Source organism: Olleya sp. 1-3 (assembly GCF_002836085.1).
Taxonomy (GTDB): Bacteria; Bacteroidota; Bacteroidia; order Flavobacteriales; family Flavobacteriaceae; genus Olleya; species Olleya namhaensis.
Map to the genome: position 1 here is coordinate 1 of NZ_PJBW01000006.1, position 115,343 is coordinate 115,343.

Sequence of the window (115,343 nt, forward strand, 5' to 3'; positions counted from 1 at the left end):
GATAGGTAGAGACAAGTTCTATCGCTTCCTAAGACTAAATAATCTTTTGATTCCAAAAACTAAAAATTACATCACAACGACAAACTCAAACCATATGTACAAAAAGTATAAGAACCTTGTAAAAGGCCACGTTCCTAATCGACCGGAACAACTCTGGGTTAGTGATATCACTTATATTAAAACAGAAAACGGACACAACTATCTAGCGTTAGTCACAGACGCCTATTCTAAGCAAATTATGGGTTACAAACTTGATAATCATATGAGAACATCGCTTTGCTCAGATGCGCTAGCTATGGCTATTAAAAACAGAAAATATCCTAATCAAAAACTTATTCACCATTCAGATAGAGGTTTCCAATACTGCAACCCCAAATACACAAAGTTTGCTGAAGACAATGGAATTGCAATGAGTATGACTGAACAATACGATCCTTACGAAAATGCAGTAGCAGAACGCATTAACAGAACTCTTAAATATGAATACGGACTAAAACAAAACATTAAAAACACTGAATTAGCACAAAAAATGACACAACAAGCGGTCTATATTTATAACAATTTGAGAACCCATTTTAGCCTGAATCTCAGAAAACTTGCTGAAGTCCATCTGAATCCAAACATCAAATACAAATCCTATCGAAAAAATAATGTAAATTTACCTGAGCTAACGATTTAAAAACGGACCTAGTTCAAACTGTTTTTTTCACCTTCTAAACGTCTAAAAAAAAATCTTTTGAACTGGAAAATATTAACAAAAAAAGGTCAACCTATATCAGTATAATACACTTTTCAGAAGATTTAAAATCAGTACACGAAGTCGGCAACTGGATAATACTTGAAATTCGAAACTATTATAAAACATTAGTATCACATTCAATTAATCTAAATTTAAAAAAATCCAAACTGCAAAATAGGTTTATTTATTACAGAATAACAACAAAATGATTATAGAGCAAGAAGAAAAATTTAAAGAAGTACTTTCTAAAATAGAAGGCAAAATTAATGAACAAAGTTTTTTTAATAAATTCTTAGAGTTGTATCCCGAAGTTTGGAAAAAACATAAAATCACGTTTTCAAAATTTAATAGAAGTAAACAATTTGGACAAACAATTCCGCTACCCAAACCTGAAGTCTCTTTACGGAAAGAAATTAGGGCTTGGTTACAAAAACAATTACACCATTAGAAATAGTTAAATTTCTTTCATTCGGTTTTTCCATGAAAAAATGGAATACTACTATTAATTGTTTTTGAAAACAAATAGCAAAATCTAAAAATAAAACACAACTACTAATACCATAACTTTAAAATAAACAACTTTTAACGTAAGGGTTTACTTAATTTATCTACTAACATCAAGTAATTAAATATACCTTGTTTTTATATGTCCGAAAAAAAGTTGATTTACATTACAGGAATACTTGGTCTGATAGCAAGTATAACTGTTGGTTTAGGAGAGTTTTTATTACACTACAGCAACCAGATAGTTGGTAATTCAGCGCATTATAATTTTTTTAAGTTTGTGCCAAGAGAGAATCTTATCTATGGGCACTTTTTAGCTGTTTTAGGAACACCTTTATATTTTGTTGGTTATTATCACATTTATAAAATGTTAAAGGGTAAAGAAAATAAATGGGCTTTTATTGTATTTACTTTAGGTGTTTTGGCTTTTACTGTTGGTGGCTTTTGGATTACTTCTAGAGCTTTTTTGGGAACAATAGTGCACCTACAAGATGATATTAATAGTACTGTTTATAGACAAATATTAGGTAACTACACTTTACTTAGTGAGTCATTAGTTCAAATATTACGAGTCATAATACTACTTTTATCCGCTTTCTTTATAATTGCAATTTATAAATCACCAACCTACTACAACAAATGGATGGCTATTACCAATCCTATTGTAATATTAATTTTAGTGTTTGCAGTTTACTTTATTATCCCATCTATCGGTAAGTATATTGCCCCCATAGCCATGAATGTCACTCATCTTATTCTATTCAGTTTATCATTATATCAATTTAATAAAAATTACAAATAATTAAATTATGAAATACTTAAAGTTTATATTTCTAGGTCTTATTACAATCATAATTCTGGCAGTACTATTACTTGCTTTTAGATTTGGAACAGATGGGAACAACCCGTATGATAATAAGATTGAAAATGGCATAACTCCAAAATTTAGTGAAGTATTAATCGATTTTAATCAGCAACATAATGGTAAAAAGTCTCTTCCTGTTATCGCATCTTCACTTATTGATATAAACAATGATGGTGTAGACGAAATATTTTTTGGTGGAGGTTTTGACCAACAGGATCAATTATTTCAATATAAAAACAATGCTTTTACTTCCATTTCTAAGAAGGTAAATTTACCTCAAAAAAGCAATTTAACAACATTAGCTTCAGCTTCTGCAGATTTTGATAATAATGGTTTTTCTGATTTAATTATCTCACGTGAAGATGGAATAACAATATATTACAACACTCAAGGTGTCTTTACTCCTAAAAAAGTAAAATATAATTTAGCGGATGATGCAACACCACTTGGCTTTGCATTAGGAGATATTGACAAGGATGGAGATATCGATATTTTTGTGTCTAACTATATTAGAAAAGAACAGATGCAAGGTCAAAATAACTTTACAAAAGGATATGGTCCAATCAGTCAGCTTCTGATAAACAATGGTGACAATACTTTTAAGGATAGCACGCAAAATTCAGGACTGGCTTATAACCACAATACTTTTATGGGCATATTTGTAGATATAGATAATGATAGCTGGTTAGATTTAATAGTAGCGCATGATACTGGAGAAGTTAGAACGTATAAAAACAATGCAGACGGAACATTTAAAATGATTACTAACCCTACTACAGACAAATACGGGTACCCAATGGGTATTGCTGTTGGAGATTACAACAATGATGGTCAAGTAGATTTTATGTTCTCTAATACAGGGACTACAGCCCCGCATTTTTTAGCACGAGGAGACGTTGATGAAAGTGAATTTAATTCTGATTGGATTTTCTTTGAAAACAAAGGAAACTTTGTATTTGAAGATGCGGCAGATAAGGTTAAAGTAGCAGATTTTGAATTCTCTTGGGGTGCAGCTATGGCAGACATGAATAATGATGGTTTGCAAGAATTAATTGTAGCAGAAAACTATGTAGAATTTCCTCCTCACAAAGTTTTTAAATTACCTGGTCGATTTTTAACTCAAAAAGAAGACCACACGTTTGTTGCTACTGAACAAGAAAGTGGTGTCGTAAATAAACACTTTGCTATTACACCATTAATTAGTGATTTTAATTTAGATGGTTACCAAGATTTAGTTTGGGTAAATATTTCTGGTCCAGCAAAAGTCTTTTTAAATAAGGGAGGAGATAACAACTACCTTCAATTAACTTTTTTAGAAAATGCTAAAAATATTGGTGCAAAAATTATAGTAACAACAACTTCAGGAAAAACAATAACAGAAGATTATATTATTGGAGAAGGATTAGTTTCTGATCAAAGTGCAACAATCCATATTGGCTTAGGTAAAGACAACATTAAAAGTACACAAATACACTATACTGATGGCACTGTACAGAACTTGGAGTCTATTAAGATTAATTCAAGAAGTATTGTTCCTAAATTAATTGAAGTACTAGAAAAGGCAGAAGAACTAAAATAATATGCTTAAATATGTCTTTTATTCTGTATTTATATTTGGAATATATGGCGCAGGAATTTTAGTTTATAATGAATTTAGTCAAGGTAATATTTGTCCAAAATTATTAAACATACCTGCCTGCTATATAATTTTAGCTTGTCTTGTAATTCCTTTTTTAGCACATGTCTTTAAAAAAGATAATATTATATATTTTACTGGCACAGGAATAGCTTGGAGTATTGCCTTTTATGGTTCTATCATGCAAATTTCGGGAGTTATTGAATGTCCAAAAACAAGTGCAGGTATCCCAATGTGTTATATTTCTTTTGCTATTTTCACCCTTTTGATAGTTCTAAAAATTAAAGAATTTAAAAAGGTGAAGTAAAACAAACAATCGTTTCATTACTAATCAAATATTTTTGATTAAAAAGCGCCTTTAAAGCATTACTAAATAATAGAATTCTATTACTAGATTTTTAAATTCTAATCCAAAGTAGCTTATCCTTAAATAGTGACGTTAAAACAATGTTACAAAACAAGACGTTATCCTTTAAAAAAATCTAATTAACGTATCTTTGTCTACTATTAAAGTTAAAATTATGAAAGACAATACAATGCTTAATTATATTAAAGAAGTTATAAAAAATATGCCAACTGGTTGGTTAAATATAACAACTCATAGATTAGATATTTATAATGAAAAGCTAGCTAAAACTGAGTTTTTAGATCAGTTTGAAACTTTATATACTAGTAATAATTCAGATGCATCTGCATTAAATCAATTACCTACTGCGTATGACTATATTAGACTAGGGCATCCATTATCTTGTGTATTAGAATGGGCACTTGCGCATTTACATGATATTAAATCAGAGAATGTCATTAGTTTCGATTCAAAAATAGTTCCTGTTTTAGCTGTTTTAAGAAAAAATCTATTAGAAAATAAAAACACAACAATTTATTATACAGGTAGTTTACCAGAATGTTTTGATGCAGAAATCATAAAAAATATTTACGGCTATAAGTTTCAACTAAAGCAAGTAAACACAGCTGATGAGATTGTAGCATTAAATGACACAACGGTATTTATATCTCAAGAAGAGACTATTGGCGCTGCGAATTTAGAGCCTAATATTGACTTTTTTATAAGCCTACACCAACATCTAGGAAGTATTTTAATAGTTAATGGTACAGCTAACGAAAATTATATCTCAGACATACAACATGTCCGTAGAAGAGAGACCGTTGCTATGACACCTGCAAACGCACTTATAGCATTAAATGCATTAGTAGAACAGTCAATCATTAAAAACAAAACAATAGACCTTACAAACAAAAATAGTGTCTTAAACGCCATTAAAACCGTAACTAACACAACTACTAAACCGTTAGTAGCCTCTAGTGGTTTATCCATACAGTACGCTATTTTAATGGGGCTTATTCATGACGCTATTATAAACCATAAAGGAAAAGCTATTAAAATTATAGTGCCTCCAAATTGTTATGGTGGTACTAATGACCAGGCTAGACGTGTTGCTGCATGTATTAATAATGTGGATATCGTAGATTTACCAGTAGATGGTGAAAATGATATGGTACAAAGTATTAATACCGTTTTAGATACCATAGCAGAACAAGATGCAGTCCCATATATAATTGCAGAAATCCCTACAAATCCTAGGGTTGAAGTACCTAACTTAATTAAGTTAAAAGAAGCCTTAAGTAAAGTGCGTAAGACGCCAAGCGGAGCAACAGCTATAGATCCTGTATTTATATTGGATCAAACATTCTGTCCAAATGTGCACTTTTTAGGTGAAAACGATATGTTGTCTACAGTTAGAACTATTTCTTTTGCTAGTGGGTCTAAATTCCCAAGTGGTGGACAATGTACTGCTGGTTACTGTGTTGGAAATACTAATACAATTGCTTTAATGGAAAAAATTGAAAATCATCTTATGCTTTGTGATAATGAGGCTACTGATTTTCAATATGACATCTTAGCAAAGCAATTACCTTCAATGAACCAAAGAATTAGCGATGCGTATAAAAATACACGTGAGTTTGTTAATTATATCCATGACGTGTTACCAGGCGCAAAAATCAACTTTGTCTCAGAAGCATTAGCTTCACAAGGGTTTACACCTTCTGTTTTTTCTTTAGATCTTCCTACAAAAGGTAATACAGATGAAGAAAAAGAAACGTATAAACGTGACCTGAATTTAAAGTTGATAAACTTGATGATTACTAAAATCCCTAACGAGAGTAAGTTTTGTGTAAGTTATGGGCAATTAAAAGGGTGTTATTGGACTATTCCTGCAACCTCTACACAGGGAACAACTAAAGAGGGCGATAAGGATTATATTGTTCGTGCCTCACTATCTCCTAACTTAGATCTTGAATTACATAAAAAAGTATTTTTAGACTTTGTAAAAAGTATTTAATACTTGCTATAATTTAAGAAACTTTAATTATAATTCTTAAATTTATAAACTATACCACATAGGCATGCATCTTTTAGGTGCATGCCTATATTATTTAGGATAGTTTGGCAACTATTATATAACCGTTTAATTTACAAACAAATGAAAGCGAAGACAACCTACTTGAAAGGAAAATCCATATTTATTGTTTCAATTATTGTAATAGCCATTACAGTGCTTACGGTTTATATTACAGGTATTAATTATAATAGAAGTATTACCTCAAACTTTTATCTGTCCTTGTCTATAATAGGTGCTGCTTTGTTTTTATTTATCACTTATGGCCTTTATAAAGGGATTGGTTTAATAGACAACTTTCCTGCTTTTAAAAATTTTAAATTAAAAGAATCTATTACAAGCTCTTCTGGCTTTACAGATTTCCCTGAGATAGCTATAGCTGAAGGCATTTTAGGTATACTAATATCAATTGTATTATGGATAGCCATGTCAATCGCTTTTACACTACTTCTCATCTTTTTAGAAGCCTTCTTTTGGTTTTCGCTTTTTATATTACTCGGGATGTTGTATTGGGTCTTTTTTAGAGCATTAAAACTCGTGTTTTCAAAAGTAAAACAGACCAAAAATAATTTACTGTTATCTGTAAAATACGCGTTAAGTTATACCGCATTATATTTAGGATGGCTTTTTGCTATTGTTTACATCACTGAACAACTACGTTAACTACCATCTATTAAAAACATAATATTCGTTATAATAGAAACTAATCGATCGTTGTAATTGATGCCTAACCTTAACGTTATACTTTTTAAAGTTTAGCTTTTTAATCAGAATTTAGGCCACAAAAAAAGCTTCTCTTTTTCAAGAGAAGCTTCTTGCTTCTGGGTGGAAGACCGGGTTCGAACCGGCGACTTTCGGTACCACAAACCGACGCTCTAACCAGCTGAGCTACAACCACCATTTGTGCGCATTTAATAATGCGTGTGCAAAGGTAAATTATTTACTAGTTATTCCAAACTTTTTTTTTAAAAAAATTTATTTTAAATCAAATAAACTATCCACTGCTGCGTAACGCTCTACAGTATAACCTTCTGCGTAATCCATATTTACTAGTCTACCTAGGTCTCTAGCTCTATATTTGACACTATCTGTAAAATTTTTACTAGAAATAGGTGTTTCTGGCTCTTTACTTGTCGGATCAAAGAACTGCGTTTTGTATGCTAAAACACTTTTCATCTTAATATCAAGGTATCCAGAAATATCTACCACAAAGTCCGGTTCAATAGTTTTCCATTGGATATAATGGTACACTTGTTTTGGTCGCCATTGTTTTTGAATAGTATTATCAACCTTGGTTTCAATTTTTATTAATCCACTTAAAAAACAAGCATCACTAACTAATTTACTTCCTTTTCCGTGATCTATATGCCTATCATCAATAGCATTACAAAGTACAATCTCTGGTTGATACTTGCGTATCATCTTTATAATTTCCAATTGATGCTGCTTATCATTAACAAAAAAGCCATCTTTAAATCCTAGATTCTCTCTGTAAGCAACACCTAATATATTTTTTGCATCCTCAGCTTCCGTTTTACGGGTTAATGCTGTACCACGTGTTCCTAATTCTCCTTTTGTTAAATCTACTATAACAACAGTTTTTCCTTTAGCTACTTCTTTTGCTATTGTACCTCCTGCTCCAAGTTCTACATCGTCTGGATGGGCACCAAATGCTAGTATGTCTACTTTCATCTTAATATTATTTATTCCAATCTTGTTTTTGTTCTTCAGTTAAAAAAGTCCAAGCTACTACTCTACTTTTCTTGTTTCCAATATTAAGGGCTATAGTAAGGACTTGTGTTGCGCCAAGCTTTTTAAGCGATTGATGCATGGTTTTTACGTTGTCTTTGTTTGATACTAGACTAGTATACCAAAAACTTTGTGTTTTTAATAAAGAGCTTTCGTATAAATAGTTATGTAAAAAAGCTTTCTCGCCTCCTGTGTACCATAACTCATGGGCTTGACCAGCAAAATTACGCACCATTTGATCCGTAGGTTTTCCTAATCCTTTAAGTTTACTAGTTGTTGCCTTTAGTGCATCTGCTTCATTCTTAAAAAATGGAGGATTACACATAGCAACTGTTATCTTATCAGTTTCGCTTAAAACACCATTTAAAATATGCGCATCATCTTGTTGTTTTTTAAGCTTAATTTTATCTTGTAGATTGTTTTTGTCAACAATGTTTTGGGCAGATTTAAGTGCTTGATCATTACTATCTACACCAATAAAATTCCAATCATGCACTGCATTACCTAATAATGGGTAAATACAGTTTGCACCTGTACCAATGTCTAAAACAGTAACATTCTCTGTTAATTTAGAACGTTCTAATAAATCTGCAATGTGATGGATATAATCTACACGTCCCGGAATTGGTGGACATAAAAAGTGATCTGGAAAATCCCAAAACTGAATATCATAATGCGATTTTAATAAAGCTGCATTTAAAGCTTTAACAGCTTTAGGGTTTGCAAAATCAATTGTTTTTTTATTATTAGCATTTGTAAAAATAAAGGGCTCTATGTTTGGATAGACCGTTGCAAGCTGAGTAAAATTGTAATCGTCAGTATGTTTGTTTCTTTTGTGCAAAATTTGAGTATTAGTAATTGTTATTAGTTAATTTTTATTTAATGGCACTAATTGCTTGTTTTATATCCGCTTTTAAATCTTTAGTTTCTTCTATTCCTAAAGAAAAACGAATTAATCCATCAGAGATACCTACCTCTGCTCTTTGTTCTGGTGTTAATAATGCATGTGAAGTTTGTGTTGGTGATAATACGGTACTCTCAACACCTGCTAAACTAATAGAAGCTTTAATAAGCTGCAGCTGCTTCATAAATTGATCAGAATGAAATGCATCCTCCAATTCAAAAGACAACATTGCTCCGAAGCCTTTCATTTGTCTTTTTGCTAGTTTATGTTCTGGGTGTGTTTTTAAACCTGGATAATACACGTGTTTTACAAAGGGTTGTTTTGTTAACCATTTAGCCATTTTATTAGCATTTTTAGTTTGTGCTTTAACACGTAAACCCATAGTTTTCATGCTACGTTCTAACATCCAAACAGTAAAATCACTTAAACTACCACCATAATTTTTAGAGACATTCCAAATTAACTCCATATGCGCTACACTTCCAGCAACTGCACCAGCACATATATCACTATGACCACCAAAATATTTGGTTGCGGAGTGCATGATTAAATCTATTCCAAACTCAGCTGGATTTTGATTAACAGGACTTGCAAATGTATTATCTATACTTGTTACTATATTTTTTTGTTTTCCTAATTTAGCTATTGCCTCAATATCAGTAATAGTTAAGAGTGGATTTGACGGTGTTTCAATATGAATTAATTTGGTGTTGGGCTGAATTGCTGCTTCAAAATCTTCGACCGTATAACCGTTAGTAAAAGTAAATTCTATATTTAACTTAGGAAACTCTTCTCTAATAAAATTAGAAGTCCCACCGTATAGTGTGTTTTGTACTACAATATGATCCCCTGCTTTTAAAAAAGCTAAAAACATATGACTAATAGCCGCCATACCAGAAGCAAATATCATTGCTGCTTCAGTGCTTTCCAAAGCTGCTATTTTTTTTACTAAATACTCTTGATTAGGTGTATTAAAATAGCGTGGATAACGCTTAACATCCACATCCATAAACTGATATGATGAAGATAAATAAATAGGCGAAATCGCGCCTTTAAATTGCTCGTCAGGGACTTCTCCAACGTGTGTGCAAATGGTATTTAAACCGGGATTCTTTAATTTCATTTCACAAATACATTTAAACATGTAATTTAGTCATTTAATACTTCTTTATTAAAATAATCTATACTATTATTAAAATATGCAGTCCTGATTTAACGCCTCCTTAACTATAACTTACCTCACTATTTTGTATTTTAAGAATTATGATAGCACAAGACAAAGAAGAAAATAAAAACATTTTAAAACAATCAATATCACATTTAGAGTTTTTAGGCTTTGAAAATATTAAAGCAGACTTACAAGGTTATGAGCAACCCTCTACATTTGTAAAAAAGGAAGATAATATGGTAATTGTACCAGATATTACTGCTTATAAGCGTACTAAAAAATATATTTTTGAATTAGGTATTAAAAGCAATAAGCCCAAAGCATTAAAAACAAAATGGCGATTATTAGATGTAGTCACACGGATGAAAGATCAACGATTTAAAATTATAACCACAAAAGGACATTATAGTTTTACCAATACAATGTTAAGTGAGTTGAACTTAGATAAAACACTAATGAAAATTTAAAATAATAAAAAAAAACAGCAAATGCTGTTTTTTTTGTTTGACTTAATCTTCTAGTTTACTTTGCTTAACAATTGCTTTTAAACGTTCTTTTCTAGAGAGTTCCTCCTTTTTTTTCTTATTTATTTTTTTAGCCATTAGCTTAGAATGCTTGGCTTTGTTTTTGGTGTTTTTCTGACCTTTAGGCTTTGGCATAATCTTATTTTTTTGACCCTTTTAGTAATGTATTCTGTTCCTCTATTAAATCTGTTAATTTGGACAACAACTCTATATCCTTTGGTGTTTTTACCGTTTTATTTTTGACATCCTGAGATTTATCTCTTAATTGGTTCATGGCTTTTACAACAATAAACACGGTCAAACCTACGATTAAAAAATCTAACATTACCTCAAACAACTCGCCATAATACACTGCAACTTCTTGTGTTGTAATTACACCTTCTGTATTTGTAATAGCATCTCTTAATATGTAACGCTTATTATGAAAATTTAATCCATCAGTCATTAGTGATAATGGTGGCAAAAACACTTTTTTAACCAACACATCAATAACCTTATTGAAGGATGCACCTATTATTATACCAATAGCCATATCCATCATGTTACCTTTTACAGCAAACTCTTTGAATTCTTTTAAAAATTTCATTTTAAACCTAATTTATATTCCGCGAAGATATTAAATAATAGAAAGCATCAAGTTTAATCTCTGGGTGTTTTATCATAAGCCTTAACCATAAAAAAAGCCCAAGCAAAGACACAAACAAACACTACTATCGAGAACCAAAAAACGATACTATTTCCTTCCATTATTTATCAGTTTTATATAAATCATTACACCTAAAAGTGTAGGCGCCCACAAACCAATAAAAATACCGTGCAATTGTTCTCCATTCAAAAACAAATACTCGGCAACTAAGATTATAGCCAAGCATAATACTAAAAGTAATACGTTGCTTAATCCAATTTTTCTTATGTAATTCATTAATATTTTTATTATTTCTAACAAGTTAATCAATAAAACTAAAAAAACCAAAACCAACAACCAAAAGCTATTTTGACTGATTTATTTGTCTTTAAACGATAATGCTGTTTTTATTTAAATTAAATAATGTATTTCATCGAATAAAAAGACCTTTAAAAGGGTAATCAAGAGAATATACATATATTGGTCGAAGAAATTAACCTTACAACTGATTAACGCCCTTTATCATGAGAAAAGCTACTTTACTTTTACTTCTTACTTTTTGCAATTTTATTTTTGCCTCAAACACAACAACCACTTCAAATATAGATTCAGATAGTAGTATTCAAATTATTAGATTAAACTATACTGCACCAAATAGTGCTTCTAGAGAGTTATTGTTAGCTTTTACATCAGACAATGCTGCGACAGATGGTGTAGATTATGGTTATGACGCAACAGTAAGCAGCCCTTTTAATAATGATTTAAACTGGCTAATTGAGGATAACCGTTATGTTATACAAGGTGTTGGTGCTTTTGATAATAACAAACAATACTTATTTGGATTATATAATGAGTTTAGCGGTGAAGCAACCATAGAAATTACAAGTTTAGAAGATTTTGACACAGACATTGACATCTATATTTACGATGCTTTATTAAACACTTACACCTCAGTAAAAGACACAGCGTATACAGTAACGCTAGATGCAGAAAACTACACAGATCGCTTCTATATTGCTTTTAACCAATCAGAAGAAAACACTACTGACGAAACAACGGATGATGATAACACAACAGCTGACGAAGACTCAAATACTGATGAAGATTCTGATGATGCTACTTCAGAAGAAGACACAACAGACAGCACTGAGGATACAAATACTGATCTTGGTTTAAAAATCAAATATCTAAAAGGGTTAAATCAATTAAAAATTAGTGTCAAAAACAATAACACAATTAGCAGTGTTATAGTATACAACAACAAAGGTGCGGTATTAAAAACTAAGCAAAATATTAACGCTAAAAAAACCAACATTAGACTTAATAGAAGAAATAAAAGGCTAATACTACATATCACTACAAATACTAAAACAATAATAAAACAGATTGTTTTACCAAGAAGGGACTAATACTAAATATGTATAACCACAAAAAAACTCACTATTTTCATAGTGAGTTTTTTTTGTACCTATTATAAGACTGGTAACTATTATTTTTTATAATACTTAGCGTATTTCCTGTATGAAAAGAAACCTATTACAGCAACCATTACTGCTGCTATTGCAATAAACTTAAAGCTTACTATTTGATCTCCACTAGCATAACTATGTAATCCTGAAAGGTAGAAATTAACTCCAAAATAAGTCATTAAAATACTACTAAACGTTACAATTGCCATTAAGTTAAAAAACCAGCGTCCACGTAACCCAGGTACTAATCGCATGTGTATTACAAAGGCGTATAACATAATACTAATTAAGGCCCATGTTTCTTTTGGATCCCATCCCCAATATCTTCCCCAACTTTCATTAGCCCATTGTCCACCTAAAAAGTTTCCAATAGTTAACATTACCAAACCGACAGTTAACGCCATTTCCGTAATTATAGTCAATTCTTTAATATTAATGTCCATCTTAGCTTTGTTATTAGAGTTAGTTAAGATCATCAATATTAATGACACTAATCCTAATATCATACCTAATGTAAATGGTCCATAACTAGCCACAATAACAGCCACGTGAATCATTAACCAATAACTATCTAATACCGGCTGTAAATTAGCAATAGCAGGATCCATCCAATTCCAATGTGCAATCATTAAAATCATTGCAGTTACAAATGCAGTAGACGCTAATGTTAAATCACTTTTTCTTCCAAATGCTAAACCAAAAAACATAGTCGCCCAAGCAACATAAATCATAGACTCATAAGCATCACTCCAAGGTGCATGACCTGAGATATACCAACGCGCTATTAAACCTGCTGTATGTAAAATAAACAGTCCTAAAATAATAAATTTAAATACTGTAATACTTTTATTTAACCACTTATTACTAGACTTAAAGATTTGCCAAACAAGTAATAAAAACAATAAAGTACCAGCATACATGTACCAACTAAATAGCTTTTTAAACACATCATATTTGTTATATAATATCTCTGCATTTATCTTACTATCACTAAGCATTACATTAGCCCCTACCTTACCTTGCGACTTTTTGAAAGCTTCTAAAAGCTTCTCAGATTTTTCATAATCTTTAGACTTCTTAGCTTCATTTAAAGTATATAAATACCAATCAAAACTAGAACCAACAAAACTACCATAAATAGTATCTGTTATCTGTTGCTTATAGCCTTCGTTTTTATATTCAAAAGGAGAAATCCATTTATTGTTTTCATCATCCGGAATCGGAAATATTTTTAAAGAACGTCCCTCAATAGCATTACTTAACAAGTTAATACGTTGATTGGTTTCCAAAAATTCTTTCTGAATCCCTGTTTGCGATTTTAAAGCCGATGCTTCTTCTAGGTAAGGGTCTAACTTATATTTAAAGTCGTCCGTAAAAAAGTCTAATAATCTTGCAAATTCTTGATCCTTTGGAATACCAATCACGCTTCTAATAGAATCCGCTTTTTGTCTTTTTAAATAGATAATTGGCACATTATACCATAACATTGGACTTTCTTGAATACTCAAGAAAATCTGATTTGCAGTCAACCCTTCATAAGTTTCATGCTTTGTTAGTTTTCTTACCAACTCTGAAGAATACGTATCAATAGGCATCATACGTCCATCTAAATCCTGAATAACAATATGACCAAACTTATCAGCATGGGCTTTTGGTGCCACATTTGCTTTTAAGATTGAATCTATTTGAAATTTTGAAGGTGCTTTACTCTCCTCCACTTCTTCATGACCATGTCCATCATTTGCGCTGTGTTGCTCTTCTTGAGCAAAAGTTGTTAAACTAAAACACAATAAAATAAGCGTCGTGATTTTAGCCTTTTTATTTTTAACCTTCTCTAACCCATTCTGTAAATCTCTAAACCTTGTGTGGTTAGCAAATAAAATAGCCATCATACCAAAATACAATAAAAAGTAACCTAAATAAGTAACCCAAGTCCCCCAATAGTCATGATTAACAGACAAAATGGTTCCTTTTAAATCTTTATCATAATCAGCTTGAAAAAAGCGGTATCCGCGATGATCCAATATATTATTCATATAAATATGAAAATCAAAATCACCTTGCTCCTTATCTATAACCGTCACTTTACTTTCGTAAGAAGAATAGTTGTTTTCTGTACCAGGATATTTTTCAGCAATAAAATCGTTTAATTTTACTTCAAAAGGTAATTCTAATACTTTAGAACCATATTTTAAAGCAATATCTAAACCACCAACTTTAACTTGTTTAAAACGATTATTAGACCATTGACTACCCAATAATTTAACTTCTTTAGTTTCGCCATTAGCAGTAACATTAAGCACGACTGCGTTTTCATCTTGCTTTAAGAAACTTGCTTTTTTAACGACATCAAATTTTCCTTTTACGACAGGCTTAGGAAACACCAATTGCATATCTCCAATAACATATCTAGAACGCAGCATTAATGGCTGTATGGAATCTTTTATAAGTTTACCTTGTGCCATACTTGCCATAATCAAATATTCCCCTTCAAATGGAGAATGCACCATTAAACCGTCTGGTGTTGTTGTAATATTTACAGCACCTTCCGTAGGTTTATCCAATGCCACTAATAAGTTATGGATGTTTTCTACTGTACCTTGTTTTAAAAAGTGATTGTGCGGTCCATTACCTCTAGCCTCAACAATTTTTAAGTAATTCTCACCAGCATCATCAGGTACAATATCTTCTTCTGCACCAAGAAAAAAGTTTGTTAATTCAAAACTAACTGGCGTGTTATTGTAATATGCGGTGTGGTCAAAGCTATTTTCCATTCTTCCAGAAAAATCTACTTCTTCATCAAACGGTAAACGTTGCGGTACACCGTCTATCATATAATCACCATCAATATATGCTGTAATGTATGTTTTTTGAGATAAAAACCCACTTTCAGTTTCTCCTTCTCTAATCGCAATCATTCCTTCAAAACCAAAGTAACGCGTAATACCAGCGCCTAAAATGATAAATATAAAGGCTAAATGCAGGGTTAAAGTCGCCCATTTTTCCTTTCGTAATAATCTAAATTTAAAAATATTACCAATAAAATTGATCATAAATAAAACCATGATAGCTTCAAACCACCAAGCGTTATAAATTAAATTTCTGGTATAAGGTGTTGGAGAAGTATCCATGTTTCTGTCCAGAATAGTTCCAACAGCCATTGCGGTTGCAAAAACAATAAATAAGACAGATGTTAATCGTGTAGAAAATAAGATTTTGGCGATTCTATTTTGCATAATAATAGGCCTTTTTTAGCTCGTGCAAATATAATCGTTTTTGTTGGTTATAATTCCTTTAAAACTTCCAAATCTTGTGTTAAAATTACGGTTTAGACTTTTGTCTAGCTTCAAAAATTTTCAAATACATAAATGTGCCCATTTTTCTTGCCCTACGCTTCGCATTATCAGCCATTTCACCTTCAAAAAATTGATCAATAGTTGCGTACCATAAATTTAACCAAAGCCCAAAATGTAGCTCTGTGATACTATGGTCTAACGTTGCATCTACTTTTTCATGCGCTTCTAGTGGGTTGCCAATATATTTATGGTCTAATTTTTTACCAATAAACAAACTAGATTCCCAAAACGTTGTTAAATGGTCTAAATGCGTGTCCCAATCTGTAATTATGGCATTAAAAATAGGCCCTAACACTTTATCTGCTCTAACTTTTAAGTAAAACTGGTCTACTAAAAGCTTAACATCCTGACGGTTTGCAATGGCTTTTCTATTCATAGTAACAAAGATAAAGTTTTGTACTTTTAAATCTTTATTTTCTTAGTATTTTAGCGCTATGATTAAAATAGTTTTGCTTGGCGCAGGAAATGTGGCCACACACTTATATAAAGTATTTAAAGAAGCTTCTAATATTGAAGTTGTGCAATGGTACAACCGCAACCTAAATGCTATTGAAACGTACAAAAACGAAGTAGACATTACCGATGACGTTAATGCGCTAATCGAAGCCGACGTTTATATTATTGCCATAAGCGATGATGCTATCGAGGCGTTAAGTGCGTCTTTACCATTTGAAAACCGATTGGTTGTACACACCTCTGGAAGTGCCCGTTTATATGACATTGACCAAAAACATTATCGTGGCGTATTTTACCCTTTACAAACCTTTAGCAAGGATGTAGATCTAGATTTTACAACAGTCCCTATTTGTATTGAAACCTTAAGAAAAAAAGATTTTAAACTATTAGAAACTATAGGAGAAAGTTTGGGATGTAAAACTTTTAAAGTAAATCCTAAACAGCGCCCTGCATTGCATCTAGCTGCAGTATTTGTTAATAATTTTACGAATCAAATTTATAGAATAGCACACGAAATTACAGAAAAACAAGGTGCCGAATTTGATATATTAAAACCATTGATTGCTGAAACTGCTAGAAAAGTGCAAGAAGTATCGCCTTATTTAGCGCAAACAGGACCTGCAAAACGAAACGATAAAAAAACAATAAAAAGACATTTAAAATTATTAGATAATCCACATCACGAAGAGGTGTATAATCTAATGACAGAATCTATAAAAAAGACACATGGACGATAAAAGCTATAAAGAATATTTACACCAAGTAACAACATTTATTTTTGATGTAGATGGTGTATTAACAAACGGAATGATTACCATTACCTCTTCAGGAGAAATGATAAGACACATGAATGTTAAGGATGGTTATGCTATGAAACAAGCGTTAAATCATGGCTACAATGTTTGTATTATCTCAGGTGGTACAAACGAAGGTGTGCGTACTAGATTAAACCATTTAGGTATTAAAGACGTGTATTTAGGTGCACATCAAAAAGTAGTGCAGTTTGAAGAGTATTTAAACAACAATCAAATTAAAGCAGAAAACGTTTTATACATGGGTGATGACATCCCTGACGTACCTGTTTTAAAATTAGTTGGTGTCTCTAGTTGCCCACAAGACGCTGTACCAGAAGTTAAACGTGTCTCTAAATATATATCGCACAAATTAGGCGGAGAAGGTTGTGTACGTGACGTCATTGAGCAAGTTATGAAAGTACAAAACAAATGGGATAGCGATTTTGACGCGCAAACATTTTAATATTATTTTTTGAGTCGTTCAAACAGAAGACATAACACAGGTTTTGGTTACATTGGTTCAGGCAACCATGCTTCGGTTTTTAACCGGAAACCAAAAGCTGTGTTTTCTCATTTAAAAACGCAACTAAATACAGAAAGTCAAAAACAATTTAAAACCGATTTTAAAACAACATCACTTTCTGATTTAGAAAAGCAAAAAATCAAAAACAAAATTAGAAAACAAGCTAAACAAAACACTAAAATTGTGGTTGTTCTGACAGTATTCTTCTTAATTTTGATTAGCCTTTTAGCCATTAAAATGCTAGAAGGACTATTATCTTAAACAACCTGATACTTTACATTTTGAAACTACTTCAACTTATTCGTTTTAAAAACTTATTACTAATTGCATTAGTGCAATTTTTAATTAAATATGCCATGTTTCCGGCTTTTGGTGTTAGTACAACATTAACCCTTTTTCAATTTATTTTATTAGTAATAGCCACACTTTGTATTGCTGCTGGAGGGTATATAATCAATGATATTTTTGATGTCCAAGCGGACGCCATTAACAAACCACACAAACTAATAATTGGCAAATACATCCCAGAAGACAAAGCCTATATTTATTATATGGTATTTACTATAACAGGAGTTGTTTTAGGCTTCTATTTGTCGCATGTTATTGACAGAAGCACCTTTTTTGCCATCTTTGTTATAATAGCTGCATTATTATATATTTACGCCTCTTTTTTGCAACAAATTGTATTAGTGGGTAACATTATTATTAGCCTACTAGTAGGATTAAGCCTAATTATAGTTGGGATTTTCGAGTTACTTCCTGCTATTAACCTACAAAATCAGTTTATTCAATCCTCTATGTTTGAGGTGCTTTTTGATTATGCGGTGTTTGCTTTTATTATATCTCTAATCAGAGAAATAGTAAAAGACATACAAGATATTGATGGCGATTATAAAATGGATTTTAAAACCTTGCCTTTAGTCATTGGTACAACACGTGCAAAATATGTCGCTTTTGGTTTAACAATTGCATTAATAGCTATTTTAACGTATTACATAACCACCTATTTATACATGAGAGAGGTTGCTGTAATCTATTTTTTAATAGCCGTAATTGGTCCATTAATTTATATTACAATCAAATTATTTACAGCAGAAACTAAAGCACATTTTAAAACCATAAGTAATTTACTAAAACTAGTAATGCTTACTGGAATGCTATCCATGGTTGTTTACTTATTTATACTAAAGTAATTATGTTAAAAGAAAAACTAAAAGACAGACACATTATATTAGCTTCAGGATCTCCAAGAAGACAACAATTTTTCAGGGATTTAGGCTTAGATTTTGAAGTCCGTTTAAAAGACACAAAAGAAGACTATTCAGAACATTTATTACACTACCAAATAAGTGATTATTTAGCCGAATTAAAAGCAATACCTTTCCTTGAAGAATTAGAAGACAAAGACATACTAGTAACTAGTGACACCATTGTTTGGCACAAAAGCAAAGCATTGGGGAAGCCCGAAAGTAATGATGAGGCTTTTGAAATGCTTAAATCACTAAGTAACGCAACACATGAGGTAATTACTTCTGTGTGTTTTCACACCAAAAAGTTTCAAAAAACAGTAAATGCTATTACTAAAGTAACCTTTAAAGACTTTACTGATGACGAGATTTGGCACTACGTAAAAACCTATGCACCATTGGATAAAGCGGGCGCTTATGGTATTCAGGAATGGATTGGACAAATTGGCGTTATTAGCATTGAAGGCTCCTTTTTTAACGTAGTTGGTATGCCAACACATCTTGTTTACGAAACGTTAAATACCATTGCTGAAGAGTTTTAGAATTGTACTTTTATAGTTAAATCAATAACTATGACACCCTTAAAACACTCGCTTTTCATATTAGCTACCCTTGCACTTTTTAGCTGTAACACACAAAATAAACAAGATAACAAGGCTATTGCTAAAGTCAAAACGATCAAAGCGGTCAAAACAGTAAACACTATAGCTAGCAAAGCACCTGCCTTTAAGCCTAACAAGCAATTTAACGACTACTGGTACGCAGGAGAAGCTGAGATAACATCGTACCAATTAGACCAATCTAGATATGGAGAAAACAGAAAAGGAACAGCTGTTTTAGTCTTTGTTACAGAACCTTTTCTAGCAGACACACAAGTTAAAGCGGACCAAAACAATCCCACAAATGTTAATGTTTTAAAGCTAAATAGCACCAAAAAATTCAATACAGGTATTTATCCATATAGCATTATGCAAAGCACGTTTTACCCGATTGCCAACAATCAGCATGCTATAAAAGTTAGTACTTCTGTCCAAGAATGGTGCGGGCATGTATATACCCAATTAAATAATCGCGAGCAATTTCAAATCACATCGCACTCCTATTTTCAAGGTGAAGCAGACCAAAAATTTAATCTAGACAAAGCTGTTTTAGAAAATCAAATTTGGACGCAGCTACGTATTGACCCTAGTAGTTTACCTAAGGATAATTTCAAGATTATACCAAGCTTAGAGTTTACCAGATTAACCCATGCACCTTTAAAACCGTATAACGCTTTCGCGGAAAGTAAGCCGGGACAATACACACTTACTATTAAAGATTTAGACCGTCAACTAATAATCAACTACAATCCAGAATTCCCTTATCAAATACATAGTTGGGAAGACACACAAAATGGAAAAACCTCTAAAGCCACTAAATTAGCAACATTAAAGACAGCCTATTGGAATAAAAAAAGTAATGCAGATTTAGAGTTAAGAAAAACCTTGAAATTGGAATAAAAACTATATTTACAAAATAATTAAAATACCATATGTTTTTAGACCATTTACAATCAGAATTTGGTAGCTCTGCCATTCTGCTACTTGTATTTATTATTATTCGTTCCATTTTAAAAATTTCGATAAAAAAAATTGGACGTAACAGCGGGATCAATGATGCTAGGATTGGATTAATATCGCGCTACACCACGTTTACCTTGCTTCTTATATTTTTACTATTCTTGGCCTATATCCTTGGCGCAGAATTAGAAAATTTAGCAGTTATATTCTCCTCTGTTTTTGCAGTTATTGGCGTTGGTTTATTTGCAATATGGTCTATTCTGAGCAATATAACATCTGGAATAATCATGTTTTTTTCGTTCCCATATAAGGTCGGAGACAAAATAAAAATTCATGATAAAGATGCACCAATAGAAGCTATTATTGAGGATATTAGAGCATTTCAATTACATTTAAGACAAGATAATGGCGACTTAGTCACCTATCCAAACAATTTAATTCTGCAAAAAGCTGTAACTTTAGTACAAAAGGATGCAATCGAAGATTTTGGAGACATGCATTAATTATAGATTATGGCTAAAAAAAGACAAAAAAAACGTACCCAAAATTACAAAAAACAGATAGGACAAGTTCCTGGCGCTTTAATATATACAGGTAATAAATCAGATAATAAACTACATCTTCATGCTTTTGATTATAGTGATGAGGAGTATAAAGAAGCTGATCTACCAACAGTAGAAGATGCTTTTAATTTTAAAGATTCTGAAACCGTTACTTGGTTTAACCTTAATGGCCTAAATTTTATTGACCAAATCGAAAAAATTGGGCAACATTATAACTTACACCCGTTAATTTTAGAAGACATTGTAAACACATCTCAACGTCCTAAAATAGACGAGTATAATGACTACTTTTTTATCGTTTTAAAAATGATGTATTATGACGAGTCAGAAACTATTGTCTCTGAGCAAGTCAGCATGGTAATGGGTAAAAATTACGTCTTGACTTTTCAAGAAGCCGAAGGTGATGTTTTTGATGGTTTAAGAGAGCGTATTCGTCATAAAAAAGGACGTATTCGTGGCGAAGGATCTGATTATCTATTATACGCATTAATAGATGCTATAGTTGATCATTACTACGCTATTATCGAAACCATGGGGAACAAAATCGAAGATTTAGAGGACGAATTGTTTACCGGTTTAACACAAGAAGAAATCTCGCAACAAATACAAAATTTAAAGCGAGAAATACTAAAAATTAGACGTGCTATTTTTCCGCTTCGCGAAATTATTAATAGATTAGAAAAAAGCGAAGGAAGTCTTATTGACGAAAAAACAACACACTATTTTAGAGATGTCTATGACCATGTTATTCAGGTCACAGAAAATATTGATATTTACCGCGAAATGATTTGGAGTTTAATGGATATGTACATGACTACCATTAGTAATAAAATGAACGAGGTCATGAAAGTATTAACCATAATGGCTACTATTTTTATTCCATTAACCTTTATAGCAGGTGTTTATGGTATGAATTTTAAAAACATGCCAGAATTAGACTCTCAAGATGGGTATTACATTGTCTGGGCTGTTATGATTGTTATTTTTATAGGAATGATAGTCTATTTTAAACGCAAAAAGTGGTTATAAAGTAATAAGACATCAAATAAATATTATAATATAAAACTATCCCCTTTAGATCTTAGATTTAAAGAGGTATTTTTTTTCCAATCGGCACCTTTACTATTTTTATTTATAGATTACTGTTTTATAGTATCTGTTTTCTCTAACCCCTTACCCCTTTTGCCTTTTGCCTTTTGCCAACTGTTAATTTAAGTTAAAGAAAACTAAAAATACAATAATCACTACATGACTTGTTTATATTTGAAACACTATCAAATTATTATATACAACCATGCAAAAATTATTGGCTTCGCTCCTATTATTACTGTGCTTTTCATTGTCTTCCCAAGCACAACAACCAGAAAAACTAAATGCCTCAGAAATACACCAAGCGGTTAAAAAACTAAACTTTTTAGGTTCGATTTTATACTTAGCAGCGCATCCTGATGACGAAAACACAAGATTAATATCTTATATGTCAAACCATGTAAAAGCACGTACAGCTTACCTGTCTTTAACAAGAGGTGATGGAGGACAAAACTTAATAGGACCAGAAATCAGAGAATTATTAGGTGTTATACGTACGCAAGAATTGCTAGCTGCAAGACGCACAGATGGTGGAGAACAACGCTTTACTAGAGCTAACGATTTTGGTTACTCAAAACACCCAGACGAAACTCTAGCCATTTGGAATAAAAACGAAGTCCTTAGCGATGTTGTTTTAGCCATTAGACAATTTAAGCCAGATATAATTATCAATCGATTTGACCACAGAAGCCCAGGAACAACGCATGGTCATCATACAAGTTCTGCAATGTTAAGTGTGGAAGCTTTTGATTTAGCAAACGATAAAAACGCCTACCCTGATCAAGTTAAGCAATACGGAACTTGGCAACCACAACGCGAATTTTTTAATACCTCTTGGTGGTTTTATGGTAGCCAAGAAAAATTTGATGAAGCAGACAAAACCAATCTTCTAAATTTTGATATTGGTGTGTATTATCCATCTTTAGGATTATCAAACAACGAAATCGCGTCACTTGCCAGTAGTCAGCATTTATGTCAAGGTTTTGGACGTTTATCTCAAAGAGGTAGCCAAACAGAATATATCGAATTAATTAAAGGAGATTTACCAAAAGACAAATCCAATATTTTTGATGGTATTAATACGACTTGGACAAGAGTTACAGGAGGAGAAAAAATTGAAGCTATTTTAAAAACTGTTGAAACTAACTTTAATTTTGAAAATCCGGCCTCACATTTAGACCAATTATTACAAGCCAGACAATTAATTGAAGGTATTGATAGCCCACAATGGAAAACTCAAAAATTAAAAGAAATTAATAAAATAATTGAAGCGTGTGCTGGTTTATACCTAGAAGCATCGGCAAGCACACCCAATAGTGCAACAGATCAAGTTATTGATGTAAATATTGAAGCCTTAAATAGAAGCGCAGCTGTTATTACACTAGAAAGCTACACCATTTCAAACAACAATTCAAAAAACAATTCAGCATTACTTTTAACGCCTAACGATAAGCAGGAGTTAAAAAAGCAAATTACAATCGCTTCTAAATTACAACCTACAGCGCCTTACTGGTTAAACAAAAAAGGAAGCTTAGGAATGTATAAAGTAGAAGACAAAAACTTAATTGGTAAGCCAGAAACGCCTCGTGCTATTACTATAGATTTTAATTTAAATATTAATGGTTACCCGTTAACAATAACTAAAGACCTGATCTACCGTTATTCAAAACCTGATAAAGGTGAATTATACCGTCCTTTTGAAATTATTCCAGAAGCATCAGCTAAAATAGACCAAAAAGTAATCATTTTTGAGAATGATCAACAAAAAGACATTCCAGTTACGGTAAAAGCAGGTAAAGATAATTTAGATGGTTATGTCTCTATAGCACATCCAAAAGGTTGGTCAGTATTTCCTGAAAAGCAAAAATTTGAAATCGCAAACAAAGGTCAAGAACAAACCTTAATATTTACAGTTATACCTCCAAAAAATCAAAGTGAAGGACTACTAAGCCCTATGGTTTATGTTGGATCCAACGTTTATACTAAAGAGCTAGTTGAGATAGATTACGAGCATATTCCGTTTCAAACGGTATTACTACCAAGCGAAAGCAAAATAGTAAGATTAGACATCCAAAAGCGTGGTGAAAATATCGCTTATATAGAAGGTGCTGGAGATGTTGTTCCAGAAAGTTTAAAACAGATAGGATACAACGTTATGGTTTTAAAACCTGAAGAAATCACTGCCGAAAGGTTAAGTGCTTTTGATGCAGTTGTTGTAGGAATTAGAGCGTATAATATTGTTGATGCATTAAAATTTAAGCAAGATATTTTATTCGATTTTGTTGAAAAAGGAGGAAATATGATTGTACAATACAACACTAATCGTCGTTTAAAAACAGATCAAATTGCACCGTACGATTTAAAATTATCAAGAGATCGTGTTACGGACGAAAATGCTGAAGTTACATTACTTGCTCCAGAACATGACGTCTTAAATTTTCCAAATAAAATAACGCCTAAAGATTTTGAAGGATGGACACAAGAACGTGGTTTATATTTTCCGGACCAATGGGCTCCAGAATTTACCCCTATCTTATCTATGCATGATAAAGACGAAACTGCTAAATCTGGAAGTTTATTAGTCGCTAAACATGGAAAAGGACACTACATCTATACAGGATTAAGCTTTTTTAGAGAATTTCCTGCAGGTGTTTCTGGTTCTTACAGATTATTTGCTAATATGTTAAGTATAGGAAAAGAAAATAGTATTAATGATAATGGATTAAAAAACTAAATCATGCAAGACCAACCAAAATACCAATGGAAACCATTATACACAGTGCTTTTAGTAGCAAATGCGTTATATATCGTTGCGTTTTACTTAATCACTAAACTGTTTTAAATTATGCAAACTTTAGATTGGATTGTCCTAATTGGAACATTATTAACCATTGTTGTATATGGGACTTATCAAACCCGTGGCAGTAAAAATGTACAAGATTTTTTAAAAGGCGGTAGTAATAGTAAATGGTGGACCATAGGTTTATCTGTAATGGCTACACAAGCTAGTGCTATTACATTTTTAAGCACACCAGGACAAGCGTTTCACTCTGGGATGGGATTTGTTCAATTTTATTTTGGATTACCTATTGCTATGATTGTGATTTGTATGGTGTTTATTCCTCTATACCACAGATTAAAAGTATACACGGCTTACGAGTTTTTGGAGAATCGTTTTGACCGTAAAACGCGTACCCTAACATCTGTTCTGTTTTTAATACAACGTGGATTAGCAGCAGGAATTACAATATTTGCACCTGCTATAATCCTATCGGCTGTTTTAGGTTGGAATTTATTATTATTAAATATTATTATAGGTGTTTTAGTTATTATCTACACTGTTTCTGGAGGTACAAAAGCAGTAAATGTGACTCAAAAGCACCAAATGGTTGTAATTTTTACAGGAATGGTTATTGCTTTCATTTTAATATTAAACCAATTACCTGATGATATTACCTTAAAAAAAGCACTAGACATTGCAGGAGCAAGTGGTAAAATGGAGGTGTTAGATTTTTCTTTCGACCTAAATAATAGATATACTGTTTGGAGTGGATTAATTGGTGGTACGTTTTTAATGCTTTCTTATTTTGGAACAGATCAAAGTCAGGTACAACGTTATTTATCTGGGAAATCTGTAAAAGAAATGCGTTTAGGATTAATTTTTAACGGATTACTTAAAGTGCCAATGCAGTTTTTTATTCTGTTAGTTGGTGTTATGGTTTTTGTATTTTATCAATTTAACGAAGCACCAGTAAACTTTAACCCTACCGCAACAGAAGTTGTATTAAATTCAGAATACGCAGACCAATATAATGCGCTTCAATTAGAACAAAAAGAAATTTTTGACCTTAAAAAAGAAACCATCTCAGCATTTGCAAAAGCAGATGGTACGGTAAACCAAGAGTTAATAGCCAGTTATAACGCTAAAAGTGATACCATAAGAGCGCATGCTAGAGACTTAATAAAAAAAGCAGGAGAATCTAAAGGTTTAAAAGTAGAGAGTAATGATAAGGATTATGTGTTTATACACTTTATACTAAACAATTTACCAAAAGGCTTAATCGGATTATTATTAGCAGTTATTTTAAGTGCTGCTATGTCTAGTACAGCTTCAGAGCTTAATGCTTTAGCGAGTACAACAACAATAGATCTTTATAAACATAGAGTCGGCCCAAAAACTGACGAAGAAATGGTTAAAGCCTCTAGAGGGTTTACGCTACTTTGGGGTATCATGGCTATTGGAGTCGCCTGCGTCGCCAATTTAGCAGAAAACCTCATACAACTAGTTAATATTATTGGATCTATATTTTATGGTAACGTCCTTGGTATTTTCTTATTAGCCTTTTTCTTTAAGCAGATTAAAGCCAATGCTGTATTTATTGCAGCATTAATAACGCAAGTATTAGTGATTGGATTGTTCTTTTTAGATGAATATGAAATAATTAACCTACCCTTTTTATGGTTAAACTTTGTAGGTTGTGCTATTGTAATGGCTATTGCTTTTATAATTCAGGCACTATTTAATAGTACTGATAAAGCAACTATTTAGAGCTTAGTTTGTAAACATGAAACAGTAACAAAATCTGATAATTAAAATTCTAAACACGACAATTTGATAATATAACCTACTGATTTTAAGTAAAAACAGTAAAAAATGCAATTTTTAGCAACTTTGTAATACGCAATTCAAAACAAAAGAGTACTTTCGCGCCTTATTAAAAAAAGCACCTGTTATGAAGCGCATTAATGAGTATAAAAAACTATTTAACGTAGATCAAGATTTATCTTTAAAAACATTAAAAAAGTCTTACCGTAATTTAGTTAAAGAGTGGCACCCTGATAAATTTCAAGCAGGAGATGAAAAAGCTCAAGAAGCTGAATTAATGAGTAGAAAAGTAATTGATGGTTACCATTTTTTAGTTAGCATGTCTCCAGAGACTGTTGAAGCTAACAAAGAAGAGTATGCTGTTACTGTTACTAGTCCAATTATGGATTGGAAACATAAAGGATTACTTTTAGAAGTTACTTTTTTAAACGGAGATACTTACGAGTACTTTGGTGTAAACAAAGCATTATATATCAAATTTTCTCAAAGTGATAAACAAACACGTTTTGCTAAGCGTAGTATTTTTAATTCTTTTCCTTTCAGAAAAATTAAAAAGAGCGATGTTACTGCATAATTAAGCAAATTACATCCTTTCTTTTATTACATAAAAAAAGAGCTTCAGTTTAAAACTGAAGCTCTTTTTTTGTTACTTATGTTTAATCAAGAGATTTACAACTTTTAAGTTTTTCTTATTTCAACTAATAGCTTTTGTCTTCTCCCTTTTAACTTTTGCCCTTTAACTCAAAAAAACTACTTATCCTTATTTTTTTCCTCAATCCACTTACTCATATATTTAGTGCTCTGCATGGTTTGATGCATTAGTATTTGCCCTAAAAAGTGTTGCTGTCTGTGCGATTGTAAATCGGCTAACAAAGTTTCTACTGTATGCAAAACGTCTTTTGTATAAATAGCTTTATCATATAACGTGTTTATAATCATAAAACCGTTTTTCTGTTTTCCATTCCAATAAATCTTATTAGAGTGCAACTCTACTGCTTGTTTAGCAAAAGCTTTAGCATCATCTTCAATAAATGCATTAGTGTCTTTTAAAGTACCATACATCCCTTCTGCCCCAATAGTTGTTGTAACACAAGGTGTTCCGCCTTCCATTGCATCAATAAGTTTTCCTTTTAATCCAGCTCCAAAACGTAAAGGCGCTAAGCATACTTTAGCATGCTCCATAACTTCCTTAACATTATCTGTATATCCTAAGATAAAAAAACCGTCTTCTGGTTTATTTAGTTGCTGTGCTTTTTCTGACACATAAGAACCGTATATATGCATTTCTGCTTTTGGTAATGCCTTTCTTATAAGTGGCCAAATCTCTGTTTTTAAAAATACTACCGCATCAAAATTAGGCGGATGCATAAAGTTACCAATGGTTACAAAATGATTTCTATCTTTAAATTTAGGACTTTTCTTTTGTGTTTCAGGAGAAATAGGATCTAGTAAAAATGGCAAATAATATAATAAATGCTCATCAATATTAAATTGATTAACTAATATTTCAATTTCGACTTGAGATATAATAAACGATAAATCACAACGTAAAATACTTGCAATTTCACGTTTTGCAGTATCGTTTTGCAAATAACTAATATCAAACATTGAATTATCCTTCAAGGCTTGTTGACGTCCTTTACGTAAACTATGCAAATCCTCTGTATCTAATAATCTTAATGTATCAGGACATTGTTCTGCTACACGCCAACCAAATTGTTCTTCAACCATAAAACGGTCAAATAAAACCATACAAGGGTTTAACTCTTTTACAAAAACATCAAAACTACTATCGTTAAGTACAATATTTTCCGTGTTTACATTAATGCTAGACAAATCAAATGCATTGTCTGTTTTGGCACAAGCAGAAGCAAAAGTAATATCATAATTAGCAGATTGAAACACTTCAATAAGCTGCATCATCCTACTACCAGCAGCAGAACTTTTAGGTTCTGGCCATACAAATCCTATAATTAATAGTTTTTGATTCAAATTAGGGAGATTAAAAAATTAATAATTATTACTGAGGTTGTGGTGCTAAAGCATAACCTACTCTTACTTGTTCTACCCATTCCACGATGGCTTTTATTTGCGCATCCGTTAAATTAGCATCACCATGTGCCCAAGTGTAACTTGGTAATGGCATTTTCTTTTCTTCTACTTCTTCTGCTAATTCGTCAAATTTGTGGTCTTTCTTTTTTATAGAATAATCTGACCATTTAGAAACATCAAAATGCTTACGACCATCCTCTATATGATCTGCTAACCAATAGTTAACTGGCGTAATCTTACTGTACCATGGGTAATTAGTGTTACTACTATGACAATCCAAACATGCTGTTTCTAATATATTTCTGACCTCAGCAGATGGCTTTGTTTCTGTAAAAAAAGCGATTAAATCCTCAGTGTTTCCTTCATTTTTTTCTGGCGAAAAGAATTGTGCTATCACTAAAGCCACTAATAAAATTAAACCAATCTTCTTAAATATTTTCATTTTCAGTATTTTTATGGGCTAAAAGTAAGAAATCTTTGAATACGGACGCTTTATATCAAGAATTAAATTATGTCAACCATTCTAGGGAAAAGCGTCTCTACTATGCTCAAATGCTACTTTCTGACACCAGTTTAATTCCTAAAACATTAGATGTTTTGTTTCGGGTTGATGATAAGATTTCGCCAAGAGCAGCATGGATTTTAGAATTTATGTGTAAAGAAAACCTAGAAGCACTAATCCCCTACTTAGATCAATTTACCCAAAATATGGGATTGGTCCATTTAGATTCGGCAGAAAGACCAGTTGCAAAAATCTGCGAATACCTAGCAAAAGCTTACTATGGAAAATCGCCTTCTGAGATAAAAAAGGCCTTACTTCCGAGGCATCGGGAAAAAATTATTGAAGCTTGCTTTGACTGGTTAATTAAAGATGCCAAAGTGGCTCCAAAAGCCTATGCTATGACCAGTTTGTTTTTATTTGGAAAAGAATACGATTGGGTGTATCCAGAATTAATGACTATTCTAGAACGTGATTTTGCATCTCAAAGTGCTGCTTTTAAAGCAAGAGCAAAGCAAATATTTAAAAAGTTAAAAAAATAAGGTCAAAATTTATCAAATTCTTAAACTGTAATCCTTTAGTCTTCCCGCTAAAAAAACTATATTTATAGCTTGTTAAAAAACAACTATTTATATGTCTTTAAATCAACTTAATGCGATCTCTCCAATTGATGGTCGTTACCGAAATAAAATTGAAAAATTACAAGATTTTTTCTCTGAAGAAGCCTTAATAAAATATCGCGTTTTAGTCGAAATTGAATATTTTATTGCCCTTTGCGAATTACCTTTACCTCAACTAAGCGGTGTAGATAGTAGTAAATTTGAAGCTTTACGCGACATTTACAAATCATTTACTACCGAAAATGCACAAGCTATAAAGGATATTGAAAAAGTAACTAACCATGACGTTAAAGCGGTTGAGTATTTTATTAAAGAACAGTTTGATGCTTTAGGTTTAAGTGAATTTAAAGAATTTATCCACTTTGGACTAACGTCACAAGATATTAACAACACTGCTATTCCTTTAAGTATTAAGGACGCAATGAATGAGGCTTACGTACCAGAATATTTTAATGTTTTAAACGAATTAAAACGTCTTGCTGAAGAGTGGAAAGATATCCCGATGCTAGCTAGAACACACGGTCAACCTGCCTCTCCAACACGTTTAGGTAAAGAGATTGAAGTTTTTGCAGTCCGTATGGAAGAGCAATTTAACTTACTAAATGACATACCAAGTGCTGCTAAATTTGGTGGTGCAACCGGAAATTTTAATGCACACAAAGTCGCTTATCCTAATATTGATTGGAGAGCTTTTGGAGGTAGTTTTGTACAAGAAAAGTTAGGTTTACAACACTCTTTTCCAACTACACAAATAGAGCATTATGACCATATGGCTGCTTTATTTGATTGTTTAAAACGTATCAATACTATTATTATAGATTTAGATAGAGACGTTTGGACGTATGTATCTATGGATTATTTTAAACAGAAAATTAAAAAAGGTGAAGTTGGTAGTAGCGCAATGCCACATAAAGTAAATCCTATTGATTTTGAAAACAGTGAAGGTAATTTAGGTATGGCCAATGCTATATTTGAACATTTATCTGCAAAATTACCAATTTCAAGATTACAACGTGACTTAACAGACAGTACGGTTTTACGTAATGTTGGTGTACCGTTTGGACATACTTTAATTGGTTTTGGATCGACTTTAAAAGGGTTAAGTAAACTATTACTTAATGCGCCTAAATTTGCACAAGACCTAGAAAATAACTGGGCAGTTGTTGCTGAAGCAATACAAACTATTTTAAGACGTGAAGGTTATCCAAACCCTTATGAGGCTTTAAAAGGCTTAACTAGAACTAATGAAGCTATAAATAAAGCGTCTATTTCAAATTTTATTGATACTTTAGAGGTCAGTGATGCTATTAAAACAGAATTAAAAGCAATATCACCAAGTAACTATACAGGAATATAATAATTATGATTAGCGACAAGAGTAGCATGGCCTTTTGCATTATCACATTAAGTTTGTTTTTTGTGGGAGGAATAACCGGTTTTTTAAATAACCCGCTTTATATGGGGATTACTTTTGTTGCCTATTTAATGGTAATTGTTAACATAGTTCTGATAAAAAAATCGGACACGGATGATGATTTTTTCGAATCAAAAATCGATAAATAACAAAAAAGGCTTATCCAATGGATAAGCCTTTTTTTATGTTTACTAATCTATAGTATCTTATTTAAAAAATGTCATTAGACTTTTAAATTGTGCTTGATCGATATCTGCGTTCTGCAGTTTTTCTGATAGCTTAATTAACTGTTCTGGTCTCATATTGTCCCCTATGATTCTTACAATAGTAAATCCCATTTCTTTAGAGCTTGCTAAGACCAAAAACTCGTCTATTTCATTATTATCGCCAACAGTGCTCACTTTTACGCTAACCCCTTTGTCTTTAAAAGACATTAGTTCTTCATATTTTTTGTTTTCAAATACAATCTTAGCTTTAGCTAACTCTGCATTATAATCCGCTATACTTCCCGATTTAGATTTATACGCTAAAACATCCAGCTTACTTACGGACTGATACGCTTCCTGTTCTTCTTTTGTTAAATTAGCTTTAGAAAAATCTACTACGTCCGTAGAAATATCAAAGGACATAAAGTCTGGTAACTCTTGATGGTCTACAAAATAGGTTTGAACTGAATTCTGGTCTTTGCAACCTACTAACACTAAAGCAAGTGTTAAAAAGGTTACAATTAGTTTGATTGATGATTTCATGGTTTTATTTTTTAGCTTTCTTTTTTAACTCTTCGCCTCCTGGAAGGTTCATTTTTTGAGTTAATTTAGAAATTTGATTTAAATCTATATCTCCAGTTAAAGAGATCACAACGGTTTCGATGGTACGCTTTTCTCCATTAATTTCTATATCAGAATCTTTTGTAACCGATTCTAATCCATTAATAAACATCAGTAATTCGCTTACATGGTCTTCGTCTTTACCTTGTTTTACGTAAAACTTCATAGCAACACCATTGTCCTTCACCTCCATTAGCTCCTCTAAAGAATTACTACGTGTAGCAACCCATTTTGAGATGTTTTTAGCAATCTCTTTATCTCCGGTAGCCATAGTTTTAAAACTAGTGATACTATTAACCATTTCCATGTAGGCTTTTGCTTCTGCATCATCCGTATCTATGTCAATTTTGGCTAACATTTGAAACATTTTAGGTTTTATAGACACATAACTTACTTGATCGTTATCGCTATATTTTTCAAAGATATCTTGAGCCATTCCTGTTAATGGCATCATTAATATTGCCATTACTACTATTGTTATATATTTTTTCATTGTATTTGTGTTTTAAATTATTTGGTTTATTAAATTTTTAGTGTTTTTCAATTTTTAAAATGCGACCTATTGGGTTTTCCATTTCTTTTAAATAGTCAACTTGTGTGCCAGCTTTAGAAATAGCTCCTAAATAAGTGACTTGTGTAGTCCCTTTATTAAAGGTTTTAGATACCAATTGCAAATACGATTTGGCTTGATTATAAGCTAACCTATCCGCATCTGTTATCACATCTTCTTTAGGTCTATTAAAGTAAATACCAACCATTAAAACTGCTACTGCTGCAACGCTTAACCATCTAGAATTAAATTTCTTTTTAGTATTTAGTGGTACGTTTTTAGTAAAAGTCTCTTGCTGGTTTACTGTATAGTAACCAAAAATAGTTTTATAATGCTCTAAATGGGGTGCAACAGTCTCTTGCTTAAAATAGTTTTTTAACTGTGCTTCTTCCTTTAAAGTGGTTTGGCCATCTTCGTACTTTTCTAGTAAGTCTTCTATATTATTTAACACCATAATTATGTGTACTTGTTAATTTTTCTCTTATTATTTTTCTTGCTCTTGACAATGCTACTCTTACTGCTGTAGGGTTCATGTCCAACATTTTTGCAATCTCATCAAAATCATATTGCTCGATGTCTCTTAGTTGCACAACCATTTTTTGTTGTTCTGGCAGGTCTTCGATAATTTTAGCAACCCATTCTAAACTATCATTTACTTCTATTTGCCTTTGCAATGCAACACTATGATCTTGGTAATTGCTATGTACAATTTTTAAATTCTGTGATTGTTTCGATTTTAATTTATCTAAACAAAAGTTTTTGGTCATAGTCATGGAAAATGCTTCCACGTTTTTATAGTTTTCAATCTTAGTTTTATTCTTCCATAATTTTAATATCACCTCCTGTGTAGCATCCTCTGCTTCTTCACGAGACACTAGCAACCGTTTGGCTAAACGAAAGACCTTATCCTTAAAAGGCATTACTATTTTTAAAAACTCTAACTGTGTCATTTTTGGTTGGTTGGTTTCTAATACGACGAACGACTATTAAATTTGTTACAATTAATTTTCAATATAAAATAAAGTAAGTACTTTTATAAAGAAAAATTTAAATTATGACTATGAAAAAGACTTGGATATATGCCATGCTATTACTACTATGTCTTAGTATTACTGCGTGTTTTGAAGATCAAGATGATAACACTATAGCTAACACAGATATTAAGGATTTTGTGTGGAAAGGTTTAAACCTTTGGTACTTCTGGCAAAATGATGTCCCTGATTTAGCAGATGATAGATTTTCTAACGCTCAGGAATACGCTACTTTTTTAGATAGCTACAGTACACCAGACGCCCTTTTTGATAACTTATTATTTAACGAAGATCGATTTAGCTGGATTGTGGATGATTATTTTACACTAAACAACTCTCTTAACGGAATTTCTAAAAGTAACGGAATGGAGTTTGGACTTGGTACCATAAACGGTGGTCCTGATGTGTTTGGTGCCGTACAATATATCCTACCAAATACTAGCGCATCATCAAGCACGTTGCAACGTGGTATGTTATTTTTAACCGTTGATGGCGTACAATTAACAGAAAGTAATTTTGGAGGTTTATTGTTTGCAGATAACGATACCTATACTATCGGTCTAGCCGAATTAGATACCACTAATAATTTAGTACTTACAGGAGAAACGGTAACATTAACTAAACAAGTTTATGAAGAAAATCCTGTATTAATTTCAAATACCTTTACTGTAGACGGTATTAAAGTAGGTTATTTAATGTATAACCGCTTTACAAGTAATTTTGACCAACAATTAAATGATGCTTTTGGAACATTTGTTGCAGAAGGTGTTCAAGATTTAGTACTTGATTTACGTTACAATCCAGGAGGAAGTGTAGGATCTGCAATTAACTTATCAAGTATGATATCTGGAGAACCAACTAGTAACTTATTTTTAAAACAACGTTGGAATGACAAAATACAAGCCGCATTATCAGATGAAGATGTGAGCCGAAACTTTGTAGATCAATTATCCGACGGAACAGCTATAAACACGCTTAACCTTAATAAGGTTTATATATTAGCACAAGGTACTTCTGCTTCTGCCAGCGAGCTAGTAATTAACGGTTTGACACCTTATATGGATGTAATACATATTGGAAATACAACCAGAGGAAAAAACGAATTTTCCATAACACTTTACGACAGCCCTGACTGCGCATATTCTTGTACAACAGGAATTAACCCAAGCCATACTTGGGCTATGCAACCTTTAGTTGGTAAAAATGAAAATGCAGATGGCTTTTATCAATATGAAGCCGGTTTACAACCTACTATTCTTTTAGAAGAAACCGTATCTAATTATGGTGTTTTAGGACAACAAGACGAACCTTTATTAGCAAGAGCAATACAACATTTAACAGGTAATGGAAGATTTGGTACGACTACTGAAGCGTCTTCTAAATTTAGAATTAATAAAAGTTCTAACTTGCAGACATTAACAAGAGACAATATGTATCTTGATTCTGACGATATTCCCAATATCTTTAAATAAAATTTATAAAGCCTCTAAAATTATTTAGAGGCTTTTACTTTTAGACTATAATTAAAACCAATACCTATTGAGCCATAAAACATACTTTAATTGGAGCACTGGCAAAGATTCGGCCTTAGCCCTTTACTATTTATTGCAAAACGACGACTACACTGTCCAGCAATTAATTACAACAGTTAATACACATTTTAATCGTGTGACCATGCATGGCTTAAGACTAGAGTTGCTAACTGCACAAACTAAGGCTTTAAATATTAAATCCAGTCTAATAGAACTTCCAGAAATGCCAAGTATGGAAACTTATGAAGACATCATGCTAAAGGCTGTGACTGCGTTAAAAGATGACAATTTTACACATAGTGCTTTTGGCGATATCTATTTAGAGGACTTAAAAGTGTATAGAGAAAACCAACTGGCCACACAAAACATAAAAACTGTATTTCCGTTATGGAAGCGCGATACAACACAACTTATTACTGAGTTTTTGGCGCTTGGTTTTAAAACCATAGTGGTTTGTGCTAATTCTAAATACTTTGATCAAGATTTTGTTGGGACTATTATTGACGAGCATTTTATAGACAACCTACCTGAAGGTGTTGATCCTTGCGGAGAAAATGGCGAATTCCATACCTTTTGTTTTGATGGGCCAATCTTTAAAAACCCAATCCCGTTTACTATTGGAGAAAAAGTATACCGAGAATATAATGCACCTAAAACCGATGATAATGATATCTGTAAAAGTGATGCCGAAACCTATGGTGTTTGGTACTGCGATTTAATTCCGTAACTATCACCTAAAATATAAACCATAAAAAAGCCTCTAAATAATTTAGAGGCTTTTTAATGGTTGGTTGGTTTGTGGTTTTTTATTGACTATTTCTTAGTTGAAGTAAAACCCGTTTGGAGCACTACCTGCAATATTAGAACTTAATAAAGCACCTGATGTAGAGTATTCATAAAATGATCCATTAGAAGCAAAATCTGCTGCATCACCAATATAAATAACATCATCATTTACTGCAAAACCGTACATTACACCATAAGCAGATGTAGAGTTATAAGTTAAAATAGGTGTTTCTGATACTGTTGTATCTCCTAAATTAAAACTATATACAGATGCTTCTGAAGTAAAATATACAGCGTCATCATCTATATTTAAATTTTTAGTTCCTGAAATAGTTGCTGGTATATCTACAGTACTAGCAACAGTATTAGAATCTAAATCTATTTCCATAAATTTTCCAGAACCTGTTAAAACATAAACAACATCATCTGATACTGCAATAGAGTTAGATGTATTACCTGCGCCTAAATCTATATCCGTTACTGTTAAAGTATTAGTATCTACTACAGATACAGAATGTTCTGACCCATATTGGTTGTTAGTCGTTATTACTTTATCTCCAACAGCCGCTATACGGTCCAAATAGTTACCAATTAATACCTGTGAAGTAGAATAATTTGTTAAATCAATTACAGTTAAAAAATCATCCGTTACAGAAGCAAAACTAGCGTTATTAGTTACATACGCTTTACCGTCTACAACAACACCATATCTTGGACTTTCTAAATCAGTGCTGATAGTAGTGATATACTCAAAAGTATAACGATTAACAACAGTTACAGACCCACTTCCTGCAACGATAAATGCTCTTGTATCGTCAAAAAAGATATTCTGAATATAAATCCCCATCTCTTCAGCATCTGGATTTTCTATTCTAAAAACATCATCAGTTCTTGTTCCGTCTTCACCAATAAAAATTATAGAATTTGTAACAGAGTTACCTCCTCCTTCATTTAATACAAAATAACCATCTTCATAAGCACCTAAAGGCTCAGAATCAAACGGTATCATATCATCATCGTTACTACAAGAGGTTAGCAAAAAAGCACTTGCTACTGCTAAGAATAATATTTTTTTAAATTGTTTCATTGTACTGTTTTATTTATTAGTGTTTAAAAATTAAAGTTCAAATATGTAGTAAAATGTGTTCCAGGCATAAATCGCCCTAACACACTTTGATAATTATGGTTAAAAATATTGTTTAACTGTGCGCCAACCGTAATATTTTTCTTTTTACCTAAAGTATAGTCGATACCTAAATTAGATAAATAATACGCATCAATATTATACTTTGGATTGTTATCTGATTGTGTAAAAACCTCTCCCACAAATACGTATTGGTAATATGCGGATAATCGTTTGTAATTATAACCTAAAGTCGCAGTTGCTTTATGATAAGGCACATAAATTAATTGTGCATTGCGTTGCTGATCTTCTGATATAGTATAGGCATAATTACTAGTTAAAGTCAATTGGTTTTTACCAAAATAATGTGTTGCATTTAATTGCGCTTCTACACCGTAAGTTTTAACATGATCTGTATTTATAGGCCTCCAAACAGTAGTGGTTGGCAACCATCTGATCATATCCGTAATATCATTATAAAAACCTGTAACAGAAAAATCTACTGTTTTAAAAGTAAAAGTATTCCCTAATTCTAATTGATAAGAGGTTTCTGGTTTTAAATCTAGATTACCTCCACTTTGCCAATACAAATCATTAAACGTTGGTACTCTATAATTCTTAGACCCATTAAGTGTTATCGTATAAGCATCAGAGATATCATATTTTAAACCTAAACTATATAAAAAAGGACTTTTATAATTATCTGTTATTTCTTGTCTTGTAGTAATTTCATATAAAAAATCAGAAGTCACCTCTTGTTTAAACAACAAATTAAATCCTGTTACATTGCGCTTTACTTTGCTTATGCTAGAACCTTCTCCTGTATTCTGTGTATAATCTAAAACTGGGTTAATAGTAATATTGTCGCCTAGTTTATAAGATAAATCATACTTTAAAATTAAAGTATTCACACCTCCATCGGTATAATCATCTCTTTCAATATTAGAGAAATACTTATAACTTTCCGTTAAATAAGCCACTTTCAATTTTGAAGTAAAGCCGCCAAATAACCCTACATATTCTAAAAGATTTCTAGAATCCCGATTTTTATATTTAGATGGTGTTTCTGTTGGTAATTGTAAAGAAAAATGACGCTGACCATCATAAAAATTACTGTAAGCCTTGATTATATTGTTATCGTTAAACTTATACCCTAAATTTAAACCAATAGTATTACTATAAAATTGGCCATTTAAATTGCTCTTATTGCTATCCACATAATCGTAATCATTATCCGATTTTAAATAACTAACATTAGCATTAATACTTAATTTATCTGTAGAAAAATGCCCTTTATAAGTACTATTAATAGTATTAAAACTTCCGTAGTTAACGCCCACATAATGAGAATCTGTATTATTATAGGCAATCTTATTATTTAAATGGATAGATCCACCAATAGCACCACTACCGTATAACACGCTTCCTCCTCCACTTCTAACATCTATATTATCAAATAGTTTAGTATTTACTGTACTAAAATCGGTTTGCCCATTAAGTTGAGAATTAATATTAATACCATTCCAAATCACTGCTGTTTGTTGGGCTGTAGTCCCTCTAAACGATGGCGAAGACACCATACCAAAACCATTTTCTTTAAAGTAAATAGTACTATTATTATTAAGTAAATGTGTCAGTAAAGAGTTTCCTTTTTTTATGATACTATCGGACAGTTTTAAAACTGTTTGTGTATTAGTAAAGGCTTTCAACTTAATATCACTAAGCTCAATAACATCTAAATATTGGATAGAGTCCAACTGTGTTTGTGCAAAAGACACAACACTAAAACATACAGCAAGTAATAATATAATTGTTTTTTTCATAAATCTTAAAGACCCTTCTCCCGAAGATCTAGTTAGATGATGAATTTGGCAGGTCTCCTGACTTGCGTCTTGCTATTGGTCTTCCCATCTAATATAGACAGTGACATGAAGTGTAATAACAAGCGTTATAGCTTACAGTTGCGGGAACAGTTCTGGAATTAAACCAGATTCCCTTTTAATCCATTCAAATAAAGTTTGAATGAAACCAAAATTCGTCGCAAAAATACTATTTAAAATAATGTATTACCTATTTTTTCTTATTCATTTTATAGATTAAATAAATAAAGCCCACTAAAAAATGCACTAATATAATTCCTCCTACTATATATATTGTTAAATTTGAACCGTCCCTCATGACTAAAATTTTATATAAATTTACAGGAAACTATTCCGCTAAAGTGTTACTAATGTTACAAAACAAACCTATTTTACTCCTTTTAATTTCAACGTTTTTCTTTTTAAATTGCAAAGAAGACAAAGGTATTAGCGTTAAGCTTCCGCCTTTAGACAACGTTAAAAATAGTATCGCTTACGCTGAAGGTTTTAATATTACAAACCACAATAATTTTTCAGTTTTAGAAGTCAATAACCCTTGGCCCAATGCCGAAAAAGCATACAAGTATGTACTGATTTCTAAAGAAAACGCAGCCAAAACATCGTTTATGAAAGACGAATATGATGGCATAATAATAACACCTGTAAAACAAATTGTGGTGACATCCACGACACATATTCCGGCTTTAGAATTATTAAATGAAGAAGCAACTTTAATAGGTTTTCCTGGAACTGATTATGTCTCTTCAGAAAAAACAAGACAACGTATAGATAATGGTAGTATTAGAGAATTAGGTAAAAACGAAGGTTTAAATACTGAGGTTTTACTAAGTTTAAAACCAGATGTCGTGATTGGCTTTGGTGTTGATGGTACAAGTAAATCGCTAAACACAATTAGCAAAGCAAATATACCCGTTATATATAATGGCGATTGGGTAGAAAAATCACCTTTAGCTAAAGCCGAATGGATTAAATTTTTTGGGGCATTGTATAACAAAACCAAGGAAGCTAATGCAATCTTCTTGACTATCGAAACAGATTATAAAGCTGCACAAAAACTAGCAAAAACGGTAAAGAATCGTCCAACAGTTTTAAGTGGAGCAATGCATAAAGACGTTTGGTATTTACCTAACGGAACAAGTACCGAAGCACAATTTTTAAAAGATGCCAATGTAGACTATTTATATGCAGATACTGCGGGTGCTGGAAGTTTAGCGCTAAGTTTTGAAACTGTTTTTGAAAAAGCTAAAAGTGCAAACCTTTGGTTAAGCCCTTCTTACTACCCAACTATGGATGCTTTAAAACAAGCCAATACACATTACACACAATTTGACGCCTTTAAAAATAATAACATATATACGTTTGCAAACACAACTGGTAAAACTGGAGGTGTATTATATTACGAGCTTGGTCTAGCAAGACCTGATTTAGTTCTAAAAGATATTATTAAAATTTGTCATCCAGAATTACTACCAGATTACAAAACTTACTTTTTTAGACCTTTAAACTAGAAAACTCATAGTTACAGTATCCAATTACCAAGACAAAAATAGAAACTATTGAAAACAAATTACACAATACCATTTATAGTACTTACAGTTATACTGTTAGTGCTTTTTTGTGTTAACATCAGCTTGGGTTCTATTTCTATTTCTTTTAAAACTATTGTAAGTAGTTTTTTTACGGATACTGAGTTACTTTCAAGCAAAGAATACATTATTCAAAACTACCGTTTACCAAAAGCCATTACTGCCATTTTAGTAGGGTCCGGTTTAGGCATTTCAGGATTATTAATGCAAACGTTATTCAGAAACCCATTGGCTGGACCTTTTGTTTTAGGTATTACCTCTGGAGCCAGTCTTGGTGTCGCTTTAGTAATATTAGGGAGCAGTATTTTTGGCGGTTTTCTTGCCACGTTTTTACTAACAAAATGGAGTTTAGTAATTGCAGCCAGTTTAGGTAGTTTTTTAGTCCTACTATTAGTTTTAATCGTATCCTCTAAAGTTAGAGATACCATGGCTATTTTAATTATAGGGTTAATGTTTGGTAGCATTACAGCAGCAATAGTCAGCGTACTATCATACTTTAGTAGTGCAGAACAGTTACAACAATATATATTTTGGGGCTTTGGTAGTTTAGGCGATTTAGACTGGTCCGAAGTACAAGTTTTTACAGTTATTTATGTTATTGGAGTTATTTTTAGCGTGTTATCCATAAAAGGTTTAAACACCTTGTTATTAGGAGAAAACTATGCTAAAAGCTTAGGTTTAAACATTAAACAAAGTCGTTTACTTATTATTATCGCCACTAGCCTATTAGCCGGTACAATCACTGCGTTTGCAGGACCAATTGCCTTTATAGGTTTAGCAATACCACACGTAACAAGACAGGTATTTAACACCTCAAACCATAAAACATTATTACCGGCAGTCTTTTTATTTGGTGCTATTATTATGCTAATTTGCGACAGCATAGCACAATTACCAAACACAGATTACCTTTTACCTATTAACGCTATTACCTCTTTAATTGGTGCGCCAGTTGTAGTTTGGTTATTGGTTAGACAACGTAAAATGGTATTTTAAAATAATAATAAAAACAACGCAACTTTTTAATTAGAAATAAGATAGTGCCAGAACATATAAAACATACCATCCTTAAAACTGAAAACCTGACTATAGGTTATGCTTCTAAAAAAGAAGACATTATAGTGGCGTCAAACATTACTATTGCTTTAAATAAAGGCGAATTAGTCGGTTTAGTCGGTGGTAATGGAATAGGAAAATCTACGTTATTAAAAACGTTAACTAAAGTACAACCTCCTATTAATGGTGCTGTTTTTATTAATGAAAAACAATTAAAAACATTTTCTAACTTAGAACTTGCAAAGACTTTAAGCTTAGTATTAACGGAGCCTATTGCTGCAAAAAATTTAACTGTTTTTGAATTGGTTGCTCTAGGACGTCAACCTTACACCAATTGGGTTGGTAACTTATCTGATAAAGATTTAGAAATTATCAATAAAGCAATTGACCAAACGACAATAGCCGACTTAAAACATAAAAAATGTTTCGAGCTTAGTGATGGCCAACTTCAAAAGGTAATGATAGCACGTGCTTTAGCACAAGACACAGATTTAATTATTCTAGACGAACCGACGTCGCATTTAGATATGTATCATAAAGCATACATCCTAAAACTGCTTCAAAAATTAGCAAAAGACACCGGAAAAACCATCTTGTTTTCGTCTCACGAAATTGATCTAGCCATCCAATTATGCGACAGCATGATTGTCATGTCAGAACAGGGCATTGTAAGTGACACACCTTGTAATTTAATCGAAAAAGGAGCATTTTCTAAGCTATTCCCAGAAGATATGATTGTTTTTGATGAAAAAACAGGCAGTTTTAGGGTTAAAAAGTAATTTTACTTCATATTGAACTTGTTTCAGTATCACACATTAATTAAGCTTTTGAAACATCCTCAATAAAACTAACTTCATCTGAATTAAAAATACATAGCAATAATCCACGTCATACTGAACTTGTTTCAGTATCACACATTAATTAAGCTTTTGAAACATCCTCAATAGAACTAACTTCAACTGCATTAAAAATACATAGCAATAAACCACGTCATACTGAACTTGTTTCAGTATCACACATTAATTATGCTTTTGAAACATCCTCAATAAACTTACTTCATCTAAATTAAAAATACATAGCAATAAACCACGTCATATTGAACTTGTTTCAGTATCTCATATTAATTAGGCTTTTGAAACATCCTCAATAGAACTAATTTCATCTGAATTAAAATTACATAGCAATAAACCACGTCATATTTAACTTGTTTCAGTATCACACATTAATTATGCTTTTGAAACATCCTCAATAAACTTACTTCATGTGCATTAAAATTACATAGCAATAAACCACGTCATACTGAACTTGTTTCAGTATCACACATTAATTAAGGGTATGAAATATCTATTATAATACCATATAATAAGACCATTAATTACTTTCTGAAGCTACAAGAATAAGTATTCAACTTATAAAATACTTGACTTCTCACTGAGAGACAAATTAACTATCTTTGACCAAACTACTTTTACCTTAAATGAACGACAACATTATCCTTATTCTTGCTATTTTAATTGCTGCTGCTATTGGTGGTTATTTGGGTATGCTATTCACTAAACTAAAAAGTAAAAGCGAAAAAAGCACCTTGGAAGAGCGTAATACCAACTTACAACAGCAATTGTCGGACTTAAAACAATTTTATTCCGCTGAAAGCGAAAGACAAAACGCAACATTTAACACCCAATTACAAGATTTAAAACAATCTATTTCTAAAATTGAAATAGAACGCGAAGGCATCCGTCGTGAAAAGGATATTTTAAATGAAGATTTAGCTAGAAAAAATGCAGATTTTGAAAACTTACAGCAATTAAATCTAAAACGTGAGGAAGAAGTCGAATTACGTCAAGAACAATTACGCAAGGATTTTGAGTTATTAGCAACTAAAATTTTAGATGAAAAAAGCGAGAAATTCACACTTCAGAATAAAGAAAATATCAAAAATATTTTAAATCCTCTACAGGAAAAAATACTAACCTTCGAGAAAAAAGTAGATGATACTCAAAAGGAAAGTATCAGTATGCATAGTGCTTTAAAAGAACAATTACTAGGTTTAAAAGATTTAAACCAACAAATGACTAAAGAAGCTACCAACTTGACTAGAGCCTTAAAAGGGGATAGTAAAATGCAAGGAAATTGGGGCGAATTAGTTTTAGAACGTGTCCTTGAAAAATCAGGTTTAGAAAAAGACAGAGAGTATTTTGTACAACAAAATTTTACTAGAGCAGATGGCTCTAGAGTGTTGCCAGATATTGTATTACACTTACCTGACAATAAAAAAATGATTATTGATAGTAAGGTGTCTTTAACAGATTACGAACGTTACGTTAATGCAGAAGATGACCAACGTGAGTTATATTTAAAAGCGCACATCAATTCTATTAAAAGACACGTTGACCAATTGTCTGAGAAAAAATACGAGGATTTATACGACATAGAAAGTCCTGATTTTGTATTACTATTTATCCCCATAGAACCTGCTTTTGCTGTGGCGATAAATGCAGATAATTCGATTTACAATAAAGCTTTCGAAAAAAACATAGTTATAGTCACACCTTCTACCCTATTAGCAACCTTAAGAACGGTTGATAGCATGTGGAATAACGAAAAGCAACAACAAAATGCTATCGAAATTGCAAGACAAGCTGGTGCGCTTTACGATAAGTTTGAAGGTTTAGTCAAGGACTTAACTGGCGTTGGTAAAAAGATAGACGATGCTAAAAAAGACTATTCTTCTGCCATGAATAAACTAGTAGAAGGAAAAGGAAACTTAATTACTAGTGTCGAAAAAATAAAAAAACTGGGTGCAAAAGCTAAAAAAGCATTGCCAGAATCAATAATAAAAAGAGCAGAATCTGACGATTAAAAAAACAAAAATATGATCAAATTTTTAATAAAAACACTAGTTATTATTGTGCTTATAATAGCTGGATATTTTGCCTTTATCTATTTTGCTACTTATAGCGAAGGTGTACGAGCAGGAGAATTAGTTAAGTTTAGTAGCAAAGGTGTGATGTTTAAAACCTGGGAAGGCGAAGTTAGCCAAGGCGTTTCTGAAGCGCAACTTTTTGAATTCTCTGTAGAGGACAAAGAAAAACAGGTGATTAAAGATTTAAACCGTTTGCAAGGTAAATTTGTAAAACTGACGTATTTTGAACGTTACAAAACCTTCTTTTGGTTAGGTGACACAAAATATTTTATTACTAAAGTAGAAGAAGATAAAGAACGCCGATCTAATTACTAATTATGAAAGATTATAAAAAAGCAGATGCTTCGCGTATTAGCATATCAGAATTAATGTTGCCTTCCCACAGTAATTTTAGTGGAAAAATACATGGTGGTTACATCCTAAATTTAATGGATCAAATAGCATTTGCATGTGCGTCTAAACACTCTAAAAGTTATTGTGTTACCGCTAGTGTAGACACTGTCGATTTTTTAAGTCCTATTGAAGTTGGAGAATTAGTAACCATGAAAGCCTCAGTAAACTTTGTAGGTAATACGTCTATGGTTGTTGGTATTAGGGTCATTGCAGAAAACATACAAACAGGCGTTGTTAAACACTGTAACTCCTCTTACTTTACCATGGTATCTAAGGATAAAGATGGCAAATCACAGCAAGTTCCAGGTCTTATTTTAAATGATAAAGTGGAAGTGAAACGTTTTTTAAAAGCTATCAAGCGTATGGAAACTAAAAAACAACGTCAATATGAGTTTGATCATCAAGACTTCTCTCATGTAGACTACTTGCCTATTTTAAAAGAACACAAGGTTAGGATAGACTTACCCGAAAATTTTTAAATAAAAAAAGCCTTCATTTTAATGAAGGCTTTTTTATTGGGTTTACATTCTGTATTATTTACTTAAATACATTTTACGTCTTGCGTATAAATTGTAAAATTCGTCATCTTTTAAATCGTCGATAAACAAGATACTTTCTCCAGTACTTTTCATTTCTGGACCAAGTTTCTTATTTACATTATGGAACTTATTAAAAGAGAATACCGGCTGCTTGATAGCATAGCCTTCTAATTTAGGGTTAAAATCAAAGTCAGTCACTTTTTTCTCCCCTAACATTACTTTAGTTGCATAATTTACATAAGGTTCTCCATAGGCTTTAGAGATAAATGGTACCGTACGCGATGCTCTTGGATTAGCTTCAATGATATAAACAATATCCTCTTTTATTGCAAACTGGATGTTTATTAAACCAACAGTGTTTAATGCTAAAGCAATCTTTTTTGTATGGTCTTTAATTTGTTGCATTACAAACTCACCTAAGTTAAACGGTGGTAATGTTGCATTACTATCTCCAGAGTGGATTCCACAAGGTTCAATATGTTCCATTATACCAATAATGTATACATTTTCTCCATCGCAAATAGCATCTGCTTCGGCTTCTATTGCACCATCTAAATAATGATCTAAAAGTAATTGGTTACCTGGCATACGTCTTAATAAATCAACAACATGCTCTTCAAGCTCTTGTTTATTTATTACAATTTTCATTCCTTGTCCTCCAAGTACGTAAGAAGGTCTTACTAAAATTGGAAAGTCTAAAACATCTGCAATCGCAGCTGCTTCATCTGCTGTAGTAGCAATATCAAATTCTGGATAAGGAATATTGTTTTCTTTTAACATATTAGAAAACAACCCTCTATCTTCTGCTAAATCTAACGCTTCAAAGCTTGTTCCTAATATTTTAATACCGTATTTAGATAGTTTTTCTGCAAGTTTTAAAGCGGTTTGACCACCTAATTGCACAATAACACCTTCAGGTTTTTCATGTCTAATAATGTCGTAGATATGTTCCCAGAATACAGGTTCAAAATATAATTTATCCGCAGTATCAAAATCTGTAGATACTGTTTCAGGGTTACAGTTAATCATGATGGTTTCATAACCACATTCAGCAGCAGCTAAAACACCATGAACACAACAGTAATCAAACTCGATACCTTGACCAATTCTATTTGGTCCAGATCCTAGAACAATCACTTTTTTCTTATCAGAGACAATACTTTCATTATCTGCATAACGTTTTCCGTCTGCAGTTTCTACGTCGTTTTCAAATGTAGAATAGTAATATGGAGTCTTTGCTTCAAATTCTGCAGCACAAGTATCAACAAGTTTATACACACGATTAATACCTAACGTGTCTCTTTTATTATATACTTGACTTTCTAAACAGCTTAACATATGCGCTATTTGTCTGTCTCCGTATCCTTTTTGTTTAGCTTCAAGAAGTAATTCTCTATCTATAGTATCGATAGTAAATGTTGAAATTTCTTTTTGCAATTGGTGTAATTCTTCATATTGACGTAAAAACCACATGTCAATTTTTGTGATTTCATGAATACGACTTAATGGAATTCCCATTTGAATGGCATCATAAATTACAAAGACTCTATCCCAACTTGCGTGTGTTAGTTTATCTATAATTTGATCGTAATTAGTGTACCCTTTTCCGTCAGCACCTAAACCATTACGTTTAATCTCTAAAGATTGTGTTGCTTTATGCAATGCTTCTTGAAACGAACGTCCAATACCCATCACTTCTCCTACAGATTTCATTTGAAGCCCTAAAGTACGATCACTTCCTTCAAACTTATCAAAGTTCCAACGTGGTATTTTTACAATAACGTAATCTAAAGTCGGCTCAAATAAGGCAGAAGTAGATTTTGTAATTTGATTTTGTAACTCGTCTAAATGATAACCTATTGCTAATTTAGCCGCAATTTTTGCAATTGGATACCCTGTTGCTTTACTAGCTAAAGCAGAAGATCTAGACACACGAGGATTAATCTCGATAGCAATAATATCTTCTTTTTCGTCTGGACTTACAGCAAACTGCACATTACAACCACCTGCAAAATCACCAATATTACGCATCATATGGATAGCCATATCACGCATTTTTTGGTATGTTTTATCACTTAATGTCATTGCTGGTGCCACAGTAATCGAATCTCCTGTGTGGATACCAATAGGGTCCATGTTTTCAATAGAACAGATAATTACTACATTATCATTTGAGTCTCTAAGTAACTCTAATTCATATTCTTTCCAGCCTATTAAGGCTTTATCAATCATGACTTCGTGAATTGGAGAAATCTCCAGACCACGCGTCAATAACTCGTCAAAATCTTCTTCTTTATGGACAAAAGATGCGCCTGCACCTCCTAAAGTAAAAGAAGCTCTAATAATTAATGGAAAACCGAATTCCTGAGCAATCTCTTTACCTTTTAAATATGATGTTGCAGTTGCTTGAGGTGCCATTGGAATTCCAATATCAAGCATTAATTCTCTAAACTGCTCTCTATCTTCTGTAATATTAATAGCATCAATATTTACTCCAATAATCTCTACATCAAAGTCTTTCCAAATACCTTTCTCGTCTGCTTCAATACATAAGTTTAAAGCTGTCTGCCCACCCATTGTAGGTAACACTGCATCGATATGTGGATGCTCTTTTAATATTTTAAGAATAGACTTTGTAGTAAGAGGCAACAAGTAAACATGATCAGCCATACTAGGGTCTGTCATAATTGTTGCAGGGTTAGAATTGATTAAAACAGTTTCAATTCCGTCCTCTCTTAACGATCTTAAAGCTTGTGTACCAGAGTAATCAAATTCACACGCTTGCCCAATAACGATAGGACCTGAACCTATAATAAGAATAGATTTTAACTTAGGATTTTTTGGCATTTTTTCTTTATTTTTTTCGATTATAAAAATAGTAATTCTAGGATACAAAAAAAGGCGTTACACCTAAGTAACGCCTTTAAATTATTAACAATTGTTAATCATTATTTTTTATGTCTAGTTTCTGTAGAAACAGAAATTTTCTTTCTTCCTTTAGCACGACGACGAGCTAATACCTTTCTACCATTAGCAGAAGCCATTCTTTCTCTAAAACCATGTTTATTTCTTCTTTTTCTCTTTGATGGCTGAAACGTTCTTTTTGGCATTGTCTTATTTTTTTAAATCTGAATAGTATATGTTTTATTTAGTTTAGGGTTTCACCTAAAACTGAGCGCAAATATACAACGAGTTTTTTATTTCACAAACCTAATTTAAAAAATATTTTTAAAGATTTTTTTAGTTTCTTTGTACTCCATTAAAAAACACGCTTAAAAACGTTACAATACAAGTAACTCAAGGCTTATAAACTTATACATAATGTACAACAAAGTAATCAAATTAATTATAGCAATCGCAATTTTTGGTTTTGCAATCTATCAATTTATTGAAGGAAACATAGGTAACGGGATAATGTACATCTTATTATCTTTAATATTTGTCTTCTTATATTTTAAAAATGAATTTATTTTACTTGCCTTTTTAAAACTTAGAAAGCAAGATTTTCCAGGAGCTAAAAGGTGGTTAGATAAAATTAAAAATCCAGATACTGCCTTAGTAAAGAAACAACAAGGGTATTACAACTTTTTAAATGGTGTTATGGTCTCTCAAGATAATATGTCGGAAGCGGAGCGTTATTTTAAGAAAGCGGAACAATTAGGATTATCTATGGACCATGACATGGCTATGGTAAAATTAAATTTAGCTGGTGTTGCTTTATCTAAAAGAAGAAAACAAGAAGCGACAACCTTATTAGCCGAAGCACAAAAACTAGACAAACAAGGCATGTTAACTGATCAAATTAAAATGATGAAAGATAACATGAAACGTGCTCAAGCGCCAAAACAACATTTTGGTCAAGGCGGGTCTGTGCGTTCTCAAAAAAGACGTAGTAGATAATTAATATTATTTATCTAATAAAAAAAAGTCCAACTAATCTAGATTTAGATTAGTTGGACTTTTTTTTTACAGCATATTTTACTTAAAGTAAAGGCGCCCAAAGCCTGCAATAGGCTTCTTGTATTCTTTCAAAGTTAGAGCGCTCTTCCCACGCTTGATAATCGACCACAATAGCATCTTCTAAATCTTGCATAAAAATAGCTTTGGCTTCTTTTGCTTTATCCTTACTATAAATCAAGGCATTGATTTCAAAGTTAATATTAAAGCTTCTGTAGTCCATATTACAAGTTCCTATAGTGGTAAAAACATCGTCTACAACCATTGTTTTTGCATGTATAAATCCTTTTTCATATCTATATACTTTGATATTAGCTTTTAATAACTGCTCTAAATAAGAGTTTGTTGCATGCTTAGCTGTCCAAGAATCCGATTGATCGGGAATTAATAAACGCACGTCTACTCCACTTTTGGATGCTACTTGCATGGCTGTTATGATTTGATCATTTGGTATAAAATATGGCGTTGTGATATACACATAGTGTTCTGCAGTAACAATAGCAAAGAAGATAGCCTCCATTATATTGGCCCAATCCGTATCAGGACCACTAGCTGCTATTTGTACAGGTTGCACATCCTTAACTTTATTTTGAGGAAAAAAAGAACGGTTTAACTCCAATGTGGCCTCTGATACAAAATTCCAATTGGTCAAAAATTGAGTTTGTAATGTAAAAACCGCCTCGCCTATTATTTTTAAGTGTGTATCTCTCCAATAACTTTTGCTTTCTGGATAGTTAACATAAGTATCGGATACGTTAATCCCACCAACATAGCCAATTTCGCCATCAATAATTACAATTTTCCTATGGTTTCTGTAATTCATCTTACCAGTAAATCTTGGAAATAACACTGGCATAAACGCGTAAAACTCGATGTTAGCTTCTATTAGCTTTCTTTTCATTTTAGATGAAATCTTACTTCCTACATCATCAAAACTAAGCCTAACCTTAACCCCTTCCTTTGCTTTTTTACATAACAGCTCTAAAAAATGGGTACCAATCCTATCGTCTTTTAAAATGTAATATTCTATATGAATGTGTTGTTGCGCACTTTCGATATCTTTAAATAAAGATTGAAACTTGTTTTCTCCATTAATGATAATTTCGACATTATTATATTTAGTTAATGGCGATTTATCATTTCTCTGAAGCAAGTGTATTAAACGGATTTGATCTTCTTCGATATTAGCTTCATAACTAGATAACGTCTCAGGATCAATCTTTAAATCCTTATTTATGGACTTAATAAGCTTATTATTTAAAACATCTTTACGATTAAAAATTTTATTTTTTCTGTACTCTTGACCAAAAAAATAATATACAATCAGCCCAAAAAAAGGAAACACTAACAATACAATAATGTACGTTAGTGTTTTTGTTGGGTTTATTGACTTAAACAATATAGTAGTTACAGCTATAATCACTAATATATAGTTGATTACAATTGCAATTGTCCACCAATATTGACTAAAAAAGTCTAACATCTACGGTGTTGTTTGATAATAACCTTCTCTAGGAATATCAATAAAATATTCTTTTCTAGAGCTATTATTTAAATGTGGCTCTCTTAACCAAGGGTTATGTAATTTTAATATTTTGTAGTTAATTCCAAATTGCTTAGCAAAACCTGCAAAATCAGTTACCGCTGTATCTACAGCTACCTGATACGTTGGAACAGTTGTATATAAATCTTTATCTCTAAAGTTAAAGCCATACTTATCTGGGTTAGATAAAATTTCTTTTAAAGCTATAATTCTAAACACGTAACGTCCCGTTTCTTCACCTAATAACAAATCATAATAACTAGTAACGTCTTGTGCTTTTAAACGCTTAGAAATACCATAATTACCTGCATTATATGCGGCTGCTGCCGAAGTCCAAGATCCTAAACTCTTTTTAGCCTTTAATAAATAATCACAAGCTACTTCTGTTGCTTTTTCAAGATTGTAACGCTCATCCACATTATCATTAACTTCTAGACCGTGCTCGCGTCCAGTAGCTTTCATTATTTGCCAGAATCCACTAGCTCCTGCTGGAGACCGTGCATCTGTTAATCCACTTTCAATAACAGCTAAGTATTTAAAATCATCAGGAATACCATGTTTAGCTAAAATTGGTTCTATAATTGGAAAATATTTTTTGGCACGTTTAAACATTAATAATCCATTAGATTGCCAATAGGTATTAACCAAAAGCTCCTTATCCATACGCTCATAAATATCCGGGTTTGATAATGGTACAGCCTCTCCTGCAAAATCTAAATAACTAGGCATTTGTATAGCATAAACATTGTAATCGTTTATGATTTGTTTCTCAAAATTTTCATCAGTTGGCGCATTTTGGTAGGCATTAATAAACAACATCCCTAATGCTGCTAACCCAACTATAGCTAAACTTTTTTGTACTATCTTCATCTTCTTATCTTTTTCTTTAAATTTAAAAAATTTTATTCAAATCGCTCTGTTTTTAAGCGATTAGTTTTGGTAGGTTTTCATTAAACCACTTATACTTATTTATTATCATAATATGCGTGCCACCCTTTATAGTAATGCAATCTCCTAGATTTGCAAACGGAAACACCATATCGTTATCTCCATGGATATGCAAAACGGATTCCATTGGTTGATCTTGCTCCCAACACACTACTTGCTCTATCGCCCAATCTAAATACACTTTATCACTAACAGACAGGTACTTTTTATATAACTCTATACGTTTAGTAATAGTATTACCAAAAGCATATTTTGCTAACAAATCTATACTACTTACCAATTGTGTTGGCAGTATTTTATAGGCTTTAGTTGCTTTTAACAACTTCATACGTTTAGGCAACTCATGTTTTGTCTTTACACTAGAGACTATTATTAGTTTTTTAACTGCAATATGCTTACTCATTTCCTGAACTAAAATACCACCAAAAGAAACCCCTAGCAATACAGGATTGTCATGATTTATATCTTCGCACATCCGTTTTGCGTAGCTTGAAATCGATTCGTTTTTATTTGGCAACTTCCATTCTAGCCAATAAATTTTATATTGATCTTCCGGTAATTTTATGTGCTCAAAAATGGTTGGATTGGCTGCCATTCCTGGCATTAGATAGACCGGTATTACTTGCTGATTCATAAGGTTTTAACACTAACAAAGCCTGTTGCTATTAGATTTATTCGTACATTTGCACGGTAAAGCTATAAAATAGTTTGGTACTATTTTTGAAACTCTCCGAATAATTAATAAAACTTTATAGATATGATTGATGCAGCTGAGTTAGTTGACAATGATTTTTTACGTCAATTTGAACTTAAAATTGATGATCATTTTGCTAAAATTGAATACTCTTTACAAGAACGAAAGATTTTTTTAACAAAACTGATTCTTCCAGAAGAGCTTGACAACGAGGAGTTTGTCGCAGAATTTTTAACTACTGTTTTTGACAATATAGAAGAACGCAACCTGAGTGTTGTGCCTACAAGTCCAGAAATAGCAAAGTTTATAAGACGTAATAGAAGATACAAAAAATTACTACCCGTAGGTCTTAGGATTTAAGACATTTAAAATTAAAAAAAAAACCGAAGCTATTAGCTTCGGTTTTTTTTTATGCTGAATGTACTTCAACAAAATCAAATCTAACCAATCCGTCATCATCAATTTTGGTAAGTTCTATATCATGTAATGTGTTTACTAGCTCTGGATTCCAAGGTGATTTTACCTTAACATAATTATCTGTAAAACCATGTATATAACCGGCTTTGTTTTCTGATTCAAACAACACTTTTCTTGTTGCTCCAATCTGACTTTCATAAAAAGCACGACGTTTTTTAGCACTTAATCCACGAAGCATTTTACTACGTTTTGTTCTAATATTTTTAGGCACTACATTATCCAATTCGGCAGCGACCGTATTTGCTCTTTCAGAATATGTAAAAACATGTAAATAAGAGATATCTAATTCATTTAAAAAATTATACGTCTCTAAAAAATGCTCTTCTGTTTCGCCAGGAAAACCAACAATAACATCAACACCAATACAGGCGTGTGGCATAACTTCTTTTATTTTAATAACACGATCAACATACAACTCGCGCATGTAACGACGTCGCATTGCTTTCAAAATAACATTGCTTCCACTTTGTAGTGGTATATGAAAATGAGGGACAAATGCTCTAGATTTACTAACAACATCTATGGTTTCATTTTTTAGCAAATTTGGTTCGATAGAAGAAATACGAAGACGTTCAATTCCTTCAACTTGATCTAGCGCTTCAACCAATTCTAAAAATGTATGTTCGTGCTTTTTATTTCCAAACTCACCTTTACCGTAGTCACCTATATTTACACCTGTTAAAACAATTTCTTTAATCCCTTTTGAAGAAATCTCTTTTGCGTTGCTAATTACATTTTGCAACTCATCACTTCTTGAAATCCCTCTAGCCAATGGTATTGTGCAATAGGTGCATTTATAATCACACCCATCTTGTACTTTTAAAAAGGCTCTGGTGCGGTCTCCTATAGAATAACTTCCAACGTAAAAATCAGCGTCTTCAATCTCGCAAGAGTGGATTTCTCCTAAATCGTTTTTAGTTAAATCATTTAGATAATCTGTAATCTTAAACTTTTCAGTAGCTCCTAAAACCAAATCCACACCATTAACATCCGCCAATTCTTGCGGTTTTAACTGCGCATAACACCCTACAGCGACAACAAATGCCTCTGGATTAGATTTTTGTGCTTGTTTAACTACTGTTTTAAAACGCTTGTCAGCATTTTCTGTGACAGAACAAGTATTTATTACATAAATATCTGCTGGATCGTTAAAATCAACACGGTCAAAACCTTCGTCCTTAAACGATCGTGCAATAGTAGAGGTTTCAGAAAAATTAAGTTTACAACCTAAAGTATAAAAGCCGACTTTCTTTTTAGTATTCAATTTAAAATAGTCTTTAATGCTAAGTAAGAATGTTTATATTTACCTAGTGTAATTACAAATTTGTGATTGCAAAATTACGTATTTTTTTTAAGCCAAAAACGTGTTTGGAAGCTTAAATAATGATTAACTAGTTGATGACTCTTTTTAACAGCAAACCCATTACATACTTTAGTCTACTTGCTTTTACATTATTAGCAACATCTTGTTTTAATAAAAAGCAAACCACTAAAGATCATCTTGTATTTAGATATAACGAACACAAAAACATTGGCTCTCTTGATCCTGCTTTTGCTAAAGACAATGCAGATATTTGGGCGGTAAACCAACTGTTTAATGGTTTAGTCCAAATGGATGATAGTTTACTTGTAAAGCCAAGTATAGCAAAGCATTGGGCTATTTCTGACAACGCCGTAAATTACACCTTTACTTTAAGAAACGATGTGTACTTCCACAAGCATAAACTATTTAAAAAAGACTCGACCAGACTAGTTACAGCACATGATTTTGAGTACAGTTTTAATCGTATTTTAGATCCTAAAACAGCCTCTTCGGGACGTTGGATTTTTAACAAAGTAGCTGGTTTTAAAGCAGTAAATGACTCCGTATTTAATATCAAACTAAAACAACCCTTCCCCGCATTTTTAGGCTTACTAACCATGAAATACTGTAGTGTTGTACCAAAAGAAATAACAACATATTATGGGACTGATTTTAGAGCAAATCCAATTGGTACCGGCCCTTTTAAATTTAAAAGATGGGAAGAAAACGTCAAATTGGTATTCAGAAAAAACAATAATTATTTTGAAACTAATAAAAGCGGTGAGAACCTGCCCTATCTAGAAGCAGTAGCCATTACTTTTTTACCAGATAAGCAAAGTGAGTTTATGCAATTTATCCAAGGTAATTTAGATTTTTTAAATAGTTTGGATGCGTCTTACCAAGATGAAATTTTAACCACCAAGGGACTATTAAGAGCAAAATATCAACCTACTATTGATTTAATACGAAGCCCCTATTTAAACACAGAATATTTGGCGTTTTATATGGATTCTGATTTAGATGAAATTCAATCTAAAAATATCCGTGAAGCCGTAAACTACGGGTTTGACAGACAAAAAATGATGACTTACCTGCGTAATGGTATTGGTATTCCAGCAACCGGAGGTTTTATACCAAAAGGATTACCTGGCTATAATGCAACTATTGGTTATACCTATCAACCAGAGAAAGCAAAAAAACTAATTAAGGATTACAAAGAGAACACAAATAAAATACCTAAGATTACTATTACAACAACCAGTAATTACCTTAATTTTTGCGAATACATACAACGTGAGTTAACAAAAATAGGCCTAACTGTGGCTGTAGATGTCTTACCTGCTTCTACTTTAAAAGAAGGAAAAGCAAATGGAAAATTAGATGTATTTAGAGCCAGTTGGGTGGCAGACTACCCTGATGCACAAAATTATCTATCGTTATTTTATTCTGAAAACTTTGCGCCAAACGGTCCTAACTACACCCATTTTTCAAATGCTACTTTTGACACATGGTACAAGCAAGCCTTTACGGAAACAAATGAAGTCGAAAGAATAAAACTGTACACCAAAATGGACAGTTTAGTGCTTAAAAACACACCCATTGTACCATTGTACTATGATGAAGTTATTAGATTTTCTCAAAAAGACGTGACTGGTTTAGGGAGTAATCCTACCAATTTATTAGAACTTAAATACGTAGATAAAACACATTAAAAAGATGCTGTTTTAGTAGATAAATGGTTGTTTTCAATCTCCTTCTCTTCCACTAATCCTAGAATTATAAAATACTGAAACAAGGCGTAAAACAGCATAACCAGTATTTGATGATATGGTAACTCTGAATCATAAAACGACTGTAAAACAGCGGTTGAATCTGATCCCGCACCAATTATGACTGCTATCATAATAAGATAAAAGCTTTTACTGTTAACCGAATCTTTTCTTAAAAAAGCAAACAAACCCAATAACATAGATGCAAAAATGTAGATGATTATTGGTATAAAAAAGTCTTTCAGGTTATCATACACAAACAATACAATTACAACTATATAAATAAAAATAACAACAAAAAAGGGCATTAAACTGGACATTTCAAAGTCCTTTTGATGAGAAAATCGTTTAGTATAAAACAACTTACCAATTATAAAAAGTGACATACCTGCTATGTACAAAATAGGGTTTTCATATAACAACAAGACTAAATCTCCGATCCAGAAAAACAATAAGCCTATATAAAAATAGATGTCATTTCTATGCTTTTGCTTTCGATTAAGTATAAAGTAATAAAACAAAATACATATAATCAACGATTTTGTCAAAAAACGGGTAGGCAATGGATTTTCTGTAAATTTCACATAAATATCTATAGCCAAGACAAAGAAAAATAAGACAGAAACGTAAATTTTATTTTTAAAAAAAGAAATCATTATAAGTAGGTAATAATTTAAAAGCTTTCAAATTTAAGGGGCCTGCAATATACTGTTATTTTCAACCTTAAGTGTCTTATTTTCAATCATTAATCCTAAAACAATAAAATATTGGGCTACCCCATAACAAAACATGACTAGAAAATCTTGAAATAACACATCACCATAAAACATTTTTATTACCATTGTAGTTTCAGAAACAATAAAAAAGCCAACTCCACAAAGCACTAAATAGTAACTTTTGCGGTTTACAACACCTTTTCTTATATATGCAAAAAGAGTCATTAATAAAGTAATAAAAAAGTACAACGTTATTGGGATAAAATATAGTTTTAGATTTGGAAAAATAAAATTATACACTATCGAAACGTATAAAAAACATACTATAAAAAAAGGCATTAATCGTTTGATACTAAAATCTTCTTTATGCATAAATCTTAATGTATAGAATAATTTACCTGTCACAAAAAGTAATAAACTAACATAAAATTTAACCATATTTAAATGGTCAATAATTATAATATCACCAATAAAAAAAACAAATAAACCATAAATTAAAAGGTTATTTTTAAGCGCTTTCTTTTTATAAAAATAAAAGATAGTAAACGATACAAGACTACCTACAGCTAATATTTTAGTTATATATCTATAAGGTACAACCTCTAGGTTAATCTTAGTATAAATGTCTAAAAACAATAAACTAAAAAAAATAATCGAAAAGTAAATTAGCTGTTTAGTCATAGCGTATAATTAAACATTTATTGACTTTAATTTACTCGTAGATTTTGTTTCGTTTAAAACGCCAAGAATTATCAAATACTGAGATAAGCAGTAAAAAAACATAATTGTAATTTTATTATAAGCTATATCAGCATCATAAAACATCCTAAGTATGTTTATACTATCAGCCACCATAGAAGCAACAACCCCAAAAATAACTAACCAAAAGCTTTGTAGGTTAACCTCATTACTTCTTAAATAAGCAAACTGCATTAACATCATTACAACAAAAAGATACAACAGTAATGGTAGAAAATAAAACCCTAACTCATTATAAACAATAGACATGATAACACTCATGTAACAAAAGCAAAAAAGCAAAAAAGGAATCAGTTTTGAAATTTTAAAATCCTTATTATTAAAAAAGCGCACAGAATAACAAACTTTGGCTATAATAAATAAAGCGGCTGCTATTAAAAAATGATATGTATTACCGCTATTTCCCGCAATAAAAAAGACGTCTCCCGCCAAAAAACAGGCTAGAGAAATTATAATTAAGTTTTTTTTTCGTGCGTCGGACTGATTTGTATTAATAAGATAAAAAAATAGCAAGCTAAAGCTTAAAAGCGTTTTTGATAAATACCTATACATAACTAAATCCTCGCTATTCTTAAAAAAAGAATCTAAGAGATATAGCAACAAGTATAGTACAGAAAATTTTAATGTACTTTTAAAAATAAATTTCATATAGACTATTGGGGAATCTAAGATAAAAATTTAATTTTTAAATTAACATAAAAGCCTTACTAAATATGGTTTAATTACTGATAATCAATATACGGTTAGTCTTTTCTGTATTTTTTAGTCTCTTCAAAGACATGCGTTAAAATAGCTTCGTCCTCTGCAGAGAATTCTATACCTCTTCTAGACATAACAACTTTTGCAACTTCAAAAGCTTTAGATGTTAAATATGTAGTAAATCCTGAAGCACCACCCCAACTGTAACTTGGCACAAAGTTTCTTGGAAAACCACTACCAAAGACATTGGCATTAACACCTACAACCGTACCTGTATTAAACATGGTATTAATTCCACATTTACTATGATCTCCCATCATTAAACCACAAAATTGTAGTCCTGTTTTAGCAAAACGTTCTGTGTCATAATCCCACAATTTTACTTCGACATAATTATTTTTAAGGTTAGAGTTATTAGAATCTGCACCTATATTACACCATTCTCCTAAAACTGAATTACCTAAAAAGCCATCATGTCCTTTATTAGAATACCCAAATAACACGGAGTTATTAACCTCTCCTCCTACTTTACTGTGTGGTCCAATGGTTGTAGCACCATATATTTTAGCACCAAGTTTTAATGTAGCATTATCACATAAAGCTAAAGGTCCTCTAACCAAACTTCCTTCCATTATTTCGGCATTTTTACCAATATAAATAGGTCCCGAACTTGCATTTAATGTCGCGAATTCTAATTTAGCACCTTCTTCAATAAAAATATGTTCTGGAGCAATTACATTATTGCTTACCGGAATTGGTTGAGATGTTCTACCATCTGTAATTAAATCAAAATCCTGTTGGATAGCGTCTCCGTTTTTAGAAAAAATATCCCAAGTATGCTCTATAGTTGTAACGTCGTTATCAAATTCTATGGCTTCATAAGTATCAAAATCTATATCTTCTTGTGTATCCGTGGTGTAAAAAGCTATAATATCATCGCCTTTAAATATGGCTTGATTTTCTTTCAATCCTGAAATCAACTCAACTAATTCACTATTTGGCAAATAAGACGCATTAAGCATTACATTTTCTTCCAACTCGACCATCGGATATTTATCAGACAAATAATCTTCTGTAACCGTTGTTGTAGTTGTACCAAGAAATAATTCCCATTTTTCTCTAATAGTTAAGATACCAACTCTGATATCTGCAACTGGTCTTGTATAAGTAAATGGAAGTAATTGATTACGTACTGGTCCGTCAAAAAGAATATAATTCATCTTAAAATGTAATTTAATAGTTAAAAGTCTTAATCCAACCTTTGTATTGATTTCTCAAAAATAGTCGAAATTTAGATAACAAAAAAAGCCTTTCACAAAAATGAAAGGCTGTTAAAATATAATTTGCGCTAAACTTATTTTTTAAATTTTGCGTATTTTGTTTTGAACTTATCAATACGACCAGCTGTATCAATTAATTTAGACTTACCTGTATAAAATGGGTGAGACGTTCTAGAAATCTCCATTTTTATTACTGGATATTCAACACCGTCAACCTCTAAAGTTTCGCTTGTGTTTGCAGTAGACTTTGTTAAAAACACGTCATCGTTTGACATATCTTTAAATGCTACCATTCTATAATTTTCTGGATGTATACCTTTTTTCATCGCTAAATGCTTTTTTATCTTAACTAAATTCGAGGTGCAAATTTAATCGTTTTTTACAAACTAACAACTAATTTCGTAAAAAACTTTATTGTTAATTTTTGTAACGTTTTATCGTACATTTATACTAACAAGTAATTAACTAACTAAAACAATTAAAAACATGGAAAAAACTATTAAATCTATCGCAACTAATTTTGGTATTTACCTAGGTGCAATACTAGCTGCTATTACCGTTATTGCTTATGCAACAAATTTAGAAATTTTAACTGAGTGGTGGCTTGGTATTGGTTTATTTGTTATGATAATTGTATTTGGAATTATATCTATTTCTAAATCTAAGCATGCCTTGGGTGGTTATATCAGCTTTAAAGAAGCATTTACAGCCTATTTTGTTACTGTACTTATTGGTATTGTTATAAGTAGCTTAGTAAGCATCATTATTTTTAACTTTATAGATCCGGAAGCAGCAATTACATTAAAAGAATTGGTAATAGAAAAATCTATCGAAATGATGAGAGGCTTTAACGCTCCAGAAGAATCTATTGCAGAAGCTTTATCACAAATGGAAGAAGCACCAAGTCAATTTGCAATCGGAAATGTAATACAATCATTACTTATTCAATTAGTAATATATAGTGTTATTGGACTTATCATTTCATTAATAATGAAAAAAACTAACGAAGACCTATAATAGTTTTATATTTGAAAATATATTTCAAATTAAATTATGAACATATCAGTAGTCATACCACTACTTAACGAAGAAGACTCTTTAACAGAATTACACCATTGGATTGCAAATGTTATGCAATCCAATGGTTTTTCTTATGAAATACTTTTTATTGACGACGGTAGTACAGACCAATCTTGGCAAACTATAGAAACGCTTCAAGAAAAAGACAACAACGTTAAAGGTATTAGATTTTTGAAAAACTTTGGTAAGTCTCAAGCGTTGCACGCCGGTTTTGCTAAAGCTAAGGGCGATGTTATTATTACAATGGATGCCGATTTGCAGGATAATCCAGACGAAATACCAGACTTATACAACATGATAACCAAGCAAGGTTTTGATTTAGTATCTGGATGGAAAAAGAAACGTTATGACAATAAGCTAACCAAAAACTTACCTTCCAAATTATTTAATTGGGCAGCACGTAAAACCTCCGGTGTCAAACTAAACGATTTTAATTGTGGCTTAAAAGCATATCACCAAAATGTGGTAAAAAACATTGATGTTAATGGCGAAATGCACCGTTATATTCCAGTATTAGCTAAAAACGCAGGCTTTTCTAAAATAGGTGAAAAAGTTGTAAAACATCAAGCTAGAAAATATGGCGAAACAAAATTTGGTATGGATCGCTTTGTAAATGGCTTTTTAGACCTTATTACCATTTGGTTTTTATCAAGATTTGGCAAACGTCCAATGCATCTATTTGGCGCATTAGGCGTTATAATGTTTGGTTTAGGTTTGATCTTTGCCATATATTTAGGTATAGACAAACTATTTTTTAACACCACAGGTAGACTAATTACTCAAAGACCACCTTTTTATCTTGCGTTAGTAACCATGATATTAGGTTCGCAATTTTTTGTTGCTGGCTTTTTAGGCGAAATAATTTTACGTCAAAAATCAGACAAAAAACGTTATTTAATCAAAGAATCCCTAAATTTAGAAGCCCAAGCTATTAAATAACAGCTTCTTAAATATTAACCTTTTTGCAATTTCTTATTTTTGCAATCAATACTTATAACAATGAGACATATAGACCCAAAACTTTTAGAAAGAGTAAACACCTGGTTAACACCCGCTTTTGATAAAGACACACAAGATTATATTAAAAACCTAATCGCGGTAGAGCCTACAGAATTAAAAGAAAGTTTTTACAAAAACTTAGAATTTGGTACTGGTGGTATGCGCGGTGTTATGGGTATTGGAACCAATAGAATAAACAAATATACTTTAGGTAAAAATACACAAGGAATAAGTAATTATATGCACCAAGTTTTTCCTGGAGAAACACTTAAAGTAGCTATTGCTTTTGACTGTAGACACAATAGTAAGAGTTTAGCAAAAGTTGTTGCAGATGTTTTTTCTGCAAACAATATTAAAGTCTATTTATTTGAAGACTTACGCCCTACTCCAGAGTTATCTTTTGCTTTAAAACATTTAGGATGCCACTGTGGTATTGTACTAACAGCATCACATAACCCACCAGAATATAATGGTTATAAAGTGTATTGGCAAGATGGTGGACAATTAGTACCACCACAAGATGGCGAAATTATTAACCTAATTAATGCGCTTGATTATGCCGAAATTAAATTTGAAGCAAAACCAGAATTAATTGAATATATAGGAGAAGCTGTAGATAACGTATTTATTGACGCAGCAGTAAAAAACGGAAGTTTTGACACGCCTCAAAAAGATAAAGACAATTTAAACGTTGTATTTACATCGTTACACGGGACGTCAATAACCACTATTCCAGAAACTTTTGAACGTGCTGGATACAAAAATGTACATATTGTTGAAGAACAACGTGAGCCTAATGGTGATTTTCCAACAGTTAAATCCCCAAACCCAGAAGAACCTGAGGCACTTAAAATGGCTTTAGATTTAGCTAAAAAAGTTGATGGTGACATTGTTATAGGTACAGATCCTGACAGTGACAGAGTTGGTGTTGCAGTAAGAGGCCTTGATAATAAAATGATTTTATTAAACGGAAATCAAACCATGGTCATGATGACCGAGTTTTTATTACAACAATGGAAAAGTAAAAACAAAATAAATGATAATCAATTTATAGGAAGCACCATTGTATCTACTCCAATGATGTCTGCTCTTGCGGATGCCTTTAATGTAGAGTGCAAAATTGGACTAACTGGATTTAAATGGATTGCAAAAATGATTAAAGACTTTCCTAACCAAGAGTTTATTGGTGGTGGAGAAGAAAGTTTTGGTTTTATGGTTGGTGACTTTGTAAGAGACAAAGATGCTGTAACCTCTGCTTTACTTGCATGCGAAATTGCAGCCCAGGCTAAAGCAAAAGGGAGTACTTTTTATAAAGAATTAATACAACTTTACACTAAACATGGCTTTTATAAAGAGCGTTTGATATCTATCACTAAAAAAGGTATTGAAGGTGCTCAAGAAATCAAACAAATGATGATTGATGCTAGAGAAAATCCACTAACAACAGTTAATGGATCTAAAGTAATCAAGATTGAAGACTATCAATTATCCGAAGCAAAAAACACGTTAGACAATACAACAACTGTAATAGACATCCCTAAATCTAATGTTTTAATTTACTATACAGAAGATGGAAGTAAAATTGCGTTAAGACCAAGTGGTACAGAACCTAAAATTAAATTTTACATTAGTGTAAACACGACTTTAGACAATGTGTCAGAATTTGAAGCTACGGAACAGAAATTGGAAAGCAAGATTGATGCTATATTAAAAGATATGCAGCTAAACTAAATGAAAAAAATAATACATCAACTTTTACCATTTATAAAAAAATTTAAAAAGCACGTCGTTTTTAACGTGCTTTTTAACTTATTATATGCGCTATTTAGTGCGTTAGCATTTATCTCTTTAATACCAATGCTAAATGTATTATTTGGTCAAACTACTACAGAAACAACAGCTCCAGTTTGGACTGGGCTTTCAGACATAAAAAACTATGGAGAGCAATTATTAAACTATAAAGTTAGCGGATACTTAGATTCTGGTAATCCACAAATGGCATTAGTTATTGTAATTGCATTAGTAATATCTACTTTTATTCTTAAAAATTTATTTGGTTATTTTGCTAATCAACACATGATGTATCTTAAAAATGGGGTTCTAAACGACCTAAGAAAAGATATGTATCAGAAAATAATAAAACTTCCTTTAAGCTTTTATTCTAAAAGACAAAAAGGGGATGTTATGGCTAGAATTTTAGGAGATATAAACGAAATGCAAAATTCATTTTTTATTGCACTGGAGTTAATAGTAAGAGAACCTGCAACCATTATATTTTCTTTAATATTCATGTTTTCATTTAGTTGGAAATTAACGCTGTTTGTTTTATTATTTATACCGTTTGCAGGATTTCTAATCTCTAGAATAGGAAAAAGTCTTAAAAGCAACTCATTAAAAGCACAGCAAGAATCAGGAAAATTAATTTCGATTGTAGAAGAATCTTTAACGGGTCTAAAGATTGTAAAAAGTTATAATGCTGAAAATATTTTCTCTAATAATTTTACAAATTCATCAAATAGAATCCTTAAACTATCCAATAAAATAGGTGTAAAAAATAATCTTGCTGGACCTGTAAGTGAAGTGTTAGGTATCGCAACTATTGCTGTACTATTATGGTATGGTGGACAACTTGTACTTGTTGAAAACATTATAAAAGGAACAGACTTTTTAGCATTTATGGGACTTGCTTACGCAATACTAACACCTGCGAAAGCAATAAGTAAAGCCTCTTACAAAGTTAAAAATGGGATGGCTGCTGCTGATCGAGTATTTGAAATTTTACACGAAGAAGACACATTACCAGACTTACCTAATGCTACTGTTTTAAATGGTTTTGAAAGCGAATTAAAAGTTGACAACATCTCTTTTAAATATGATGATGACTATGTCTTAAAAAACTTTAGTATCAATGTTCCTAAAGGAAAAACTATAGCGCTTGTAGGGCAATCAGGTAGTGGAAAAAGTACAATAGCAAATCTAGTTACACGTTTTTACGACATTAATGATGGTAATATTACTGTTGATGGACAAAATATTAAAAACGTCACTAAAAAGTCATTACGTAGTTTAATGGGACTTGTTACTCAAGACTCTATCTTATTTAACGACACCATTAAAAACAATATATTAATAGGTAAACCTGATGCTACAGAAGCGCAAATAATTGATGCTTTAAAAATAGCAAATGCATGGGAGTTTGTTAGCGAATTGCCTGACGGTATTGAAACTAACGTCGGTGATGCTGGAAATAATTTTTCTGGTGGACAAAAACAACGTTTAAGTATTGCTAGAGCTGTATTAAAAAATCCTCCAATTATGATATTGGATGAAGCAACCTCAGCGTTAGATACAGAAAGTGAACGTTTAGTGCAAGTTGCTTTAGAGAATATGATGAAAAACAGAACGTCTATTGTCATTGCGCATAGACTGTCAACTATTCAAAATGCAGATGAAATAATTGTCATGCAAAAAGGTCAAATTGTAGAGCAAGGTACACACACACAATTAATAGAAAAAGATGGTATGTATAAGCGACTAGTAGAAATGCAAAGCTTTGAATAATTTTACAAAATAGAATACATTAAAAAAGGATAAACATATGTTTATCCTTTTTTTCTAAGTCAATGTTAGATTTGGGGCTAACAACAAAATAATAACTATGCTGTAAATATAAAGTAATATTATTCAATAACAACAAAAAACAACGTTTAATCGGTAAAAAACAACACTTAACCGTTTAACTTAGCCGTAACCACCTCGTTTACAACTAATTAAAAAACCAAGCAAATAGTTCTTTTGTATATTAAACTTTCCTGCTATTTTAGAGTCTAATAATTAACATGTCGGACAACGAAACTATTATAGTGCAGCAACTACAATCTGATAAGGATAAAAACGCTGCTTTTAAGTCTTTAATATCGCTTTACAAAGAGCGATTATATTGGCATATCCGTCATATTGTAAAGTCTCATGATGATGCTGATGATGTTTTACAGAATACCTTTATTAAGGTTTTTAAAAATATTAATAACTTTAAAGGAGATAGTAAATTATACTCATGGCTTTATAGAATTGCAACAAATGAAGCCTTAACCCTTCTAAAAAGAAACGCGAAATTAAAAGATATTAATAATCAGGACATACAAGACTTAACAATTAACAACTTACAATCTGATGTTTATTTTGAAGGTGACGCCATTCAATTAAAATTACAAAAAGCAATCGCAACACTTCCTGAAAAGCAACAATTAGTTTTTAATATGAAATATTTTCAGGATTTAAAATACAGTCAATTATCAGAAATACTGGACACTAGCGAGGGCGCTTTAAAAGCATCTTACCATCTAGCATCCAAGAAAATAGAAGCATATTTAAAAGCAAATTAAACCATTTAAGATTTTAGTAGTCTTAGTAATAGAATGAAAAAAGAAAACCTAAATACAATTAACAATTCCGGATTTAAAGCCCCAAAAGACTATTTTGAAGGTTTAGAAGATGCTATTCTAACGCAAGCTAAGTTAGAAGCGCATTCTAAAACCGTTAGTTTTAAAGTTCCGGATAATTATTTTGAAACTATTGAAGACTCAATAGTAGGTAAACTAAATAAGCCTGAACCAAAAGTTTTTAACTTGTTTAGTAAAAAAGTAATTACATCTGTATCTAGTATTGCTGCAGCTATTGTTTTATTATTTAGTCTAAACCTTTTTAAAAGCACACCCACTCTTGAAAATTTAGACACAGCAACGGTAGAGAATTATATTTTAGATGAAATTGAAATTAATGAACTTGATTTATTAATTGATACTTCAGAATTATCTCAAAACGATTTTATTAATTATGATTTAATAGAAATCGACGAATATATAGACGATATAGAATTAAACGATTTATATCAAGACTAAAAAAAACAGCTATGAAAACACACATTATAACAGTATTAATCTTGCTATTCTCTTTTAGTGCTATTGCACAAAGTGATCATGATAAGCAGCATGAAAAACTAAAAGCGCTAAAAGTAGCACATATTACCGAACAATTAAATTTTAGCACTAAAGAAGCAGAAGCTTTTTGGCCTGTTTATAACAACTTTGAAGCAGAAAAACACAAACTACGTGAAACTTCTAATGCTAAAAGAAATGATGTAGATTTAGAAAAGCTAACAGATAAAGACGCGGAAACCTTAATAAAAGAAATGCAAGGTTTAGAACAAGCAAAAGTGCAGAGCTATAAGGTTTACATAGATAAACTTTCTAAAATAATTGGCTACAAAAAAATAGTTTTACTTTTTTCGGCAGAACGCACATTCAAGAAAAAAATGATACAAGAATATCGTAACAGACATAGAAACGATAAAAAATAAGAAAAAAAAGAAGCCAAATGGCTTCTTTTTTTTTGCATTAAACTTAACTTATTTGAATCTTATATTCTTTGAGTTAATAATTATGGAATTCTGAAATAAATTCAGAATGACGCCCTTTAATCATTTCAACCAATGACATAGATTTTATTTAAAAACATTGCTGTGTACTATGCTCTTAAAACAGTCTATTTAAACGTTAATTTGCTAATTTTTTTATTTCCTGCAGCATACGCTGTAGTTTCGTCTATAAATCTAAGCGTATAATACCCATCGTCACTTAAATGCGTCCAAGTATTACCAGCATCACTACTGTAATCAATACCCTTAAAACCAATAACAACTAACTGCTGCGCATTACTATTTGGTACGTATTGTACACAACTTCTATAACCTGGTCCAGAACCATCAGCCATAAGTTGCCATGTTTTTCCGCCATCAGTAGTCTTTATTTTATTAGCCACATCATCATCTGCTTTGGTGTAATCCCCGCCTACTGCAAAACCATTATTTTCATCATAAAAATCTATACTATAAATCCCTGTTGTTTCTAAGCCTTGTATAATTGGCGTCTCAAAGACTTCCCAAGTGTTTCCTTTATCCGGAGAATATAAAATACGACTAGCTTTACCACCAGTGGCTACCCAAGTTTTATCACCTACAATTGCTATATTAGTATCACTTGCTGCAAATGCAGCTTCACCCGCTTTTGCTTTTGGTAACACATCACACGAAAGTTTTGTCCAAGTTTTCCCTCTATCTCTAGTAATAATAATGCTTAAACAGTCGTCCGTAGGATCTCCTATTGCAATACCTTCACTATCATTCCAAAATTCCATAGAATCATAAAATGCTTTTTCATGATTTTCTTGATACACCACAGTGTTTTTGTGTAAATCAACATCCAAATTAAATACCAATGCAGGAGAAGCAATACTAACCCCAAACGCACGGTTTTTGGTGACTGCCAAAGCTCTAAAATTTGGCGTTATAGTATCATGTTTTACAGTAATTGGAAATACTGATTTTACTTGATCAGTAACCGCAGCATTTTTATTAAAATACATTCCAAATTGCCCATTAGATGTAAGATAAACCAAACCTGTAGTGTCCATTATTTCAATAGCTCTTACATTTAAGGCATCATCTTCAATTAACGTTTCAATCTGAACAGCAGTAAAGGTTGTTTTAATTGGTTTTGGTACCGTTTTATATTTACCAACACCACAACCTCCTAAACCAACTATTAGTGAGAAACTAAAAACAAGGTATATTACTTTTTTCATAAATTTTAATATTTCTATAAAAATAGAAAAGCTCCACCATTACAGCGAAGCTTTCCTGAAAAATAATCAACCAAAATTATTTATCTTCAATTTCTAAGGTTTTAATATCTGCAATTAATTGTTGTACAGCAGTTTTATTTAAACCATTATATATTCCTCTGATGTGTTTATCCTTATCAATTAACACAAAATTTTCAGTATGTAAAAAATCATCATCCGTCTTTTCTCCCCCCAAATCTTCTTCAACAAAATAAGCTTGTCGTCCTAAGTCATAAATTTGTTTTCGATCTCCGGTTACTAAATGCCATTTATTAGAAATAACACCTTTACCTTCTGCGTAATGTTTTAATGTTGACACAGAATCTTTTACTGGTGTAACAGAATGTGACAATAATAAAACCTCAGCATCATCCTTAAATGCGTCTTGTAAAACAGACATATTTTCCGTCATTTTTGGACAAATCCCAGGACATGATGTAAAAAAGAAATCAGTAACATAAATTTTATTATCAAACGTCTTCTCTGTAACTTCTTGACCATCTTGGTCCGTTAAATTAAACTTAGGTATTTTATGAAATGTACTTAAAGCTTCACTTTTACTATCCAACCAATATGGTGTAAAACTGGCGTCACTATAGTAAGGAAGTCCAACTACCCTACTACTTTTTTCTTCTACTTGCTCTTTACAACTTAACACGATAAGAGTAATTAGCGCTATAATTATTAGGTTATATTTTTTCATCTTGAACTATTTCTTCTTCTAATTGAAAACATAAATTGGCTCTTTTTAGTCCAAAAATACGCCCGTTTTTAGCTTCGTAATTATTGTAAATCTTACCATTACGTCGCCATGCTTGTTGCATACCTTCTTCTTTACCATTTACAATAGTCATCTGTTTAAATTTTTCGCCAGAAACATACCATTGTTTTTGAATCCCATTTGCAATTCCGTTAACAAAAATAGACTCTGATCTTAAATTACTGTTAGACCACCAAGATCTAGAAATACCGTTTAATTTTCCTTTAGAATAAAACGCTTCAAAGCTTAATAATCCATCCAGAAACCATTTTTTAAAAGCGCCTTCTTTTTCTCCATTTATATAGTCGACAGTTTCTGCTTTTTTACCGTTTGGATAATATAAAACCGAAACCCCACTAAAAGGCTTGTCTTGATAATACACAAGCCCTATGTTTTGTTTAAAGACTAATTTAGACTTAGGAATAACGACTTCAGACATTCCAATTTGAGCACTACTTGCCACGTCCTTTTTAACTGCTTTATCTTGGCAATTAAAAAAGAATATAAAACTGAATAAAAAACAGCTTTTATTGAATATTGCTTGGAGTTCCTTGATAGTCACCTGGGAATAGTATATAGTATGCGTTTAAATATAATTCGTTTTCAATATGGTAATGGTACTCTGCAGTTGTTGTATGTTGCGTAGTACTTGTATGTCCTCCTGATGCGTCTAAATCTGTAGGGTATGTTCCTGTAGCGTTACATTTACGTCCATAAAGAAAAAAACCATCTGCTATAATACCAATTAACTCTTCGTCATCATCAGACCAAGCTTTAGGCTCTAAATGGTAATGGTAACTTTGCGGTCCTGTATGTGCTGCTGTATAATCTAAAGATCCAACTGCGTTATCTAAAGGGACATTTGGTCCTTCCTCATCGTTATAAATCACTGATCCAGATACTGATATTCCAATTGCACCTAACCCCGTTGCTGTAGAGCTACTTGCTAGTTGTGGATCTGCAGATACTGTTAATGAATATGACCCATTAAAATCATCAATATTTCCAGGTGCCATTTGATCATAACTTGTTACCGTTGGCTCTACCCACAAAGCGTGATTTGAGCTAGAAACGGTAGTCATTGTTTCTCCTGCAGGACCAACTAAAGATCTAGATACTGTATTTGACCAATATGGTGATGTATGATCAGGCAATCCATTAGTCTGTATTGTTACATTTGTACCACTTAATGCTATTGAAGTGTTAGTTGTACTAAACTCGCCAAAAGCAGCATGTAACGTTGCTGTAGTCCCTTCTGAGTCTGTATCTGTATCTGTACTAGATGATGCGTCATCATCACTACATGATACAAAGACTGCACATGCGGTTAATATTAAAAAAGATAATTTAAATACGTTTTTCATTTTATATAATTATTAGTGGTTTATATTCTTTAGATGCGTGTTAGAAAAAAAACTTGCGTTTTTTTTCAAAATTAATTTCTTCCGCCTTGAGGACGTCCTCCTTGTGGTCTTTGCACTCTACTTTTTGAGGCCTTTTCTATCTCTTCTTTAGTAATAAAACCATCGCTATTACTATCTATTTTTGAAAAGTCTTCTTTTAAAGGGCCTTTAGCTTCGTTAACAGACAATTTACCATCATTATTAGCATCCATTTGTTCTATTATTTGAGATGGGTTTGGTCGTTCTCCTTGTCCATTTGGTTGTCCATTTGGTGGTCCTTGTTGCTCTGTTTCTACTTCTCCCATAACGCAACGTCCAACATAAGGAAACTGATTAGTCACTAAATACATATATTTACCATCTACAGTAATACCATTACACTCATCTAAATCTCCATAACCAGCTACATACTCGTAATCAGAGCCATATGTCCCATCATGATGGCCACCAACAGCAATATCCATATGCTGCTTTGGATTATCATAAGTACAATCTTCTCCTTCTCTTGTCCCATCTAATAACTTAAAGCTTGGTTTGTATTGTCCGCTTTTAGAATAATACATAGGAAAACCATCATGTGCAAAACCAATATGAACTAAATCTTGTCCGCTATCAAATTTAGAAATCATTGATGTTGGTGTCCCGTGATAATGATACGCTCCGGTTGGTTGTACATGTGCATGATTAAAATCTAAACCAAGATCTATAACATCTTGAATAGCCTCTACACGGTAATTTTCTCCCGTATCACAAACCACCACCTCAGCAGTTTGAGGCTCAAATTTAATACCGTTTAAAGCAACGCCTGGCTCTCTCATCCATTGTGCTTTTCCTGTGTACTTTGGTGTTACCGGAAATTTATAAGTAATATTTTGAGATGCTATAGTATTTGGGTTACCTGGATTAGGAAAGGTTCCTGTTTCATGATTTGGTAATGAGTTAGTAACCATTACACGAGTATCTCCAACAATAGTCACTTTAGTTTTAGTTCCAAAAGCACCATCCTCTAAATCATAATTACCGTAATAATTAGTTGTAGACTTAACGACACTTTCTGTGTCATGGGAATGGTTTTCTGAACCATCATGACTATGAGATGTTGTCTTTTTTTGACTATTACAACCATACAAAAGACCTATAATTACGACTGCTAAAATTTTAAATATATGTTTCATCTGTTAGTTTAAATTAATAAAAATTAATCTTTGTTTTTACGTTTAGGTTGCTCCTGATTATCATAAAAAGTTTTTAGCTCTTCCAAATCTAGTTCACCATCACTATTGGTATCAATCTCACTAAAATGATCCATTAATTCCAATTTCTTTTTAACTGCAACTTCTAATTCGTTTAATGTTCCGTCTCCGTTATCATCAACTTCCTTAAGTAGTTTTTTAGCTGAAATCTTTTTAGGCTTCTTTCCGTCTAACGAAGCTTTAAGCTCATCCAAATCTATTACCTCATCTCCATTAGTATCAATAACATCAAAATCCTCTGCTATTTTTCCTCTTTTATCATTTGCAGCTTCGTCTTTATCGATAACCTTATCTTTATTAGTGTCTAATTTTGAAAGAATCTCTGATGCATCCGGTTTACCACCTCGATCTTGGCCTTTTCCGCCACCTCTTCCGCCTTGACCACCACCCGGAGGTCCTTGAGCAAATACGCTAAAACATAATAGCATAGAAAAGAGTGTAAGTACTGTTTTTAATTGGTTATTTTTCATTTTGTTATACTGATTTATAACCTTTAGATGTGCTTTTTGCCTAAAACTTGTGCTTACCTACATTTTATTTTGTTAATCATTTAATTCATTATTTAGTTTTATAGCTATAGTCTGTGTTTTCGCCCTTAAACTCTCACTATTTACTAATTGGTTTTCGGTTTGTAAAAGTCGATCAACTAACGCATTTTGAAACTCTCTACTATTTAATAGCTCTGAATAGTTTGAGGCTTGCGAAAAAGCTTTAGCACGACTAAATTCAAAATCTCTCTCTGATATAATATCTAACAATGACACATGAGCCTCTATTGCTGGTTGCAATCGATTAACAATAATATTTTTAATTTTATTTTCTTGACTTTCAAAATTATCTAGCTCACTTGGATACGATGCTATTAAATCTTTGAGTAAAACACTTTCAATAAATTCAAATTTATTTGTACTGTTAACTGAGTTTATTGCCCCGTTATGCAATTGAGTTGGATTATAATTTATATTAACAATTTCTTGTTTTAAATCTTCTGTTAATTGCTCCGATGTCAACCCTATACTTCTAATGGTGTTATTAATAATTTTTACACTTTCTGTATATCTAATAATTGAGGAATCTAGTAGTTTTAAATTAGCAGCTAACTCTTCATTTAACGTTTGATAAATTTTTAATTCGACTACTTTATTTTTTTGTTTATCGTTTAGCGTGTTAATCTTCCACGCTATTAATATTCCAATAACAATTAACAGTATCTCTCCTAAAGCATACACTAGATAACTCTTTGTTTTTCCTGAGAAGACTAATGAAAGTCTAATTTTCCTGAATACTTTCATTATTATTTATGTTTTAAAAGTTATTAACTCATCTTAATTAAAAGAGAAAAGGCCTCTTGAGTTTTACCTCATGAAGCCTTTAACTACCAATCAACCAAAACTTATCATTTTATATTTAATCTAAATAATCACTAACTGCTGCAGCTCGCGATGTAACATGTGTATTCAACTCGTTAACTGCATTTTGAAAGTCTGAACTATTTTCTAAAAAGCTATACCCTGCAACCTCTGATGTTGCATAAGGCTCAATTAAAGCTGCATAACTTGCATACAAAGATTGCATTGTGCTGACAATAAAGGCATCATCCACCACCTCTTGTACATATGTATCATATTGTGTTTTATATACTGCATCTTGATACAAATAGCCAATTAATGGCCATTCAGTACTATTTAATCCAGAAAAATCTAGTGGTAAAGACCCTCCCATTTTCCCTGTTTGTAAGGCTTCATTATTATCCCAAGGAATCCATGTTAATTTACTAGTATCCGGATTATTGTATAAAAATAATTGTGTGTCATTCTACCATACGTATCCCAGTTTTGAACCACTGTATTTACTGCTAAGTATTTTAAAAACACATCCGTATCTAATACAGCGTCTAGGTTTGTTCTCCAAGTTGCAGGGTCCGATGTTCTAGACCCATCATTTACGATAGCTAATAAACTAGCAACATCATCAAAATCGCCTTCATCTTCGTTTGTTTTTTTAACGTATTCGCTTTCATTATAAGAGCCCAACGCAAAACTTGCGGCATCACCATCTGGCTTGTATAAATTACCATCGTCATCAGAAAACTGTGTATCTAAAACCGTATCATCCACTTCTTCCACCATAGTATAAACTCCAAAATACTGTGGTCCATCTCCATGATCCACATACACTGTATAAAATGCGGTATGTGATGCTACTAATCCTGCATTTCTGAAAACATCTGTAGCTACTTTTTCCCGTAACATAGACTTGTCGTCAAAGTTATTTTTAAGACTTAATTTTTTAAAGCCATAAAAACGTTGGTTATCTATTTGCGGATAATCATCTTCAAATTCGTCAAAATCTAATTTAAAAGATAATTTTAAAATCCCATTTTGCCAGCTAGTTTGTAAGCTAGAATTCCCTTTAAATCTTACACCAACACGATACCATTCTTTACCATTATAAAATACTTCTGCCGGCACAAAAATTGGATCTTCATCTGTCTCGGTTAGACCGCCACCAGGTCCTCCAGCGCCAGCGCCAAATGTTCCGTAAAGATTTGTCATATCATCCAACATACTTTGCCAACGTGCTTCTGTAACAACAATATCCAATCGTTTTACTGCATTATCTTCAAAAACTTCATCAAAATTTGCATCGGCATCTTTACTATGCGTTTCTGCTGTCCAATCTGTGGTTTCAAAATCAGAATCGTCAGTATCTACAACAACTTTTTCTTCTGTAGTCGTTACGGCATCGTCATCATTATTACAAGAGCTAAAGGTTACTAATGTTATACTAAATAGTACTGCGACTACTAATAGATTTAATTTGCTTTTTATGTATTTCATATTTTCTTTGGTATAGTGGTTATGGTAAAAAAATTAGTTCCGTGATTTTCTTTCTGGTTTTGGCGCTTTTTTAAATTCGGCTTCAGAAATAAATCCATCTTCATCTGTATCAATTTTATCAAAATCATTCTTTAAAGGTCCTTTGATTTCTGCTTTAGATAATTTACCATCCTCGTCCTTATCCATTTCTTCTAATAACTGACTAAATGTTGGTGGTTCTTTTTTCTGTCTATCATTAGATTGTGCGTTAACACTATTTACATGTAATACTGTTAATCCAAAAACTAATACTGCTGTGCTTAATATGTTCTTTTTCATATCTAAATAATTTATTTGTTATGGTATTTAGATGTCTAGTTTTAAAATAACTTGTGCTTAGTTATGTTAAACAAAACACAAAAAAAAGACCTTCATATTACTGAAGGTCTTTATACTATTAATTATCTAGGTTATGTACTAGTCTGGTCTACTCGGATGTTCTGGACCAGGCATATCAAATCGTCGTGCTTTTGTTATAATACTTTTAAACTGCTCTTTTTGAGTGTCATCACACAACTGGTAAATACCTCTTAGCCTTTTAAACAATTCATTTTCCTTTAAAACAACTTTACCAGCTATGGACGTTGTTAAATTATTTATGTCCTGTTGATTTACGGAGGCTGCAGTGATGTTATCAAACAGTTGATCTTTTAACGATTTAATTTCATCTCCTACAGCACGCATAACCTTATGATGCTTAATCTCTAAACTTTTAAACTGTTCTAACTGCGCGTCGTTAAACTTTAACTCTGTAGCAATAAAATTACCCGACTCTTTTGGGCCATTCTGACCAGGACGTCCAATATAATTGAATAGAAAAAAACCATTCATTATAATTAGTACAATAAATAAGAGATATAAAACTGTATTTTTTTTCATGATTATAAATTGATTAATGAGCCATCTGTATTTGAGTTTAACCCGTAATCTGAGGCAAAACTAGAAATAGATTCATTATATTTTGTGCTTTTTATTTGTTGTATTGCGTATACGTTTAAAACAACCACGCAAATCAATGTTGCCAACTGTAACTGTGGCGTAAACCAATGCCATGACTTAGATGCTACTTCTTTTTCAGCAAATAAGCGTTGCATTGTTTTATCTTTAAAAAAAGGAGAGACAGTAACCGCGTCGATACTTTGGGCAGCGTTAATAGTCTGATCTATTTTATCTTGTATGTTTCTATTTGTTTTCATAATTCTTAGTTTTAGATGTTTTATTTTCAAAAAACTTGCGTTTAATTATGGTTTTTATAAAATTCTTTTAAAATAATTTGTAAATTCTTTTTAGCTCTAAACAATAAAGATTCGATAGAACCAATACTCTTTTTTGTTATTTCGCTTATTTCTTTATAGCTTTTATCATCAATTTTATTTAATGTAAAAACAATACGCTGTGCTTCTGGCAGTTTATTAATTGCTAAAAACAAGGTTTCGCTAGTTTCTTTTTGCTCCATTACTAATCCAGGATGATTAATCTCTGTAAAATAACTAGCTTTATCTAAGTTATAATCGTTTCCTGATAGGGATTGTAAAAAGGCAAAACGTTTCTTAGCTTTCCCCTTCCTGATAAACTCTAAACATTTATTAGTTGCTATTCTATAAATCCAAGTAGACAATTTAGACTGTCCTTTAAATTTATTTATAGAATTAAAAACTTCTACAAACACCTCCTGCGCAATATCCTCTGCATCCTGTTTATTGGGCACAAACGACAAGCACGTCCCAAACACCTTTCCAAAAGCTTACCATAAGCAGCACTTGTTTGGTTTTTAAGTTGTTCTATAAATTCAGTTTCGGTCAAAAAAGGCAATTATTGTGTTAACTATATTTAGATGCATAAGTTTTAAAAAACTTGCGTTTATTTTAAAAATATTTTTTCAAAAGGTAAAACTATATATCTTAATACAAAAAAGCATCAAAAATTAGTGTTATTTAAGTAACTTTGCACGTTATTAAATACAAAAAAATGCGCTTACACAAAAATTTATGCTTTGCTACCGTTGATGGGTTATTATTAATCTTTAACGAAGGTCATTATGCTGATAAAGTTGTACAACAATTACTTAAACGTGACAAACGTTGGGGAAGTCGTGACAGAGGTTTTGTTGCCGAAACGACTTACGATATAGTACGTTGGAAACGTCTTTATGCAGAAATTGCTGAAGTAAAAGAACCATTTAACAGAGACGAAATCTGGCGTATGTTTGCGGTTTGGGCTACTTTAAAAGGAATTACACTTCCAGATTGGAAGTATTTTGAAAATACACCAACAAGAAAAATTAAAGGTCGTTTTGACGAGTTATCTAAGACTAGAAAGATTAAAGAATCTTTTCCAGATTGGATGGATGCGTTAGCCGAAAAAGAATTAGGTGAAAAAATATGGTCTAAAGAAGCAACTGCTTTAAACCAACAAGCTGATGTTGTCCTAAGAGTAAACACTCTTAAAACGACTAAAGAGAAATTAAAAGAAGAATTATTCGATTTAGATATTGAAACTGAAGAAGTACCAAAGCATGTTAATGCTTTAAAACTTGTCGAGCGTGCCAATGTTTTTACAACAGACATGTTTCAAAAAGGACATTTTGAAGTTCAAGATGGATCGTCTCAATTAGTTGCTGAATATTTAGAGGTAGAACCAGGAATGCGTGTGGTTGACACATGTGCTGGTGCTGGTGGTAAAACACTGCACCTTGCATCTATAATGGAAAACAAAGGTCAAATTATAGCTTTAGATATTTATGCTAATAAATTAAAAGAACTAAAGCGTCGTGCAAAAAGAGCTGGCGCGCATAATATCGAGCCAAGACATATTGACTCTACAAAGGTTATCAAAAAATTATACGACCAAGCAGATCGTGTATTAATTGATGCGCCCTGTTCTGGATTAGGTGTATTAAGAAGAAACCCTGATGCGAAATGGAAAATGCAACCTGAATTTATTGAAAAAATCAAAGAAACACAAGCCGAAATTTTAAATAGCTACTCAAGAATGGTTAAATCTGGTGGTAAATTAGTGTATGCGACATGCTCTATCTTACCTTCTGAAAATCAAGAACAAGTTGCTAAATTTCTAGCTTCAGATAACGGAAAAGAATTTTCTTTAGTAAAAGATAAGAAAATTTTATCTCATCAATCTGGCTTTGATGGCTTTTATATGGCTTTATTAGAAAGAAAATAATTACATTTAAACACAACTACTATGAAACACTTTTACTTACTTTTTTCATTTTTAATCTCTGCATTAAGTTATGCACAACTAGCACCACCGACTGAGCTTCAAGCTTATTACAATGGGGTTGACTTTACAAAAACACAATTAGATTTGTTTGATGATTTAGCGGCGACTACAGCTGCAAATCATACTAATGCTTTAAGTTACACACCAGGAATATGGGAAGCTAGTAAAGTAACTGATGAGGATATTGACAACCCAAACAATGTTATTTTATTTTACGGATATAGTGATACAGACGGAAATGGTTTAACTGATAGATCTAGAAATAAAAATTTAAACGGTGGTGGTAACGGAGATTGGAACAGAGAACATGTTTTTCCAAACTCTTTAGCTAATCCTAGTTTAAACAGTTCTGGTACATCTGGACCTCCATATGCGGACGGACACAACTTAAGACCGTCTGACGTACAAATGAACTCTGATCGTGGAAACAAAAAATTTGCTGCGGGATCTGGTAATGCAGGAAACACAAGTACTAGCTCTAGCTTATGGTATGCTGGAGATGAGTATAAAGGTGATGCTGCAAGAATAATTATGTACATGTACACTAGATATGGTACACAATGTCTACCTTATTTTGCTGTTTCAGGAGCAACTAACAGTATTGACCCTAACATGATTGATTTATTGTTAGAGTGGAATGCTGAAGATCCTGTGTCTTTAATTGAAGATAACAGAAACGCTTACCATGGTGATTTATCTAATACATATGCACAAGGTAACCGTAACCCTTTTATTGACAATCCATATTTAGCAACTGTTATTTGGGGAGGTACTCCTGCAGAAAACAGATGGGGAGAACAACCTGAAGCAGATACAGAAGCGCCAACAGTTCCTACAGGATTAGTTGCAAGTAATCCAACAGAAGATACTGTTGATTTAACTTGGACGGCTTCTACAGATGATACTGCGGTTGTAACCTATATTATATACGTAGATGGTGTTTTATACACATCAACTAACGGAACAGCAACTACATTTACAGTTACAGGATTAAACCCTGAAACTACATATGTCTTTACCGTTTTAGCTAAAGATGCAGCCAATAACTCATCAGCACAAAGTACATCAGATACTGCTACAACATTAGCAGGGACACCTGCAGGAACAAGTTGCATTAACCCTGTAGAGCAAGATTTTGAATTAATGCCTGCAAACAGTAGCTCATACTCTTCAAGAACTTGGACAGATAGCTACGGAGAATGGAATGCAACTAGAGCTAGAACAGACCAAAACATAAACGGATCTAGAGCAATAGTAATTGATGTTAGAGGTAGCTCCATAGGAAGCTTAACCTCTCCACTAATAGCAGGAGGTATTGCAGATCTTACATTAACAACGCAACAAGTGTTTTCTGGTTCAGGAGGGACGCTTAACATTTATGTAAATGGTGTTTTAAAAGGAGATGTAACTTATGACGCAACTGTGCAAACAGCTACCGTTTCTGGTATTAATACTGAAGGAAACATTACAGTAGTAATTCAAGATGATAGTGACTCTAGCGGAGCAAGAGTTGCAATTGACAATTTATTCTGGACGTGTTATGAAACATTAAGTACAACAGAATTTGATTTAAATCAAACTAAAATCTATCCAAATCCATTAAATGGATCGCTTTTAAATATTGAAGTAAAACAAGACACACGTTTTGAGATTTACGATATCTTAGGAAAAAGCATCATAACTGGTAATGTTACACCAACTAACAAAGAAGCAAATGTATCGCGTCTTAGTAAAGGTGTTTACATCATGAAATTAGAATCTGCTAATGGAACGATCACAAAAAAAATAATTAAAAATTAATTTTTTAATTTCTTAAAAAAAGCGACTCAGAAATGAGTGGCTTTTTTTTTGTTAAAAACCTAGTGAATAACTCTTAAATTAAGCAAGAAATATTACCTACAATTAGCACTAAAAAACCTAAATTTGTTTCTTTATAAAAAACAACACTCAAACTAAAAATATAATGATTCATTTCTTCGGAAACCAAAACAGTAAAGTCTTTGCTGTTCAAGCAACAAAAGAATTATCAACTCAAACCATCTCAAAGTTGACATGGTTATTTGGCGACCAACCAAAAATAGAACAAGCATCGTTAGATGCTTTTTTTGTTGGCCCAAGAGCTGCTATGATTACACCTTGGAGTACTAACGCTGTGGAAATCACCCAAAACATGGGTATTGAAGGCATCATCAGAATTGAAGAATTTGAAGCTTCAAGCAAAGATTTTAAAGGTTTTGACCCTATGATTTCTGAAAAATATAGTAGCTTAACTCAAGAGTCATTTACTATTAATATTCAGCCAGAGCCTATTTTAAATATCGATGATATCTCAGCATATAACCAACAAGAAGGTTTAGCGCTAAACGATGAGGAAATCGCTTATTTAGATGGTGTTTCTAAAAAAATAGGACGACCATTAACAGACTCTGAAGTATTTGGATTCTCTCAGGTAAACTCAGAACATTGTCGTCACAAAATCTTTAATGGAACATTTATAATTGATGGTGAAGAAAAACCAACATCTCTTTTTAAATTAATTAAAGAAACAGCAAAGCAACATCCAAACACTATTGTTTCTGCTTATAAAGATAATGTCGCTTTTATAAAAGGTCCAAAAGTGGAGCAATTTGCACCAAAACGAGCTGATGTACCTGATTATTACACAAAAACAGATTACGATTCTGTTATTTCGCTTAAAGCGGAAACACATAACTTCCCAACCACTGTAGAACCTTTTAATGGTGCTGCAACAGGTTCTGGAGGAGAAATTAGAGACAGACTTGCTGGAGGAAAAGGATCTTTACCTTTAGCTGGAACAGCTGTTTACATGACTTCTTACTCTAGATTAGAAGATAACAGACCTTGGGAACAAGGTATGGACGCACGTCCTTGGTTATACCAAACACCAATGGATATTTTAATTAAAGCTAGTAATGGTGCTTCTGATTTTGGAAACAAATTTGGACAACCACTTATCTGTGGTTCCGTACTAACTTTTGAGCATGACGAAACTAAAGATGCCAAACCTAATGCAGTCAAAGGATCTCAACGTAAATTAGGTTACGATAAAGTAATCATGCAAGCTGGTGGTATTGGATATGGTAAAGCAGACCAAGCATTAAAAGACACGCCTAAAAAAGGTGATAAAATAGTAATATTAGGAGGAGAAAACTACCGTATTGGTATGGGTGGTGCTGCAGTATCTTCTGCAGACACTGGAGAGTTTGCTTCAGGGATTGAACTTAATGCTGTACAACGTTCAAACCCAGAAATGCAAAAACGTGCTGCCAATGCTGTACGTGGAATGGTAGAAAGTGAAGAAAACTTTATTGTTTCTATACATGATCATGGTGCAGGTGGACACTTAAACTGTTTATCAGAATTAGTGGAAGATACCGGAGGAACTATTGATTTGGATGCATTACCAGTCGGAGACCCAACCTTATCTGCAAAAGAAATTATTGGTAATGAGTCTCAAGAACGTATGGGACTAGTTATTGCAGAAAAGCATTTAGAGCACTTAAATAGAATTGCAGATAGAGAACGTTCTCCAATATATACCGTAGGTGACGTAACAGAAAATCACAGATTTACATTCCAATCTAAAACAAAAGGTGATAAACCTATGGATTTAGCTTTAGAGGATATGTTTGGAAGTTCTCCAAAAACTATAATGACGGATACTACGGTTGCCAGAGATTATGGTAATTTAGAGTATACTCCTAACCAATTTCATAACTACCTAAACCAAGTATTACAATTAGAAGCTGTAGCTTGTAAAGACTGGTTAACAAACAAAGTAGACCGTTGTGTTGGTGGTAAAGTTGCCAAACAACAATGTGTTGGACCATTACAAATACCACTTAATAATCTAGGTGTAATGGCTTTAGATTATAATGGTGTAGAAGGAATTGCAACCTCAATTGGGCATTCTCCCATTTCTGGTTTAATTAACCCTGTTGCTGGAAGTAGAAACAGTATCACAGAAGCTTTAACTAATATTATTTGGGCACCATTAAAAGATGGGTTAGAATCAGTTTCATTATCCGCTAACTGGATGTGGCCTTGTAAAAACGAAGGTGAAGACGCACGTTTATATGAAGCAGTTAAAGCTATTTCGGAATACGCTATTGACTTAGGAATCAATGTTCCAACAGGAAAAGATTCGTTATCAATGAAACAGAAATACCAAAATGAAGAAGTTATTTCTCCAGGTACGGTAATTATTTCTGCAGCAGCAAATTGTAACAATATAAAAAATGTAATCGAACCTGTTCTTAAAAATAACGGTGGAGCTATTTATTACATTAACATATCTCAAGACGATTTTAAATTAGGTGGTAGTAGTTTTGCACAAACACTTAATAAAATAGGAAACAGCACTCCTAATACTAAGGATGCTAAATATGTAAAAACAGTATTTAATACAATACAACAACTAATAAAAGATAATCAAATTATTGCTGGTCATGATGTGGCTTCCGGTGGTTTAATTACAACTTTATTAGAATTATGTTTTGCTGACACTAATTTAGGTGCCACTTTAGACATTACTGCTTTAAACGAGAAAGATTCTTGTAAAGTACTATTTGCTGAAAATTCTGGTATTGTTTTTCAATCTAAAGATACCACGATAGAAAAAGTACTTTCTGATGCTAATATCACTTTTTATAACATTGGTAAAGTAACAACTGGTGACACTTTAAATATTACAAACGGAACAGAAAAATTATCTATGACTATCTCTAAATTAAGAGATACATGGTATAAAACATCTTTTTTGTTAGACCAAAAGCAAACAGCAAATGGCTTAGCAAAAACACGTTTTGATAATTTCAAAAATCAACCTTTAGATTATAAGTTCCCTGAACATTTTACAGGAAAACTACCAAGTATAGACACTACAAAACCAAGACCTAAAGCTGCAATTTTACGTGAAAAAGGAAGTAATTCTGAACGCGAAATGGCAAATGCTATGTATTTAGCTGGCTTTGATGTTAAAGATGTACACATGACAGATTTAATATCTGGTCGCGAAACATTGGAAGATATTCAGTTTTTAGGTGCTGTTGGTGGGTTTTCTAATAGTGATGTTTTAGGATCTGCAAAAGGTTGGGCTGGAGCAATAAAATATAACGATAACGCTAATAAGGTAATAAATAACTTCTTTAAAAGAGAAGATACTTTATCTGTTGGTATTTGTAATGGTTGTCAGCTCTTTATGGAATTAGAGCTAATTAATCCTGAGCATGATGTACATGGAAAGATGCACCATAACGACTCTAAGAAACACGAAAGTGCGTTTACATCAGTAACCGTTCAAGACAATAATTCTGTAATGCTTTCTTCTTTAAAAGACACTACTTTAGGGGTTTGGATAAGTCACGGAGAAGGTAAATTTAACTTGCCAAAATCAGAGCAAGACTATAATATTGTTGCCAAATATGGTTATGATAACTACCCATCAAATCCTAATGGCTCAGACTTTAATACTGCCATGTTGTGTGATAAAACAGGGCGTCACCTTGTTATGATGCCGCATATCGAGCGTTCTACATTCCAATGGAATTGGGCAAATTATCCAGAAAACAGAACAGACGACGTCTCTCCTTGGATTGAAGCATTTGTTAACGCTAAAGAATGGATAATTAATAAATAATAAAAAAATTACACCATAAACTGTAAGTAATTTCATAAGTTTATGGTGTAATAATTCAGTACAAAAAGCTATTAATGAATTTTAGATACATAAAAAGCGCTAACACTAACCAGTTAGTTCAAAATTTTTATGAGCTTAACGTCGCGGAAACCAGTATACCGCTAAGTTCAAAAATAATACCAACCGCACAGTCACATATTATATTTGTGGACTCAGAGGAAGGTATAGAAACAAATTTTAAAAGTATTACCTATAAAAGTTTGGGGTTAATAGTCTTAGGCCAGTCGTATAAATCATACACCTTAAAAGCTATAAAACCTTATTTTAATTTTGGTATTAGCTTCCACCCTACTGCACTTTATAAATTATTAAAGACAGACATCTCTAAATTTACAGATAAACATATCGACCTTTCAAAGGTAGACAGTCCTTTATATAGTTTACTTAATCCTATTTTTAAAGAAAACTTAAAAGGAGAAGCGCTAGCCTCTAAAATTGAAAATCAACTTGCTAAATTGGATATTTACGAAAGTAAAAACACCATACTAGTAGACGAAGTGATCAAAGTAATTTATGAAAGAGAAGGTATTATTAATGTGGAAGAATTATTAAAGATCTTTCCTATTTCTCAAAAAAACTTAGAAATTCAGTTCAAAAAAATAATAGGTTTAACCCCTTTAAAATTCATTAAATTATATAAGTTTTTATGCTTAATGAGACAGTACGAATCTAACAAAGCAACCATCTCTCAATTAATAGATTACTACGCTTATTACGATTTTTCTCACTTTTCTAAAGACTTCAAGCTTTTTATGAATTTAAAGCCCGCAGACTACTTTAAAACCGAAAATAAATTTTTAAGTAATTATTTAAAAGAATAATTTTTACGATTATTTACATTTAATTTCGTTAGATTTTACATAATTTAGCTTAGAATTTGTGCATTTTATTTAATTTAAATGAAAGTTAAGGGATTCATTTAAACATAGTTAGTTATTAAATAAAAATCAAAAAGCATGTATTCACGCTATCAATCAGTTAGCTTAGGAGCTGTTTAATTACGGCTCCTTTTTTTTGCAACTGTTTGAATTAGAATTTAATTTTCATACTTTGCAATACTTATTAACTTCGCAATATATCAGATGATAGAAATTACTCGCCTTTTTGATTTCCCTTATTACCAACAAGAAAAACATAATTTAGATGCTGCTTTAGTAACTAAAAAAGATGGTGTATGGGAAAAAACATCAACCCAAGAATACTTGGACAAAGCTAATGCTGTAAGTAGAGCTTTACTAAAACTAGGGGTCAATAAAGATGAAAAAATTGCTGTAATATCTACAAATAACAGAACAGAGTGGAATATTATGGACATTGGTATCCTGCAGTTAGGAGCTCAAAACGTACCAATTTATCCTACCATATCTGCTGAAGATTATGAATATATCTTAAACCATAGTGGATCGACCTATTGTTTTGTTTCTGATGCTGGCGTATTAGAAAAAGTAAACAAAGTTAGAGCTAAGACCCAAATAAAAGAAGTGTATAGTTTTGACCATATAGAAGGTTGTAAACATTACTCTGAATTATTTGAATTAGGAAAAGACACTGCTAATCAAGTAGAAGTTCAAAAAAGAATGGATAGTGTTAAGCCAAATGACTTAGCTACTATTATATATACATCAGGAACAACAGGAAAACCTAAAGGTGTAATGTTATCGCATGACAATATTACAAGTAACGTACTAAGTAGTGTACCACGCTTGCCTTTAGCACACGAAAACCCAAGAATACTAAGCTTTTTACCAATTTGTCACGTATTTGAACGTGTACTTATATACCTATACCAACACGCTGGTGTCTCTATTTATTATGCAGAAGGCATTGATAAAATTGGAGAAAATGCTCAAGAAATCAAACCTAATTTAATGAGTGTAGTCCCAAGACTACTAGAAAAAGTATACGATAAAATATATGCTAAAGGTGCCGAATTAACAGGTATCAAAAAAGGATTATTTATGTGGGCCATTAAACTTGGAGAGCAATGGAAACCCTATGGTGAAAATGGAGCTTGGTATGAGTTTCAATTAAAAATAGCCAACAAGTTGATTTTTAGTAAATGGAGAGATGCACTTGGAGGAGAACTAACAACTATGGTTTCTGGTAGTGCTGCATTGCAACCAAGATTAACACGTATTTTTTGTGCTGCTGGAATGCAAGTCATGGAAGGTTATGGTTTGACGGAAACCTCTCCAGTGGTATCTGTTGGTCAATATGCTAACAATATGTTTAGAGTTGGTACGGTTGGAAAACCTATTGACGGTGTAGATGTTAAGATTGCTGAAGATGGCGAATTACTTATAAAAGGTAGAAACGTCATGTTAGGCTACTTTAACGATCCAGAAAAAACAGCTAGTGTAATGACTGGTGACTATTTTCATACAGGAGATAAAGGAGAAATTGATGCTGACGGATTCTTAAAAATCACAGGGCGTAAAAAAGAAATGTTTAAAACCTCTGGTGGTAAATATGTAATTCCGACACTTTTAGAAAACGAATTAAAACAATCAAGATTTATAGAGCAAATCATGGTTGTTGGTGAAGGCGAAAAAATGCCAGCTGCTATTATTCAGCCTAACTTTGAATTTATTGAGGAATGGATCCAAAGAAAATCGTTAAATATTGAAAAAAATCCACAAGCCATTATTAGCTCTCAAATAGTAATTGACAGAATACAAGAAGAAATAGACGACTGCAATTCGCACTTTGGAAAATGGGAACGTATTAAACGTTTTGAACTAACGCCAGATGTTTGGTCTATTGATGGTGGACATTTAACACCAACATTAAAAATGAAACGGGATATCATTAAAGGCATCTATCAAGACCTTTATGATAAAATATACAGAAGTTAAACTTTCAAAAGCTATCTAAATTTAGATAGCTTTTTTTATGCACTAATTTTAAATTTACTATGCGTGCATAATAAATTTTTACTATCTTTACAATATCACTAAATAATTATGTTTAAAATATGAAGGACAAAACCATAGACTACATGCTTAGAACCACGTGGTTAGCTGTCAACAAAATGTATAATGAGGAGGCTGCTAAATTTGGGACTACAATGGCTACTGGTTTTACTTTGTTAAGTATTGATCAAGAAGAAGGAACCCCTTCTACTTCATTAGGTCCTATAATGGGAATGGAAGCAACTAGTTTGTCTCGTATTTTAAAACGCATGGAAGAATTAAATTTAATAGTGCGTAAACCAAATCCAAATGATGGACGCGGTGTACTAATCTATTTAACAGAGTTTGGAAAACAAAAACGTCAAGATGCTAAAGAGCGTGTATTAGTTTTTAATGACGCCATTAAAAATCATATTTCTGAAGAAAAGCTAAAACACTTTTTTGAAGTTTCTGATACTATCAACGAATTGATTTCAAACAAAAAAATATACAATCAAAAAGAACACATTTTAAAATAATATGAGCAAACGTAGAATTAAAAAAGTTGCGATTATTGGTTCCGGAATCATGGGATCAGGTATCGCTTGTCACTTCGCCAATATTGGTGTAGATGTATTACTATTAGACATTGTTCCTAGAGAACTAAACGACAAAGAGAAAGCTAAAGGTTTTACTTTAGAAGACAAAGTCGTAAGAAACAGATTAGTAAACGATGCTTTAACTGCATCTTTAAAATCTAAACCATCACCTATTTACAGTCAGGCTTTTGCTAGTCGTATCACTACAGGAAACCTAGAAGATGATATTGCCAAAGTCGCAGATGTAGATTGGATTATGGAAGTTGTAGTTGAAAGACTAGACATCAAAAAAATGGTGTTTGAAAACTTAGAAAAATACAGAACTCCAGGTACGTTAATTACGTCTAACACATCTGGAATCCCTATTAATTTTATGAGTGAAGGTCGTAGTGAAGATTTCCAGAAACATTTCTGCGGAACGCACTTCTTTAACCCTGCACGTTACTTAAAATTATTTGAAATAATACCTGGACCAAAAACAGATCCTTCTGTTTTAGAATTTTTAAATGAATATGGCGAAAAATTCTTAGGAAAAACATCTGTTGTTGCTAAAGATACACCTGCTTTTATCGGAAACAGAGTTGGTATTTTTAGTATCCAAAGTTTATTTCACGCCGTTAAAGATTTAGATTTAACTATTGAGGAAGTAGATAAATTATCAGGACCAGTTATTGGTCGCCCAAAATCGGCAACCTTCCGTACGGTTGATGTTGTAGGTTTAGATACTTTAGTTCACGTGGCAAACGGGATTAGAGAAAACTGTCCTAAAGACGAACGTTTAGAGTTATTTGAATTACCAGATTTCATCAACACGATGATGGAAAACAAATGGTTAGGAAGTAAAACTGGACAAGGTTTTTATAAAAAAACGGTGTCTGCTGAAGGGAAAAAAGAAATTTTATCTCTTGACTTAAACACACTAGAATACCGTGCTGCTAAACGTGCAAAATTTGCAACTTTAGAATTAACGAAAACGATTGATAAAGTAGTTGACCGTTTTAAAGTATTAGTAAAAGGAAAAGATAAAGCAGGTGAGTTTTACAGAAAAAGCTTCACTGCATTATTTGCTTACGTATCTAATCGTATTCCTGAAATTTCAGACGAGCTTTATAAGATTGATGATGCCATGAAAGCTGGTTTTGGTTGGGAACACGGGCCTTTCCAAATTTGGGATGCTATTGGCGTAGAAAAAGGAATTGAATTAATGAAAGCGGAAGGTTTAGAACCTGCTGCTTGGGTTAACGATATGGTTGCTTCTGGTAACACATCTTTCTATTCTGTAAAAGAAGGAGCTTCTTTCTTTTATGATATTGCGTCTAAAAAACAAACTAAAATACCTGGTCAAGACAGTTTCATTATCCTTGATAATATTAGAAAAACAAACGAAGTGTTTAAAAACTCTGGTGTTGTTATCGAAGATATTGGAGACGGAATCCTTAACCTAGAATTCCAATCTAAAATGAACACTATTGGTGGAGACGTTTTAGCTGGATTAAATAAAGCTATTGATTTAGCAGAAAAAGATTTTGCTGGTTTAGTAGTTGGTAACCAAGCTGCAAACTTCTCTGTTGGTGCAAACATCGGAATGATTTTCATGATGGCTGCAGAGCAAGAATATGATGAGCTTAACATGGCTATCAAATATTTCCAAGATTCTATGATGCGTATGCGTTATTCTTCTATCCCAACTATCTCTGCTCCTCACGGAATGGCTTTAGGTGGTGGATGTGAATTATCATTACACGCAGATAAAGTAGTTGCAGCAGCAGAAACTTACATGGGACTTGTAGAGTTTGGTGTTGGTGTTATTCCTGGTGGTGGTGGTTCTAAAGAAATGGCTTTAAGAGCGCAAGACCTTTTCCATAAAGGCGATGTACAATTAAACGTTTTACAAGAGCATTTCTTAACTATTGGTATGGCTAAAGTATCTACTTCTGCTTACGAAGCTTTTGACTTAAACTTATTGCAAAAAGGAAAAGATGTTGTGGTTGTAAACAAAGACCGTCAAATAGCAGTTGCAAAACAACACGCTATGCTAATGGCTAATTCAGGTTACACACAACCAGTAAAAAGAGATGACGTTTTAGTTCTAGGTAAACAAGCATTAGGAATGTTTATGGTAGGTACAGACTCTATGGAAGACTCTAACTACATTTCTGAACACGATATGAAAATCGCTAATAAATTAGCTTACGTAATGGCTGGTGGAGATTTATCTGAACCAACACGCGTAACAGAACAATATTTATTGGATTTAGAGCGTGAAGCTTTCTTAAGTTTATGTACAGAACGTAAAACTTTAGAGCGTATTCAGCACATGTTAACAAAAGGTAAACCTTTAAGAAACTAAGAAAAATGAAAACAGCATATATAGTAAAAGCATATAGAACCGCAGTTGGTAAAGCACCAAAAGGCGTGTTCCGTTTTAAAAGAACAGATGAATTGGCAGCCGAAACCATCAAGTATATGATGAAGGAATTGCCAGGTTTAGACCCAAAGCGTATTGACGATGTAATTGTTGGTAACGCAATGCCAGAAGGTTCTCAAGGATTAAATATGGCACGTTTAATCTCTTTAATGGGATTAGATATTGTGGATGTTCCTGGTGTAACTGTAAACCGTTTTTGCTCTTCTGGAGTAGAAACAATTGGTATGGCAACTGCAAAAATACAAGCTGGAATGGCAGATTGTATTATTGCTGGAGGAGCAGAAAGTATGAGTAGCGTACCAATGACTGGTTTTAAACCAGAATTGAACTACGATATCGTAAAATCTGGTCATGAAGATTATTATTGGGGAATGGGAAATACTGCAGAAGCTGTTGCAAAACAGTTTAAAGTATCTCGTGAAGACCAAGATGAGTTTGCATTCAATTCGCATATGAAAGCCTTAAGAGCGCAAGCTGAAAATCGTTTTCAAGATCAAATAGTACCAATTGAAGTAGAACAAACTTATATTGATGCTAACGGAAAGAAAGCGACAAAATCTTACACAGTAACTAAAGATGAAGGACCTCGTGCAGGAACAAGCAAAGAAGCTTTAGCAAAACTTAGAGCAGTATTTGCTGCTGGAGGAAGTGTTACAGCTGGTAACTCGTCACAAATGAGTGATGGTGCTGCTTTTGTAATGGTTATGAGTGAAGACATGGTTAAGGAGTTAGGTTTAGAGCCAATTGCAAGAATGGTAAACTATGCTGCAGCAGGTGTTGAGCCTCGTATTATGGGTATTGGACCAGTAAAAGCTATTCCAAAAGCACTAAAACAAGCAGGATTAAAACAAGACGATTTATCTTTAATTGAGTTAAATGAAGCTTTTGCTTCTCAATCTTTAGCGGTAATTAGAGAGTTAGGTCTTAACCCGGATATTATTAACGTAAATGGTGGTGCAATTGCATTGGGTCACCCATTAGGATGTACAGGTGCAAAATTATCTGTACAACTTTTTGACGAAATGCGTAAGCGTGACATGCAAGGCAAATATGGTGCAGTTACCATGTGTGTTGGAACAGGTCAAGGCGCTTGTGGGATATTCGAATTCCTTAATTAATACAATACATGATTTCTGTCCGGTCGAGCGCAGTCGAGACTTTTTAAATCGGATAGTAAAAAAAATAGTACTCGACTACGCTTGAACAGACAAACAATAATAAGTATAACAAGATTATAATATAGTTATGGCAACAGAAGAAAAAGATATATTAAGAGGAGGTCAATTCCTTGTAAAAGAAACAAATTGTGAAGACGTGTTTACTCCTGAAGATTTTTCAGAAGAACAATCAATGATGAAAGATTCTGTAATGGAATTTAATGATCGTGAGATCATTCCTCATAAAGCACGTTTTGAAGCTAAAGATTATGCATTAACTGAAGAAGTTATGCGTAAAGCTGGAGACATGGGCTTTTTAAGTGTCGCAGTACCTGAAGCTTTTGGTGGAATGGGAATGGGATTTGTTTCTACAGTATTAACTTGTGATTATATTTCTTCTGGAACTGGATCATTTAGTACTGCTTTTGGTGCTCATACAGGAATTGGTACTATGCCAATTACTTTATATGGTACAGAGGAGCAAAAACAAAAATACGTACCAAAATTAGCATCTGGAGAGTGGTTTGGAGCTTACTGTTTAACAGAGCCTGGAGCTGGATCTGATGCAAATTCTGGTAAAACAACTGCAGAGCTTTCTGCAGATGGAAAATCATACAAGATTAACGGTCAAAAAATGTGGATCTCAAATGCAGGTTTCTGTAGTGTGATGATCGTTTTTGCTCGTATTGAAGGTGATAAAAATATTACTGGATTTATAGTAGAATATAATGGAGACACTCCAAATGGGATTACTTTAGGTGAAGAAGAACATAAATTAGGTATTCGTGCCTCTTCTACGCGTCAAGTATTTTTTAACGACACTGTTGTTCCTGCTGAAAATATGTTAGCTGGTCGTGGTGAAGGTTTCAAAATTGCTATGAATGCACTTAACGTTGGTCGTATTAAATTAGCTGCTGCATGTTTAGATTCTCAAAGAAGAATTTTAACTACTGCTGTAAATTATGCTAAAGAGCGTAAGCAATTTAAAACACCTATTGCAGATTTTGGAGCAATTAAAGTAAAGTTAGCTGAAATGGCTGCAAGTGCTTATGCTGGTGAATCTGCTACTTATAGAGCTGCTAAAAATATTGAAGACAGAATCGCAATGCGTGAAGCTGCCGGAAATACACATCAAGAAGCAGAACTTAAAGGTGTTGAAGAATATGCAATTGAATGTTCTATCTTAAAAGTTGCTGTGTCTGAAGATGTACAAAATTGTGCAGATGAAGGAATACAAATTTTTGGTGGAATGGGATTCTCTGAAGAAACGCCTATGGAGTCAGCTTGGAGAGATGCTAGAATTGCACGTATATATGAAGGAACTAACGAAATTAACAGAATGTTAGCTGTTGGTATGTTAGTAAAAAAGGCAATGAAAGGTCATGTAGACTTATTAGGTCCTGCTTCTAAAGTACAAGAAGAATTAATGGGTATACCATCTTTTGAAACGCCTGATTACTCTGAGTTATTTTCAGAAGAAAAAATCATGATAGCAAAACTTAAGAAAACATTCTTAATGGTTGCTGGTGGTGCTGTTCAAAAATATGGTCCTCAATTAGAAGATCATCAACAATTATTAATTGCAGCTGCAGATATCTTAATTGAAATCTACATGGCAGAATCTGCAATTTTAAGAACAGAGAAAAATGTTAAGCGTACTAGCGAAAAAGAGCAATCTGCTCAAATCGCAATGGCTAAATTATATTTATATCATGCTGTAGATATCGTTGAAGAAAAAGGAAAAGAAAGTATTATTTCTTTTGCTGAAGGAGATGAACAACGTATGATGTTAATGGGGCTTAAGCGTTTTACAAAATATGCTAACTATCCAGATATCGTAGATTTACGTATCGAGATTGCTGAAAAAGTAAAAGCAGAAGGAAAATACTGCTTCTAAAAATTAAGTTTTAATTACCCTAAAAAAGCTGTTTTGTAATGAAACAGCTTTTTTTTTATTCTTTATTTACTACTTCTAATTTTATTTAGACTTTCAAAAATAGATTTTGCTATAACTTCTCTTTTAGATTTATTAGTCAGTATCGCTTTGTCCGTTTTATTTGATAAAAACCCTAATTCTAAATACGTTGCTGGGCATTTTACGTTTTTAAGCAGATACAAATTGGCAACTTTAATACCATGTGATTTAGAAAAAACATTCAACTTATTTTCAATTAAAATATTACTGTACTTCTGAGAAGTTTCTTTAGTCTCATTTTTATCCAAATAATAAGCTTCCACCCCACTTACAAGTTCGTCTTTATGAGAATTGCAATGTAAACTAATCATAAAATCCGCATTTGCGTTATTTACAATATCTGCACGTTCTTGAAGTGAAAGAAATTTATCTGCAGATCTAGTTTGTATTATTTTTATCTTCTCATTACTATAAGTTGCCAACAAGTTAGAGATTTCTAAAATGATTTCCTTTTCTTTCACATCAGTCATATTACCCGGATCTTTACCTCCATGTCCCGCATCAATGACAACAACAAGTGGTTCTTTTAAATCTTTATACGAACTAAACACAAAAATACCCGCAAAAAGTATAAGTACAACGCTAATTTTTAATGCTTGGTTTAATACAGATGACTTTGTTTGATGTAACATAATAATTCGATTTTTTATTTGAATGAAATTAAATCCGCTAGTTAAAGGAATGCGGTAGTCCTGTTTTCCTAAGTTAATTATAGTATTTGAATAATTTTCGATATCTATTCCTGATAAAACTGAAACCTCGTCTGCTATGAACTCGTGATTTTGCAATATTGCTTTTTTATATAGCCATATAAAAGGATTAAACCAAAATGTGCAAATAAACAATTCTGATAGTATGATATCAATGGAATGTAATTGCTTGCTATGTATCGTTTCATGCTTTAACACACTTAAATATTCAGTGTTAGTTAATGTATGATTTTCATTTATAAACATATAATTGAAAAAACTAGAAACCAAATCAGAATCGTTACTCTTTATTAACTTCAAACTACCTAAGCGTTCATAATTAGTTCTTGTAAGGTTATATACCTTTAAAATATTATTCAAAAATCTAAAAATAAAAAATAGTGTAATTACCAAATAAATATAAAACAAAGGACTATTCTGAGATGAACTAACAATTTCTGTTTCTGTAAAAACTAAGCCTTCAATATTTTGATCAATTATAACAGGATTTTTAAAATTATCAACAGGAATCTCTGTTATGCTTGGAATAGAATTAAGAAATTTAATTTCTAAAAATGGAGCTACCAAACATAAAAAAATAGAACCTATTAGAAAGAAGCGGTTAAACTGAAACGTTTTTTGTTGCCTTAACAATAGAATATAGACCATGTAAGAGCAGCCTAAACTAATAATTGAATAGATAAAATAACTTAACATTTGTCCTTCTTTTGGTCCATCTTCTGTTTTAACAACTCTTGAAGCTCTTCAATTTCCTGAATTGATAAATCAGCATTTTTTGTAAAAAATGATGCAAATTGTGCTTTAGAATCATTGAAAAAATGCTGAATCATCCCATTTACTTGCTTTGTAAAATAGTCGTTCTTTTTAATAATAGGAAAATAAGCTTTGTCTCGTCCTAATCTCTCAAATCCTATATACTCCTTATCAACCATTCGTTTTAATAATGTAGAAATAGTAGTATATGCTGGTTTTGGTTCTGGAAATTTCTCCACAATATCTTTCATAAACCCTTTATCAAGAATCCATAAACACTTCATTATTTGAAGTTCTGATTTATTTAACTGTTTTATATCCACAAGTATAGTTTTACTACTACAAATGTAGTAATAAAAAATTAAAAAACAAATTTTATAAATTTACTACTAATCCATCTTAAAAATTATTAGTTAAAAACCATTACAAATTGAAGTGGTTTTTTATTTTTCATTAATTTAGAAGAAATTTTAAAAGTAATGAAGCAACTCATCATTCTACTGTTTACAACACTTCTATTAATAAGCTGTAAGGAAGATAAAACTATTATTCCAAAACCAGCTAAACAACTTAAAGTTGTACACAAAGCTATTACTAGTCCAACAATAGATGGAAAAGCTACAGAAGCTATTTGGGAATCTTCAAAATGGTATCCAATTGATCAAAAATGGTTGGGAGACACCTACTCTGAAGACGATTTTAAAGGTCAATATAAATTAGCCTGGGACGCCAATGCTTTATATGCTTTAGTAGAAATACATGATGATTTACTAACTACAATAAACAAAGAGCCCTTAAAACTATGGTGGGATAACGATTGTGTCGAGGTGTTTATAGATGAAGATAATAGTGGTGGCGAACATCAATATAATCATAATGCTTTTGCCTATCACGTAGGATTAGATGGCAATGTCGTGGATATTGCACCTGGTGACATACCTACATTATACAATAATCATGTCCAATCTAAACGCATCACTACTGGAACCACGTCTATTTGGGAACTTAAAATAAATATATATGACGATAGTTTTGTAGATGGAAAACAAAATAATCCAGTAACACTAAAAACGGATAAAAATATAGGATTTGCTATTGCATACTGTGATAATGACAAAAGTAAAACTCGAGAAAACTTTATTGGATCTGAAGCTATTGAAGGAAAAGATAAAAATAGAGGATGGATAGACGCTTCCGTTTTCGGAACTTTAATTTTAAAAGAATAACTATGAAAAAGATATACCTTGTAATAAGTTTTTTAACTTTCACCTTAATAACAACCGCACAAACTAGCCAAAAGATATATGATATTATTGATGCTGTTTCCGCAGAACGCATTGAAAAAGACATTCAAAAATTAGTCGATTTTGGTACTAGAAACACCTTTAGTGATACTATTTCAGAAACTAGAGGAATTGGTGCTGCACGACGATGGATAAAATCAGAATTTGAAGCTATTTCTTCCGACTGTAAAAATTGCTTAGACGTCTCGTATCAAAAAGACTTTGTTACTAAAGAAGGTAACAAACGCGTACCACACGATGCTTGGATTGTTAATGTTGTGGCTATTCAAAAAGGAACGAAATATCCAAATCGTTATATTATAATGAGTGGTGATATCGACTCTCGTGGAAGTGATACAATGGAGTTTACAAAAGATGCACCTGGGGCAAACGATAATGCTTCTGGTATGGCCGGAACTATTGAGGCTGCAAGAGTATTGTCTAAATACAAATTTGAAAACAGTATTGTTTATGTTGGTTTATCTGGAGAAGAGCAAGGTCTTTTTGGTGGTGGTGGCTTAGCAAAATATGCTAAAGCGCAAGGTTGGGATATTATCGGAATACTTAACAATGACATGATTGGAAACATTAAAGGTGTTGATGGTGTTATTGATAATCGCACTTTTAGAATTTTTTCAGAACCTGTTCCTGCTAACGAAACCGAGAGAGAACGTACACTTAGACGTTTTTATGGTGGAGAAGTCGATGGAATTTCTCGTCAATTAGCCCGTTACGTTCATAAAACAGTAAAAACATACATGCCAGAAATGAATCCGATGATGGTTTATAGATTAGATCGTTTTGGGCGCGGTGGACACCATAGACCTTTTAACGACTTAGGTTTTGCAGGAATCAGAATTATGGAAGCGCACGAAAACTATGTACAGCAACACCAAGATATTAGAGAAGAAAATGGCATAAAATATGGCGATGTTATTGAGCACGTTAATTTTGAATACGCAAAAAAACTGACTACTGTTAACGCCATAAATATGGCTAATTTGGCTTGGGCACCTCCTGCTCCAAAAACAGTTGCTATTGGTGGTATTGTAGAACCTTCCGTTAAATTTAAATGGGATAAAGTTGAAGGTGCAGTCGGTTATAAAATTTACTGGAGAGATACCACATCTCCTACTTGGGACAACAGTCGTTATGTTGGTGATGTCTCAGAATTTATGCTAGATGGCATCGTTATTGACAACTATTTTTTCGGGATTGCTTCTGTTGGAAAAGACGGTTTTGAAAGCCCTGTGGTATTTCCTAATAAAATAATAAGATAAATTTCAGAATGAATAAAACACTAATTTCGACCTTAATTTTAGTTATTACGCTCTGTGTCAATGCAAATGCACAAGGCTTACTTCAAGAAAAAAACAAGTTTACGCATCAAGACACACTGCGCGGAAGTATCACGCCAGAGCGTGAATGGTGGGATTTAACCTATTACCATTTAGATATAAAGGTTAATCCGGAGACCAAAACTATTGCTGGTAAAAACACTATTCAGTATACCGTTTTAAAACCAAACCAAGTATTACAAATCGATTTACAAGAACCGTTAGTACTTACTAAAGTAACTCAAAATGATAAAGCATTAGAGATTAAACACGATGGAAATGCACATTTTGTTACACTTAAAGACCAACAAAATATAGGCGAAACAAATAACGTAATTGCGTATTACGAAGGTAAACCACGTGAAGCTATTAGAGCACCTTGGGATGGCGGAATCTCTTGGAAAAAAGACAATAATGGCAATGATTTTATTGCCTCATCCTGTCAAGGTCTTGGAGCTAGCGTTTGGTGGCCAAACAAAGACCACATGTATGATGAAGTTGATAGTATGGATATTAGTGTCACTGTACCAAAAGGTTTAATGAATGTTTCTAATGGAAGACTTAAAAGTGTTATTGATAATAAAGATGAAACTATAACTACCAATTGGCACGTTGCCAACCCAATTAATAATTATGGAGTCAATATAAATATTGGTAACTATGCTAATTTCTCTGAAGTTTATAAAGGTGAAAAAGGTGATTTAGATATGAATTACTTCGTCTTAAAAGAAAACCTTGAAAAAGCAAAAGAGCATTTTAAAGATGCCCCAAAAATGATGAAAGCTTTTGAGCATTGGTTTGGACCGTATCCTTTTTACGAAGATAGTTTTAAGTTAGTCGAAGTGCCTTATTTAGGAATGGAGCATCAAAGCTCTGTAACCTACGGAAATAAATATATGAATGGCTATCTAGGTGATGATTTATCCGGAACTGGTTGGGGTTTAAAATTTGATTTTATAATCATCCATGAATCTGGACACGAGTGGTTTGCCAATAATATTACCAATATAGATATTGCAGATATGTGGATTCATGAGAGTTTTACATCTTATTCTGAAAACCTATTTTTAGATTACTATTACGGAAAAGAAGCTGCTGCTGAATATGTCATTGGTAAAAGAAAAAACGTAAGAAACGATAGACCATTAATAGGGCAATATAATGTGAACAACGAAGGCTCTGGAGATATGTATTACAAAGGTGAAAATATGTTACACACCTTACGTCAATTAGTTAATGACGACGAAAAATGGAGACAGATACTACGCACGTTAAATAGTAAATTTTATCATCAAACGGTAACAACACAGCAAATTGAAGATTATTTAGCAGAAGCATCTGGTTTAGATTTAAAAGGTTTTTTTAATCAATATTTAAGGAGTATTAAAATTCCTGTTTTAGAATATAAAGTTGAAGGTAAAAAACTTAACTACAAATGGACTAATACCGTTGATGGCTTTGTAATGCCTATTCAAATTGAAATTAATGGTCAGTCCCAATGGATTTTGCCAACTTCAAAAAATCAAACTTTAAAATTAAAATCTAAAAATTCTAAAGTAGTCGTGGATAGAGACTTTTATATTACGGTAAAAGAATTTTAAAAATGAATTTAGAAGAATACTATTTTAAATCAGACACAGCATGGCGAGACTGGTTACACATCAATCACGACAGTGATGACGGTATCTACCTCATCTTTTACAAAGTAAACCACAAAAACGAAAGTATGCGTTGGGAAGAAGCTGTAAAAGTAGCCTTGTGCTATGGTTGGATAGATAGTACTGTCAAGAGTTTAGGAGATGGAAAAAGGAGACAATACTTTTGTAAACGTAATCCTAAAAGTGTCTGGAGTGCACTTAACAAAAGACATATAAAAACCTTACTTGCCGAAGATTTAATGCATCCAAAAGGCTTAGAAATAATTAAAACAGGTAAGAAAAACGGAAGTTGGACTGCTTTAGATGAAGTTGAGAAAGGTATCATTCCAGAAGCATTACAATTGGCATTTGAAGATAATCCTAAAGCTTTTGAAAACTATAACAACTTTGCCCCATCTTACAAAAAACATTATTTGTATTGGCTAAATCAAGCAAAACGAGAAGCTACAAAACAAAAGAGAATTGTAGAAATTATTAAATTTTGTGAAGCGAATATTAAATCTAGAAATACTTGGTAATATAATTATTTGAAAGGCTTTCCCTTTTTTTCGACTTAATATAAAATCGCAACACAATGAATATTCAAAAAATAAATTTCACTAATGCAGAAGGGCAACAATTAGTTGGTCGTTTAGAACTTCCAATAAATCAACATCCTCATAATTTTGCCATATTCGCACATTGTTTTACTTGTAATAAAAACTTATCTGCAGTAAAAAATATTACTCGCGAATTAACCTCTAATGGATTTGGTGTATTACGTTTTGATTTTACTGGATTAGGCGAAAGTGAAGGTGATTTTGAAAACACCAATTTTTCAGGAAATGTGGATGATTTAATTAGTGCCTCTAATTATTTAAAAGAAAACTATACTGCTCCTACCCTTTTAATTGGGCATTCTTTAGGTGGTGCTGCTGTTGTTTTTGCAGCTTCTACAATAGATTCCGTTAAAGCTGTTGCAACAATTGGAGCACCTTCAAACCCAAAACATGTCGAGAATTTAATTAAAAGTAGTGTTGACGAAATAAAAGCTACAGGAAAAGCAAATGTAAGTATTGGCGGGCGTCCGTTTACAATCAAAAAACAATTTTTAGACGACATAGAAACAAAGTCGTTGCCAAACGTTGCTAAAAACTTACGTAAAGCTTTGTTAGTAATGCACTCGCCACAAGACAATACGGTTGGAATTGAAAATGCAGAAGAAATTTACGTTGCTGCTAGACATCCAAAAAGTTTTGTATCTCTTGATGGTGCCGATCATTTATTAATGCGAAAAGAAGATTCTATTTATGTTGGAAGTGTAATAGCTAGTTGGGCAAAACGCTATATTTCTATCCCTAAAACAGATACGGTTTCCACAACACACCAAGCAGTTGCAAGTCTAGATACAGAAGATGGTTTTACTACACAAATGACTGTGGGAAGCCATACCATGATGGCTGATGAGCCTACTAGTTTTGGTGGAAATGATTTTGGTCCTTCACCATATGAGTTTGTTTCTGCGGGATTATCTGCTTGTACGGCCATGACTGTTCAGATGTATGTTAAACGAAAAGGTTGGAATTTGCAAAACATTGAAGTGCACACCTCGCATACTAAAGTAGCGAAACAGGTTGTTGAAAATGGTGAGCAAAAAGAAATCAAAGTAGACACTTTTAATAGAGAAATTAAACTAAAAGGAAATTTAGACGATAAACAAATACAGCGTATTCTTCAAATTGCTGATAAATGTCCAGTGCATAAAACACTACATAGCGATATAGACGTCGTAACTAAAATAGTTTAGTACCGTGTGTTTTTAATGTTACGGAAAGTTAAAATTAACTAATTTTTAAGAATTCTTGTTCATCAAATTCTTTAGAATAGTTGTTAATTATATCCCGTGAAAAAGAAGAACAAAAACTTAGCAAAATCGACACGTTGGTATCGTAAAACGCACCGTATTGTAGCTATCTCATTATTACTATTTATAGTTATCATGAGTGCAACGGGTTTACTTTTAGCATGGAAGGACCAACTTGGTTTTAAACCTTCTACCGTAAAAGTAGCATCTAACAACACCCCTTTAATTTCATTAGCTAAAATAGAGCAAAACGCAATACAATATATTGATAGTCTTAAACTGTCAACCGCTATAAATAGGATAGATTACAGACCTAGAAAAGGTATTGCTAAAGTTAGATTTGAATACCATTTTACGGAATTACAAATCAATTGTTATACTGGGAAAATAATTTCGGCAAAAACAAGAACAGCGGATTTAATTGAAATGATTCATGATGGCTCTATTGTCGATTATTTATTAAACTTCAAAACGACGCCTCTAAAATTGATCTACTCCACGATTATTGGACTAGGCTTATTATTTATTTCTTTTAGTGGTTTTTTATTATGGTTAAAACCGAAACAGATTAAAAAAAATAAACGCATCCTATCAGAGCAGTAAACAATTAATAATATAAAAAAAGCAACCTCAAATTGAGATTGCTTTTTTTTATTTATTCTAGTGTTATTATTTTATAATCCACTTATAAAACTACCATAAGGGTCTTTAAACTGAATCCCTTCCGTAAATCTATATTTACTTAATTGCTTATATTCTACTAAAGCCCAAAGTACAAATTCTTTAACAAAATAACTTTCTTGTTTTGTTAGTTTGGCTTGGTGTTTTCCTAATAAATCATCTAAAGGAGATACAGCATCTAATAGTGCTTTGTATTCTTTATCACGCAAACCATCTAACAATTCAAACCCTTCTGAATTATTAAAAAACCATGATACGATATCGTCATAAGGGCTTTCGTCTTCTTGCTTTTGAAGTTTTTCTATTTTAGGAAAAAACTCAGGAAATAAACTTTTAACTGCTTCACCAATTAAGTTATAAGCCACTTGTGCTGCGCCTTCTTGTTCTCCTTCATAAACCAATTCTACTTTACCTGTAATAGCAGGAATAATTCCTAAAAAGTCAGATAATCTAATGGTTGTAGTATCATCTCCATTCTTTAAAGCACGAAGTTCTGCAGTACTTAATAAGTTTTCAAAAGCGGTAATACTTAAACGTGCACTTACACCACTTTTTTCGTCAATAAAATCACTGTCTCTAGCTTCAAATACAATTTGTTCTAATAAGTCTTTTGCTAATTCTGGTACATGAATACTATCCTTTTGACGACCATCAGATTTAGCTTCTTGTTGCGTAATAATTTTAGCAGTTTCAATATCTTTTGGATAATGCGTTAAAATTTGCGATCCAATTCTATCTTTTAAAGGCGTTACAATACTTCCTCTATTGGTATAATCTTCAGGATTTGCAGTAAAAATAAACTGCATATCTAAAGGTAAACGCAATTTAAATCCTCTAATCTGTATATCACCTTCTTGTAGAATATTAAATAAAGCCACTTGTATTCTAGCTTGTAAATCTGGTAATTCATTAATAACAAAAATACAACGGTTTGCACGCGGAATCATCCCATAATGTATTACTCTGTCATCTGCATAACTCAACTTTAAGTTTGCTGCTTTTATTGGATCTACATCACCAATAATATCTGCAACAGTAACATCTGGAGTTGCTAATTTCTCTGCAAAACGCTCGCTTCTATGCATCCAAGTAATTGGTGTTTTATCTCCTTTTTCTGCAATCAATTCTGTTGCAAAACGTGAGATTGGCTGTAATGGATCGTCATTAATTTCAGACCCTTCAACCACAGGAATATACTCATCCAATAAATTTAGCATTAAACGCGCTAAGCGGGTTTTAGCTTGACCACGTAATCCTAAAAAGTTAATATTATGTCGTGATAAAATAGCACGTTCTAACTCAGGAATCACAGTATTTTCGTAACCATGCACACCTTCAAAAACAGTTGTTTTACTTTTTATTCTTTCAATTAAATTATCTCTTAATTCGTCTTTAATAGACTTACTTTTATATCCAGCTTTTTTTAATTCGCCTAAAGTTTTTATATTTTTTATTTCCATATCTAATTTTTAGAAAAGAGATAATAGACAAAAGAAAATAGACTTAACATTACGTCTTCTCTACTCTCTTTTTTCTATCCTCTTTATTCTTTTATTTTTTTTATTAATTGGAGTGAGAAATTTTTCACTTTTCACTCTTAATTCTTAACTAAAACACTATCCTTTAATTCTCTTTTTTCTGTTTGTTTCGTAATCTTCAAAAATCATCTCACCTAGTCCTTTCAAACCTGTATAAAAGGCTTTTCCTTGATTGGCATGCGTAAATTCTTCTACAAATTGCATTAGATAAGGATCTTGAGCAATCATAAATGTAGTGATTGGAATATGCAATTTTCTAGCTTGCTGCGCTTGGGCATAGCATTTATTAGTGATGTATGGATTTAAACCATTACTATCTTTATAATAGGTTCCGTCAGGCAAACGCAAGCAACTTGGTTTACCATCTGTTATCATAAAAATTTGCTTGTTAGTATTACGCTTACGACGCAATAAATCCATTGCTAATTTTAAACCGGCTACGGTATTTGTATGGTAAGGTCCAACATTTAAATAGGGTAAATCTTTAATTTTAATTGGCCAAGCATCGTTACCAAAAACTAAAATATCTAAGGTATCTTTTGGGTAGCGTGTTGTAATTAATTCGGCTAAAGCCATCGCGACTTTTTTGGCAGGCGTAATTCTATCTTCACCATACAAAATCATACTGTGACTGATATCTATCATTAACACCGTACTCATTTGCGATTTATGTGTGGTTTCCTCAACCACCAAATCATCCTCGGTTAAATTAAAATCGCCAATACCATGATTAATTTGTGCGTTTCGCAAACTCTCCGTCATAGACACTTTATCTAAACTGTCTCCAAATTGGTAGTTTCTAAAATCGCCAGTATGCTCATCTCCTATTCCAACACCTTTACTTTTGTGGTTTCCGGATCCGCTGCGTTTAATATTACCAAATATTTGATCTAACGCAGATTGTCTAATAGCGCGCTCAGTTTTGGCTGTAATAGCGTTACCTTTTTTACCGTCTGGTTTAATTTCTTCACGTATGTAGCCTTTAGCTTTAAGGTCTTCTACAAAGTCGTCAATTGTATAATCCGGAGTCGTTAATTTGTATTCTTTATCTAACTCGCGAAGCCAATCTATAGCTTCGTCAAAATCTCCGGAGGTATGCGTAATCAACTCTTTAAAAACATCAAAAAGCTTTTCGAAAGGGGATTGTGAAGGGGCTTCGTATGGTTTAAACACAAAGCCTTTTCTGTTATTATTTTTGTTTTTCATGCAGTATAAAAATACGACATTTTAACACCAAAATAAATGTCTTAACATCTATTTAAGATAATGTTGATTAACTTTAGGCAAACTAATCAACCCAATATGAAAAAATTATCCTTTATCTTTTTACTACTCTTCTCTTTGACAGGGTTTTCGCAAGAATTCTCTATGGATTTAGTCAAAAACATGACACCAAGAAACATTGGTCCTGGCGGAATGTCTGGACGCGTTACATCTATAGACGTTGTACATAGCAACCCAGATATTATGTACGTTGGTACCGCATCTGGTGGTTTATGGAAATCGACTTCTGGTGGTATAAAATGGAACCCAGTATTTGACAAAGAGGTTACCGCATCTGTGGGAGCTGTTGCTATACAACAATCTAACCCTAGTGTGATTTGGGTTGGTACAGGAGAAGGTAATCCTAGAAATAGTTTAAATGGTGGTTACGGAATATATAAATCTTTAGACGCAGGAAAAACGTGGCAATCTATGGGTTTAGAAAACACGAGACATATCCATCGTGTAGTCATAGACCCAACAAATCCTGATATTGTTTATGCTGCTGCCATTGGTAGTCCATGGGGAGAACATCCAGAACGTGGTATTTTTAAAACAACAGATGGTGGTAAATCATGGAAAAAAATATTATTTGCTAACAATAAAACAGGAGCTGCAGACTTAGTTATGGATCCTACCAATCCTAACAAATTAATTGCAACACTTTGGGAGCACAAACGTGACCCTTGGTTTTTTAAATCTGGGGGATCAGGTTCTGGATTACATATTACTCATGATGGTGGAGAACACTGGACTAAAGTAACAGAAAAAGAAGGTTTTCCTAAAGGAGAATTAGGGCGTATTGGTGTTGCAATTGCTGCTAATAAACCAAATATTATTTATGCTTTAGTCGAAGCTAAAAAAAATGCCCTTTACAAAAGTGAAGATGGAGGTTTTAAATGGAAAAAAGTAAATGACAAAAGTGATATTGGAAATAGACCTTTTTATTATTCTGAAATATATGTAGACCCACAAAACGAAAACCGTGTGTATTCTGTTTACACCTATATAAATGTTAGTGAAGATGGCGGTAAAAACTTCAAGCAATTAATGCCTGCTTATGGCGCAGACAATGGTGTACACCCTGACCATCATGCTTGGTGGATCCACCCGACTAATGGTGATTTTATGATTGATGGTAATGATGGTGGATTAAACATTACAAAAGATGGTGGAAAAAACTGGCGTTTTGTTGGTAATATTCCAGTTGCACAGTTTTACCATATCAATGTAGATAATGAGTATCCATATAATGTATATGGAGGGATGCAAGATAATGGATCTTGGAGAGGTCCAGCTTACGTTTGGCGTGCACAAGCTATAAGAAATAGCTATTGGCAAGAAATTAGTTTTGGAGATGGGTTTGATGTCGTACCGGATAAAGACAATTCGCGTTACGGTTGGTCTATGAGTCAGCAAGGCTCTGTGAGCAGATACGACTGGCAGACAGGAAACAATTATACTGTAAAACCAATACATCCTGATAAAGATGTAATGCTTAGATTTAACTGGAATAGTGCTATAAATATTGATCCATTTGATAATAGCACCATTTATTTTGGTAGTCAATTTGTACATAAATCTACAGATAAAGGATTGACTTGGACGGTTATTTCTCCAGATTTAACCACTAACGATCCTGAAAAACAAAAACAGCACGAAAGTGGTGGTTTAACAATGGATGCAACGGGTGCAGAAAACCATTGTACTATTTTGGTTATCGAACCATCTGTTGTTGAAAAAGATGTGTTTTGGGTAGGTACAGATGATGGTCGTGTACATGTCACTAAAAATGGAGGACAGAGTTATGACGACGTTTCTAACAACCTAAGAGGTTTGCCAAAAGGAAGTTGGGTAGCGCAAATAAAAGCAAGTAATAAAAATAAAGGAGAAGCATTGCTTATCGCGAATGATTATAGACGTTTTAATTACACACCGTATGCTTACCGTACTAAAAACTACGGAAAGACCTGGGAACGTATCGTAGATGAAAATGATGTTAAAAGTTACACCTTATCTATTGTTGAAGATTTAGTAGAGCCAAACTTAATGTTTTTAGGGACTGATGATGGGTTATACATATCTGTTGATGCTGGAGATAAATGGACTAAATGGACTTCAGGTTTCCCTACGGTATCTGTAAAAGATTTAGTAATCCATCCAAGAGAACACGATTTAGTAATTGGTACTTTTGGACGTGCTGCTTGGGTATTGGATGATATTAGACCATTGCGTGCTATTGCAAAAAGCAAGCAGGTAATTGCTAATAAAATTCAACTATTCTCACCTCCTACTGCTTATCAAGCTGCTTACCAGCAGCCTACAGGAAGTCGATTTGGTGCAGACGCCATGTTTCATGGAGAAAACAGAGGTCGTGGTGCACAATTCACGTATTTAGTTAATCCGGTAAAAGCTTTAAAAGAAGATAAAAAAGATACAGATGATGATAACGCTGAAGCTGAAATAGAAGACAGTAAAAACGCTATCAAGTGGGATTCTATTTCACTTAAACTATACAACGGAGACAAATTAATTAGAACCTTAAAACGTAAAGTTCCTGAGGAAAAAGGCCTACACAAATGGACTTGGTACATGGACGAAAAAGGAGGCGATAGACCTTCAAGAACCATTAGAAAACAAAAAAGAGAATCTGGTGGTGTTGATGTAAAACCCGGAACATACAAAGCTGTTTTAGAATATGGCGATCAATCTTCTGAAACGATGATCACGGTAGCTTCAGACCCTAGATTAGAGGTCTCTGCAAAAAACACGGACGACGTTTATGCAGCTTTAAAAGAAATACAAAACATGCGACAAATTGCTGCGGATGCCACAAAGCAATTAGCTAAAAATAAAACCTTAGCTGAAAAGTATAAAACAGAATTAACAGCATTAGATAAAGACAAGTATAAAGACCAAATAAAAGCCTCTAAAGACATTATTAAAGAGATAGATACGCTTTTAGATATCTATGTTGGAAAACAAGATAAGCGACAAGGAATTACAAAAACCTTAGATGTAAGTGTTAATAACAGATTAGGAGGCGCTTCTTGGTACACAGCAACAAGACAATCTGGACTAACAAGTACAGAACATACGTTGCTACAACATGCTAAAACCGATTTAAAAGCAGCACTTGATAAAACAAATAGCTTTTTTGATGAGACCTTTAAACCTTATTACCAGTCCATTATTAAGATAAATATGACTAAAGCAATAGATGAAATTAAAACCTTTACTTTAGATTAATTGTTTGTAATTTGCAAAAGCATAATTATCTGCTTAACTTTAAACAAATCAAATAAAAAAATCATACAATGAAAAAAATATCATTACTACTATTAGTGTTAACCTTTGGCGTATTTATAAGCTGTAAAAAGGACAAAACACAACCTGAAACCGAAAAAACAGTAGCAGAAACTGCTAAAAAAATCAAATTAAAATTAGAATCTAAAAGCGGAAGTACTGCAACTGGAAATGCTGTTTTTACAGAAGAAGGCGGAAAAATTAAATTTACTGCAATGTTAAGTGGATTAGAGCCAGGTATGCATGCAATCCATATTCATCAAACAGCAGATTGTTCTTCAGATGACGGAAAATCTACAGGAGGACATTGGAACCCAACTGGAGCACCTCACGGAAAATGGGGAAGCCCTGAAGGTTACCATAAAGGAGATATTGGAAACATGGAAGCAGATGCTAATGGACATGCAACAATTATGCTATCTACTGATGAGTGGTGTATTGGATGTGGAGACAAAAACAAAGACATTGTAGGAAGAGCAATTATTGTACATGCAGGCACAGATGACTACACAACGCAACCAACTGGTGCAGCTGGTGGACGTGTAAGCTGTGGTGGAATTATAGAATAATTACCCTACCATATTATTATAAAAAAATCGCTTTTAAGCGATTTTTTTATGCCATTAAATCATATCTTAGAAGTCACATTAATTCGTATATGGATTTAGACAATTTAGTAATACAATTTAAAAATAAGGACGAAAAAGCATTCGAGAAACTATACAATATGTATAGCGATAGCATGCATGGCGTTATTTACAATATTGTTAGAGATAACACTATTGCTGAAGAACTTATGCAAGACGTTTTTATAAAAGCTTGGCACAAATCAGATAGCTACGACGTTAAAAAAGGACGTTTTTTTACTTGGTTAATTAATATTGCTAGAAATGCGGCGATAGACAAAACAAGATCTAAAGCGTTTAAAAATGCAAGTAAAAACCTTAACTCCGATTTTTTCGTAGATATAATAGAGTCTCAAGATAATTTAGACAGTAGTACTGATGCTATTGGAATAAAGAAATTTGTAGACAAATTAGCAAAAAAATGTATCGAAGTTATAGAGCTATTATACTTTAAAGGCTTTACACAAAAAGAAGCTTCAGAAGAATTGAATATGCCTATTGGTACGATAAAGACTAGAAATAGAAATTGCATTAAAGAATTAAGAGAATCCGTATTATAATATGAACATTAACGACTACATAAACTCAGGTATACTAGAACTATACGTTGCAGGTCAGCTTTCTGAAACAGAGAGTAAAGAAGTGTATGACCTAATGTTAAAACACCCTGAAGTATTAAAAGAAGTTTTAGAGATTGAGGCAGCCATAGTAAAACTAACAGCAAGCGTCTCCCCTAAAAAAGATATCTCGTTTAATACTATTAAAGGGCGATTAAATAATAATAATAGTACTTCTGGTAAAGTTATTAGCTTAAATAGATCTAAAACTAAATGGATAAATTATTCAGGTTGGGCAGCTGCTGTAGTATTAGCAGGTGGATTAATTTGGACTATTAATATGAAATCTACTTTAGAAAATCAAATACAAACGGTTACGACGGAAAAAGACTTTTTAGAAATCCAGATGGAAACTTCTAAAACAGATTTAGCCGAAACTAAAAACTTACTAAATATAATTAGAGACAAAAGTATTATTAACATCCCTCTAGAAGGTCAAGCAGCAGCTCCAGGAGCTTATGCTAACGTATATTGGGATAAAAAAGATGATACAGTCTATTTAGATTTAAAAGGTTTACCGGAACCACCTGAAGGTAAAGAGTACCAAGTATGGTCGTTAACATTAAACCCGTTAACACCTACTAGTTTAGGTACAATAAACGACTTTATACAGGATGACAACAAGATTTTTAAGCTTAAAAACGCTAATAAATCTCAAGCCTTTGGTATAACGTTAGAGCCTACTGGCGGAAGTCCGACACCAACAATGGAACAACTATACACATTAGGAGTATTAGCGTCATTATAACAAATCCTAATTTTAAATAGTAATAAAATAGACACCACATTGGGTGTCTTTTTTATTGGAGTACATTCAACTTATAAAAACACTACCAAAGGATTAGAAACAAGAAAGTGTTTGATAATTTAAATTATCAAACACTTTCAAAACAAACTAACAAAAACCAACCTTACTTTTTCATAGAATCAAACATTATATTTGTTAGTTGTGCAATTAATTATTTCCCTAAATTGATTGCACTATACTTACGTGAATTTTATGAGTAAGGTTTTATTGTTTTTAAAACGAATAACTTAATGTCGTTTTAAAATAAAATGGTGTTCCTGGTGTAAAATGTATTTCTTCTACAGCCTGGGCTTCATTTTGTAATCTTGACTCCGTTAAAAACTGAGTTTCCTTCCAATCAGTATCAAAAACATTTTCAATACTTACGCCTAATTTCCATTGGGTATTAAAAGCATAGTTCAGGTTTAAATCGGTTACAAAATAACCTTCGGCTTGAACCGAATTATCCTCGTTTGCAGGTCTGTCATCCACATACCTGTAATTTATTCCTCCTGAAAAATTATTAATATCCTTAAAAGACATCCCTCCTACTAAAGTAAAATCTGGAGCTAATGGTATATAATCGTTACCATCCGTTTCTTCTAAACTTCTTGCTTTTGTTAACGTTGCATCTGTATTAAAAAATATGTTGTCTGACAACTGATATCTTATCCCTAAGTCCAATCCATAACGCTCAGATTTTCCGCTAGGCTCAATAATTCCGGCATCACCAACGTACACAAATTCTTCTTCAGAAAATAAATACCATAATGCCGTATTTAAAACAACTTTACTTGATGGTTTCCAAATGTTACCAAAATCGACGCCATATGCTTTTGGTAAAGCATTATCTATATTTTGATTTAAAACCACTCTAGAGTCGTTTGAGTGAAATCCAATTCCTGATTTTAAAAACCATTGTAAATTATTATTCTGATTATATTGAATACTTAATTTTGGTAATACAGCAACTTCACTTTGTGTCAGATTACTATACGTATCACTTAATTGGTCTTGGTACTGAAACTTGATATACTCCAAACGTACCGCAGGTGTAATTTTTACTTTTCCTAAATCAATTTCGGCATTAAAAAACCCATATAAATTACGCTGATTAACATCTCCTAATTGTATATTTTCTAAAGTTGTTTTTCTATTTAAAGTATGTGACAATTCGATATCATTGACATCATCATATCGTAAACCAACTCCTGAAGTATAACTAACATCAAACGTATTATAATCTATGTTTTTTTTGAACTGTGTATTAAATCCAAAAATATTTCGGTTTTCCTTTTGCTTAATTTGATCTCCATTTATTGGGTCGTCCAAGAAAAAGGTGAAATTTGAATACAACTGAAACTTATAATTAGAATAAAACGTATTGGTTTGCATTTCAACATCATTATCTAAAATAGTACTATGCTGAATATTAAAATTTGTACGACTAGTTTCTCCTCCTTCCGTATCATCTACCGCTCCAAAATTAGAAAGCGTTCCGTTATCTACTAAACGCTGCGGAATTTGCCCTGATGCATCCCATTGACTGGTAAAATGACTTAACGTTAACGCGACTTTAGAATTAGAGTTTATAAAGGCATTATACTTACCAATAAGGTTTAATCTATCAAAATTTTGTGGTGACTTAAAAGGACCGTCCGTTTCAATATATTCTACAGCAACATAGGCATTTTGAGAATTGTTTTTATCCAAAAGATTAAACATACCTAAAGTTCTAAGTGAATTAAACTGACCCGCAGAAAAACTAATTAAATTATCATCTAACTTGTCTTTGGTCTTAAAATCTACAAATCCAGCAGTATTAAAATCGCCATGATTAGCATAATAAGGTCCTTTTCCAAAACTAATTGTATTAATTGTTTCTGGTATTAAAAAGTGTAAATCACTATACCCTTGACCATGTGCATGAGACACCATATTTACAGGCATACCGTCTACAGATAGACCAACATCAGTACCATGGTCTACGTCAAAACCTCTTAAAAACAGTTGCTCAGCTTTACCTCCACCAGCGTGTTGACCAATAATTAAACCAGGTACTTTTCTTAAAATTTCTTGAGACGAATTTATCGGACTCGTCGCCAAATCAATCTTAACCATGCTATTAATAACATTAACCGGCTCTGTTAAAACCAACTCGTCTAATAAAAAAGCTTTCGTTTCCAAATTAATAATTAATGACGAATTTAAAAGCCCTTTTGTTAACAAGATGTTTTGCTTTTGATACCCTAGTAACCCAATAAATAAACTGTCTCCAACTTTAGTTTCATTAATTACAAACTGTCCTAATTGGTTAGTGTGCGCATGTTGTTTTGAGTTTTGATTATATACATAAGCATTCTCTAAAGGTTGATTATCACTTAGAACAATCCCCTTAATGGTCTGAGCTTTAGCGGAAAAAATAAAACCTCCTAAAACTATTAAAAGAAGTGTGTTTTTCATGGGCGCAAATATTATAAATTATTGACATTTTTAAAAGTTAAAGGTCCCAATTCATACCCAGTGTCTAACAAATCTTCTTTTAATATTGCTACTTCTTTTAGCTTACCATTAGCCTTATAAATTTTTGCTAAATGGTACTGCACTTCTGGTTCAAATGTTTTGCCCGCAACGTATTGTTCTGCTATTTTTAAAGCTTCGGTAGGATTATCATTATTAAAATAACTCCATGCTAATAAATCATAAGATAGCGGTGTTGGTCTATTTTCTACTTCTATTTTAGCCAAGGCAATTGCTTTTTCGCTTTTACTTTCTGCTAATATTTTTGAAGAATACACATTATACATATCGCCATAATCACGATCTTCAATTGCTAAAAAATAAGACTTTAAATAATTGTTTTTAATTAACTCTTTATTCTGAAATTCTGCAATTTCAGCCTTAAACAACAAATAATCTGGTGCATTATGTAATTGTGTAATGGCATCCAAAATACGATTAGCTTCTGTTGGATTTTTTTCATGAGAATAAACAATCCAAGCAATTCCTTTTTTAGCATAAGCATCGTTTGGGTTTAGAGCTAATGCTTTTAAATAATGATTATAAGATTGTTGTATTTGTCCATCGTGTCCATAAAAATCGGCAAGATTAGTATAAGACCATTCTTTTAAATTATCTAGTTTAGAAGACTCTGCTTTAGCTGTTGCTTTTTCTAAATATTTTATTGCCGAATCTAAATCGCCATTATGATCACTCCATTTAGACAATCTAATTAAATAACCAAAATTGTTTAAATCCTTAACCGTTTCTAGATAGTTTTTAGCTAGATCATAGTTCCCTAATTCCATATGCACATCAAAAAGCATTTTTTGAGTACCATCAAGGTTTTGACCATTTTCTTCTGCTTTATTTAGTAGTACTAAAGCTGATTTAAATTTATGTTGAGAAATATAATTACGAGCCAAAGCCCTTAAGTATCCGGCAGTTTTATATTGTGTTTTTTCGTTTAAAGTTACTAATGCATGTTCAGCATTTTTAAGATGACTGATAGATCCTGTAGATTTAAATAACCTAGATTCTGCACCTGCTATTTGAGATAAATAAGAAATTTGGTTTGGTGCTATCTCCAGCTTATTGGACCAAAAATCATATTCTGAAGTTGCATTGACCGTTTCAGTATTTGTTTTTAAAGATAAAAACTGGTTATAATCTTCTGGATTAGTAATGTTTTTAGTGTTTTCTGAACAACTAGTTGCTGTGATTATAACAAGTAGTAGCATGTATAGTTTTGTGTTCATAATGTTTTGTTGTTTGTTGTTTGCTGTTTTGGGAAATGGAAATAATAAAAACCTAGAGTATGTTAAAAGTACTCTAGGTTAAAATTTGGTCTACCAAGGAGACGCTAAATAAGGGAAAGATGTTAAAAATGCTTTATCATTTGCATCTACATTATCATTAGATAGTGTAGGGTTTTCGGTAAAATCTTCTCCACCAAAAATCAATAATAACTCTACAGTAATAACATCATCAGCCAAAGTACGCCCTGTTAAAACATTTGTACCGTCATAAAAAGTAGTTGTTCCGTCTAAAGACACATTAAGCACATCTGTAGCTAACAATCCTGTAAAAGTAGCAGCATCTTGTCCTAAAGCATTAGCGTCTCCTGCATTTGCAAAAGCTGGACTTAATGCTGTTAAGTTAGTTTCAAACATGGCTTGAAAAGCACCACTTTGAGCAGTTGGTACTGTTGTGTTAAACATATCTTTAGATCCTGAAGACACAAATACTGTATTTACAGCCGGTCTACCCATTTGGTCTTGTTGTGTATAAGTACCCGCAAAATCTGGTCCTGTTGGTGTAACTATTCCTGTTGCATCATCATCGTCTGAACAGTTAAACGTTACCAATGTTACTAGAAGTACGGTAAATATATTTTTGAAATTTTTCATAATTTGTAAGTTTTAAAAAGTTTGTTATTATTTAGACTTAGATTCTACCCAAGTATTTATTGTTCCAGATCCACCAATCATTGCTTTTGGTACTTCAATTACTATAGACATTACATTACTACCAGCAAAAGTGTCTGTTCCAGGATTGTTAAATGCTGTAGCAGTACCACCAATAATTGCAGAATATTGGTTAAAATCAAAGAAAAAAGGATCATCTCTTGGTCCTGCAAAAGCAGTAATACCATTACTTGACTCAGTCATTGCAGTTTCACCATAAGCAGTAATATCTACTACAGTTTGCGTTGCATTAGTCAAAATTGTACTACTTAATCCTGTTGTACCTGGAGCCACTGGTCCAAAAAAGTACATTTTACCATCTCTTGGTATAGCTTGGATTACTAAATCTTCAACATTGTCTCCTGTATTGTCAATGTTAAACTCGATCATGACGTTTTCGTCAAAACTAGCACTAGCTGATGCGGTAGGACTTAATAACCCTTGCACGTTTGCTACAAATACTAAATTGTTTGTGTCTTCACCCTGAAAAGCGTAAAAGTCTGTAATGTCACTTGTACCACCTTGTACTGCTGGAGCATCAATGTGATCTGCTGATAAGAAGAAGAAACTTGCTGCTGCAAATACACCTACTCCTAAAATAAATTTGAAATTTTTCATAATGTTTTTGAGATTTTTGTTAATTTATATTTTTGGTTCTCGAAGACACTTACGTAACTTTTACAATAGCGGTTTTATAAAAGTTTAGTTTTTTTGAAAAAATGTGAAAAATAATTTTAAAAAAGTATCTTTGACCTTATAATTACAAACAACAATGAACCCATCTGCTTCAGGCTGGATTAAAAAATTAATTAAAGAGCTAAAACCCGAAAAACTCTTTAAAGACAATGACTTAGAAGTGTATTACAGACATTTTAGAGACTGTGGTTTTATATACGGAAGCAACGTAACGATTGTAAATAACTGGATTAAAAATGATGATTTTGAAGCAGACGAAATTTGTAAAATAAATTTAGTAATTGCTTTACTTATTGCCTACACTAACCATAATACTAGTCAAGATTTTTATACAGAAGTTGTTAATTTTTACAACACTATTAATAAAAAAAGAGTCTCTTTTTTACAATCTATAATAGCGTCTAAAGACGTAAAAGATCAAACCGAGAACATTATTAATAAGCGTATACAAATAGACGACAACCTTATTGATAAAAGTTTTAACTATTTTATAACCAACGCCTTACTTTTTGTAGATGTTTTAGCGTTTAGACAGTATTTAAAAACAGGCGCAATAAGTGAAGACTATATACAGCGCTACGAAGCTATAATAGAAAGTATTGTTTTGAATACTTTAAATAGTAAAAAAGAAAAATCTGAATACGATAAAAGTTTAATTAATCTGTTTGAGCAATCATTACGCTACCAGCGTGATACTGTGTTATTATATAACGAAGCTATTAAAAATGTGGATAGCAATTTATTTTCGCGCTATTGCTTAGACCTAGCAGCTATGGCTACTTGGACGGATGCAACATTGGATAACGAAGAAGTTGTATTTTTAAATACTTTAGGCGAAAACCTTAATCTAACACAACATCAGACAGACGAAGCTTCAAAAACCATTGAAGAATTTTATAAAACGTACAGACAAAAAGTACCGTTATTAGGCTCTAAAAATATTGTGAAAACATTTTACGA

Annotated in this window: 104 protein-coding genes, 1 tRNA gene, 3 pseudogenes and 1 riboswitch (1 of these 109 running past the window's edge); of the genes and pseudogenes, 60 read left to right on the forward strand and 48 right to left on the reverse strand. The window is 32.4% G+C overall.

Features of this window, described 5'->3' with window-relative positions; genetic code table 11:
* From CXF54_RS07740 to CXF54_RS07770, 7 genes are all read left to right on the forward strand, one after another.
* The coding region (locus tag CXF54_RS07740) for an IS3 family transposase (RefSeq protein WP_157823413.1) at positions 1-679 on the forward strand (679 nt) is incomplete at its 5' end.
* Positions 680-944: 265 nt separating this feature from the next.
* Positions 945-1,187, forward strand: a complete 243-nt coding sequence (locus CXF54_RS07745) for a hypothetical protein (RefSeq protein WP_090839535.1) — start codon at positions 945-947, stop codon at positions 1,185-1,187.
* A 198-nt stretch (positions 1,188-1,385) separates the two neighbouring features.
* Positions 1,386-2,045: a DUF6796 family protein gene (locus CXF54_RS07750; protein ID WP_101203119.1), complete on the forward strand. Its 660-nt coding sequence runs from the start codon at positions 1,386-1,388 to the stop codon at positions 2,043-2,045.
* Between the two features lie 7 nt (positions 2,046-2,052).
* Positions 2,053-3,687: a CRTAC1 family protein gene (locus tag CXF54_RS07755; protein WP_101203120.1), complete on the forward strand. Its 1,635-nt coding sequence runs from the start codon at positions 2,053-2,055 to the stop codon at positions 3,685-3,687.
* 1 nt (position 3,688) lies between these two features.
* Entirely contained in the window at positions 3,689-4,051 is a 363-nt protein-coding gene (locus CXF54_RS07760; RefSeq protein ID WP_090839541.1) for a hypothetical protein, read from the forward strand.
* A gap of 214 nt (positions 4,052-4,265) precedes the next feature.
* On the forward strand, positions 4,266-6,107 hold the full coding sequence (locus tag CXF54_RS07765; RefSeq protein WP_101203121.1) for a cystathionine beta-synthase: 1,842 nt from the start codon (positions 4,266-4,268) through the stop codon (positions 6,105-6,107).
* Between the two features lie 141 nt (positions 6,108-6,248).
* On the forward strand, positions 6,249-6,827 hold the full coding sequence (locus tag CXF54_RS07770) for a hypothetical protein (RefSeq protein WP_101203306.1): 579 nt from the start codon (positions 6,249-6,251) through the stop codon (positions 6,825-6,827).
* A gap of 160 nt (positions 6,828-6,987) precedes the next feature.
* Here the strand turns inward: CXF54_RS07770 and CXF54_RS07775 are convergent.
* The 4 genes from CXF54_RS07775 to CXF54_RS07790 all read right to left on the reverse strand — a co-directional run bounded on the left by CXF54_RS07775 (position 6,988) and on the right by CXF54_RS07790 (position 9,940).
* Positions 6,988-7,063: transfer RNA gene (locus CXF54_RS07775), tRNA-His, on the reverse strand.
* Between the two features lie 76 nt (positions 7,064-7,139).
* Positions 7,140-7,856 (reverse strand): bacillithiol biosynthesis deacetylase BshB1, encoded by a 717-nt coding sequence (bshB1, locus tag CXF54_RS07780; protein WP_090839545.1) that lies wholly within the window; start codon positions 7,854-7,856, stop codon positions 7,140-7,142.
* 7 nt (positions 7,857-7,863) lie between these two features.
* Positions 7,864-8,754 (reverse strand): 23S rRNA (adenine(1618)-N(6))-methyltransferase RlmF, encoded by an 891-nt coding sequence (gene rlmF / locus CXF54_RS07785; protein WP_101203122.1) that lies wholly within the window; start codon positions 8,752-8,754, stop codon positions 7,864-7,866.
* A gap of 34 nt (positions 8,755-8,788) precedes the next feature.
* Positions 8,789-9,940, reverse strand: coding sequence for a trans-sulfuration enzyme family protein (locus CXF54_RS07790; protein WP_101203123.1), 1,152 nt, complete (start codon positions 9,938-9,940; stop codon positions 8,789-8,791).
* Positions 9,941-10,080: 140 nt separating this feature from the next.
* Between CXF54_RS07790 and CXF54_RS07795 the strand changes: the two genes are divergently transcribed.
* Entirely contained in the window at positions 10,081-10,452 is a 372-nt protein-coding gene (locus tag CXF54_RS07795) for a hypothetical protein (protein WP_090839551.1), read from the forward strand.
* Between the two features lie 42 nt (positions 10,453-10,494).
* Here the strand turns inward: CXF54_RS07795 and CXF54_RS15795 are convergent, their stop codons facing one another.
* The 3 genes from CXF54_RS15795 to CXF54_RS07805 form a co-directional block, all read right to left on the reverse strand.
* Complete coding sequence (locus tag CXF54_RS15795) at positions 10,495-10,644, reverse strand: hypothetical protein (protein WP_177183522.1); 150 nt, start codon at positions 10,642-10,644, stop codon at positions 10,495-10,497.
* A 4-nt stretch (positions 10,645-10,648) separates the two neighbouring features.
* The gene (mscL, locus tag CXF54_RS07800) at positions 10,649-11,095 is read right to left on the reverse strand and encodes a large conductance mechanosensitive channel protein MscL (protein WP_090839553.1); all 447 of its coding nucleotides are present in this window, start codon (positions 11,093-11,095) and stop codon (positions 10,649-10,651) included.
* A gap of 147 nt (positions 11,096-11,242) precedes the next feature.
* Complete coding sequence (locus CXF54_RS07805; protein ID WP_090839555.1) at positions 11,243-11,431, reverse strand: hypothetical protein; 189 nt, start codon at positions 11,429-11,431, stop codon at positions 11,243-11,245.
* Positions 11,432-11,658: 227 nt separating this feature from the next.
* Between CXF54_RS07805 and CXF54_RS07810 the strand changes: the two genes are divergently transcribed.
* Positions 11,659-12,543, forward strand: a complete 885-nt coding sequence (locus tag CXF54_RS07810) for a hypothetical protein (protein ID WP_101203124.1) — start codon at positions 11,659-11,661, stop codon at positions 12,541-12,543.
* Positions 12,544-12,623: 80 nt separating this feature from the next.
* On the opposite strand, the gene ccsA is transcribed toward CXF54_RS07810, so the two are convergent.
* Both ccsA and CXF54_RS07820 read right to left on the reverse strand, forming a co-directional pair.
* Positions 12,624-15,839, reverse strand: a complete 3,216-nt coding sequence (ccsA, locus tag CXF54_RS07815; RefSeq protein ID WP_090839559.1) for a cytochrome c biogenesis protein CcsA — start codon at positions 15,837-15,839, stop codon at positions 12,624-12,626.
* 85 nt (positions 15,840-15,924) lie between these two features.
* Positions 15,925-16,335: a group III truncated hemoglobin gene (locus CXF54_RS07820; RefSeq protein ID WP_101203125.1), complete on the reverse strand. Its 411-nt coding sequence runs from the start codon at positions 16,333-16,335 to the stop codon at positions 15,925-15,927.
* A 58-nt stretch (positions 16,336-16,393) separates the two neighbouring features.
* Here CXF54_RS07820 and CXF54_RS07825 point away from each other — a divergent pair, with 58 nt between their 5' ends.
* The 11 genes from CXF54_RS07825 (at position 16,394) to CXF54_RS07875 (ending at position 27,370) form a co-directional block, all read left to right on the forward strand.
* Entirely contained in the window at positions 16,394-17,152 is a 759-nt protein-coding gene (locus CXF54_RS07825; RefSeq protein ID WP_101203126.1) for a Rossmann-like and DUF2520 domain-containing protein, read from the forward strand.
* Positions 17,142-17,672 (forward strand): KdsC family phosphatase, encoded by a 531-nt coding sequence (locus CXF54_RS07830; RefSeq protein WP_090839566.1) that lies wholly within the window; start codon positions 17,142-17,144, stop codon positions 17,670-17,672. The genes CXF54_RS07825 and CXF54_RS07830 overlap by 11 nt, the downstream gene beginning before the upstream one ends.
* Before the next feature lie 9 nt (positions 17,673-17,681).
* A complete protein-coding gene (locus CXF54_RS07835) occupies positions 17,682-17,993 on the forward strand; it encodes a hypothetical protein (RefSeq protein ID WP_101203127.1) in 312 nt (103 codons plus the stop codon).
* 20 nt (positions 17,994-18,013) lie between these two features.
* On the forward strand, positions 18,014-18,925 hold the full coding sequence (locus CXF54_RS07840; RefSeq protein WP_101203128.1) for a geranylgeranylglycerol-phosphate geranylgeranyltransferase: 912 nt from the start codon (positions 18,014-18,016) through the stop codon (positions 18,923-18,925).
* A 2-nt stretch (positions 18,926-18,927) separates the two neighbouring features.
* Positions 18,928-19,521: a Maf family nucleotide pyrophosphatase gene (locus CXF54_RS07845; protein WP_090839572.1), complete on the forward strand. Its 594-nt coding sequence runs from the start codon at positions 18,928-18,930 to the stop codon at positions 19,519-19,521.
* A gap of 30 nt (positions 19,522-19,551) precedes the next feature.
* Positions 19,552-20,478, forward strand: coding sequence for a septum formation inhibitor Maf (locus CXF54_RS07850; protein WP_101203129.1), 927 nt, complete (start codon positions 19,552-19,554; stop codon positions 20,476-20,478).
* A 32-nt stretch (positions 20,479-20,510) separates the two neighbouring features.
* Positions 20,511-21,041 (forward strand): mechanosensitive ion channel domain-containing protein, encoded by a 531-nt coding sequence (locus CXF54_RS07855; RefSeq protein WP_101203130.1) that lies wholly within the window; start codon positions 20,511-20,513, stop codon positions 21,039-21,041.
* 9 nt (positions 21,042-21,050) lie between these two features.
* Positions 21,051-22,130 (forward strand): magnesium/cobalt transporter CorA, encoded by a 1,080-nt coding sequence (gene corA, locus CXF54_RS07860; protein ID WP_101203131.1) that lies wholly within the window; start codon positions 21,051-21,053, stop codon positions 22,128-22,130.
* A gap of 265 nt (positions 22,131-22,395) precedes the next feature.
* Positions 22,396-24,924 carry a PIG-L family deacetylase gene (locus CXF54_RS07865; RefSeq protein WP_101203132.1) on the forward strand — a complete coding sequence of 843 codons (2,529 nt, stop codon included), beginning with the start codon at positions 22,396-22,398 and terminating at the stop codon, positions 24,922-24,924.
* A gap of 111 nt (positions 24,925-25,035) precedes the next feature.
* Entirely contained in the window at positions 25,036-26,739 is a 1,704-nt protein-coding gene (locus CXF54_RS07870; RefSeq protein WP_101203133.1) for a sodium:solute symporter, read from the forward strand.
* A 184-nt stretch (positions 26,740-26,923) separates the two neighbouring features.
* Entirely contained in the window at positions 26,924-27,370 is a 447-nt protein-coding gene (locus tag CXF54_RS07875) for a KTSC domain-containing protein (protein WP_101203134.1), read from the forward strand.
* Positions 27,371-27,546: 176 nt separating this feature from the next.
* Here CXF54_RS07875 and CXF54_RS07880 read toward each other — a convergent pair whose 3' ends face one another.
* Positions 27,547-28,788, reverse strand: coding sequence for a glycosyltransferase (locus tag CXF54_RS07880; RefSeq protein WP_101203135.1), 1,242 nt, complete (start codon positions 28,786-28,788; stop codon positions 27,547-27,549).
* Between the two features lie 28 nt (positions 28,789-28,816).
* A complete protein-coding gene (locus CXF54_RS07885) occupies positions 28,817-29,290 on the reverse strand; it encodes a heme-binding domain-containing protein (protein ID WP_101203136.1) in 474 nt (157 codons plus the stop codon).
* Between the two features lie 35 nt (positions 29,291-29,325).
* On the opposite strand from CXF54_RS07885, the gene CXF54_RS07890 reads away from it, so the two are divergent.
* Positions 29,326-29,889, forward strand: a complete 564-nt coding sequence (locus CXF54_RS07890) for an adenylosuccinate lyase (protein WP_101203137.1) — start codon at positions 29,326-29,328, stop codon at positions 29,887-29,889.
* Between the two features lie 91 nt (positions 29,890-29,980).
* Positions 29,981-31,324: an adenylosuccinate lyase gene (purB, locus tag CXF54_RS07895; RefSeq protein ID WP_101203138.1), complete on the forward strand. Its 1,344-nt coding sequence runs from the start codon at positions 29,981-29,983 to the stop codon at positions 31,322-31,324.
* A 263-nt stretch (positions 31,325-31,587) separates the two neighbouring features.
* On the opposite strand, the gene CXF54_RS07905 is transcribed toward purB, so the two are convergent.
* From CXF54_RS07905 to CXF54_RS07920, 4 genes are read right to left on the reverse strand one after another with little or no spacing between them, the layout of a single operon-like run.
* Positions 31,588-32,130, reverse strand: coding sequence for a DUF4252 domain-containing protein (locus CXF54_RS07905; protein WP_101203140.1), 543 nt, complete (start codon positions 32,128-32,130; stop codon positions 31,588-31,590).
* Between the two features lie 4 nt (positions 32,131-32,134).
* Positions 32,135-32,701 (reverse strand): DUF4252 domain-containing protein, encoded by a 567-nt coding sequence (locus CXF54_RS07910; protein ID WP_101203141.1) that lies wholly within the window; start codon positions 32,699-32,701, stop codon positions 32,135-32,137.
* Between the two features lie 37 nt (positions 32,702-32,738).
* Positions 32,739-33,212, reverse strand: coding sequence for a hypothetical protein (locus CXF54_RS07915; RefSeq protein WP_101203142.1), 474 nt, complete (start codon positions 33,210-33,212; stop codon positions 32,739-32,741).
* The gene (locus CXF54_RS07920) at positions 33,199-33,708 is read right to left on the reverse strand and encodes an RNA polymerase sigma factor (protein ID WP_090839605.1); all 510 of its coding nucleotides are present in this window, start codon (positions 33,706-33,708) and stop codon (positions 33,199-33,201) included. The genes CXF54_RS07915 and CXF54_RS07920 overlap by 14 nt, the downstream gene beginning before the upstream one ends.
* Positions 33,709-33,818: 110 nt before the next feature.
* Here CXF54_RS07920 and CXF54_RS07925 point away from each other — a divergent pair, with 110 nt between their 5' ends.
* Together CXF54_RS07925 and CXF54_RS07930 are read left to right on the forward strand one after the other, a co-directional pair.
* A complete protein-coding gene (locus CXF54_RS07925; RefSeq protein WP_101203143.1) occupies positions 33,819-35,261 on the forward strand; it encodes a S41 family peptidase in 1,443 nt (480 codons plus the stop codon).
* A 67-nt stretch (positions 35,262-35,328) separates the two neighbouring features.
* Entirely contained in the window at positions 35,329-36,048 is a 720-nt protein-coding gene (locus CXF54_RS07930; RefSeq protein WP_101203144.1) for an ATP-binding protein, read from the forward strand.
* A 93-nt stretch (positions 36,049-36,141) separates the two neighbouring features.
* On the opposite strand, the gene CXF54_RS07935 is transcribed toward CXF54_RS07930, so the two are convergent.
* A complete protein-coding gene (locus tag CXF54_RS07935) occupies positions 36,142-37,194 on the reverse strand; it encodes a DUF5074 domain-containing protein (protein WP_090839612.1) in 1,053 nt (350 codons plus the stop codon).
* 23 nt (positions 37,195-37,217) lie between these two features.
* A complete protein-coding gene (locus CXF54_RS07940; protein ID WP_101203145.1) occupies positions 37,218-39,053 on the reverse strand; it encodes a TonB-dependent receptor plug domain-containing protein in 1,836 nt (611 codons plus the stop codon).
* Positions 39,054-39,082: 29 nt separating this feature from the next.
* Positions 39,083-39,278, reverse strand: a riboswitch (cobalamin riboswitch).
* A gap of 182 nt (positions 39,279-39,460) precedes the next feature.
* Between CXF54_RS07940 and CXF54_RS07945 the strand changes: the two genes are divergently transcribed.
* The 6 genes from CXF54_RS07945 (at position 39,461) to CXF54_RS07970 (ending at position 45,550) form a co-directional block, all read left to right on the forward strand.
* Positions 39,461-40,618 (forward strand): ABC transporter substrate-binding protein, encoded by a 1,158-nt coding sequence (locus tag CXF54_RS07945; protein WP_101203307.1) that lies wholly within the window; start codon positions 39,461-39,463, stop codon positions 40,616-40,618.
* Between the two features lie 48 nt (positions 40,619-40,666).
* Positions 40,667-41,692, forward strand: coding sequence for a FecCD family ABC transporter permease (locus tag CXF54_RS07950; protein WP_101203146.1), 1,026 nt, complete (start codon positions 40,667-40,669; stop codon positions 41,690-41,692).
* 44 nt (positions 41,693-41,736) lie between these two features.
* Positions 41,737-42,531 carry an ABC transporter ATP-binding protein gene (locus CXF54_RS07955; protein WP_101203147.1) on the forward strand — a complete coding sequence of 265 codons (795 nt, stop codon included), beginning with the start codon at positions 41,737-41,739 and terminating at the stop codon, positions 42,529-42,531.
* 698 nt (positions 42,532-43,229) lie between these two features.
* Positions 43,230-44,615: a DNA recombination protein RmuC gene (gene rmuC, locus CXF54_RS07960; protein ID WP_101203148.1), complete on the forward strand. Its 1,386-nt coding sequence runs from the start codon at positions 43,230-43,232 to the stop codon at positions 44,613-44,615.
* A 12-nt stretch (positions 44,616-44,627) separates the two neighbouring features.
* Positions 44,628-44,993 (forward strand): 6-phosphogluconate dehydrogenase, encoded by a 366-nt coding sequence (locus CXF54_RS07965; RefSeq protein ID WP_090839621.1) that lies wholly within the window; start codon positions 44,628-44,630, stop codon positions 44,991-44,993.
* Positions 44,994-44,995: 2 nt separating this feature from the next.
* Positions 44,996-45,550 carry an acyl-CoA thioesterase gene (locus CXF54_RS07970; RefSeq protein WP_090839623.1) on the forward strand — a complete coding sequence of 185 codons (555 nt, stop codon included), beginning with the start codon at positions 44,996-44,998 and terminating at the stop codon, positions 45,548-45,550.
* Positions 45,551-45,604: 54 nt separating this feature from the next.
* Here CXF54_RS07970 and carB read toward each other — a convergent pair whose 3' ends face one another.
* Together carB and rpmH are read right to left on the reverse strand one after the other, a co-directional pair.
* Positions 45,605-48,457, reverse strand: coding sequence for a carbamoyl-phosphate synthase large subunit (carB, locus tag CXF54_RS07975; protein WP_101203308.1), 2,853 nt, complete (start codon positions 48,455-48,457; stop codon positions 45,605-45,607).
* 101 nt (positions 48,458-48,558) lie between these two features.
* Positions 48,559-48,720: a 50S ribosomal protein L34 gene (gene rpmH / locus CXF54_RS07980; RefSeq protein ID WP_090839625.1), complete on the reverse strand. Its 162-nt coding sequence runs from the start codon at positions 48,718-48,720 to the stop codon at positions 48,559-48,561.
* Positions 48,721-48,931: 211 nt separating this feature from the next.
* On the opposite strand from rpmH, the gene CXF54_RS07985 reads away from it, so the two are divergent.
* Positions 48,932-49,510 carry a tetratricopeptide repeat protein gene (locus CXF54_RS07985; protein WP_090839627.1) on the forward strand — a complete coding sequence of 193 codons (579 nt, stop codon included), beginning with the start codon at positions 48,932-48,934 and terminating at the stop codon, positions 49,508-49,510.
* Between the two features lie 82 nt (positions 49,511-49,592).
* Here the strand turns inward: CXF54_RS07985 and cls are convergent, their stop codons facing one another.
* The 3 genes from cls to CXF54_RS08000 are packed head-to-tail and all read right to left on the reverse strand — an operon-like array spanning position 49,593 to position 52,692.
* Positions 49,593-51,050, reverse strand: a complete 1,458-nt coding sequence (cls, locus tag CXF54_RS07990) for a cardiolipin synthase (RefSeq protein ID WP_101203149.1) — start codon at positions 51,048-51,050, stop codon at positions 49,593-49,595.
* Positions 51,051-51,980 (reverse strand): lytic transglycosylase domain-containing protein, encoded by a 930-nt coding sequence (locus CXF54_RS07995; protein ID WP_090839631.1) that lies wholly within the window; start codon positions 51,978-51,980, stop codon positions 51,051-51,053.
* Positions 51,981-52,032: 52 nt separating this feature from the next.
* Positions 52,033-52,692, reverse strand: coding sequence for an alpha/beta hydrolase (locus CXF54_RS08000; RefSeq protein ID WP_090839634.1), 660 nt, complete (start codon positions 52,690-52,692; stop codon positions 52,033-52,035).
* A 123-nt stretch (positions 52,693-52,815) separates the two neighbouring features.
* Here CXF54_RS08000 and CXF54_RS08005 point away from each other — a divergent pair, with 123 nt between their 5' ends.
* On the forward strand, positions 52,816-53,112 hold the full coding sequence (locus tag CXF54_RS08005) for an N-acetyltransferase (RefSeq protein WP_177183523.1): 297 nt from the start codon (positions 52,816-52,818) through the stop codon (positions 53,110-53,112).
* A gap of 49 nt (positions 53,113-53,161) precedes the next feature.
* On the opposite strand, the gene mtaB is transcribed toward CXF54_RS08005, so the two are convergent.
* Positions 53,162-54,493 (reverse strand): tRNA (N(6)-L-threonylcarbamoyladenosine(37)-C(2))-methylthiotransferase MtaB, encoded by a 1,332-nt coding sequence (gene mtaB, locus CXF54_RS08010; RefSeq protein ID WP_090839636.1) that lies wholly within the window; start codon positions 54,491-54,493, stop codon positions 53,162-53,164.
* Between the two features lie 134 nt (positions 54,494-54,627).
* Between mtaB and CXF54_RS08015 the strand changes: the two genes are divergently transcribed.
* Positions 54,628-56,244, forward strand: a complete 1,617-nt coding sequence (locus CXF54_RS08015; RefSeq protein WP_101203150.1) for an ABC transporter substrate-binding protein — start codon at positions 54,628-54,630, stop codon at positions 56,242-56,244.
* On the opposite strand, the gene CXF54_RS08020 is transcribed toward CXF54_RS08015, so the two are convergent.
* The 5 genes from CXF54_RS08020 to CXF54_RS08040 form a co-directional block, all read right to left on the reverse strand.
* Positions 56,241-56,957 (reverse strand): lysoplasmalogenase family protein, encoded by a 717-nt coding sequence (locus CXF54_RS08020; RefSeq protein ID WP_101203151.1) that lies wholly within the window; start codon positions 56,955-56,957, stop codon positions 56,241-56,243. The two genes, CXF54_RS08015 and CXF54_RS08020, sit on opposite strands and share 4 nt — an antisense overlap.
* Positions 56,958-56,990: 33 nt before the next feature.
* Complete coding sequence (locus CXF54_RS08025; RefSeq protein ID WP_101203152.1) at positions 56,991-57,698, reverse strand: lysoplasmalogenase; 708 nt, start codon at positions 57,696-57,698, stop codon at positions 56,991-56,993.
* 9 nt (positions 57,699-57,707) lie between these two features.
* A complete protein-coding gene (locus CXF54_RS08030; RefSeq protein WP_101203153.1) occupies positions 57,708-58,424 on the reverse strand; it encodes a lysoplasmalogenase family protein in 717 nt (238 codons plus the stop codon).
* A 95-nt stretch (positions 58,425-58,519) separates the two neighbouring features.
* A complete protein-coding gene (locus tag CXF54_RS08035) occupies positions 58,520-59,695 on the reverse strand; it encodes a GlmU family protein (RefSeq protein WP_101203154.1) in 1,176 nt (391 codons plus the stop codon).
* Positions 59,696-59,829: 134 nt separating this feature from the next.
* Positions 59,830-60,081 carry a type B 50S ribosomal protein L31 gene (locus CXF54_RS08040; RefSeq protein ID WP_090839648.1) on the reverse strand — a complete coding sequence of 84 codons (252 nt, stop codon included), beginning with the start codon at positions 60,079-60,081 and terminating at the stop codon, positions 59,830-59,832.
* 160 nt (positions 60,082-60,241) lie between these two features.
* Here CXF54_RS08040 and CXF54_RS08045 point away from each other — a divergent pair, with 160 nt between their 5' ends.
* The 7 genes from CXF54_RS08045 (at position 60,242) to CXF54_RS08075 (ending at position 67,193) form a co-directional block, all read left to right on the forward strand.
* A complete protein-coding gene (locus CXF54_RS08045) occupies positions 60,242-60,772 on the forward strand; it encodes a DUF4199 domain-containing protein (RefSeq protein ID WP_101203155.1) in 531 nt (176 codons plus the stop codon).
* Positions 60,773-60,808: 36 nt separating this feature from the next.
* Positions 60,809-61,774, forward strand: a complete 966-nt coding sequence (locus tag CXF54_RS08050; protein ID WP_090839652.1) for a glycosyltransferase family 2 protein — start codon at positions 60,809-60,811, stop codon at positions 61,772-61,774.
* Between the two features lie 60 nt (positions 61,775-61,834).
* A complete protein-coding gene (locus CXF54_RS08055; RefSeq protein ID WP_090839654.1) occupies positions 61,835-63,565 on the forward strand; it encodes a phospho-sugar mutase in 1,731 nt (576 codons plus the stop codon).
* Entirely contained in the window at positions 63,566-65,395 is a 1,830-nt protein-coding gene (locus CXF54_RS08060; protein ID WP_101203156.1) for an ABC transporter ATP-binding protein, read from the forward strand.
* Between the two features lie 278 nt (positions 65,396-65,673).
* A complete protein-coding gene (locus CXF54_RS08065) occupies positions 65,674-66,219 on the forward strand; it encodes an RNA polymerase sigma factor (RefSeq protein ID WP_101203157.1) in 546 nt (181 codons plus the stop codon).
* A gap of 33 nt (positions 66,220-66,252) precedes the next feature.
* Positions 66,253-66,735, forward strand: coding sequence for a hypothetical protein (locus CXF54_RS08070; RefSeq protein WP_101203158.1), 483 nt, complete (start codon positions 66,253-66,255; stop codon positions 66,733-66,735).
* 11 nt (positions 66,736-66,746) lie between these two features.
* The gene (locus CXF54_RS08075; RefSeq protein ID WP_101203159.1) at positions 66,747-67,193 is read left to right on the forward strand and encodes a hypothetical protein; all 447 of its coding nucleotides are present in this window, start codon (positions 66,747-66,749) and stop codon (positions 67,191-67,193) included.
* A 185-nt stretch (positions 67,194-67,378) separates the two neighbouring features.
* On the opposite strand, the gene CXF54_RS08080 is transcribed toward CXF54_RS08075, so the two are convergent.
* The 12 genes and pseudogenes from CXF54_RS08080 to CXF54_RS08135 form a co-directional block, all read right to left on the reverse strand.
* The gene (locus CXF54_RS08080) at positions 67,379-68,476 is read right to left on the reverse strand and encodes a WD40/YVTN/BNR-like repeat-containing protein (protein WP_101203160.1); all 1,098 of its coding nucleotides are present in this window, start codon (positions 68,474-68,476) and stop codon (positions 67,379-67,381) included.
* 76 nt (positions 68,477-68,552) lie between these two features.
* Entirely contained in the window at positions 68,553-69,218 is a 666-nt protein-coding gene (locus tag CXF54_RS08085) for an SCO family protein (RefSeq protein WP_101203161.1), read from the reverse strand.
* Positions 69,205-69,738: a toxin-antitoxin system YwqK family antitoxin gene (locus tag CXF54_RS08090; protein WP_232782594.1), complete on the reverse strand. Its 534-nt coding sequence runs from the start codon at positions 69,736-69,738 to the stop codon at positions 69,205-69,207. The genes CXF54_RS08085 and CXF54_RS08090 overlap by 14 nt, the downstream gene beginning before the upstream one ends.
* Before the next feature lie 64 nt (positions 69,739-69,802).
* Positions 69,803-70,639: a YHYH protein gene (locus CXF54_RS08095; RefSeq protein WP_101203162.1), complete on the reverse strand. Its 837-nt coding sequence runs from the start codon at positions 70,637-70,639 to the stop codon at positions 69,803-69,805.
* A gap of 71 nt (positions 70,640-70,710) precedes the next feature.
* A complete protein-coding gene (locus CXF54_RS08100; RefSeq protein WP_101203163.1) occupies positions 70,711-71,853 on the reverse strand; it encodes a YHYH protein in 1,143 nt (380 codons plus the stop codon).
* A 23-nt stretch (positions 71,854-71,876) separates the two neighbouring features.
* Positions 71,877-72,401, reverse strand: a complete 525-nt coding sequence (locus CXF54_RS08105) for a hypothetical protein (RefSeq protein ID WP_157823416.1) — start codon at positions 72,399-72,401, stop codon at positions 71,877-71,879.
* A gap of 72 nt (positions 72,402-72,473) precedes the next feature.
* Positions 72,474-73,223 carry a hypothetical protein gene (locus CXF54_RS08110; RefSeq protein WP_157823417.1) on the reverse strand — a complete coding sequence of 250 codons (750 nt, stop codon included), beginning with the start codon at positions 73,221-73,223 and terminating at the stop codon, positions 72,474-72,476.
* Positions 73,224-73,338: 115 nt separating this feature from the next.
* Positions 73,339-74,771: pseudogene (locus tag CXF54_RS08115) on the reverse strand (CotH kinase family protein).
* Positions 74,772-74,804: 33 nt separating this feature from the next.
* Positions 74,805-75,089, reverse strand: coding sequence for an EF-hand domain-containing protein (locus CXF54_RS08120; protein WP_101203166.1), 285 nt, complete (start codon positions 75,087-75,089; stop codon positions 74,805-74,807).
* A 138-nt stretch (positions 75,090-75,227) separates the two neighbouring features.
* Entirely contained in the window at positions 75,228-75,689 is a 462-nt protein-coding gene (locus CXF54_RS08125; protein ID WP_157823418.1) for a Spy/CpxP family protein refolding chaperone, read from the reverse strand.
* A 2-nt stretch (positions 75,690-75,691) separates the two neighbouring features.
* Complete coding sequence (locus tag CXF54_RS08130; protein ID WP_101203168.1) at positions 75,692-76,006, reverse strand: hypothetical protein; 315 nt, start codon at positions 76,004-76,006, stop codon at positions 75,692-75,694.
* Positions 76,007-76,047: 41 nt separating this feature from the next.
* Positions 76,048-76,518, reverse strand: coding sequence for an RNA polymerase sigma factor (locus tag CXF54_RS08135; protein ID WP_232782596.1), 471 nt, complete (start codon positions 76,516-76,518; stop codon positions 76,048-76,050).
* A 260-nt stretch (positions 76,519-76,778) separates the two neighbouring features.
* Between CXF54_RS08135 and CXF54_RS08140 the strand changes: the two genes are divergently transcribed.
* The 9 genes from CXF54_RS08140 (at position 76,779) to CXF54_RS08180 (ending at position 92,741) form a co-directional block, all read left to right on the forward strand.
* Positions 76,779-77,990, forward strand: coding sequence for an RsmB/NOP family class I SAM-dependent RNA methyltransferase (locus tag CXF54_RS08140; protein ID WP_090839692.1), 1,212 nt, complete (start codon positions 76,779-76,781; stop codon positions 77,988-77,990).
* 21 nt (positions 77,991-78,011) lie between these two features.
* Positions 78,012-79,850, forward strand: a complete 1,839-nt coding sequence (locus tag CXF54_RS08145; protein ID WP_101203169.1) for an endonuclease — start codon at positions 78,012-78,014, stop codon at positions 79,848-79,850.
* Positions 79,851-80,013: 163 nt separating this feature from the next.
* The gene (gene purL, locus CXF54_RS08150; RefSeq protein WP_101203170.1) at positions 80,014-83,709 is read left to right on the forward strand and encodes a phosphoribosylformylglycinamidine synthase; all 3,696 of its coding nucleotides are present in this window, start codon (positions 80,014-80,016) and stop codon (positions 83,707-83,709) included.
* 74 nt (positions 83,710-83,783) lie between these two features.
* The gene (locus CXF54_RS08155) at positions 83,784-84,590 is read left to right on the forward strand and encodes a helix-turn-helix domain-containing protein (protein WP_090839698.1); all 807 of its coding nucleotides are present in this window, start codon (positions 83,784-83,786) and stop codon (positions 84,588-84,590) included.
* Positions 84,591-84,851: 261 nt separating this feature from the next.
* Positions 84,852-86,624, forward strand: a complete 1,773-nt coding sequence (locus CXF54_RS08160) for an AMP-dependent synthetase/ligase (protein WP_101203171.1) — start codon at positions 84,852-84,854, stop codon at positions 86,622-86,624.
* 119 nt (positions 86,625-86,743) lie between these two features.
* Positions 86,744-87,199: a MarR family winged helix-turn-helix transcriptional regulator gene (locus CXF54_RS08165; protein ID WP_090839702.1), complete on the forward strand. Its 456-nt coding sequence runs from the start codon at positions 86,744-86,746 to the stop codon at positions 87,197-87,199.
* 1 nt (position 87,200) lies between these two features.
* Complete coding sequence (locus CXF54_RS08170) at positions 87,201-89,609, forward strand: 3-hydroxyacyl-CoA dehydrogenase NAD-binding domain-containing protein (RefSeq protein ID WP_101203172.1); 2,409 nt, start codon at positions 87,201-87,203, stop codon at positions 89,607-89,609.
* A gap of 5 nt (positions 89,610-89,614) precedes the next feature.
* On the forward strand, positions 89,615-90,805 hold the full coding sequence (locus CXF54_RS08175; RefSeq protein ID WP_101203173.1) for an acetyl-CoA C-acyltransferase: 1,191 nt from the start codon (positions 89,615-89,617) through the stop codon (positions 90,803-90,805).
* A gap of 127 nt (positions 90,806-90,932) precedes the next feature.
* On the forward strand, positions 90,933-92,741 hold the full coding sequence (locus CXF54_RS08180; RefSeq protein WP_090839709.1) for an acyl-CoA dehydrogenase family protein: 1,809 nt from the start codon (positions 90,933-90,935) through the stop codon (positions 92,739-92,741).
* 62 nt (positions 92,742-92,803) lie between these two features.
* On the opposite strand, the gene CXF54_RS08185 is transcribed toward CXF54_RS08180, so the two are convergent.
* Positions 92,804-94,096 (reverse strand): M56/M15 family metallopeptidase, encoded by a 1,293-nt coding sequence (locus tag CXF54_RS08185; protein WP_198551051.1) that lies wholly within the window; start codon positions 94,094-94,096, stop codon positions 92,804-92,806.
* 122 nt (positions 94,097-94,218) lie between these two features.
* Positions 94,219-94,605, reverse strand: coding sequence for a BlaI/MecI/CopY family transcriptional regulator (locus tag CXF54_RS08190; RefSeq protein ID WP_101203175.1), 387 nt, complete (start codon positions 94,603-94,605; stop codon positions 94,219-94,221).
* 156 nt (positions 94,606-94,761) lie between these two features.
* Here CXF54_RS08190 and CXF54_RS08195 point away from each other — a divergent pair, with 156 nt between their 5' ends.
* From CXF54_RS08195 to CXF54_RS08220, 6 genes are all read left to right on the forward strand, one after another.
* A complete protein-coding gene (locus CXF54_RS08195) occupies positions 94,762-95,508 on the forward strand; it encodes a CBM9 family sugar-binding protein (RefSeq protein ID WP_101203176.1) in 747 nt (248 codons plus the stop codon).
* A 2-nt stretch (positions 95,509-95,510) separates the two neighbouring features.
* Positions 95,511-96,845 carry a M28 family peptidase gene (locus tag CXF54_RS08200; protein WP_101203177.1) on the forward strand — a complete coding sequence of 445 codons (1,335 nt, stop codon included), beginning with the start codon at positions 95,511-95,513 and terminating at the stop codon, positions 96,843-96,845.
* Positions 96,846-96,853: 8 nt separating this feature from the next.
* Positions 96,854-98,503 carry a M1 family metallopeptidase gene (locus tag CXF54_RS08205; RefSeq protein ID WP_101203178.1) on the forward strand — a complete coding sequence of 550 codons (1,650 nt, stop codon included), beginning with the start codon at positions 96,854-96,856 and terminating at the stop codon, positions 98,501-98,503.
* A gap of 2 nt (positions 98,504-98,505) precedes the next feature.
* A complete protein-coding gene (locus CXF54_RS08210; RefSeq protein WP_101203179.1) occupies positions 98,506-99,078 on the forward strand; it encodes a YdeI/OmpD-associated family protein in 573 nt (190 codons plus the stop codon).
* 56 nt (positions 99,079-99,134) lie between these two features.
* Positions 99,135-100,346 (forward strand): bifunctional alpha/beta hydrolase/OsmC family protein, encoded by a 1,212-nt coding sequence (locus CXF54_RS08215; protein WP_101203180.1) that lies wholly within the window; start codon positions 99,135-99,137, stop codon positions 100,344-100,346.
* A 96-nt stretch (positions 100,347-100,442) separates the two neighbouring features.
* Positions 100,443-101,006, forward strand: coding sequence for a PepSY-associated TM helix domain-containing protein (locus CXF54_RS08220; RefSeq protein ID WP_101203181.1), 564 nt, complete (start codon positions 100,443-100,445; stop codon positions 101,004-101,006).
* A gap of 71 nt (positions 101,007-101,077) precedes the next feature.
* Here the strand turns inward: CXF54_RS08220 and CXF54_RS08225 are convergent, their stop codons facing one another.
* Positions 101,078-102,544, reverse strand: coding sequence for a sigma 54-interacting transcriptional regulator (locus CXF54_RS08225; protein WP_101203182.1), 1,467 nt, complete (start codon positions 102,542-102,544; stop codon positions 101,078-101,080).
* A 156-nt stretch (positions 102,545-102,700) separates the two neighbouring features.
* Positions 102,701-103,828, reverse strand: a complete 1,128-nt coding sequence (locus CXF54_RS08230; protein WP_090839723.1) for a vWA domain-containing protein — start codon at positions 103,826-103,828, stop codon at positions 102,701-102,703.
* Between the two features lie 96 nt (positions 103,829-103,924).
* On the opposite strand from CXF54_RS08230, the gene CXF54_RS08235 reads away from it, so the two are divergent.
* From CXF54_RS08235 to CXF54_RS08250, 4 genes are all read left to right on the forward strand, one after another.
* Positions 103,925-107,134: a VPS10 domain-containing protein gene (locus CXF54_RS08235; protein ID WP_101203183.1), complete on the forward strand. Its 3,210-nt coding sequence runs from the start codon at positions 103,925-103,927 to the stop codon at positions 107,132-107,134.
* Between the two features lie 68 nt (positions 107,135-107,202).
* Positions 107,203-107,760 carry a superoxide dismutase family protein gene (locus CXF54_RS08240; RefSeq protein WP_101203184.1) on the forward strand — a complete coding sequence of 186 codons (558 nt, stop codon included), beginning with the start codon at positions 107,203-107,205 and terminating at the stop codon, positions 107,758-107,760.
* An 89-nt stretch (positions 107,761-107,849) separates the two neighbouring features.
* Entirely contained in the window at positions 107,850-108,377 is a 528-nt protein-coding gene (locus CXF54_RS08245; RefSeq protein ID WP_090839730.1) for an RNA polymerase sigma factor, read from the forward strand.
* Between the two features lies 1 nt (position 108,378).
* Positions 108,379-109,182: an anti-sigma factor domain-containing protein gene (locus CXF54_RS08250; RefSeq protein WP_101203185.1), complete on the forward strand. Its 804-nt coding sequence runs from the start codon at positions 108,379-108,381 to the stop codon at positions 109,180-109,182.
* 273 nt (positions 109,183-109,455) lie between these two features.
* On the opposite strand, the gene CXF54_RS08255 is transcribed toward CXF54_RS08250, so the two are convergent.
* The 4 genes and pseudogenes from CXF54_RS08255 to CXF54_RS15935 form a co-directional block, all read right to left on the reverse strand.
* Positions 109,456-111,684, reverse strand: coding sequence for a TonB-dependent receptor (locus CXF54_RS08255; protein WP_101203186.1), 2,229 nt, complete (start codon positions 111,682-111,684; stop codon positions 109,456-109,458).
* A gap of 11 nt (positions 111,685-111,695) precedes the next feature.
* On the reverse strand, positions 111,696-112,979 hold the full coding sequence (locus CXF54_RS08260) for a tetratricopeptide repeat protein (RefSeq protein WP_101203187.1): 1,284 nt from the start codon (positions 112,977-112,979) through the stop codon (positions 111,696-111,698).
* 90 nt (positions 112,980-113,069) lie between these two features.
* Positions 113,070-113,999 (reverse strand): annotated as a pseudogene (locus CXF54_RS15930) (DUF4331 family protein).
* 33 nt (positions 114,000-114,032) lie between these two features.
* Positions 114,033-114,305, reverse strand: a pseudogene (locus CXF54_RS15935) (DUF4331 family protein); the annotation flags it as partial.
* A 154-nt stretch (positions 114,306-114,459) separates the two neighbouring features.
* Here CXF54_RS15935 and CXF54_RS08275 point away from each other — a divergent pair.
* Positions 114,460-115,343: the 5' portion of an LETM1-related biofilm-associated protein gene (locus CXF54_RS08275; RefSeq protein ID WP_101203189.1), read on the forward strand. The gene runs 298 nt beyond the window's last position; the window shows 884 of its 1,182 coding nt (coding positions 1-884); its start codon is at positions 114,460-114,462; the stop codon falls past the right edge of the window.

Coding starts and splice junctions, on each gene's coding strand:
- CXF54_RS07745 (WP_090839535.1), top strand. CDS start 945: ATGATTATAGAGCAAGAAGAAAAATTTAAAGAAGTACTTTCTAAAATA.
- CXF54_RS07750 (WP_101203119.1), top strand. CDS start 1,386: ATGTCCGAAAAAAAGTTGATTTACATTACAGGAATACTTGGTCTGATA.
- CXF54_RS07755 (WP_101203120.1), top strand. CDS start 2,053: ATGAAATACTTAAAGTTTATATTTCTAGGTCTTATTACAATCATAATT.
- CXF54_RS07760 (WP_090839541.1), top strand. CDS start 3,689: ATGCTTAAATATGTCTTTTATTCTGTATTTATATTTGGAATATATGGC.
- CXF54_RS07765 (WP_101203121.1), top strand. CDS start 4,266: ATGAAAGACAATACAATGCTTAATTATATTAAAGAAGTTATAAAAAAT.
- CXF54_RS07770 (WP_101203306.1), top strand. CDS start 6,249: ATGAAAGCGAAGACAACCTACTTGAAAGGAAAATCCATATTTATTGTT.
- bshB1 (WP_090839545.1), bottom strand. CDS start 7,856: ATGAAAGTAGACATACTAGCATTTGGTGCCCATCCAGACGATGTAGAA.
- CXF54_RS07790 (WP_101203123.1), bottom strand. CDS start 9,940: ATGAAATTAAAGAATCCCGGTTTAAATACCATTTGCACACACGTTGGA.
- CXF54_RS07795 (WP_090839551.1), top strand. CDS start 10,081: ATGATAGCACAAGACAAAGAAGAAAATAAAAACATTTTAAAACAATCA.
- CXF54_RS15795 (WP_177183522.1), bottom strand. CDS start 10,644: ATGCCAAAGCCTAAAGGTCAGAAAAACACCAAAAACAAAGCCAAGCAT.
- mscL (WP_090839553.1), bottom strand. CDS start 11,095: ATGAAATTTTTAAAAGAATTCAAAGAGTTTGCTGTAAAAGGTAACATG.
- CXF54_RS07805 (WP_090839555.1), bottom strand. CDS start 11,431: ATGAATTACATAAGAAAAATTGGATTAAGCAACGTATTACTTTTAGTA.
- CXF54_RS07810 (WP_101203124.1), top strand. CDS start 11,659: ATGAGAAAAGCTACTTTACTTTTACTTCTTACTTTTTGCAATTTTATT.
- ccsA (WP_090839559.1), bottom strand. CDS start 15,839: ATGCAAAATAGAATCGCCAAAATCTTATTTTCTACACGATTAACATCT.
- CXF54_RS07820 (WP_101203125.1), bottom strand. CDS start 16,335: ATGAATAGAAAAGCCATTGCAAACCGTCAGGATGTTAAGCTTTTAGTA.
- CXF54_RS07825 (WP_101203126.1), top strand. CDS start 16,394: ATGATTAAAATAGTTTTGCTTGGCGCAGGAAATGTGGCCACACACTTA.
- CXF54_RS07830 (WP_090839566.1), top strand. CDS start 17,142: ATGGACGATAAAAGCTATAAAGAATATTTACACCAAGTAACAACATTT.
- CXF54_RS07845 (WP_090839572.1), top strand. CDS start 18,928: ATGTTAAAAGAAAAACTAAAAGACAGACACATTATATTAGCTTCAGGA.
- CXF54_RS07850 (WP_101203129.1), top strand. CDS start 19,552: ATGACACCCTTAAAACACTCGCTTTTCATATTAGCTACCCTTGCACTT.
- CXF54_RS07855 (WP_101203130.1), top strand. CDS start 20,511: ATGTTTTTAGACCATTTACAATCAGAATTTGGTAGCTCTGCCATTCTG.
- corA (WP_101203131.1), top strand. CDS start 21,051: ATGGCTAAAAAAAGACAAAAAAAACGTACCCAAAATTACAAAAAACAG.
- CXF54_RS07865 (WP_101203132.1), top strand. CDS start 22,396: ATGCAAAAATTATTGGCTTCGCTCCTATTATTACTGTGCTTTTCATTG.
- CXF54_RS07870 (WP_101203133.1), top strand. CDS start 25,036: ATGCAAACTTTAGATTGGATTGTCCTAATTGGAACATTATTAACCATT.
- CXF54_RS07875 (WP_101203134.1), top strand. CDS start 26,924: ATGAAGCGCATTAATGAGTATAAAAAACTATTTAACGTAGATCAAGAT.
- CXF54_RS07885 (WP_101203136.1), bottom strand. CDS start 29,290: ATGAAAATATTTAAGAAGATTGGTTTAATTTTATTAGTGGCTTTAGTG.
- purB (WP_101203138.1), top strand. CDS start 29,981: ATGTCTTTAAATCAACTTAATGCGATCTCTCCAATTGATGGTCGTTAC.
- CXF54_RS07905 (WP_101203140.1), bottom strand. CDS start 32,130: ATGAAATCATCAATCAAACTAATTGTAACCTTTTTAACACTTGCTTTA.
- CXF54_RS07910 (WP_101203141.1), bottom strand. CDS start 32,701: ATGAAAAAATATATAACAATAGTAGTAATGGCAATATTAATGATGCCA.
- CXF54_RS07915 (WP_101203142.1), bottom strand. CDS start 33,212: ATGGTGTTAAATAATATAGAAGACTTACTAGAAAAGTACGAAGATGGC.
- CXF54_RS07920 (WP_090839605.1), bottom strand. CDS start 33,708: ATGACACAGTTAGAGTTTTTAAAAATAGTAATGCCTTTTAAGGATAAG.
- CXF54_RS07925 (WP_101203143.1), top strand. CDS start 33,819: ATGAAAAAGACTTGGATATATGCCATGCTATTACTACTATGTCTTAGT.
- CXF54_RS07935 (WP_090839612.1), bottom strand. CDS start 37,194: ATGAAACAATTTAAAAAAATATTATTCTTAGCAGTAGCAAGTGCTTTT.
- CXF54_RS07940 (WP_101203145.1), bottom strand. CDS start 39,053: ATGAAAAAAACAATTATATTATTACTTGCTGTATGTTTTAGTGTTGTG.
- CXF54_RS07945 (WP_101203307.1), top strand. CDS start 39,461: ATGTTACAAAACAAACCTATTTTACTCCTTTTAATTTCAACGTTTTTC.
- rmuC (WP_101203148.1), top strand. CDS start 43,230: ATGAACGACAACATTATCCTTATTCTTGCTATTTTAATTGCTGCTGCT.
- CXF54_RS07965 (WP_090839621.1), top strand. CDS start 44,628: ATGATCAAATTTTTAATAAAAACACTAGTTATTATTGTGCTTATAATA.
- CXF54_RS07970 (WP_090839623.1), top strand. CDS start 44,996: ATGAAAGATTATAAAAAAGCAGATGCTTCGCGTATTAGCATATCAGAA.
- carB (WP_101203308.1), bottom strand. CDS start 48,457: ATGCCAAAAAATCCTAAGTTAAAATCTATTCTTATTATAGGTTCAGGT.
- rpmH (WP_090839625.1), bottom strand. CDS start 48,720: ATGCCAAAAAGAACGTTTCAGCCATCAAAGAGAAAAAGAAGAAATAAA.
- CXF54_RS07985 (WP_090839627.1), top strand. CDS start 48,932: ATGTACAACAAAGTAATCAAATTAATTATAGCAATCGCAATTTTTGGT.
- cls (WP_101203149.1), bottom strand. CDS start 51,050: ATGTTAGACTTTTTTAGTCAATATTGGTGGACAATTGCAATTGTAATC.
- CXF54_RS07995 (WP_090839631.1), bottom strand. CDS start 51,980: ATGAAGATAGTACAAAAAAGTTTAGCTATAGTTGGGTTAGCAGCATTA.
- CXF54_RS08000 (WP_090839634.1), bottom strand. CDS start 52,692: ATGAATCAGCAAGTAATACCGGTCTATCTAATGCCAGGAATGGCAGCC.
- CXF54_RS08005 (WP_177183523.1), top strand. CDS start 52,816: ATGATTGATGCAGCTGAGTTAGTTGACAATGATTTTTTACGTCAATTT.
- CXF54_RS08015 (WP_101203150.1), top strand. CDS start 54,628: ATGACTCTTTTTAACAGCAAACCCATTACATACTTTAGTCTACTTGCT.
- CXF54_RS08020 (WP_101203151.1), bottom strand. CDS start 56,957: ATGATTTCTTTTTTTAAAAATAAAATTTACGTTTCTGTCTTATTTTTC.
- CXF54_RS08025 (WP_101203152.1), bottom strand. CDS start 57,698: ATGACTAAACAGCTAATTTACTTTTCGATTATTTTTTTTAGTTTATTG.
- CXF54_RS08030 (WP_101203153.1), bottom strand. CDS start 58,424: ATGAAATTTATTTTTAAAAGTACATTAAAATTTTCTGTACTATACTTG.
- CXF54_RS08035 (WP_101203154.1), bottom strand. CDS start 59,695: ATGAATTATATTCTTTTTGACGGACCAGTACGTAATCAATTACTTCCA.
- CXF54_RS08040 (WP_090839648.1), bottom strand. CDS start 60,081: ATGAAAAAAGGTATACATCCAGAAAATTATAGAATGGTAGCATTTAAA.
- CXF54_RS08045 (WP_101203155.1), top strand. CDS start 60,242: ATGGAAAAAACTATTAAATCTATCGCAACTAATTTTGGTATTTACCTA.
- CXF54_RS08050 (WP_090839652.1), top strand. CDS start 60,809: ATGAACATATCAGTAGTCATACCACTACTTAACGAAGAAGACTCTTTA.
- CXF54_RS08055 (WP_090839654.1), top strand. CDS start 61,835: ATGAGACATATAGACCCAAAACTTTTAGAAAGAGTAAACACCTGGTTA.
- CXF54_RS08060 (WP_101203156.1), top strand. CDS start 63,566: ATGAAAAAAATAATACATCAACTTTTACCATTTATAAAAAAATTTAAA.
- CXF54_RS08065 (WP_101203157.1), top strand. CDS start 65,674: ATGTCGGACAACGAAACTATTATAGTGCAGCAACTACAATCTGATAAG.
- CXF54_RS08070 (WP_101203158.1), top strand. CDS start 66,253: ATGAAAAAAGAAAACCTAAATACAATTAACAATTCCGGATTTAAAGCC.
- CXF54_RS08075 (WP_101203159.1), top strand. CDS start 66,747: ATGAAAACACACATTATAACAGTATTAATCTTGCTATTCTCTTTTAGT.
- CXF54_RS08080 (WP_101203160.1), bottom strand. CDS start 68,476: ATGAAAAAAGTAATATACCTTGTTTTTAGTTTCTCACTAATAGTTGGT.
- CXF54_RS08085 (WP_101203161.1), bottom strand. CDS start 69,218: ATGAAAAAATATAACCTAATAATTATAGCGCTAATTACTCTTATCGTG.
- CXF54_RS08095 (WP_101203162.1), bottom strand. CDS start 70,639: ATGAAAAACGTATTTAAATTATCTTTTTTAATATTAACCGCATGTGCA.
- CXF54_RS08100 (WP_101203163.1), bottom strand. CDS start 71,853: ATGAAACATATATTTAAAATTTTAGCAGTCGTAATTATAGGTCTTTTG.
- CXF54_RS08105 (WP_157823416.1), bottom strand. CDS start 72,401: ATGAAAAATAACCAATTAAAAACAGTACTTACACTCTTTTCTATGCTA.
- CXF54_RS08110 (WP_157823417.1), bottom strand. CDS start 73,223: ATGAAAGTATTCAGGAAAATTAGACTTTCATTAGTCTTCTCAGGAAAA.
- CXF54_RS08120 (WP_101203166.1), bottom strand. CDS start 75,089: ATGAAAAAGAACATATTAAGCACAGCAGTATTAGTTTTTGGATTAACA.
- CXF54_RS08125 (WP_157823418.1), bottom strand. CDS start 75,689: ATGAAAAAAAATACAGTTTTATATCTCTTATTTATTGTACTAATTATA.
- CXF54_RS08130 (WP_101203168.1), bottom strand. CDS start 76,006: ATGAAAACAAATAGAAACATACAAGATAAAATAGATCAGACTATTAAC.
- CXF54_RS08140 (WP_090839692.1), top strand. CDS start 76,779: ATGCGCTTACACAAAAATTTATGCTTTGCTACCGTTGATGGGTTATTA.
- CXF54_RS08145 (WP_101203169.1), top strand. CDS start 78,012: ATGAAACACTTTTACTTACTTTTTTCATTTTTAATCTCTGCATTAAGT.
- purL (WP_101203170.1), top strand. CDS start 80,014: ATGATTCATTTCTTCGGAAACCAAAACAGTAAAGTCTTTGCTGTTCAA.
- CXF54_RS08155 (WP_090839698.1), top strand. CDS start 83,784: ATGAATTTTAGATACATAAAAAGCGCTAACACTAACCAGTTAGTTCAA.
- CXF54_RS08160 (WP_101203171.1), top strand. CDS start 84,852: ATGATAGAAATTACTCGCCTTTTTGATTTCCCTTATTACCAACAAGAA.
- CXF54_RS08165 (WP_090839702.1), top strand. CDS start 86,744: ATGAAGGACAAAACCATAGACTACATGCTTAGAACCACGTGGTTAGCT.
- CXF54_RS08170 (WP_101203172.1), top strand. CDS start 87,201: ATGAGCAAACGTAGAATTAAAAAAGTTGCGATTATTGGTTCCGGAATC.
- CXF54_RS08175 (WP_101203173.1), top strand. CDS start 89,615: ATGAAAACAGCATATATAGTAAAAGCATATAGAACCGCAGTTGGTAAA.
- CXF54_RS08180 (WP_090839709.1), top strand. CDS start 90,933: ATGGCAACAGAAGAAAAAGATATATTAAGAGGAGGTCAATTCCTTGTA.
- CXF54_RS08195 (WP_101203176.1), top strand. CDS start 94,762: ATGAAGCAACTCATCATTCTACTGTTTACAACACTTCTATTAATAAGC.
- CXF54_RS08200 (WP_101203177.1), top strand. CDS start 95,511: ATGAAAAAGATATACCTTGTAATAAGTTTTTTAACTTTCACCTTAATA.
- CXF54_RS08205 (WP_101203178.1), top strand. CDS start 96,854: ATGAATAAAACACTAATTTCGACCTTAATTTTAGTTATTACGCTCTGT.
- CXF54_RS08210 (WP_101203179.1), top strand. CDS start 98,506: ATGAATTTAGAAGAATACTATTTTAAATCAGACACAGCATGGCGAGAC.
- CXF54_RS08215 (WP_101203180.1), top strand. CDS start 99,135: ATGAATATTCAAAAAATAAATTTCACTAATGCAGAAGGGCAACAATTA.
- CXF54_RS08225 (WP_101203182.1), bottom strand. CDS start 102,544: ATGGAAATAAAAAATATAAAAACTTTAGGCGAATTAAAAAAAGCTGGA.
- CXF54_RS08230 (WP_090839723.1), bottom strand. CDS start 103,828: ATGAAAAACAAAAATAATAACAGAAAAGGCTTTGTGTTTAAACCATAC.
- CXF54_RS08235 (WP_101203183.1), top strand. CDS start 103,925: ATGAAAAAATTATCCTTTATCTTTTTACTACTCTTCTCTTTGACAGGG.
- CXF54_RS08240 (WP_101203184.1), top strand. CDS start 107,203: ATGAAAAAAATATCATTACTACTATTAGTGTTAACCTTTGGCGTATTT.
- CXF54_RS08245 (WP_090839730.1), top strand. CDS start 107,850: ATGGATTTAGACAATTTAGTAATACAATTTAAAAATAAGGACGAAAAA.
- CXF54_RS08250 (WP_101203185.1), top strand. CDS start 108,379: ATGAACATTAACGACTACATAAACTCAGGTATACTAGAACTATACGTT.
- CXF54_RS08255 (WP_101203186.1), bottom strand. CDS start 111,684: ATGAAAAACACACTTCTTTTAATAGTTTTAGGAGGTTTTATTTTTTCC.
- CXF54_RS08260 (WP_101203187.1), bottom strand. CDS start 112,979: ATGAACACAAAACTATACATGCTACTACTTGTTATAATCACAGCAACT.